Origin of the sequence: Robertmurraya beringensis (assembly GCF_042433785.1) — a bacterium.
GTDB classification, from domain to species: Bacteria; Bacillota; Bacilli; order Bacillales; family Cytobacillaceae; genus Robertmurraya_A; species Robertmurraya_A beringensis.
Window position 1 is genome coordinate 115,344 of the sequence record NZ_JBHLUU010000022.1, and the last position, 90,942, is coordinate 206,285.

Annotated in this window: 97 protein-coding genes (1 of these 97 cut by a window edge); 64 read left to right on the forward strand and 33 right to left on the reverse strand. The window is 37.0% G+C overall.

Annotation, left to right across the window (positions count from 1 at the left end; genetic code table 11):
- Nucleotides 1-724 carry the 3' portion of a LacI family DNA-binding transcriptional regulator gene (locus ACFFHF_RS07600; protein ID WP_377057862.1) on the forward strand. 338 nt of this gene lie to the left of the window's left edge, so only the last 724 of its 1,062 coding nucleotides appear in the window; its start codon lies beyond the left edge, outside the window; the stop codon is at nucleotides 722-724.
- A gap of 19 nt (nucleotides 725-743) precedes the next feature.
- Here the strand turns inward: ACFFHF_RS07600 and ACFFHF_RS07605 are convergent, their stop codons facing one another.
- Entirely contained in the window at nucleotides 744-1,640 is an 897-nt protein-coding gene (locus tag ACFFHF_RS07605) for an SDR family oxidoreductase (protein ID WP_377057841.1), read from the reverse strand.
- A 151-nt stretch (nucleotides 1,641-1,791) separates the two neighbouring features.
- On the opposite strand from ACFFHF_RS07605, the gene ACFFHF_RS07610 reads away from it, so the two are divergent.
- The 5 genes from ACFFHF_RS07610 (at nucleotide 1,792) to fdhD (ending at nucleotide 8,139) form a co-directional block, all read left to right on the forward strand.
- Nucleotides 1,792-2,751, forward strand: coding sequence for an aldolase catalytic domain-containing protein (locus tag ACFFHF_RS07610; RefSeq protein ID WP_119707196.1), 960 nt, complete (start codon nucleotides 1,792-1,794; stop codon nucleotides 2,749-2,751).
- 378 nt (nucleotides 2,752-3,129) lie between these two features.
- Nucleotides 3,130-4,401: an L-lactate MFS transporter gene (locus ACFFHF_RS07615; RefSeq protein WP_377057842.1), complete on the forward strand. Its 1,272-nt coding sequence runs from the start codon at nucleotides 3,130-3,132 to the stop codon at nucleotides 4,399-4,401.
- A gap of 54 nt (nucleotides 4,402-4,455) precedes the next feature.
- The gene (locus ACFFHF_RS07620) at nucleotides 4,456-4,815 is read left to right on the forward strand and encodes a Na-translocating system protein MpsC family protein (RefSeq protein ID WP_340902848.1); all 360 of its coding nucleotides are present in this window, start codon (nucleotides 4,456-4,458) and stop codon (nucleotides 4,813-4,815) included.
- 146 nt (nucleotides 4,816-4,961) lie between these two features.
- A complete protein-coding gene (locus tag ACFFHF_RS07625; protein WP_377057843.1) occupies nucleotides 4,962-7,319 on the forward strand; it encodes an FdhF/YdeP family oxidoreductase in 2,358 nt (785 codons plus the stop codon).
- A 19-nt stretch (nucleotides 7,320-7,338) separates the two neighbouring features.
- On the forward strand, nucleotides 7,339-8,139 hold the full coding sequence (fdhD, locus tag ACFFHF_RS07630) for a formate dehydrogenase accessory sulfurtransferase FdhD (protein ID WP_160546437.1): 801 nt from the start codon (nucleotides 7,339-7,341) through the stop codon (nucleotides 8,137-8,139).
- Nucleotides 8,140-8,179: 40 nt separating this feature from the next.
- Here the strand turns inward: fdhD and ACFFHF_RS07635 are convergent, their stop codons facing one another.
- On the reverse strand, nucleotides 8,180-9,064 hold the full coding sequence (locus ACFFHF_RS07635) for a CopD family protein (RefSeq protein ID WP_160546436.1): 885 nt from the start codon (nucleotides 9,062-9,064) through the stop codon (nucleotides 8,180-8,182).
- A 2-nt stretch (nucleotides 9,065-9,066) separates the two neighbouring features.
- Nucleotides 9,067-9,627, reverse strand: a complete 561-nt coding sequence (locus ACFFHF_RS07640) for a copper resistance CopC family protein (RefSeq protein ID WP_160546435.1) — start codon at nucleotides 9,625-9,627, stop codon at nucleotides 9,067-9,069.
- 227 nt (nucleotides 9,628-9,854) lie between these two features.
- On the opposite strand from ACFFHF_RS07640, the gene ACFFHF_RS07645 reads away from it, so the two are divergent.
- Nucleotides 9,855-10,391, forward strand: a complete 537-nt coding sequence (locus tag ACFFHF_RS07645) for a DUF1541 domain-containing protein (RefSeq protein WP_160546434.1) — start codon at nucleotides 9,855-9,857, stop codon at nucleotides 10,389-10,391.
- A 78-nt stretch (nucleotides 10,392-10,469) separates the two neighbouring features.
- On the opposite strand, the gene ACFFHF_RS07650 is transcribed toward ACFFHF_RS07645, so the two are convergent.
- The 6 genes from ACFFHF_RS07650 to ACFFHF_RS07675 form a co-directional block, all read right to left on the reverse strand.
- A complete protein-coding gene (locus tag ACFFHF_RS07650; RefSeq protein ID WP_377057845.1) occupies nucleotides 10,470-11,366 on the reverse strand; it encodes a LysR family transcriptional regulator in 897 nt (298 codons plus the stop codon).
- 709 nt (nucleotides 11,367-12,075) lie between these two features.
- Nucleotides 12,076-12,798: a LutC/YkgG family protein gene (locus ACFFHF_RS07655; protein WP_377057863.1), complete on the reverse strand. Its 723-nt coding sequence runs from the start codon at nucleotides 12,796-12,798 to the stop codon at nucleotides 12,076-12,078.
- The gene (locus ACFFHF_RS07660; RefSeq protein WP_160546431.1) at nucleotides 12,792-14,222 is read right to left on the reverse strand and encodes a LutB/LldF family L-lactate oxidation iron-sulfur protein; all 1,431 of its coding nucleotides are present in this window, start codon (nucleotides 14,220-14,222) and stop codon (nucleotides 12,792-12,794) included. The genes ACFFHF_RS07655 and ACFFHF_RS07660 overlap by 7 nt, the downstream gene beginning before the upstream one ends.
- A 34-nt stretch (nucleotides 14,223-14,256) precedes the next feature.
- Nucleotides 14,257-14,973, reverse strand: coding sequence for a lactate utilization iron-sulfur protein LutA (gene lutA / locus ACFFHF_RS07665; protein WP_160546430.1), 717 nt, complete (start codon nucleotides 14,971-14,973; stop codon nucleotides 14,257-14,259).
- 164 nt (nucleotides 14,974-15,137) lie between these two features.
- The gene (locus ACFFHF_RS07670; protein WP_160546429.1) at nucleotides 15,138-15,848 is read right to left on the reverse strand and encodes a FadR/GntR family transcriptional regulator; all 711 of its coding nucleotides are present in this window, start codon (nucleotides 15,846-15,848) and stop codon (nucleotides 15,138-15,140) included.
- Nucleotides 15,849-15,970: 122 nt separating this feature from the next.
- The gene (locus ACFFHF_RS07675) at nucleotides 15,971-16,462 is read right to left on the reverse strand and encodes a YajQ family cyclic di-GMP-binding protein (protein ID WP_160546428.1); all 492 of its coding nucleotides are present in this window, start codon (nucleotides 16,460-16,462) and stop codon (nucleotides 15,971-15,973) included.
- A gap of 161 nt (nucleotides 16,463-16,623) precedes the next feature.
- Between ACFFHF_RS07675 and ACFFHF_RS07680 the strand changes: the two genes are divergently transcribed.
- Nucleotides 16,624-17,508: a CvfB family protein gene (locus ACFFHF_RS07680; RefSeq protein ID WP_160546427.1), complete on the forward strand. Its 885-nt coding sequence runs from the start codon at nucleotides 16,624-16,626 to the stop codon at nucleotides 17,506-17,508.
- A 16-nt stretch (nucleotides 17,509-17,524) separates the two neighbouring features.
- Here ACFFHF_RS07680 and ACFFHF_RS07685 read toward each other — a convergent pair whose 3' ends face one another.
- Together ACFFHF_RS07685 and ACFFHF_RS07690 are read right to left on the reverse strand one after the other, a co-directional pair.
- The gene (locus ACFFHF_RS07685; protein WP_160546426.1) at nucleotides 17,525-17,656 is read right to left on the reverse strand and encodes a DUF3941 domain-containing protein; all 132 of its coding nucleotides are present in this window, start codon (nucleotides 17,654-17,656) and stop codon (nucleotides 17,525-17,527) included.
- An 83-nt stretch (nucleotides 17,657-17,739) separates the two neighbouring features.
- Nucleotides 17,740-18,600: a DegV family protein gene (locus ACFFHF_RS07690; protein WP_160546425.1), complete on the reverse strand. Its 861-nt coding sequence runs from the start codon at nucleotides 18,598-18,600 to the stop codon at nucleotides 17,740-17,742.
- A gap of 127 nt (nucleotides 18,601-18,727) precedes the next feature.
- Between ACFFHF_RS07690 and ACFFHF_RS07695 the strand changes: the two genes are divergently transcribed.
- Both ACFFHF_RS07695 and ACFFHF_RS07700 read left to right on the forward strand, forming a co-directional pair.
- Entirely contained in the window at nucleotides 18,728-19,558 is an 831-nt protein-coding gene (locus ACFFHF_RS07695; RefSeq protein ID WP_160546424.1) for a YitT family protein, read from the forward strand.
- Between the two features lie 17 nt (nucleotides 19,559-19,575).
- Nucleotides 19,576-19,947, forward strand: a complete 372-nt coding sequence (locus ACFFHF_RS07700; protein ID WP_160546423.1) for an intracellular proteinase inhibitor — start codon at nucleotides 19,576-19,578, stop codon at nucleotides 19,945-19,947.
- Nucleotides 19,948-19,982: 35 nt separating this feature from the next.
- Here the strand turns inward: ACFFHF_RS07700 and ACFFHF_RS07705 are convergent, their stop codons facing one another.
- From ACFFHF_RS07705 to ACFFHF_RS07715, 3 genes are all read right to left on the reverse strand, one after another.
- A complete protein-coding gene (locus ACFFHF_RS07705) occupies nucleotides 19,983-20,162 on the reverse strand; it encodes a DUF3813 domain-containing protein (RefSeq protein WP_160546422.1) in 180 nt (59 codons plus the stop codon).
- Nucleotides 20,162-20,314 (reverse strand): hypothetical protein, encoded by a 153-nt coding sequence (locus ACFFHF_RS07710; RefSeq protein WP_162927704.1) that lies wholly within the window; start codon nucleotides 20,312-20,314, stop codon nucleotides 20,162-20,164. The genes ACFFHF_RS07705 and ACFFHF_RS07710 overlap by 1 nt, the downstream gene beginning before the upstream one ends.
- Before the next feature lie 118 nt (nucleotides 20,315-20,432).
- Nucleotides 20,433-21,251, reverse strand: coding sequence for a Cof-type HAD-IIB family hydrolase (locus ACFFHF_RS07715; RefSeq protein WP_160546421.1), 819 nt, complete (start codon nucleotides 21,249-21,251; stop codon nucleotides 20,433-20,435).
- A 177-nt stretch (nucleotides 21,252-21,428) separates the two neighbouring features.
- Here ACFFHF_RS07715 and yjfP point away from each other — a divergent pair, with 177 nt between their 5' ends.
- From yjfP to ACFFHF_RS07730, 3 genes are all read left to right on the forward strand, one after another.
- Nucleotides 21,429-22,235, forward strand: a complete 807-nt coding sequence (yjfP, locus tag ACFFHF_RS07720) for an esterase (protein ID WP_340902863.1) — start codon at nucleotides 21,429-21,431, stop codon at nucleotides 22,233-22,235.
- A 72-nt stretch (nucleotides 22,236-22,307) separates the two neighbouring features.
- Nucleotides 22,308-22,616: a metal-sulfur cluster assembly factor gene (locus tag ACFFHF_RS07725; protein ID WP_119707221.1), complete on the forward strand. Its 309-nt coding sequence runs from the start codon at nucleotides 22,308-22,310 to the stop codon at nucleotides 22,614-22,616.
- 153 nt (nucleotides 22,617-22,769) lie between these two features.
- The gene (locus tag ACFFHF_RS07730; RefSeq protein ID WP_377057846.1) at nucleotides 22,770-23,888 is read left to right on the forward strand and encodes a TIGR04053 family radical SAM/SPASM domain-containing protein; all 1,119 of its coding nucleotides are present in this window, start codon (nucleotides 22,770-22,772) and stop codon (nucleotides 23,886-23,888) included.
- A 33-nt stretch (nucleotides 23,889-23,921) separates the two neighbouring features.
- Here the strand turns inward: ACFFHF_RS07730 and ACFFHF_RS07735 are convergent, their stop codons facing one another.
- Nucleotides 23,922-24,620 carry a Crp/Fnr family transcriptional regulator gene (locus tag ACFFHF_RS07735; protein ID WP_160546419.1) on the reverse strand — a complete coding sequence of 233 codons (699 nt, stop codon included), beginning with the start codon at nucleotides 24,618-24,620 and terminating at the stop codon, nucleotides 23,922-23,924.
- A 196-nt stretch (nucleotides 24,621-24,816) separates the two neighbouring features.
- Between ACFFHF_RS07735 and moaA the strand changes: the two genes are divergently transcribed.
- Nucleotides 24,817-25,827, forward strand: coding sequence for a GTP 3',8-cyclase MoaA (moaA, locus tag ACFFHF_RS07740; RefSeq protein WP_160546418.1), 1,011 nt, complete (start codon nucleotides 24,817-24,819; stop codon nucleotides 25,825-25,827).
- A gap of 41 nt (nucleotides 25,828-25,868) precedes the next feature.
- Here the strand turns inward: moaA and ric are convergent, their stop codons facing one another.
- Nucleotides 25,869-26,567 carry an iron-sulfur cluster repair di-iron protein gene (gene ric / locus ACFFHF_RS07745; RefSeq protein ID WP_160546417.1) on the reverse strand — a complete coding sequence of 233 codons (699 nt, stop codon included), beginning with the start codon at nucleotides 26,565-26,567 and terminating at the stop codon, nucleotides 25,869-25,871.
- Between the two features lie 228 nt (nucleotides 26,568-26,795).
- On the opposite strand from ric, the gene ACFFHF_RS07750 reads away from it, so the two are divergent.
- The 3 genes from ACFFHF_RS07750 to ACFFHF_RS07760 all read left to right on the forward strand — a co-directional run bounded on the left by ACFFHF_RS07750 (nucleotide 26,796) and on the right by ACFFHF_RS07760 (nucleotide 29,393).
- Nucleotides 26,796-28,061, forward strand: coding sequence for a molybdopterin-binding protein (locus ACFFHF_RS07750; protein ID WP_160546416.1), 1,266 nt, complete (start codon nucleotides 26,796-26,798; stop codon nucleotides 28,059-28,061).
- On the forward strand, nucleotides 28,049-28,576 hold the full coding sequence (mobB, locus tag ACFFHF_RS07755; protein ID WP_160546415.1) for a molybdopterin-guanine dinucleotide biosynthesis protein B: 528 nt from the start codon (nucleotides 28,049-28,051) through the stop codon (nucleotides 28,574-28,576). The genes ACFFHF_RS07750 and mobB overlap by 13 nt, the downstream gene beginning before the upstream one ends.
- A 97-nt stretch (nucleotides 28,577-28,673) precedes the next feature.
- Nucleotides 28,674-29,393 (forward strand): YwiC-like family protein, encoded by a 720-nt coding sequence (locus tag ACFFHF_RS07760; RefSeq protein ID WP_160546414.1) that lies wholly within the window; start codon nucleotides 28,674-28,676, stop codon nucleotides 29,391-29,393.
- A gap of 39 nt (nucleotides 29,394-29,432) precedes the next feature.
- Here the strand turns inward: ACFFHF_RS07760 and ACFFHF_RS07765 are convergent, their stop codons facing one another.
- On the reverse strand, nucleotides 29,433-30,113 hold the full coding sequence (locus tag ACFFHF_RS07765) for a Crp/Fnr family transcriptional regulator (RefSeq protein WP_160546413.1): 681 nt from the start codon (nucleotides 30,111-30,113) through the stop codon (nucleotides 29,433-29,435).
- Nucleotides 30,114-30,398: 285 nt separating this feature from the next.
- Here ACFFHF_RS07765 and argC point away from each other — a divergent pair, with 285 nt between their 5' ends.
- The 9 genes from argC to clpB all read left to right on the forward strand — a co-directional run bounded on the left by argC (nucleotide 30,399) and on the right by clpB (nucleotide 42,777).
- Nucleotides 30,399-31,433 (forward strand): N-acetyl-gamma-glutamyl-phosphate reductase, encoded by a 1,035-nt coding sequence (gene argC / locus ACFFHF_RS07770; RefSeq protein WP_160546412.1) that lies wholly within the window; start codon nucleotides 30,399-30,401, stop codon nucleotides 31,431-31,433.
- A gap of 14 nt (nucleotides 31,434-31,447) precedes the next feature.
- Nucleotides 31,448-32,680 (forward strand): bifunctional ornithine acetyltransferase/N-acetylglutamate synthase, encoded by a 1,233-nt coding sequence (argJ, locus tag ACFFHF_RS07775; protein ID WP_160546411.1) that lies wholly within the window; start codon nucleotides 31,448-31,450, stop codon nucleotides 32,678-32,680.
- A gap of 13 nt (nucleotides 32,681-32,693) precedes the next feature.
- The gene (gene argB / locus ACFFHF_RS07780; RefSeq protein WP_160546410.1) at nucleotides 32,694-33,467 is read left to right on the forward strand and encodes an acetylglutamate kinase; all 774 of its coding nucleotides are present in this window, start codon (nucleotides 32,694-32,696) and stop codon (nucleotides 33,465-33,467) included.
- On the forward strand, nucleotides 33,464-34,618 hold the full coding sequence (gene argD, locus ACFFHF_RS07785; protein WP_160546409.1) for an acetylornithine transaminase: 1,155 nt from the start codon (nucleotides 33,464-33,466) through the stop codon (nucleotides 34,616-34,618). Before argB ends, argD begins: the two co-directional genes overlap by 4 nt.
- Before the next feature lie 78 nt (nucleotides 34,619-34,696).
- Nucleotides 34,697-35,779, forward strand: coding sequence for a carbamoyl phosphate synthase small subunit (locus ACFFHF_RS07790; protein WP_160546408.1), 1,083 nt, complete (start codon nucleotides 34,697-34,699; stop codon nucleotides 35,777-35,779).
- Entirely contained in the window at nucleotides 35,772-38,882 is a 3,111-nt protein-coding gene (carB, locus tag ACFFHF_RS07795) for a carbamoyl-phosphate synthase (glutamine-hydrolyzing) large subunit (protein WP_160546407.1), read from the forward strand. The genes ACFFHF_RS07790 and carB overlap by 8 nt, the downstream gene beginning before the upstream one ends.
- A complete protein-coding gene (gene argF / locus ACFFHF_RS07800; protein WP_160546406.1) occupies nucleotides 38,879-39,832 on the forward strand; it encodes an ornithine carbamoyltransferase in 954 nt (317 codons plus the stop codon). The genes carB and argF overlap by 4 nt, the downstream gene beginning before the upstream one ends.
- A 77-nt stretch (nucleotides 39,833-39,909) precedes the next feature.
- Complete coding sequence (locus ACFFHF_RS07805; RefSeq protein WP_160546405.1) at nucleotides 39,910-40,098, forward strand: YjzC family protein; 189 nt, start codon at nucleotides 39,910-39,912, stop codon at nucleotides 40,096-40,098.
- A 93-nt stretch (nucleotides 40,099-40,191) separates the two neighbouring features.
- Complete coding sequence (clpB, locus tag ACFFHF_RS07810; protein WP_160546404.1) at nucleotides 40,192-42,777, forward strand: ATP-dependent chaperone ClpB; 2,586 nt, start codon at nucleotides 40,192-40,194, stop codon at nucleotides 42,775-42,777.
- Between the two features lie 58 nt (nucleotides 42,778-42,835).
- Here clpB and ACFFHF_RS07815 read toward each other — a convergent pair whose 3' ends face one another.
- On the reverse strand, nucleotides 42,836-43,024 hold the full coding sequence (locus ACFFHF_RS07815) for a DUF2929 family protein (protein WP_160546403.1): 189 nt from the start codon (nucleotides 43,022-43,024) through the stop codon (nucleotides 42,836-42,838).
- Nucleotides 43,025-43,214: 190 nt separating this feature from the next.
- On the opposite strand from ACFFHF_RS07815, the gene ACFFHF_RS07820 reads away from it, so the two are divergent.
- The 4 genes from ACFFHF_RS07820 (at nucleotide 43,215) to ACFFHF_RS07835 (ending at nucleotide 45,790) form a co-directional block, all read left to right on the forward strand.
- On the forward strand, nucleotides 43,215-43,952 hold the full coding sequence (locus ACFFHF_RS07820) for a hydrolase (RefSeq protein ID WP_160546402.1): 738 nt from the start codon (nucleotides 43,215-43,217) through the stop codon (nucleotides 43,950-43,952).
- 70 nt (nucleotides 43,953-44,022) lie between these two features.
- The gene (locus ACFFHF_RS07825) at nucleotides 44,023-44,511 is read left to right on the forward strand and encodes a hypothetical protein (RefSeq protein ID WP_160546401.1); all 489 of its coding nucleotides are present in this window, start codon (nucleotides 44,023-44,025) and stop codon (nucleotides 44,509-44,511) included.
- Nucleotides 44,512-44,631: 120 nt separating this feature from the next.
- Nucleotides 44,632-45,585: a BMP family ABC transporter substrate-binding protein gene (locus ACFFHF_RS07830; RefSeq protein ID WP_446694997.1), complete on the forward strand. Its 954-nt coding sequence runs from the start codon at nucleotides 44,632-44,634 to the stop codon at nucleotides 45,583-45,585.
- Nucleotides 45,586-45,598: 13 nt separating this feature from the next.
- A complete protein-coding gene (locus ACFFHF_RS07835) occupies nucleotides 45,599-45,790 on the forward strand; it encodes a ComZ family protein (RefSeq protein WP_160546399.1) in 192 nt (63 codons plus the stop codon).
- 46 nt (nucleotides 45,791-45,836) lie between these two features.
- On the opposite strand, the gene ACFFHF_RS07840 is transcribed toward ACFFHF_RS07835, so the two are convergent.
- Complete coding sequence (locus tag ACFFHF_RS07840) at nucleotides 45,837-46,166, reverse strand: hypothetical protein (protein WP_160546398.1); 330 nt, start codon at nucleotides 46,164-46,166, stop codon at nucleotides 45,837-45,839.
- 183 nt (nucleotides 46,167-46,349) lie between these two features.
- On the opposite strand from ACFFHF_RS07840, the gene ACFFHF_RS07845 reads away from it, so the two are divergent.
- The 6 genes from ACFFHF_RS07845 (at nucleotide 46,350) to ACFFHF_RS07870 (ending at nucleotide 51,681) form a co-directional block, all read left to right on the forward strand.
- The gene (locus tag ACFFHF_RS07845; protein WP_160546397.1) at nucleotides 46,350-47,282 is read left to right on the forward strand and encodes a beta-ketoacyl-ACP synthase III; all 933 of its coding nucleotides are present in this window, start codon (nucleotides 46,350-46,352) and stop codon (nucleotides 47,280-47,282) included.
- A 48-nt stretch (nucleotides 47,283-47,330) separates the two neighbouring features.
- Nucleotides 47,331-48,569 (forward strand): beta-ketoacyl-ACP synthase II, encoded by a 1,239-nt coding sequence (gene fabF / locus ACFFHF_RS07850; RefSeq protein ID WP_160546396.1) that lies wholly within the window; start codon nucleotides 47,331-47,333, stop codon nucleotides 48,567-48,569.
- Nucleotides 48,570-48,678: 109 nt separating this feature from the next.
- Entirely contained in the window at nucleotides 48,679-49,467 is a 789-nt protein-coding gene (locus tag ACFFHF_RS07855) for a DUF2268 domain-containing putative Zn-dependent protease (protein WP_340902882.1), read from the forward strand.
- Between the two features lie 83 nt (nucleotides 49,468-49,550).
- Nucleotides 49,551-50,516, forward strand: a complete 966-nt coding sequence (locus ACFFHF_RS07860) for an ABC transporter permease subunit (RefSeq protein ID WP_340902884.1) — start codon at nucleotides 49,551-49,553, stop codon at nucleotides 50,514-50,516.
- A gap of 113 nt (nucleotides 50,517-50,629) precedes the next feature.
- Nucleotides 50,630-50,839, forward strand: a complete 210-nt coding sequence (locus ACFFHF_RS07865; protein WP_160546395.1) for a YuzI family membrane protein — start codon at nucleotides 50,630-50,632, stop codon at nucleotides 50,837-50,839.
- A gap of 95 nt (nucleotides 50,840-50,934) precedes the next feature.
- Nucleotides 50,935-51,681 (forward strand): YjbA family protein, encoded by a 747-nt coding sequence (locus ACFFHF_RS07870; protein WP_160546394.1) that lies wholly within the window; start codon nucleotides 50,935-50,937, stop codon nucleotides 51,679-51,681.
- 280 nt (nucleotides 51,682-51,961) lie between these two features.
- On the opposite strand, the gene ACFFHF_RS07875 is transcribed toward ACFFHF_RS07870, so the two are convergent.
- The 3 genes from ACFFHF_RS07875 to ACFFHF_RS07885 all read right to left on the reverse strand — a co-directional run bounded on the left by ACFFHF_RS07875 (nucleotide 51,962) and on the right by ACFFHF_RS07885 (nucleotide 54,749).
- Nucleotides 51,962-53,127 (reverse strand): IS3 family transposase gene (locus ACFFHF_RS07875; RefSeq protein WP_377057848.1). Its coding sequence is split into 2 segments (ribosomal slippage): nucleotides 51,962-52,812 and nucleotides 52,812-53,127, totalling 1,167 coding nucleotides; the frame shifts between segments, so codons are not numbered across the junction.
- A gap of 110 nt (nucleotides 53,128-53,237) precedes the next feature.
- Nucleotides 53,238-54,227, reverse strand: coding sequence for a tryptophan--tRNA ligase (gene trpS, locus ACFFHF_RS07880; RefSeq protein ID WP_160546393.1), 990 nt, complete (start codon nucleotides 54,225-54,227; stop codon nucleotides 53,238-53,240).
- 162 nt (nucleotides 54,228-54,389) lie between these two features.
- Complete coding sequence (locus ACFFHF_RS07885) at nucleotides 54,390-54,749, reverse strand: DUF3899 domain-containing protein (protein ID WP_160546392.1); 360 nt, start codon at nucleotides 54,747-54,749, stop codon at nucleotides 54,390-54,392.
- Nucleotides 54,750-54,988: 239 nt separating this feature from the next.
- Here ACFFHF_RS07885 and ACFFHF_RS07890 point away from each other — a divergent pair, with 239 nt between their 5' ends.
- The 5 genes from ACFFHF_RS07890 (at nucleotide 54,989) to ACFFHF_RS07910 (ending at nucleotide 60,769) form a co-directional block, all read left to right on the forward strand.
- Nucleotides 54,989-56,674: a peptide ABC transporter substrate-binding protein gene (locus tag ACFFHF_RS07890; RefSeq protein ID WP_340902888.1), complete on the forward strand. Its 1,686-nt coding sequence runs from the start codon at nucleotides 54,989-54,991 to the stop codon at nucleotides 56,672-56,674.
- 139 nt (nucleotides 56,675-56,813) lie between these two features.
- Nucleotides 56,814-57,743 (forward strand): oligopeptide ABC transporter permease, encoded by a 930-nt coding sequence (gene opp3b, locus ACFFHF_RS07895; RefSeq protein WP_160546391.1) that lies wholly within the window; start codon nucleotides 56,814-56,816, stop codon nucleotides 57,741-57,743.
- Entirely contained in the window at nucleotides 57,743-58,771 is a 1,029-nt protein-coding gene (gene opp3C / locus ACFFHF_RS07900; RefSeq protein WP_160546390.1) for an oligopeptide ABC transporter permease, read from the forward strand. Before opp3b ends, opp3C begins: the two co-directional genes overlap by 1 nt.
- Nucleotides 58,772-58,786: 15 nt before the next feature.
- Nucleotides 58,787-59,827, forward strand: coding sequence for an ABC transporter ATP-binding protein (locus ACFFHF_RS07905; protein WP_160546389.1), 1,041 nt, complete (start codon nucleotides 58,787-58,789; stop codon nucleotides 59,825-59,827).
- A 12-nt stretch (nucleotides 59,828-59,839) separates the two neighbouring features.
- Nucleotides 59,840-60,769: an oligopeptide ABC transporter ATP-binding protein OppF gene (locus tag ACFFHF_RS07910; protein ID WP_160546388.1), complete on the forward strand. Its 930-nt coding sequence runs from the start codon at nucleotides 59,840-59,842 to the stop codon at nucleotides 60,767-60,769.
- A 110-nt stretch (nucleotides 60,770-60,879) separates the two neighbouring features.
- On the opposite strand, the gene ACFFHF_RS07915 is transcribed toward ACFFHF_RS07910, so the two are convergent.
- Nucleotides 60,880-61,065 (reverse strand): hypothetical protein, encoded by a 186-nt coding sequence (locus ACFFHF_RS07915; RefSeq protein ID WP_160546387.1) that lies wholly within the window; start codon nucleotides 61,063-61,065, stop codon nucleotides 60,880-60,882.
- A gap of 180 nt (nucleotides 61,066-61,245) precedes the next feature.
- Between ACFFHF_RS07915 and ACFFHF_RS07920 the strand changes: the two genes are divergently transcribed.
- From ACFFHF_RS07920 to pepF, 6 genes are all read left to right on the forward strand, one after another.
- Nucleotides 61,246-61,821 carry a GNAT family N-acetyltransferase gene (locus ACFFHF_RS07920; RefSeq protein WP_160546386.1) on the forward strand — a complete coding sequence of 192 codons (576 nt, stop codon included), beginning with the start codon at nucleotides 61,246-61,248 and terminating at the stop codon, nucleotides 61,819-61,821.
- Nucleotides 61,822-62,200: 379 nt separating this feature from the next.
- Nucleotides 62,201-62,596 carry a transcriptional regulator SpxA gene (spxA, locus tag ACFFHF_RS07925; RefSeq protein ID WP_119707263.1) on the forward strand — a complete coding sequence of 132 codons (396 nt, stop codon included), beginning with the start codon at nucleotides 62,201-62,203 and terminating at the stop codon, nucleotides 62,594-62,596.
- 281 nt (nucleotides 62,597-62,877) lie between these two features.
- Entirely contained in the window at nucleotides 62,878-63,543 is a 666-nt protein-coding gene (mecA, locus tag ACFFHF_RS07930) for an adaptor protein MecA (protein ID WP_160546473.1), read from the forward strand.
- 101 nt (nucleotides 63,544-63,644) lie between these two features.
- On the forward strand, nucleotides 63,645-65,156 hold the full coding sequence (gene cls / locus ACFFHF_RS07935) for a cardiolipin synthase (protein WP_160546385.1): 1,512 nt from the start codon (nucleotides 63,645-63,647) through the stop codon (nucleotides 65,154-65,156).
- A gap of 90 nt (nucleotides 65,157-65,246) precedes the next feature.
- Nucleotides 65,247-66,437 (forward strand): competence protein CoiA family protein, encoded by a 1,191-nt coding sequence (locus tag ACFFHF_RS07940; protein ID WP_160546384.1) that lies wholly within the window; start codon nucleotides 65,247-65,249, stop codon nucleotides 66,435-66,437.
- Between the two features lie 119 nt (nucleotides 66,438-66,556).
- The gene (gene pepF, locus ACFFHF_RS07945) at nucleotides 66,557-68,374 is read left to right on the forward strand and encodes an oligoendopeptidase F (protein WP_160546383.1); all 1,818 of its coding nucleotides are present in this window, start codon (nucleotides 66,557-66,559) and stop codon (nucleotides 68,372-68,374) included.
- Between the two features lie 35 nt (nucleotides 68,375-68,409).
- Here pepF and ACFFHF_RS07950 read toward each other — a convergent pair whose 3' ends face one another.
- The 5 genes from ACFFHF_RS07950 to ACFFHF_RS07970 form a co-directional block, all read right to left on the reverse strand.
- Complete coding sequence (locus tag ACFFHF_RS07950; protein WP_340902894.1) at nucleotides 68,410-68,586, reverse strand: hypothetical protein; 177 nt, start codon at nucleotides 68,584-68,586, stop codon at nucleotides 68,410-68,412.
- A 276-nt stretch (nucleotides 68,587-68,862) separates the two neighbouring features.
- On the reverse strand, nucleotides 68,863-69,735 hold the full coding sequence (locus ACFFHF_RS07955; RefSeq protein ID WP_340902896.1) for a ClpXP adapter SpxH family protein: 873 nt from the start codon (nucleotides 69,733-69,735) through the stop codon (nucleotides 68,863-68,865).
- Entirely contained in the window at nucleotides 69,732-70,139 is a 408-nt protein-coding gene (locus ACFFHF_RS07960) for a globin domain-containing protein (RefSeq protein ID WP_160546382.1), read from the reverse strand. Before ACFFHF_RS07960 ends, ACFFHF_RS07955 begins: the two co-directional genes overlap by 4 nt.
- 151 nt (nucleotides 70,140-70,290) lie before the next feature.
- Nucleotides 70,291-70,908 carry a lytic transglycosylase domain-containing protein gene (locus ACFFHF_RS07965; RefSeq protein ID WP_160546381.1) on the reverse strand — a complete coding sequence of 206 codons (618 nt, stop codon included), beginning with the start codon at nucleotides 70,906-70,908 and terminating at the stop codon, nucleotides 70,291-70,293.
- A gap of 8 nt (nucleotides 70,909-70,916) precedes the next feature.
- A complete protein-coding gene (locus ACFFHF_RS07970) occupies nucleotides 70,917-71,498 on the reverse strand; it encodes a CYTH domain-containing protein (protein ID WP_160546380.1) in 582 nt (193 codons plus the stop codon).
- 135 nt (nucleotides 71,499-71,633) lie between these two features.
- Between ACFFHF_RS07970 and ACFFHF_RS07975 the strand changes: the two genes are divergently transcribed.
- Genes ACFFHF_RS07975 through ACFFHF_RS07990 form a run of 4 tightly spaced genes read left to right on the forward strand, consistent with a single transcriptional unit; the run spans nucleotide 71,634 to nucleotide 74,416 of the window.
- Nucleotides 71,634-72,008 (forward strand): UPF0738 family protein, encoded by a 375-nt coding sequence (locus ACFFHF_RS07975; RefSeq protein ID WP_160546379.1) that lies wholly within the window; start codon nucleotides 71,634-71,636, stop codon nucleotides 72,006-72,008.
- 42 nt (nucleotides 72,009-72,050) lie between these two features.
- Nucleotides 72,051-72,689, forward strand: a complete 639-nt coding sequence (yjbM, locus tag ACFFHF_RS07980) for a GTP diphosphokinase (RefSeq protein ID WP_066054880.1) — start codon at nucleotides 72,051-72,053, stop codon at nucleotides 72,687-72,689.
- 24 nt (nucleotides 72,690-72,713) lie between these two features.
- Complete coding sequence (locus ACFFHF_RS07985) at nucleotides 72,714-73,511, forward strand: NAD kinase (protein ID WP_119710511.1); 798 nt, start codon at nucleotides 72,714-72,716, stop codon at nucleotides 73,509-73,511.
- Nucleotides 73,512-73,528: 17 nt separating this feature from the next.
- Nucleotides 73,529-74,416 carry an RluA family pseudouridine synthase gene (locus ACFFHF_RS07990; RefSeq protein ID WP_160546378.1) on the forward strand — a complete coding sequence of 296 codons (888 nt, stop codon included), beginning with the start codon at nucleotides 73,529-73,531 and terminating at the stop codon, nucleotides 74,414-74,416.
- A gap of 10 nt (nucleotides 74,417-74,426) precedes the next feature.
- Here the strand turns inward: ACFFHF_RS07990 and prpE are convergent, their stop codons facing one another.
- Nucleotides 74,427-75,164, reverse strand: coding sequence for a bis(5'-nucleosyl)-tetraphosphatase PrpE (prpE, locus tag ACFFHF_RS07995; protein ID WP_160546377.1), 738 nt, complete (start codon nucleotides 75,162-75,164; stop codon nucleotides 74,427-74,429).
- Between the two features lie 146 nt (nucleotides 75,165-75,310).
- Between prpE and mgtE the strand changes: the two genes are divergently transcribed.
- The 9 genes from mgtE (at nucleotide 75,311) to spoVIF (ending at nucleotide 82,556) form a co-directional block, all read left to right on the forward strand.
- Nucleotides 75,311-76,687, forward strand: coding sequence for a magnesium transporter (mgtE, locus tag ACFFHF_RS08000; protein ID WP_340902913.1), 1,377 nt, complete (start codon nucleotides 75,311-75,313; stop codon nucleotides 76,685-76,687).
- Between the two features lie 11 nt (nucleotides 76,688-76,698).
- Nucleotides 76,699-78,552, forward strand: a complete 1,854-nt coding sequence (locus ACFFHF_RS08005; protein WP_160546375.1) for a cation:proton antiporter domain-containing protein — start codon at nucleotides 76,699-76,701, stop codon at nucleotides 78,550-78,552.
- A 124-nt stretch (nucleotides 78,553-78,676) separates the two neighbouring features.
- The gene (fabI, locus tag ACFFHF_RS08010; RefSeq protein ID WP_160546374.1) at nucleotides 78,677-79,453 is read left to right on the forward strand and encodes an enoyl-ACP reductase FabI; all 777 of its coding nucleotides are present in this window, start codon (nucleotides 78,677-78,679) and stop codon (nucleotides 79,451-79,453) included.
- 150 nt (nucleotides 79,454-79,603) lie between these two features.
- A complete protein-coding gene (locus tag ACFFHF_RS08015) occupies nucleotides 79,604-80,077 on the forward strand; it encodes a sporulation protein (protein WP_340902918.1) in 474 nt (157 codons plus the stop codon).
- Between the two features lie 16 nt (nucleotides 80,078-80,093).
- Complete coding sequence (spoVAC, locus tag ACFFHF_RS08020; protein WP_340902919.1) at nucleotides 80,094-80,567, forward strand: stage V sporulation protein AC; 474 nt, start codon at nucleotides 80,094-80,096, stop codon at nucleotides 80,565-80,567.
- Nucleotides 80,567-81,586 (forward strand): stage V sporulation protein AD, encoded by a 1,020-nt coding sequence (gene spoVAD / locus ACFFHF_RS08025; RefSeq protein WP_340902921.1) that lies wholly within the window; start codon nucleotides 80,567-80,569, stop codon nucleotides 81,584-81,586. Before spoVAC ends, spoVAD begins: the two co-directional genes overlap by 1 nt.
- A gap of 15 nt (nucleotides 81,587-81,601) precedes the next feature.
- On the forward strand, nucleotides 81,602-81,958 hold the full coding sequence (gene spoVAE, locus ACFFHF_RS08030) for a stage V sporulation protein AE (protein WP_119707280.1): 357 nt from the start codon (nucleotides 81,602-81,604) through the stop codon (nucleotides 81,956-81,958).
- 88 nt (nucleotides 81,959-82,046) lie between these two features.
- A complete protein-coding gene (locus ACFFHF_RS08035; protein WP_340902922.1) occupies nucleotides 82,047-82,169 on the forward strand; it encodes a YjcZ family sporulation protein in 123 nt (40 codons plus the stop codon).
- Nucleotides 82,170-82,301: 132 nt separating this feature from the next.
- The gene (gene spoVIF / locus ACFFHF_RS08040) at nucleotides 82,302-82,556 is read left to right on the forward strand and encodes a sporulation-specific transcription regulator SpoVIF (RefSeq protein ID WP_119707282.1); all 255 of its coding nucleotides are present in this window, start codon (nucleotides 82,302-82,304) and stop codon (nucleotides 82,554-82,556) included.
- 54 nt (nucleotides 82,557-82,610) lie between these two features.
- Here spoVIF and ACFFHF_RS08045 read toward each other — a convergent pair whose 3' ends face one another.
- Nucleotides 82,611-84,899: a UvrD-helicase domain-containing protein gene (locus tag ACFFHF_RS08045; RefSeq protein ID WP_377057850.1), complete on the reverse strand. Its 2,289-nt coding sequence runs from the start codon at nucleotides 84,897-84,899 to the stop codon at nucleotides 82,611-82,613.
- A 129-nt stretch (nucleotides 84,900-85,028) separates the two neighbouring features.
- Here ACFFHF_RS08045 and ACFFHF_RS08050 point away from each other — a divergent pair, with 129 nt between their 5' ends.
- Nucleotides 85,029-85,301: a hypothetical protein gene (locus ACFFHF_RS08050; protein WP_377057851.1), complete on the forward strand. Its 273-nt coding sequence runs from the start codon at nucleotides 85,029-85,031 to the stop codon at nucleotides 85,299-85,301.
- 26 nt (nucleotides 85,302-85,327) lie between these two features.
- Here ACFFHF_RS08050 and ACFFHF_RS08055 read toward each other — a convergent pair whose 3' ends face one another.
- The 3 genes from ACFFHF_RS08055 to ACFFHF_RS08065 form a co-directional block, all read right to left on the reverse strand.
- Nucleotides 85,328-85,750: a GNAT family N-acetyltransferase gene (locus tag ACFFHF_RS08055; protein WP_377057852.1), complete on the reverse strand. Its 423-nt coding sequence runs from the start codon at nucleotides 85,748-85,750 to the stop codon at nucleotides 85,328-85,330.
- A 6-nt stretch (nucleotides 85,751-85,756) separates the two neighbouring features.
- The gene (locus ACFFHF_RS08060) at nucleotides 85,757-86,269 is read right to left on the reverse strand and encodes a 2'-5' RNA ligase family protein (protein ID WP_160546369.1); all 513 of its coding nucleotides are present in this window, start codon (nucleotides 86,267-86,269) and stop codon (nucleotides 85,757-85,759) included.
- A 115-nt stretch (nucleotides 86,270-86,384) separates the two neighbouring features.
- Entirely contained in the window at nucleotides 86,385-87,113 is a 729-nt protein-coding gene (locus tag ACFFHF_RS08065; RefSeq protein ID WP_377057853.1) for an alpha/beta hydrolase, read from the reverse strand.
- A gap of 251 nt (nucleotides 87,114-87,364) precedes the next feature.
- Here ACFFHF_RS08065 and ACFFHF_RS08070 point away from each other — a divergent pair, with 251 nt between their 5' ends.
- The 3 genes from ACFFHF_RS08070 to ACFFHF_RS08080 all read left to right on the forward strand — a co-directional run.
- Nucleotides 87,365-88,366: a TAXI family TRAP transporter solute-binding subunit gene (locus tag ACFFHF_RS08070; protein ID WP_377057854.1), complete on the forward strand. Its 1,002-nt coding sequence runs from the start codon at nucleotides 87,365-87,367 to the stop codon at nucleotides 88,364-88,366.
- 57 nt (nucleotides 88,367-88,423) lie between these two features.
- Nucleotides 88,424-89,011, forward strand: a complete 588-nt coding sequence (locus ACFFHF_RS08075; protein WP_377057855.1) for a DUF1850 domain-containing protein — start codon at nucleotides 88,424-88,426, stop codon at nucleotides 89,009-89,011.
- Nucleotides 89,001-90,942: TRAP transporter permease (locus ACFFHF_RS08080; RefSeq protein WP_377057856.1), on the forward strand; the 1,942-nt coding region annotated here is incomplete at its 3' end. The genes ACFFHF_RS08075 and ACFFHF_RS08080, both read left to right, overlap by 11 nt.

Genomic DNA, 90,942 nt, shown 5'->3' on the forward strand with positions numbered 1-90,942 from the left:
TACACAGATGGTCCAAGGTGGACGCGTTGACGGAGTGGTCCTACTTTATTCGAAAATTGAAGATAAAGTATTAATGTATTTGCAGGAAAGAGGCATTCCATTTGTAGTTATTGGCAAACCTTTTAAGCATGTGGAGGAAATTACTCATGTTGATAATGATAATTTCCGTGCAACGAAGGAAGTAACGGAATACCTCATTCAGCTTGGGCATGATCATATCGCTTTTGTTGGTGGAAACTTAAACCTTGTTGTTACGGTTGAGCGGTTACTTGGATACGAGAAGGCACTTCGAGAAGCTGGAATTTCGTTAAATGACGAGTATATTGTTCATGAGGAGTTTTTAAGAGAAGGTGGACAAGAAGCTGTAAGGGAATTGCTTTCTTTAAAAGTTCCACCAACAGCATTGGTTGTCGCGGACGATTTAATGGCATTAGGGGTTCTTAATACATTAGATGAACTGGGAATTAAAGTGCCTGAAGATATCTCGATCATCAGTTTCAATAATGTCCTAGTCTCAGAGATGTCCAGACCACCTCTCACAAGTGTGGATATTAATATTTTTGATCTCGGGTTTGACGCTGCTCGTAGTTTGATTCAAAAGATTGAAAACCCAAAGGAACCAATCAAAAGAATTATTATTCCACATCAAATTGTCAAACGCTTCTCTTGTTCTTTTCCAAATGAAGAAAGAGTGTTTTTGCCACAAAAAGGGACTTTCAGTTGAAAAGTCCCTTTTTGTATCCTTATCCATTGACGACTGTTCCACCGTTCACATGAATCATTTGACCGCTGACATACGAAGAGTCATTGGATGCAAGAAAAACATAACTTGCGGCAAGTTCATACGGCTGTCCCGCTCTTCCCATTGGTGTCGTAGAGCCGAATTCTGCTACTTGTTCGGCCGGAAAGGTAGAAGGAATGAGAGGGGTCCAAATAGGTCCAGGTGCCACTCCATTGACTCGTATTCCATCCTTAGCAAGTGACTTTGAAAGAGATCTAGTAAAGGTAACTATCGCACCTTTAGTAGCAGAATAGTCAAGTAATTGCTCGTTTCCTTGATAGGCTGTTATGGAAGCTGTGTTAATAATAGAGCTCCCTTTCTTAAGATGGGGAAGAGCAGCCTTGGTTAAATAAAAATAAGAGAAGATATTTGTTCGAAACGTTCGTTCAAGCTGCTCTGATGTGATATCAAGTAAACTTTGTTGTGGATGCTGTTCGGCAGCGTTATTGACGATAATATCAATTTTGCCAAATGCTTTCATCGTATCATCGACCATTTGATTACAAACCTTCTCATCTCCAATATCTCCTGCCGCAAGAATACAACGTCTGCCTTCTGCTTCAACTAGCTTTTTTGTGTCCTCAGCGTCCTTTGCTTCGTTTAAATAGGAAACGACAACGTCAGCTCCTTCTTTAGCAAAATAGATGGCTACTGACTTCCCAATTCCACTATCGCCACCTGTAATAATCGCTACTTTATCCTTTAATTTATTGGAGCCTTTATACTCTTCACTAACATGAATCGGTATGGGATTCATTTCATCCTCAACACCAGGTTGGTGATTTTGATGTTGAGGTGGAAAGGTTTGTTTGTTATTCTGAGACAAGCATATCCATCCTTTCAAATTGTCATTTGTCATTTTTGTAGTATAGGGTAAATGAGGGGGATTATATGCAAATAGAACAATTCAGAATAGGTGTAAAATTTGACGGATTTATATGAATTGTGATATAAGCAATAATATTAAAATATTTTCTAATGAACGTAATCAAATGGAGGAAGTGACATTTATGGAACATCGTAGTAAGATTATAGACTGTACAATTCGAGATGGAGGCTTAGTCAATAATTGGGATTTTAGTGTAGAGTTTGTTCAGGACTTGTATAATGGTTTAAGTGAGGCTGGAGTCGAGTATATGGAAATCGGATACAAAAATTCAGCCAGGCTCCTAAACGTTTCAGAGCCCAATCCATGGAGATTTCTCGACGATCACTTCCTAAAAGAAATTATTCCAGAGAAAAAATTCACCAAGCTTTCTGCTTTAGTGGATATTGGACGAGTAGACCCTAATGACATCCTTCCTCGTGAGCAAAGCATCTTGGATATGATTCGAGTAGCATGCTATGTGCGTGAAGTGGATAAAGGCTTGGAACTTGTACAAATGTTCCATGATTTAGGCTATGAGACGTCTCTCAACATTATGGCGTTATCTAGTGTTCCAGAGCAACAGCTTATAAAAGCGTTTGAGTTGGTAAAAGAAAGCCCTGTAGATGTGGTATATATCGTTGACTCATTCGGAAGCTTAGATCCTGGAGATATTGAGCACCAAGTGAAAAAATTCCAAGCGCTGATTCCTAACAAACAGCTCGGAATTCATACTCATAACAATATGCAACTGGCATTTGCCAATACGTTAACTGCGTTTCAAAATGGGGTTACGTTCCTTGATTCATCTGTTTATGGGATGGGTCGTGCAGCGGGGAACTGCAACACAGAGCTTCTTGTCAGCTATATTCAGAAACCAAGCTATGAGCTGAAGCCTGTTCTAGGCGTTATCGAAAAGCATATGTTAGATATGCGTAAGAAGTGGGAATGGGGCTATATTATCCCATATATGATTTCTGGTGTACTTAATGAGCATCCACGTATCGCTATGGCGTACCGTGATAGTTCAGATAGAGATAAATTTGTAGAATTCTATGACAAAGTAACGACACCTGAAGCAACTATGGTCTTAGAGTCAAAGTAATATATAGATATGGAAATTTTTTAAAAAGGCCGATACTGGCCTTTTTTTATTCTCCTTTATCACTATTATCAAAACAAAAAAGTGAAAAACTATTGTCATGGATACGCTTTCGTGATAAGTTTAAAAGGTCATATGTGACATATTTGTGAACAATAATAATGATGTTTTAATACGAAAACAGCGACCCTGTTGATCGGTTAAAAATATTTAATTATTTCGTTTTATGACTGTTGGTACTTAGCAGCGCTCCTGTATAAGGCAAACCGTTGTAATGATTCAGGTGAGGGTTCCTTATATAGGAGTCTAATTTGGATTAATTACAACGGTTTTTTTGTTTTCTATGGGAGCATCTATGCGATTGATGTAGGGGGAAAACAAATGAAAGCAACAAAAAATCGTTGGCTTATTGCATTATCAGCTGTTGGAATACATATTTCCATTGGTTCGGTATATGCATGGAGTAATTTTACCGCTCCTTTAAAGAACATGTTTGGGTGGTCGGATTCAGAGGTAGCTCTTACTTTTAGTATCGCTATCCTATTTTTAGGTCTCTCAGCAGCATTTTTGGGGCATTTTGTAGAAAAGCATGGTCCAAGAAAAGCAGGATTACTAGCAGCCATTTTCTTTGGAATTGGTATTACTGGTTCTGGTTTAGCAGTGGATTTTGGTTCAAAGTACATGCTTTATGTATGTTACGGAGCACTAGGTGGAATTGGACTTGGAGTGGGTTACATCGCACCTGTTTCTACTCTAGTAAAATGGTTTCCTGATCGAAGAGGTTTAGCCACTGGTCTTGCTATTATGGGATTTGGGTTTGCAGCAGCCATTTCAAGTCCAATTATGAACTCATTGATCGAAACTGTAGGTGTAGCGAATACATTTTATATTTTAGGTGTATCCTACTTTGCTATTATGACTCTTTCTTCATTATATTTAGAGAAGCCTGCTGAAGGTTGGTTACCAGAAGGTTTTCAAGCGAAAATTGAAAGTGGGAAGGCAAAGCCAACCATGGAATTGTCACAGTTAAAGGCTAATGAAGCAGTAAAAACAAAACGCTTCTGGTATTTATGGCTCATGTTATTCATTAATGTCACTTGTGGTATTGCGATTTTAGCGGTAGCGAAACCACTAGCGATGGAAAGCATCGGCATTGACATGACAGCGGCTGCAGCATTGGTTGGGGCAATAGGTATTTTTAATGGCTTAGGTCGAATAGGTTGGGCTTCCTTATCTGATTATATTGGACGTCCGAATACTTATACCGCATTTTTTGTACTACAAATTGTCATGTTTTTCTTTTTACCACAAGTGTCTATTCAGTGGTTATTCATGGCCATGCTCATTGTCGTGTATACATGCTATGGAGGTGGATTTGCTTCTATCCCAGCATATATTGGAGATTTGTTTGGTACAAAGCAACTTGGGGCCATCCATGGTTATATTTTAACGGCATGGGCAGCTGCAGGACTAGTTGGTCCTTTATTCGCGGCATGGATTAAGGATACGACTGGCAGCTACGCAGGAAGTTTGACCTTCTTTTCCGGATTATTTGTAGTTGCATTAGTCATTTCAATTTTAATAAGATTTGATATTAATAGATTAAAAGCAGAGAATGCCGGAAAGTTAGGCCGTTCTAAAGAAGCAGTATAATATCTAACTAAAATAGTGTAAGATAGGGAAAAAACGGTAAGTGAGTTGAAACGAGTGAATAAGTACGAAGCTGAGTTTAGCAATATTGTTCGAGCCTTTCGTAAAAAGCATATGGGAAAAGGGCCAAGCCAAGTTCGAACCACTTTCTCAAAAAACTGGGCCATCTGTGAACTGGAGGGAAATTTATCGCCTATTGAAAAATTCATTGCCACTGCGGAAGATGGGCGCCAAATGCTTCGCGCTGCCCGGACAGAAATGGTGAAGGAGATTTATAAAAAAAATCATCCTACAGAGATGGAAGAATTGCTTGGAACAAAATTCGTCCGTGTGTTTGTCGATATCGATATTGAGTTAGATATTGGTATGTCGATCTTTGTATTTGAAGATAACATTGAAGAGAAATTTAATATGTAATAACTGTTGCAAACAGATTTATATTGTTGGAACTTGGCAGCGCACCTGTTAAAGACTAACCACCTGAAGTTTTTGTCCTAATAAAAAAGGAAGGATTTCTTCTGGTGGTTTTTTACATGAAAAAAGTGTAAATGGAGGAATAAATTATGGGGAAAACAAAACATCCAGGCCCACAAAAGAAAGCCATACTACCCGCACCAAAGTACTGGGTTAGTCCCATCCCATTTGGATTAGGAAAAATTAAACCAAAACATATTCGCGATACGATGAAGATCGCATACGATAATAAAGACAATATAGGTTATGCCACTCGCATCATTACAGAGGGTGTATGTGACGGCTGTGCGCTTGGAGTATCTGGCTTGTACGATCAAACCTTATCCGGTCCACATCTGTGTACGACTCGTTTAAATGTCCTCAGACTAAACACGATGCCAGCAATTAAACCAGAGATTCTTCATGCCGATATTGACGAACTTAAAAAGTATGATAGTACAGAACTTCGTAAACTTGGTCGTATCCCCTATCCAATGATTCGTCGCAAAGGGGAGCGTAAGTTTTCTCGAATTACATGGGATGCTGCGATGGATATGGTTGCCGGAAAGATGAAAAAACTAAATCCTAAGCAATATGCTTTCTACTTAACATCACGTGGAATTACCAACGAAAACTATTATGTAGCGGCTAAGGTTTCACGCTTTTTAGGAGCGAACAATATTGATAATGCTTCACGAATTTGTCACTCTCCAAGTAAAACGGCATTAAAACGATCGATTGGTGTAGGAGCATCCACTTCGAACTATTTAGATTGGATTGGTACAGATGTACTCCTATTCTGGGGAAGCGTGGCATCAAATGCGTCACCAGTATCTTCTAAATACATGTTAGAAGCGAAGAAAAAGGGTACAAAAATCATTGTTATTAATCCATACCGTGAGCCAGCAATGGAAAATTATTGGATTCCTTCCAATCCAGAATCAGCTCTTTTTGGAACCAAGCTAGCAGATGATTTCTATCAAGTTAATATCGGCGGAGATATTGCGTTTATGCATGGAATTATGAAGCACTGGTTTGATATGGAAGCTGAGAAAACTGGTTCGGCCATTAATCATGAGTTTGTACAAGAACATGTGAATGGGTACGAAGAACTAAAAGCTAAGGTACAAGAGCAAACATGGGAACATATAATAGAATCATCAGGTGTTACAAAAGAAAGAATCATCGAGCTTGCAGAAATTTTAGCAAAAGCCAAAAATGCTGTCTTTGCCTGGGCACTTGGTTTAACGATGCATTCATTTGCCACAGACAACATTTCTCAAGTTGCTAATCTAGCTTTATTACGTGGTTTCCTAGGACGCAAGCACTCTGGTTTAATGCCGTTTCGTGGTCACTCCTCTGTACAAGGTTCTGGGGAAATGGGGGCAGATCCTTTTGTCTTACCAGGTGGGGATTTTTACGGTGAAAATATTGAGCGGATTGAAAAGCTGTGGGGCTTTAAACTTCCGCGTTGGCAAGGGGATATTGTTGGTGTCACTCTTGAAAATATTATGCTTCCAGAAGACCATGAGAGAAAGGTGAAGTTATATTATTTAAGTGGTGGAAACTTCTTAGAAACGATGCCTGATCCAATATTTGTAGAGAAAGCATTATCTCAGTTAGATATTCGTGTCCACCAAGATATTATTTTAAACACTTCTACTCTAGTAGATGCACAAGAAGCGGTTATCGTGCTACCGGCGAAAACTAGATATGAGCAGGAAGGTGGCGGAACGTCAACTTCCACTGAAAGAATGGTCTATTTTTCTCCTGAAATCGAAGGAAATAAGAACCGGATTGAAGAAGCTCGTGAAGAATGGAAAATCTATATTGATCTAGCAAAGCGTGTAAATCCTACAATGGCACATTTGGTGGATTTTAAGGATGCACAGGCGATCCGAGACGAAATCGCATTAGCAAATCCAAATTACGACGGGATCCAGCATTTAAAGAAAAAAGGTGATGTGTTCCAATGGGGTGGCGCTTGGCTTTGCGAAGATGGAATCTGTCCGACACCAGACGGTAAAGGGACATTAATTACTGTCGATATCCCAAATATGGGTAAAAAAGAAGGACAGTTTTTACTAACGACTCGCCGAGGAAAGCAATTCAATTCCATGGTGTTTAGCGAAAAGGATCCGTTGAATGGATCTGACCGTTATGATGTATTAATCAATGCTGAAGAAGCTCGTTTGCATCGAATTGCAGATGGCGAAGGGATTGTTGTCTACAATCAGCATGGAGTGTTCCAAGGACGTGCAAGATATGCTGATATCACACCAGGTAACCTGGGCGTTCACTTCCCAGAAGGAAACTTCTTATTACCAAAAGGTAAATACGAGAAATTTGCTGGTATTCCAGATTATAATATTGCGGTAAAAGTGGAAAAAGCAGAGCGTTTTAATGCTCGAAAAGATACACAATACCTGGAGAAGCCAATTCCAGATCTAGAAACAGAAGTAAGCTGAATTTTTAGGAGGTACAGAAATGGGCAAAGAAATAGATGATGTGACCACCACAAGGAGCATTCTGAGATTTAACGGCAAGGACTTCTATGAACAAGAGGATGATATTGCTGTTGAATTTCCACTAACAGTGATGGTGGATGGTCAGGAATTTGCCACCATGGTCTGTACTCCTGCTGAACTAGATGAACTGGTTGTCGGTTTTTTAGCTTCAGAAGGTGTCATTCGAAGGTTTGACGAAATTAAAACGTTAACGATAGACGACTCTAAAGGCTTTGCATATGTGGAGCTAGTGACGAAGAAGGAAATGCAAAACCACCACCACTCTAAACGCTTTATAGGTTCATGCTGTGGGAAAGGGCGTCAGTTTTACTTTTACAATGATATGAAAACGGCAAAAACGGTAATGAGTAAGACAACTATAACTGGCCAAGACTGTCACAGGCTGATGACGCTAATGCAAGAAAGTTCATCACACTTCCAGCAAACCGGCGGCGTTCACAACTCGGCTTTGTGTTCAAAAGAAGGAATCATCGTTTCACGGACGGATATTGGCCGCCACAATGCTTTAGACAAAATATTTGGATATTGCTTAATGAATCGTATTCCGTTGAAGGACAAGATAATTGTATTTAGTGGCCGAATTTCTTCAGAGGTATTGTTGAAGGTAGCAAAAATTGGTGTAGGAATTGTATTATCAAAATCCGCTCCTACAAACCTCGCACTTGATTTGGCTGAAGAACTAGGTATTACAGCTGTTGGTTTTATTCGCGGTCAAGGGTTTAATGTATACACACATCACGAACGTATTTTAGGTGGATAAAATGAGACTTGCACGATAAGCATTAGCTTATCGTGCTTTTTCATTGATTTCTGGTATCAAAACTTGTTGGATTTAATAAGGTAGTTTTATTTGGTGGTGCCTGTTGCCCTAACACTGCTGTTACTGTAAAAATTAGAAGAATAATAATACATTCTATTCTTGTCCAAGTTTTTGGATTGAAATTTGGATCTCTCTTTATTTTTCTTTTAACAAAAATCCCGTTAATGATTGCATATATAAGTAAGGGAATAATTAGAATATGTTTTATTAATAATGCTTGTCCATATGGGAATAGCCAAGAATTAGTATAGTCTGTAATCACAAGATTCATCAAAATCAATCCACTAATGATGGTGCTTACAAAGCAACATAATGCAATGGGTGTAAACCAGTTTAAGAACTTTAACCAATGATCATAATTAGTTGAAAACCAACTAATTACAATCAATATTCCTACCCATACACTGACAGCGGTGAAATGTAAAGTATGACTCAGCCCCCCGAAAAATTGGCTTATAGAACTTGCATGACTAGACCAACTAACTCCCACAATCAGAATGAAAGTTAGAATAGCACCAATATATCCATATAATTTTTTTCTCTGATAATCTATTGATGAAATAAAAATAATTAGAATAAACGATACAGAGAAAATAAATACCCATGATTTTCCCACTTCAAATGTCGTTAGTACGGATTGGAATGATTCTCCAAAACCTATTCTAGGGGTTAGGAACAGAATCGTTTGTAAAATGGGAAAGAATGTGGAAAGGGGAATTCCAATAATAGCAATCATTAATATATGTTTTGAAACATTCACTTTTGGTTTATGTGTATTTGGGATAAGAGTAAGAAGGAAGGTACCAAAAGTTAATGAAAAGCATAAATATAATAGCGTTTTACTAATAATCATTAAAACCAACATAATTATTTCTTTCTATTCATCAAAAATATAAAGCTTCCAATGATGATTACAATTAAAAGACCAATAACAACGGGTGCTACATATGATGATACTTCGTTTTGATTACCGTCCTCTTCTATTGCTTCATTTGCTGTATCTTCTTCTGGTGTATCAACATTTTGGTGATCATGAGATTCCTCTGGGGTTTCTTCAGACTCTTCAGGCACCTCTGTTTCTGGTACCTTTACAGAAAATGAAAGATCGCCTTCGATTGGATGTCCATCAGCTCCGATTATACTCCAATGTACATTGTACTCACCACTCTCTAAAGGATTTGAAAGTGTTCCTGTCAATATATTTTCGGCTAAAGAAATGTCAATAGGTAATGCATCTCCATTACTATTTTGTAGTGTGAATATACTGCCATTCTCTAACTTTCCTTCAAAAGTTAAGGTAATGTCCTGAAGATTTTCTGTAATTACCTCTCCATTTTGAGGTGTAGAACTTTCTAAGCCAGTGTGTGCAAGCGCATTTCCACCAAATGAGAGAAAGCAAATGAATAAAATTAATAAAAGTTTTCTCATAATAAATAACCTCCAATAAGTAGTATAGTGCTTAAAATGTAAACACTTAATTTCAAGCAAAGACCATTCTAATATTAAAGTGTGAAATTTGAATGAAATATGGTTACTTTCTTAATATTATTAGCAAACGATGGAATTAAAATTTGTGCTTTGTAAACATTTCTAAATTAGGTGTATACTAACTCTGGGTCTTTTCATCGACTAATTAACTGAAAAAGAGGAATATCATGAGAAAACATATCCTTTTAATCTTTTTATACTTAATTTTCCTAGTTGTAGGTTGCGCTAATAATGAGGAACATGCACATGAAATGGCACACAAACATAATTTTAATGGCTCCGCTGAAGTTCCTGAAGCACTGGCCATAAAGGCAGTTGAAAACCCGAAATATCCAATTGGAAGCAAAGCGATTAGTAAAGCAAATCACATGGGTGGAATGATGGATGGGGTGGAAGTAACGATTGTTGCAGCTTATAAAACAACTGCATACGAAACTTCATCCGTTATGAGTGATGGGACGGAGATGGAAAAACACCGCTGGATTGTGCATGAAGAATTTGTTAATCCTGGTAATAAACCAATCGCAACAGGTACTGAAATTAAAACCGTTGCCGACCACATGGAAGGAATGAAGGATTCCATTCAAACCATTGATTCGTCCGTTGAAACAACGGTTTATATTGTAGACTTTGTCACATCAGATGGACATGAAGTAAAAAATCATAAATGGGTAGCTGAAGAAGAATTAGAACCTATTACATAATCTCGAAAATAAAAAACATTGGATTGATTCCAATGTTTTTTATTTTATTTTGTCTAAGTTCAAATAAATTACCATTCTTTAAGGATTTGAAAATTTCACCTGAATTTCTTTTAAAAACATTTCAGCAGCAGCGGAAAAAACTTGATGTTTTTTCCAAACGATATTTAACCCAGATTCAAGTCTTGGCTCTAGCGGTCTAAAACAAAGATTACTATCACTAGACGTATTCACAATTTTATCAATGGCTATGGCATAACCAATGCCCTCTTCAACCATAAGGGAAGCATTATATGCTAGATTGTATGTAGTCACAACGTTTAATTTTTCAAAATTTTCACCAAACCAATCAGCAAATTCATTTTTAGAAAATGTCTGTTTCATAGCCTGTCTTGAACAGATTAAAGGAACATTTAATAGATCCGCTGCTTGAATGTTATCATGGAAAGCTAGAAGGCTGTCTTTCCTCATAACAACGCCCCAAACATCTTTGGCTGGGATATTGATATAATTGTATTTAGACAAATCAGCTGGTTGAATTAAAATACCAAAGTCAAGTAATCCCTTGTCAAGTCGTTCAGTTACATCATCTTCGTTTCCGCTGTAGAGGTGATACCGGATATTTGGATAACCTAACTGCAAATCTTTTACTACCCGTGCGATCTGTCTCATGGCATCTGTTTCCCCGCCACCTATATAAACATCTCCACTAATTGTTTCTTCCATGGAACTAAATTCAGCTCCTAATTTATCGACCATTTCTATAATTTCCTCTGCTCTTTTTCGCAAGAGCATTCCTTCATCTGTGAGGTGGATACTGTGGCTGCTGCGAATAAATAGTTTTTTTCCTAACTCTTGTTCAAGATCTTTTAATTGCCTTGACAAAGTTGGCTGTGTAATATGCAGAAAATCAGCAGCAGCTGTCATACTTCCTTCTCTGGCCACCGTAAGGAAATATCGCAAAACTCTTAATTCCATTCTCTCCTCCTCCTTCATTAGGTTTTAGTATATACATTCCAGAAATGCCTATCAAGCATATCATGATATGTGATATAAGTATTAGCTGTGTACGATGCGGTGCGCTAAAAGCTGCCCTTGCAGCAGGATACCGGGTTGTGGGAAAAAATGGGGAACAGGAAGGGGATTCTAGCAAACTTGCAAAGGCTCTAATTAACATCGTAAATCAGGAGGAATCACCATCTCGCTGAATTTCTTGTACTGATGCCCTTGCGGGTGCAGAACAAAAGGTTGTAGAGCTCAACAACAGATTGACGCCTATCGTGATTTATCTACCTCCCTCGCTTACGAGGATGCGTAAACAGTCAGACGAATTAAACTAAATTAAAGAACATAAGCGGAGATTTTTCGGTTAGATGTAGAATGGAGCTCGTTTCGGTGGTAAATAAGGGGAGGTTTTCCGCTTATGCAAAGCAAAATCTCTCATTTTCGAATTTTTCGAGCCAATAGGCGGAAACTCTCCGTCTATTTCGAGCTTTTTTTATAAAAATTACTAATTAAGTGGAAACTCTCCGTCTATTTATCAGCTCGGGTGCTTAACCTTATCCCTAAATCGATAAGTGCGATGTCAATTGCTGTCTCAAAGTTAATGGGATTTCGTAGAAACGTTAATAAATAAAGAAAAGACGTACCCATACATACGTCTTTTCTTGTTTTGCCAAAAAGTTATTTATAAATCATCAATAAGGATATAGCTAGCTTTAACGGGACCATGAACTCCAACTACTAAATTTAATTCAATATCAGCCGAATTACTTGGACCAGTAATGAAATTGACACATGAAGCCACTTGCTTACCTTGTTTATGTATGGAACGTAGTTTTTGTGCAGCTTGCGTCATTCTAGGTACTAAGGTGCTTTTAGGAACTAAAACGATGAGTGTAGCTGGAAGAAAGCTCACGGTCCGTCCCTTATCCTTATCACTTAGTAAAACAACCGTACCTGATTCTGCAAGTGTTATTTCACTAATTGTAATCCCTACGTTTGCTTTTTCAGCAAGTGATATGTTTTCCATTTCCTTGGTGTAATCCCATTCATGAATAGAAACCCCTTCACTAGTCCAAGTTTGATTCATAAGGGGAGAAAGACCCCAATTGGAAAAACGTTCGTCCTTCCAAGTTACAATGGGCCCACCACCATGAACGCTAACCGTTTCTTTAAGTGTCTTTTCTAATTCCTTGAGATTTGTTTCAATGAGAGTCGTATGGATTTTTTCACATTGTAACCTCAAAACTTCTACTAGGTCATCAACCGATGCATCCTTTAACACAAGATGTTGGGGCTGATGCTTCCAGTTTCGAACAGGCGCGTTTTGGATTTGTCTTTCGCGACCAAGTGAGGTAGCTATTTGATTTAAAAAAACTTCTTTATTTTTTATTGTTCCAGTCATGATTGTTCCCCACCTTTTTCTCTATTTTTGAACCAATCTCTAAATCTTTCCTTGTTTGGTGCGGGGAACTCACGAATTTCTGTCCATGCCTTTAAAGGACCAACACCTTTAGAGATTTTGTCACCTGACGTAAAAGGCAGCATGGCCGTAGGTGCGAACTTCGTTCCAAGGTTGTAAAGGGAAGGGGACGCAGCACCTAAACCAAAGGCCTTCATGGCTAATTTCTCAGAAATTGGTGCTTTGCCTTCTTTTTCAACAATCGTTTGTCTGTGCTTATGCAAAAGCTCGTGTAATGGTATTTTTACTGGGCAAACCTCCGTACATGCTCCACAAAGTGTTGATGCATATGGTAGTTCTTTATAATCATCGTACCCGCCTAATAAAGGAGATAATACAGCACCAATCGGTCCCGAATAGATGGATCCGTATGAATGGCCACCCACATGTCGGTATACAGGACAAACATTTATACACGCTGCACAGCGAATGCATTGAAGGATCGATTGAAACTCACCACCGAGTATACTAGAGCGGCCATTATCGACGATAACAAGATGGAAGTCTTCAGGACCATCAACATCATGTTCTTCACGAGGACCAGTTAACACAGTAATGTAGCTAGTCAATTTCTGACCAACCGCACTTCTCGTAAGAAGACTAACCAGAACCTCCATTTCTTCAAACGTTGGAACAAGTCTTTCCATCCCCATAACGGTAATTTGCGTTTTCGGAAGGGAAGTGACAAGATCTGCATTGCCTTCATTCGTGACTAGACTGATGGATCCTGTTTCTGCAACGGCAAAATTACAACCAGTAATTCCTACATCAGCTGTTAAATATTCTTGACGTAGCATTTCTCTAGCATGCCAGGCGAGTTCTTCTGGTTTTTCCGTCTTTTTATAGCCCAGCTTTTCCGAAAACACGTCACGGATTTGCTCTTTGTTTTTATGAAGAGCGGGAACAACGATATGAGAAGGAGGATCATGGTCATCAACCTGCAAAATATACTCACCAAGGTCGGTTTCGATTACCTCACAACCCGCATCTTCAAGACATTGGTTAAGGTGAATCTCCTCCGTAACCATCGATTTTGCTTTCACTACTTTTTTTGCGTTCTTTTCTTTAATAACTCCTTTGATATATTCATTGGCTTGTTCAGCTGTTTGGGCGAAAAATACGTGACCCCCTCGCTTAGCAACATTTTCACTAAGTTGTTCTAAATAATAGTCCAGATGGTCAAGTACATGCTTTCTAATTTCTTCACCGTGCTTACGCCATTCTTCCCAGTTTCCTAGTTCAATTGTTGCGTCTAATCTGCGTGTACCCATTCGTTCCTGCGCTCCAACTACTGCTCCTCGCATGAATGAGTCTTGAATGCCTTTATCCACTCGCTCTTTAAAGTCGGTTGTGCTAATTTTCATTGACATTTCTTTATCCCTCCCCAAGGTTCCTTGTTTCCCATTAGCGACTATTTAATATTTCGGCTATATGTAATACCTTAATTGGCTTTAAATTCCGTTCAATACGCCCGCCAATATTCATTAAACAGCCAGCGTCAGCTCCAATTAAATAATCTGCTCCGGTTTCTTCCACGTGAGCGACTTTTTCATCGACCATTTGTTCAGAGATCTGTGCCATTTTTACAGAAAAAGTTCCGCCAAATCCACAGCATTGCTCTTTTCCTGGTAACTCTGTAAATTCTAAATCTCTTACATTTGATAGAAGGACCATCGGAGCTTTTTTGACCCCTAGTAATCTAGTCATATGGCATGAAGTGTGGTATGTCACTTTACCTTTAAAACGAGCACCAACATCTTCTATTTTCAATACATCAACAATAAATTGAGTTAATTCATAAGATTTTAAAGCGAGTTCCTTTGCTTTCGGTCCCCAAACTGGATCATCTTTAAAAATATGCTCATATTCATGAAACATGGCAACGCAAGAACCTGAAGGTGAAACGATATATTCAGCATGTGAAAACGTGTTAATCATTGTCTTCATTGCTTCCTTTGATTCCTTTACATATCCGCTATTGTAGGAGGGCTGACCACAGCAAACTTGAGCTGTTGGGAAGTCAATTTCACAGCCTAAATGCTCTAGCAATTCAACCGTTGCTTTTCCTACATTGCTTTGAAACATATCAACAAGGCATGTGGCAAAAAGAGTAACTTTCATGATTGTTTGTCTCCTATTCCTTCTAAAATCAGGTCATCTGATGACCTGTTCAAAATAGATTAATTAATAACAATAATACTATATTTATAATATTTCTTGAAAGGGATTACATGAAATTTTCTAAAAAATGCACTTCATCCATTTTTTTTAGAAGTGCATGAGGATTATTTTAGGTATTTATAAAGTACACTTTCTACATTTTCAAGATGATCTAGCATAAGTGCACGTGCCTTTTCTCCGTCTTGTTCTTTTATTGCTAAATAAATAGTGTGATGCTCTTCATACAGACGGTCAACCGTGATTTGTTCAGAAAAGAGCCAAAGGCGACGAGTTTCCTTAATGGTTTCACCAATAAGTCCTGAAACATGATTCATTAAATTAACAAGTAAAGGATTCTGAGTAGCTTCGGCAATGGACATATGAAAGGCTAAGTCTGCTTGTTCATTAAGCTCTTCATTCCCGCTAGCGAGTTGCATTTCTTTCAGAGCGGTTTCGATGGTTTGCAAATGTTCCTCAGTTCTTTTTTGAGCTGCTGTGTAACTTGTTCCAGCTTCTAGAATTTTTCGGACCTCGAGTAAATTTTGTGTATCCTGTAGGTTCATTAAGATTGCAGTAGAGAGGGGAAGGCTTACTTGTCCCGATTCAAACTCTTTTACGTATGTTCCTTCACCTTGCCGAATTTCTATTAATCCCATAGCACGTAAAGCGGTTAATGCTTCTCTAATTGTTGAGCGTCCAACCTGAAAGTTCTCGGCTAGTTGCTGAACGGAATCAAGCTTATCGCCAGGCTTAAATTGTCCTGATTTAATCATATCGTGTATGGCATCAGCAACTTCTTCATAAATTTTTTTCGGTTTTATCTTTTTGTAATTCAATGGATGAACCTCCAAAACATGTTCTTATACGATTTAGTATACAACTTTTAGATGTTAAAAAAGGAGAGATTATGTAAAACCAAATAAAAAAATCTACCGAAGTTCTCGGCAGATTTCTAATACTAGCGATAATTTGTAAATTGTACTTCTACGGTTAAGTCTGCTTCTTTTACAAGAGAAATAATCTTTTGAAGATCATCACGATTCTTACCAGTTACACGAACTTGATCATCTTGAACTTGGCTTTTGACCTTAACACCACTATTTTTAATAATCGTATTAATTTTTTTTGCATTTTCTTTATCAATTCCTTGAACAAGCTTGGCACGTTGTCTGACGGTTCCGCCAGAAGCCCCTTCAAGCTTCCCATAATCGAGATTACCGATTGGAACGCCACGTTTGATTAATTTACTTAGCAGCACATCTTTGAGTTGATCTAGCTTATACTCATCATCCGAAATAAGTACTAATTCTTCCTTATCCAGTGATACTTCACTCTTACTTCCTTTAAAATCATAGCGAGTAGAAATTTCTTTCATTGTCTGTGAAATGGCATTTGTTACCTCTGAAAAATCTACCTTTGATACAATATCGAATGAACTTTCTTTAGACATATGATCCTCCTACAGTCAAAAAAATTTTATGTAACTTTTATTCAGTTTCCCTTTATGGGTTCATTATAGTAAAATATAGCAGTTCAAACAACTTTCTCGCCGTTTTATAAACGATAGATAAGGTTAATGTATAGATATAGATAAATTTTAGGAGGTAGTGTATGTCACTAACTGATTACATTGGACAGGTCACAACCCTGACGGTTGCAAGGCAGGCTGCGTTTGGATATTTTTTAACCAATGGGGAAGAAGACGTTCTGTTACATGAAAATGAAATGGTTGAAAATACGGAATTAACAGAGGACCAAGAAATTGAGGTTTTCCTTTATATCGACTCTCGTGATCGTATTACAGCAACCACTTACATACCAGAAGTTCAAGTCGGCAAGTATGGCTGGGCGAAGGTGGTCGAAGTAAAGCCTGGAATTGGTGTATTTATTGATATTGGAATAAAAAAGGATGTGTTATTAGGAGAAGAGGACCTTCCTGTACATACGTCTGTTTGGCCAACTGTGGATGATCTTTTATATATCTCACTTCGGGTGAATAAAAATAACCGAATTTATGTAAAAGCTGCGACTGATCCTATTATTACAGACATCAGTATTAAAGCTACATCAAAGGATTTTAATAAAAATATTCAAGGCCATGTGTACAGAACTGCTAAGGTAGGCACTTGGGTATATACGGTAGAAGGGTTTAAAGGCTTTGTTCATGAGTCACAGCGGAAAGTCGAGCCTAGGCTGGGTGAAAAAGTAGAAGGCCGAATTATTGACGTGAAAGAAGATGGAACCGTTAATATTTCTTTAATTCCTCGTAAACAGGAAGCTCTCGACGAAGATGCCAATAAGATTTATGAATATCTACTGCTTAGAAACGGGGCAATGCCTTATAGCGATAAAAGTATGCCAGAAGATATTCAAGAGCGTTTTGGTTTAAGTAAAGCTGCTTTTAAGCGTGCATTAGGAAAATTAATGAAGAATGGGCTAGTTTATCAAGAAGATTTTTGGACGTATAAAAAAGAAGAAAAAAATGACGTGGAGTAACCACGTCATTTTTTTCTTACAAGTGATCAGTCTTTTTTGAAAATGATTTTTTTCCGGCTTGTCGATTTTTCATTGATTCCATGGCCTTTTCATGTCTCATAGCATTTTTGTCTTTTGCTTTTTTATCATTATCTGAAGTATGTGGCATAAAGATCCCCTTTCCTAGTAAACAATCTACCTCAAAATTCAAGGCTTCTTTTAGTTTCTGTTGGAAAAGGAGAAGTATGCAAGTCACGAATGAAGCTTATTTAGAAAGAATATGGCAATCGTTCCTGGTCCTGTATGTGACCCAATTGCAGCCCCAATATCTGAGATATAAACATCTTGAGGTGAGAATTCATCGATGATCATGGTTTTCATTTCTTCCGCGGTTGTTTTGTCATCGGCATGACTAATTCCGATAACTTGCTTATCTAGTGACTCTCCTCGTTCTTTCATAACTTCAATGATTCGACGCATTAATTTTTTCTTGCCACGAATTTTCTCAATGGGTACTAGTTTCCCATCTTCCACATTTAAGAGCGGCTTAATATTTAATAGACCGCCAACGAAAGCAGAGGCTTTAGAAACCCTTCCGCCTTTAGCTAAATGGTCAAGGTCATCCACTGAAAAGAGATGCTCCATATGCTTACATAGAAATTCTGAAGAGGCAATAACTTGTTCCTTAGTAGCACCATTTTTTAGAAGTCTGGCTGCCTCCATAACAACTAATCCACATCCAAGTGATGCACATTTTGAATTAATAATCGTCAAGTCCAAATCAGGATATTGTTCTTTTACTTGGTCACGTATCATCACTGCTGTTGAGTACGTTCCAGATAATTCGGAAGAAAAAGCTATGTATAGACCAGATTCTTTGTTGATCGCTAGCTCAGTAAACTGTTTTTCAAATACAGCTGGAGATACTTGTGATGTTTTGGGGAGATCTCCGTTTCGTATGGATTCGTAAACCGTTTCGGGATTAATCGTAAGTAAATCTTCGAACTCTTGCTCATTTACATGTACCTTCAGTGGTAACATGGTTACATTATGTTCAGCAAAAAAGTTAAGCGGCAAATCGCTAGCCGAATCAGCCATTAATTTGATCGACATGCCTATCACACTCCAATAACTATGTAATCTTATCTTTAGTTTAAAGAAATAATAAGAGAAATACAATTAATTGTAGTGGAGTTTGCTCATAATAGGAAAAATAGAGTTTTCGAGGAGGGGAAAGTCATTGATTTATCTGCATACGAAAAAAATAATCATTGTAACGATCGGAGCGATATTAAATGCAGTGGCAATGAATTTTTTCTTAATCCCGGCTAATGTGTACTCCAGTGGTTTTGTGGGCGTAGCACAGCTATTGTCTAGTGTATTTGGAAATTTCATGACAACTGGGGTTTGGTTATTTATTCTTAATCTGCCTGTTACTATTTTAGCCTGGAAGAAGGTAGGTCGATCATTCACCATTTACAGTTTTATTAGTGTGTTTCTAATGTCTTTTTTCTTAGAAATCGTCCCAATCATTAATGTTTCTAAAGATATTTTACTAAATGCGGTTTTTGGAGGAGTAATTGCGGCTGTTGGAACCGGGATTACCTTAAAGTGGGGAGCGTCTACAGGAGGAATGGATATTGTCGCGATGGTTTTATCAAGAATGAAGGATAAACCCGTTGGAACCTATTTCTTTATGTTAAATGGTGCAATCATTGTGACAGCAGGTTTTTTATACGGATGGGAAAAGGCTTTATACACACTAGTCACATTATATGTATCTACAAGGGTAATAGATACCATTCACACGCGTCATGAAAAGCTGACAGCCATGATTATTACAAAGAAATCGGATGAGATGAAACAAGCCATTCATTCAAAGCTTGTTCGAGGGATTACAACTGTTCCTGCAAAGGGTGCATTTACAAATGAAAATAAAGAAATGCTAATAACAGTCATTACTCGTTATGAATTATTTGATCTTGAACACATCATTAAGTCAGTGGATCCTAATGCTTTTACTAATATTGTACAAACAGCAGGAATCTTTGGTTTCTTTCGAAAAGAATAATTACTGGAGGGAAAACAATGAAAAAATGGCTTTTTATGATCACCATAATGTTTATTCTTATTCCATCAATGGGCTATGCAAAAGAGGAAGCTGCTTTTAAAAATATTGTTGTAGATGGAGGGAGTGGGAATTACAAAGTACGAGGAGATGCTCATATTGGTAAAGATTATTTTTATTATTCCGTAGAAGATGGACATACACAGTTTATCGAGGAAACAAAAATACAAACAGGAAAAGCCTTCGGTAATGCCTATCCTTTTGTGATTACTATCTCAATCCCAAAAGAGAAACTTCCGAAAAATGGTTCGTTGATTATGAATTTGTATACGAAATCCGAAAAGGGTGAAATCCAACAATCACACCCAGTGGTTCTAGAGGTATTTGAATAAAAAGGAAGGCTGACGAGCACGTCAGCCTTTCCTTTTTATATTTCTAGCTCGTTTTGCATTTCTCGCAGCTGCGCTTGTTCAGCTACAGTGGAGTTAGCATATGCAGAAGATAAAGCATTTTTGGCTCGTGATATCGCTTCATACTGGCCGCTGCCCGTTGCATTTTTGGCAAGGTCAACTGCTTTTCTGGCTTCGATAAATAGTCTATTTCCCATTATATTCCACCTAGTGATGATTCTTTCACATTTGCCATCTTTTGTGCTTCTGCCTCTGCATACGTTGTGTGATATGGGATACGATCATCATGCTTGGATACTGCATCTACACCTTGTTGTACAAAGCGTTTTGATTTATTGCGTTTACCCATTGCAAATCCCTCCATATCCGAGCTATTTTGAAGTAACACATTTGCTACCTCAAGAGTTAGTATGCTCACTAATTCGCTCGCTTACTAGAAGAAAAAATGGGAGGGTTTGTATATATTGTTACAATGCTTTTAAGTTTAAATAATCATTTAAGTAGATAGCAATGCCATCTTCTTCGTTAGTAAGTGTAACCTCATTTGCAAGGGTCTTTAATTGTTCAATGCCATTACCCATTGCAATTCCTCTACCAGCATATTCAATCATTTCAAAATCATTATCCTCGTCACCAAATGCAATAATTCTTTCCTTTGGAATATGTAGGAACTCTGATACCTTTTTAAGTCCAACCGCTTTATTCAGACCTGATTTGACAATCTCAATTACATGCCAAGGATCAGCCCATCGACGATGATCAATAACCTCTGCATGAACAGCTGATAAATGCTTACGGATTTCCTGTACCTGCTCTTCTTCTGTGTGGATGAGCATACTAGTTGGTGATTCTTTTAAGAACCTTCGTAAATCACCCGTTGTAATATTCGGTTTTCCTAAACCGAATATATCTAAAAGTTTTTCATCATGATAATGAAAATACACATCGTCAATGACTTCAGCAATAATATTGTGAAAGGAAAAAGAGTCGAGTGCCTCAACAATATCTTTTGCCACTTCAATATCTAATGGGGTATGATATGCTCCCCACTGGTTAGAACGTGGATGGTGAATGAATGCACCATTAAAATTAACAATGGGAGTCGTAAGATTTAATTCGTGGTAATACATTTCACTTGAGCGGAATGGTCTCCCCGTAGCAATCATAATCTCATGTCCTTGTTCTCTCGCGCTATTAAGGACTTTTTTGGTTTTTTCAGAAATGGTCTTATCGTCTTTTAATAAAGTACCATCAAGGTCTAAAGCAATTAAATGTTTTTCTCTCATGTCTATCCCTCGATTCATGACGTAGTAGGTTAAGTGTAAACCTTTAGGAAAATACTTGTCCACATGATACACTAAAATATAGAAATTCTTAATAAAAAAATGTTGTACATATTCTTATGTTAACAATATTGCTTCCCTTCTGTAAAAAAATTCAACTTATTAATGGAGGTTTTCTTTGTGATTTCTGTTGAAAATAAACAAATAGGGGAGATTCCGTTATTACATTTGGCTCGTGCGAACCTGTTTGATAAGAAGCTCCCTCTCGTGATTTTTATACATGGGTTTACAAGTGCGAAGGAATATAATTTGCATTATGCCTATTTACTGGCTGATAAAGGGTTTCGTGTGATACTACCAGACTGTCTGTATCATGGGGAGAGACAGACGGAAGAAACTAGTTCCCAGCTGCAGTTTCATTTTTGGGAAATAGTTTTACAAACCATTTCCGAACTAAATGAACTAAAAAAGCACTTTGAAGAAAATCAGTTAATTGATTCAGAAAAAATAGGTGTTGTTGGAACATCAATGGGAGGTATTGTTACTTTAGGAGCATTAACAAAATATCCATGGATTCATACAGCTGTAAGTCTAATGGGTATGCCTTATTATGAAAAGCTTGCAAAAGCGCAAATTGCGGAGCTGAAAAATCAAGGTAAAGAACTGCCAATGGAGCAGTCAGCTATTGAAGAATTATTTAATCGTCTTCGAGAAAAAGATTTAAGTCAACAACCAGAAAAATTAATGGGAAGACCACTATTATTTTGGCATGGGAAAAGGGACAATGTTGTTCCGTATTCATATGCGCATGATTACTATGAGAGCATTAAGAAAGACTATCAACAAACCCCTCAATTACTTCAGTTTATAAGTGATGAAAAGGCGGATCATAAGGTCAGCAGAGAAGGGTTATTAAAAACCGTTGAGTGGTTTGAAAAGCATTTACTTTCATCAAGTATGATGTACGTCACTTCGGCAGAAAAATAATCATTATATTATAACTTATGTAAACCAATTTGTTATCATGTAAATAGAGTTGAACTTTAAGGAGTGATTATAATGGATCAAGATTTAAAAGATAGTATTATGGGGGCTTTGGAATTAGTTGTTGACCCAGAGCTTGGAATAGATATTGTGAACCTTGGCCTTGTTTATGATATTGAGATGGACGAAGAAGGTACAGCGACCATTACAATGACGTTAACTTCAATGGGGTGTCCATTAGCAGGTTCTATTGTAGAAAATGTAAAAGAAGCACTAAGTGATATTCCTGAAGTAAAAAAGACAGAAGTAAATATCGTCTGGAGCCCGCCGTGGTCGAAAGACAGAATGTCAAGATACGCAAAGATTGCGCTTGGTATTCGATAGGAAGGAAGCTAACCGCCCATGCGGTTAGCTTTTTTATGGAAACTAATAAGTTTTATTAAAACTGTGAGCTAGTTCACTTATTTCAAGAGAAGATGGCTTTACAATGGACGTATATGATTCATAAAAGTTGTGCTTTGTCAGGAGGTCCTCATTGTGATTGTCAGTCGAGACTTTAACAAAGATCCGTTTATTGTTATTTGGGAGTTAACGAGAGCTTGTCAGCTAAAATGCCTTCACTGCCGTGCAGAAGCACAGTATAAAACCGATCCAAGGGAATTAACCTTTGAAGAAGGTAAAAAATTAATAGATGAAATATATGAAATGAATAATCCCATGCTCGTATTTACAGGCGGAGATCCGCTTTTGAGAAAAGATGTATTTGCTATTGCCGAGTATGCGGTAAAAAAAGGTGTGCGCGTATCGATGACACCAAGTGCCACGCCAAATGTCACAAAAGAGTCAATCAAAAAAGCCAAGGAGGTAGGTCTTTCACGATGGGCCTTTAGTTTAGACGGCCCGACTGCTGAAATACATGACCATTTTCGTGGAACAGCAGGCTCATTTGACTTAACCATAGAAAGAATTCAGTATCTCCATGAACTTGAAATACCGATTCAAATCAACACGGTGATCTCTCGTTACAATTATGAATACTTAGACGAGATGGCTGAACTAGTCGAGAAGCTGCAATGTGTTTTATGGAGTGTCTTTTTCTTAGTGCCAACTGGTAGAGGACAAGAAAAAGATATGATTTCTCCAGTAGAGCATGAAAAGGTATTTATCTGGCTTCAGGAGCTGAGCAAACGCGTACCATTTGATATAAAAACGACAGCTGCTCAACATTATCGACGTGTGTTTATTCAGCAAAAAATGAAAGAAGAGAAAAATAAGGATAATATATCTTATTTGGATGCTTTAACTAGTCAGGGTTTAACAGGAAGTATTGATGGGTTAGGAAGAGCTCCCAAGGGAGTCAATGACGGAAACGGGTTTGTATTTATTTCTCATATTGGAGATGTGTACCCAAGTGGGCTGTTACCAATAAAAGCAGGGAATGTACGTGAGCAGCCGTTAGCCGAGATTTACCGAGAATCACCAATATTTAAAAACTTAAGGAACCCTGATAAATATAAAGGCAAGTGTGGCGTATGTGAGTTTAGATATGTATGCGGTGGCTCACGATCAAGAGCATATGCCATGACAGGCGATTACCTAGAAAGTGAACCATTTTGTGTTTATGTGCCAAAGGCATTAAGATCAAAGAAAGCATAAAAAATAAGAGTGCAGAAACCTCTGCACTCCGATTTATTCAATGCTGCAATAAACCTTTGGACAATTTTCACAGCCAATTTCGTCTCTTAAATATTGTAAATGATGAACGATGATTTTGCTCTTTTTTATAGATATAATTTGCTCTTTTTTTAGTTCATTTAAGATGCGATTGGTACTTTCACGGGAAGTTCCACAAAAATTGGCAAGTTCTTGGTTCGTTAGTGGAAGATCGATAAGGATTCCGTTTTGTATCTCTACACCATAACTATTTGTCATACGGATCAAAGTCGAGTATAATGCGCCTTTCTTTCCGTTTAATACGAGATCACGGAACTTCGTTTGCGTTTTTCTAAAATGATCGCTCATCCATTTTAAAAACTCTAGGGCAAGAGAACTGTTTTGAAAGATTTCTTTCTCAAGGACATCCTTATTTATTGCAACGATTTCTGCATCTTCAAGTACTCTAGCGCTAAGCAAATATTTAGGGGAATGAGTAAAAAGGGTTAGTTCTCCACAAATATCATTTTTACCGCAAATTCGTAAAGATAGCTCTCTGCCATCGGATGTAATTTTACTAATCTGTACCTTCCCTGACAGAATGACGTACATTTCCTCTGCTTCCATTCCTTCTTGAAAGATAAAAGTATTTTTCTCTCCAATAAAACGGCGGTCAGCCAGATGAAGAAGTTCTTTTATCTCTATTGAATGTGTCTCTTTTACCACTGCTGACATCCTGATTCACCCTTTTTTAGACAGTAATGATTCTATCATCTACAATGAGGGTAATAAGAATTGTTGTCAATAACTTCACCCATGATGTAACAATATGTTCACGTTTAATAAAATAGTTATGTTGTAAAGTGATTTACCGTTATAATAAGATATACTACAATGCATGCAAGATACTCTTGCGATGGAGTTGATTATCATGAATAAAATTACTGATCAATTAAACCGTCCGTTACGAGATTTAAGAATATCGGTTATCGATCGATGCAATTTCCGGTGTCAGTACTGCATGCCAGCAGAGATATTCGGTCCCGATTTTGCTTTTTTACCTAAAAAAGAATTACTTAGCTATGAAGAAATTGAGCGTTTGGCTCATATTTTTGTGGGACTTGGAGTGGAAAAAATACGTCTCACAGGTGGAGAGCCTCTCCTTCGAAAACAGCTTCCTTTGCTAGTTGAGAAGCTCTCTAAAATAAATGGCTTAAAAGATATTGGCTTAACAACGAACGGTGTTCTTTTGCCAAAGTATGCCGAGGAATTAAAGGCTGCTGGTCTAAAGAGGGTAAATGTAAGTCTTGATAGTTTGAATGACGAGCTTTTTGGTGAGATTAATGGTCGTGGAGTGAAAACTGGACCTGTAATAGAAGGAATTCAAGCGGCCCAAAAAGCAGGGCTTGGTGTCAAACTGAATATGGTTGTTAAAAAGGGATTAAATGATCAAGAGATTGTTCCTATGGCACAATTTTGTAAAGATAATGGACTTCAACTCCGTTTTATTGAATACATGGATGTGGGTAGTACAAACGGATGGAAAATGGATGACGTTGTGACCAAAAAGGAAATTTATGAACGATTGAATGAGCATTATTTGTTAGAGCCAGTTGATCCAGATTATTTTGGAGAAGTTGCAAAGCGATATCGCTACAAGGATTCAAACGTAGATGTCGGATTTATTACTTCTGTGTCTGAGTCGTTTTGCTCTAGCTGTACTCGTTCGAGACTTTCTGCTAATGGACAGCTCTTTACCTGTTTGTTTAATGGGAACGGACACGATATTCGTGACTTTATGAGAAATGGTGTGTCTGATTCGGAAATCGAACAAAGAATTACTGACATTTGGAATAGAAGAAATGATCGTTATTCCGATGAAAGAACGGAAGAAACAATAGCTAATAGAAAGAAAATTGAAATGTCCTATATAGGGGGATAAATAAAAACTACTTCATGGCGGTGAAGTAGTTTTTGTTTTTCTTACGCAATGTATCTAGGGAACAAAATATTGTTTTCAAGGTGAACGTGCATAAATGTTTGTTCTTCTAATAATTCAAGTCTTTTGTAAACCAGACGGTACGTACCACATGCATCCATTGGTGGTTGGAAGTCGGATGTAATGTCTCTTAATTCCTTTAGAATAGCTCCAGCATGATCATGTTCTTTTTCTAATTCGGTTATTTCTTTAATCATTTCGCTACGAGTTTCGCCAGTTGTAGTATCAAGCTTTTGTAGCATTGGAAATACGAGTTCTTCTTCTTTTGCTGTGTGTTCAAGCAATTCTTTCTTTAGTTCGTAAAATAGTTCGTATACCTTTAACAATTCTGGACGATGTCCACCATGTACCTTTGCCACCTTTGTTACGTAAGGACTTAAGTTAGCGAGTTCTTCTTCTAACGGACGATGATATTGTTCAATCACATGGTTAATAATTACGTCAGATGCTGAATCTGTCCATACGGCTACATCTTCTTTAGTTCCTTTATACGTATCAAAAAGCTGTTGAAGCTCTTGAATAATTTCATTAGCGTTTACTGATTTTTCAGAAGCAGCTTCTTCTAAAGGAATATTCCCACCACAGCAAAAATCAATTCGGTTTCTCTTAAACACGTCTGCTGCTTTTGGAAATTCATTTACTATATCTTTTACTAATGAGTCAGTTTGAAATGGATATGTCATTTTAATTGCCCTCCAAAAATACGTTTTATTTACAAACTAAGAATAAATGATTTTGTCTTCTTTTAAGGTGATGTGAATCACACTTTCAAATTAAATGTTCTCTATTTTCTTCAAATTGTTAGGGGAAGTGCTAAAATAAGGTTTAAGTGATGTTAGTCCTGTTTTATAGTTATTTAAATGTTTATAATTACACATACATACGACCTTACCATGTAGGAGTTGATTTAATTGGTAGAAAAAAGAACGCCGATACAAGTTGGTGAAGCAGTAAAAAAAGTGATGTCGCATTCAATATGTGGCAAACAAGAATTAGTTTCCATAAACGAGAGTTATGGCCGATTCCTTTCAGAGGATTTAGTCGCCACGTCAGATGTTCCTCACTTCAATCGTTCTCCTTATGATGGTTTTGCTATTCGTTCGGTTGATTCAGCTGAAGCTTCGCTTTCCAATCCAGTTGAATTCGAAGTGGTTGATCATATTGGTGCAGGATACGTTTCAAATAAGGAAATTGGTGAATTTCAGGCAGTTCGTATCATGACAGGAGCACAAATGCCTATGAATTGTGACGCAGTTGTTATGTTAGAACTTGCCAAAACGAGTGAGAAAAACGGACAACCATATATGTCCATTAAGCGATCTTATAAACCAGGAGATAATGTTTCTTTCGCTGGGGAGGATGCAAAAAAGGGAGAAGTCCTTGTAAAAAGAGGAACGAAAATCAATCCTGGGATTCAAGCGATGTTAGCAACATTTGGTTATAAGGAAGTACCTGTTGCTAAAAAACCAATAATTGGCTTATTTGCTACTGGTACAGAACTGCTTGAGGTAGAGGATGAATTACAGCCGGGGAAAATTCGAAACTCTAATACCCATATGATCATTGCTCAAATCGAGCGTTCTGGGGCCGAAGTAAAGTATTTCGGGAAACTTCCTGATGATTTCGAATTATGCTATGAATCGATAGAGAGTGCTATAGAAGAGGTTGATTTATTGATTACTACAGGTGGTGTCTCGGTTGGAGACTTCGATTATTTGCCTCAAATTTATAAAAAATTAGGGGCGGATGTCCTTTTTAATAAAGTAGCTATGAGACCTGGAAGTGTTACCACTGTAGCGCATTTAGATGGGAAAATTTTATTTGGGTTATCTGGAAATCCTTCTGCATGTTATGTAGGATTTGAGTTATTTGCGAGACCAATTATACGTACCATGTTAAACTGTCCGAAGCCACATTTAAGAAGGGAAAAGGCAGTTCTAGAAGTTGATTTTCCAAAAGCAAATCCATTTACTCGATTTGTGAGGAGCAAATTAACAATCACTGATGGGAAGTTAGTGGCTGCACCTAGTGGAGTAGACAAATCAAATATCGTGATGAGTTTGGCTGGGGCCAATTCATTTATTATCCTACCAGGTGGAACAAGAGGGTATGAAGCCCATACGATTGTTGATGTCTTACTGCTAGAAGATCATGAAGGTAGCGAATGGCCGTGGTAGACCCCGTCATTGTCCAAGTAGTCGGTTTTCAAAACAGTGGAAAAACAACATTTGTTAAAAAACTACTACAAGAACTATCCAATCAAAATATATTTGTAGCTACAATTAAGCATCATGGACATGGTGGCAAACCTGACGTAGTTGAAAAAAAGGACTCATCGGAGCATATACAATCTGGTGCCTTTGCCTCGTTAGTTGAGGGAGAAGGAAGACTTCTTATTCAAGTAGAGAAGGATGAATGGAATATACAAGAACAGATTCACATCTTATGTAGCATGAATCCAGAGGTGATCGTAATAGAGGGGCATAAAAATGAAAGATTTCGCAAAATTGTCCTTTTACGAAATAAAGAAGATTTTGATGCTCTTAAAAGTTTAGAGAATGTGATGGCGTTTGTAAGTCAAGAACCATTACATATAAATCCAAACGTTCCTATTTGGAACGAAAACGATATTATGACCTGGCTTGTACAATATATAAATGAACAAAGAAATCAAGGAAACTGCAAAGTGTAAATGTACTTTGCAGTTTTTTGCCCTGTGATTCAATTCACTTACTAATATCCTTCATTCTTTTATAGTATAAGTAGCTACAACACTAGGAGTGAGGACAATGAAATTATTTTTACCTAAACAGCATGGTGCATGGGCAATGCTAATCATCCCTTTTTGGTTAGGAGTGATTGCTTCCAACTTCCTTTGGCAGCATATCCCTTTCTTTGTGGGTTGGTTACTACTATATTTGGCGACATATCCGATGTTGCTATTATTTAAAAGAAAAAAACTCTCTTTGTATAAAAAATGGACAGTGATCTACCTGTTACCGTCTTTCTTTTTTTTGCTAGTCCCTTTATTTACAAGGCCTTCTATTATTCTTTTTGGACTAATCATGATCCCGTTTTTTTGCATAAATGCGTATTTTTCTAGCAAAAACAATGACCGTGCACTAACGAATGATTTAAGTGCCATTATCGTATTTGGAATTGCTGGCTTAGCAAGTAGCTATTTAGGAGAGGGAGGTATTAGTTACAAAGCATGGCTTGCCTTTTTCTCTTCTATTCTCTTTTTTACAGGAAGTACATTCTATGTAAAAACCATGATTCGCGAGAAAAAGAGTGAGGTATTCAAACAGATCTCATGGGGATATCATTTGTTGGTGGTCATACTTTGGATGATTGTTGGTAATTTGATCTTTGCATTAGCAAGCTTGCCAAGCTTACTTAGAGCCATTTTCTTCTACGGCAAGCCTTATTCAGTAAAAACAGTAGGGATTTTAGAGATTGTTAATGCTGTATTATTTTTTGGAAGTATGACAGTTGCGATGCTTGTATGATAAATAAAAGCACTCGGTGTTTTTCACTGCCGAGTGCTTTTAATCAATTTTGCAAATATCAATTGGACAATCTTCACAATCAATCTCATCTTTTAAGAACATCAAATTATGGATCGTAATCATCCCCTTATCAATGGAGATGATGTTATTCTTTCGTAATTCACTTAACAAGCGATTAGCAACTTCCCTGGATGTTCCACAAAAATTAGCTATCTCTTGATTGGTAAAAGGCTGATCTATGACAATGCCATGTTCACGAACAATTCCGTAACTATTGCATAAACGAATGAGTGTGGAGTACAATGCCCCTTTTTTACCATGGAGAATAAGGTCTCTAAATTTTGTTTGGTTTCTCCTATGCTGTCCATTTAACCATTTCATAAATTGTAAAGATAAAGAATGATCTTTGCTAAGCTTTTCCTCTAAATCGCCCTTATGAATGACAGCAACTTCACCATCTTCTACAATCTTTGCGTCCAACATGTACTTTGGGGAAGAACAAAATAAAGGAATCTCTCCAATAAGCTCTCCAGTAGAACACATTCGAATCGTCAGTTCTCTTCCATCTGGGACCATTTTGCTGATTTGGATTTTCCCTTTTAGAACGACATATAACTCCTCAGCCTTTTGCCCTTCATGAAATAAGTAATTTCCTTTTTCAATCTTACGTGTATACCTTGCCACTTGAATAAAATCCTGTAGCTGTATGGAAGTATTCATGGAGATGTCACCCGCCTGACCGGTTTGCTAGTCCCTTTAATTAACTAGTCTAACTGTAAAAAGAAAAATCCATTTCGTCAACCTTAAAACCTTCCAATAGGAGTAATTGTTTATGCAGATTTTTTGTTAGAAGTACTAACATTAAAAATAATCTAAAAAAAATGAAAATAGTTTTAAAAATTGGTTGATTTTATTGTTAGCAGTTTTTATAATAAGGTACATTAAAACTTATAAAAATTAAATCGAATGATTAAATATGCAATAATATTCAGGAAGGGGTAAGGAATGAAAGTATCAATTATCGGAACAACCGGATATGGTGGAGTTGAGTTGCTCCGTATATTGCACTCACACCCTGAATTCGACATACATTCCATTCATTCAACAAAAGAAGAAGTGGCCATTTCAGATGAATATCCACATCTTTATGGAATTATTGATAAAAAAATGAGCAGCATTGATGCTGATAAAATTGCTGATGAAAGTGATTTAGTCTTTTTTGCTACTCCATCAGGTGTCTCTTCAAGCCTCGTTGATCAATTCAAAGGAAAAGATATTAAGGTCATTGACCTATCAGGGGATTTGCGGTTAAAGAATACTTCTGACTATCTAAAATGGTATAAAAAAACTCCTGCTAATGAGGCGATCGTTGATGAAGCGGTATATGGACTAAGCGAATGGAATAAGGAGCAGGTAAAAGCGGCAAATTGGGTTGCCAATCCAGGGTGCTATCCAACTGCAACGTTACTGGGGTTAGCTCCTGTTGTAAAGGAAGGGTTAATTGACCCAAGGAGTATTATCGTTGATGCGAAATCAGGAACCTCTGGGGCAGGGAGAGCAGCAAGTCGAGCAACATTATATGCAGAGGTAAATGAGAATTTTAAAATTTACAAGGTGAATGAACATCAACATATTCCTGAAATCGAGCAACAATTAATGGTATGGAATAGTGAGATTCAGCCAATCACCTTTAGCACTCATCTTCTTCCATTAACAAGAGGCATTATGGCCACGATGTATGTCCAGCTTTTAGCAGATTGGGAGACAGAAAGAGTCATAGATTTATATCAATCGTATTACGAAAATGAGCCGTTTGTCCGAGTAAGACCACAAGGCTATTTTCCATCAATTAAGGATGTATCAAGTTCGAATTATTGTGATATAGGTTTACACGTTGATAAGAGAACAAACCGATTAACAATTGTATCGGTAATCGATAATTTAATGAAGGGTGCTGCAGGGCAGGCCGTACAAAATGCAAACATCATGTTTGGTTTGGAGAGTCATTCAGGTTTGAAGTTTATGCCACTGTATCCGTAATAGGAGGTTAAGGGATGGAAGCTTTATCGGAAGTGTCACAAGTAAAAAAAGTAAATGGTGGTAGCGTAGTTTCACCAAAGGGATTTTATGCAGGTGGAGTACACGCTGGACTTCGTTATTCTAGAAAAGATGTTGGATTAATATATAGTGAAGTTCCTGCCAGTAGCGCAGCTGTTTACACATTAAATCAGTTCCAAGCAGCCCCGCTGAAGGTAACTCAGCATAGTATTCAGGAGAAAGGTAAGCTACAAGCAGTGATTGTAAATAGTGCATGCGCAAATGCTTGTACAGGAGAAAGAGGTTTACAAGATGCTTATTCCATGCGAAAGCTGACAGCCGATAAGCTGAACCTTGAAGAAACTTTCGTAGCGGTTGCTTCAACAGGAGTAATCGGTGAGTACCTCCAAATGGATCGAATTGCAGCAGGAATAACAGATATACAATTTGGTCAAACACAAGAAGATGCTGAAGGATTTCAAACGGCAATTTTAACAACCGATACATGTATGAAAAGCAGTTGTTATACAACGGAGATTGATGGAATGCTAGTGACGATGGGTGGAGCAGCAAAAGGATCTGGAATGATTCATCCTAATATGGCAACCATGCTCGGCTTTATAACTTGTGATGCCGCTATATCTCCTGAGTCTCTTAAGAAAGCACTTAAAAGTGTAACAGATAAGTCCTTCAATCAAATAACAGTTGATGGTGATACATCTACGAATGATATGGTACTTGTAATGGCAAACGGAAAAGCGGGTAATGAGGAGCTTCATGAGGGCCATAAGGATTGGGAAGCTTTCCTTGAGTTACTGAAGAATACGAGCCAAGACTTAGCAAAGCAAATTGCACGAGATGGAGAGGGAGCCACAAAGCTAATTGAAGTGAGTGTAAAAGGTGCAGCTTCCAATGACGATGCACGTAAAATTGCAAAGCAAATTGTAGGTTCCAATCTCGTGAAAACAGCTATTTTCGGAGCTGATGCAAACTGGGGACGTATTATTGGTGCAATTGGTCAAGCGGGTGTCGAAGTGAATGTTGATACGGTAGATATTAAGCTTGGTGAAACAACGATGTTATTAAATAGTGTGCCTCAAGTGTTTTCAGAGGATGACGCTAAGAAATATTTAGAAAATGATACGATTCATATCTTTGTCGACCTACAATTTGGAGATGGGGAAGGAAAGGCATGGGGATGTGACCTTTCTTACGATTACGTAAAAATTAATGCGAGCTATCGAACGTAAGGGGGCACATAAGTTGTCAACGATCGTAATTAAATGTGGTGGAAGTGTATTAAACGAATTGTCTTCTAGTTTTTTTGATAGTATCAAAGAAATGAAGAAGAAAGGTTATTCTGTGGTGCTTGTTCATGGTGGAGGACCAGACATAAATGACATGCTTGAGAAGCTAAACATTATGCCTGAATTTGTAAATGGATTAAGGAAAACAACGAAAGAAACATTACAAATTGCTGAAATGGTGCTCACAGGTAAAACAAATCGTAAGTTGGTTGAACAACTAAATGATGTAGGACTCAAAGCTATTGGTCTAAATGGCAGTGATTCTAATCTAATTCAAGCAGAATACCTAGACAAAGCGAGGCTTGGATATGTTGGTAAGGTCCAATCGATTAATAAAGACCTCATACAACTAATGGTTGAATCGGGACATATACCTGTAATTACACCAATTGCGATAAATAATCAAAACGTAAAACTAAATGTAAATGCAGATTACGCAGCTGCTGCGGTTGCGATCGGTTTAGAAGCTGAACAGTGTTTGTTTGTAACAGATGTGGATGGCATTCTCGTAAATAATCAAGTGAAGAAAGAACTTAATAAGCGTGAAGTTAGTGAATTGATTGAAAACGGTACGATATATGGTGGTATGATTCCTAAAGTAGAGTCAGCGTTGTCAGCGATAGACATGGGGCTTAAGAGCGTAATGATTGTAAATGGTAAAAAAGGATTTTTTGAGAATGACCAATGGCTTGGTACTCAGATTTGTAGAAAGGAAGGAATTCTTCAATGAGTGGTCTTTTTCCAACATATGCAAGATGGGAAGTGGAGCCGGCTAAGGCGATCGGTTCCTATTTATACGATAAAAATGATAAAAAATATTTAGATTTTACTTCTGGCATCGGAGTTTGTAACCTTGGGCATCAGCCGGAAGCCGTGAAAAAGGCTGTGCAAATACAACTTGATCAATTCTGGCATGTATCGAATCTGTTTCCTCAAGAAAAGCAAGTGCTTGCTGCAAAAATGCTGGCTGATGCCGCTGGATTAGAGGCAGTATTTTTTGCAAATAGTGGTGCTGAAGCCAATGAGGGAGCAATTAAACTCGCAAGAAAAGCAACGGGAAGAACAAAAATTATTACTTTTCAACAATCCTTTCATGGAAGAACGTTTGCGACAATGTCAGCAACTGGTCAAGAAAAGATAAAAGAAGGCTACGGCAACATGCTCGAAACATTCGTTTATGTTCCGTATAATGATATCACATCTCTAAAGGCTGAAATGTCTCATGAAGTGGCTGCAATAATGCTTGAAGTCATTCAAGGTGAGGGCGGTATTCATGTTGGTGAAGAGGCATTTCTTAAAGAAGTAGAGAATCTTTGTAAGGAATATGGTGCGTTATTTGTTATTGATGAAATCCAAACAGGAATAGGAAGAACGGGAAAGCCTTTTGCTTTTCAACAGTACGATTTATCTCCTGATATCGTGACTTCAGCAAAGGGATTAGGTAGTGGATTTCCAATCGGCGCAGTAATCGGTACAGAGAAGCTAGTAAAGTTTTTTGGACCGGGAAGTCATGGCTCAACGTTTGGAGGTAATCCAGTTTCCATTAGTGCTGCGATAGCTACGATGGAAGAAATCTTTGCTCCCGAATTTTTAGAGTCAGTTGTTCAAAAGGGTGAATACACGAAATCTTTACTTGAACAGGAATTAAAGGATATTTCTGTTGTGAAGGAGATTCGCGGATCCGGATTAATGATTGGTGTTGAATTACAACATTCGGTAGGTTCACTTCTAAAGGATTTAAGAGAAAGCGGATTGTTAGCATTACTAGCTGGTGAAAATGTTCTCCGTCTTCTGCCACCATTAACTGCCACAGAGGAACAAATAAATGAAGCGGTTCATATAATTAAAGCGGTCTTACACAAATCATATATAACAGCCTAAATGGCTGCTCTTTTTTACAATGTATTGCATAAAAATTAAGTTTTGGATATAAATATTCACAATTTACGAGGTGGAACAATGAAAGCATATGTGCATTTAAAAAGTGGTGACACGTTCGAAGGAAAATGGGTTGTCAAAACAGACAATAAACCAGTGTCCGGGGAGATTGTATTTTATACAGGAATGACTGGGTATCAAGAAGTATTGACTGACCCTTCATATAAGGATCAAATCATCGTATTTACGTATCCTCTAATTGGTAACTACGGGATAAATCTTGAAGATTTTGAAAGTAAACAACCACATGTTGCCGGGGTCATTGTATATGAGGCTTGTATGAATCATTCTCATTACCAAGCTAAATACTCGATAAGTGAATATTTACAAAAATGGGGAATTCCACTAATTGAACACGTGGACACGAGAGAAGTTGTAAAACAAATCCGTAACGAGGGTTCAATGCCTGTCATGATTAATACAGATTCTGATAAACCACAATCCTTCGAGCTCGGAGAAATGGAAAAGGTATCGAAAGTGTCTTCAACACAGATCTCAACGGAAGGGCAAGAAGGAGATTTTCATGTCGTATTAATGGACTTTGGAAATAAAAAGTCGATTCAACAATCGTTGTTAAAAAGGGGTTGCAAGGTAACAACCGTTCCTTACAATTGCTCCTATGAAGAAATAAAAAAGCTTAATCCGGATGGTATTTTATTGTCCAATGGACCTGGAGACCCAAAGCATCTCAAACATTTATTACCTAACATCTCAAAGGTCATTAAAGCATTTCCGACCCTTGGAATTTGTTTGGGTCACCAACTAGCCGGGTTAGCTTTAGGAGCAGATACAAAAAAATTATTGTTCGGACATCGTGGTGCGAATCATCCAGTCATGGATAAGGACACGAAGACTGTATTTATGACCTCTCAAAATCATAGCTATTATGTAGATGAAAAAAGCTTAGCTGGAACGGGTCTTAAAACTCGATTTTATAATTTACATGATTCAACGATTGAGGGATTTTACCACGAAAGCTATCAGCTAATAACGACACAATTTCATCCTGAAGCAAACCCAGGTCCTTCAGAGGGTGAATATATATTTGATGAATTTTTGCAATTAATTAAAGAAAATAACGGGAGTCAAGTTGCATATGCCTAAAGATCAATCTATCACATCCATATTAGTCATCGGTTCGGGACCGATTATCATCGGGCAAGCGGCAGAATTCGATTATGCAGGCACACAAGCCTGCATGGCCTTAAAAGAGGAAGGGTACCGCGTTATATTAGTAAATAATAATCCGGCTACCATTATGACAGATAGTCATTTTGCTGATGCTATATATTTCGAACCGCTTACAGTAGACGTTATCGAGAAAATTATTTTAAAAGAACAGCCAGATGGGTTACTTGCTACGCTAGGTGGTCAAACGGGACTTAACCTTGCGTTTCAATTAGCTGAGCATGGAATTCTTGAGAAATACGGAGTAAAGGTTCTTGGTACCTCCATTGAGTCAATTAAAAAAGGTGAGGATCGTTCCGCCTTTCGTCAGTTAATGCACGAACTTGGAGAGCCTGTTCCAGAAAGTAAGATCGTTCATACGGTTGATGAAGCAGTTAGCTTTTCAAAAGAAATTGGTTTCCCCATTATCATTAGACCTGCATACACTCTTGGTGGAACAGGTGGAGGAATTGCATCAAATGAGGAGGAATTCCTCCAATTGGTCCAAGGCGGACTTAAGGAAAGTCCGATTCATCAATGCTTAATTGAAAAAAGTATTGCTGGTTTTAAGGAAGTTGAATATGAGGTAATGCGTGATGCTTCAAATACGTGCATTATCATTTGTAATATGGAAAATTTAGACCCAGTCGGAATCCACACAGGTGATTCAATCGTTGTTGCTCCTTCTCAAACATTAACAGACGAAGAATATCAAATGCTTAGATCTGCTTCGATAAAAATCATTTCCGCGCTTGGTATCGTAGGTGGTTGTAATATCCAATTCGCCCTTGATCCGGTAAGTAAGAATTATTACTTAATTGAAGTAAATCCTCGGGTAAGTCGTTCTTCTGCACTTGCTTCAAAAGCAACGGGTTATCCAATCGCGAGAATGGCTGCTAAGCTTTCAGTAGGTTATGAGTTGTCCGAATTAATTAATCCTGTAACAGGTGATACGTTTGCAAGCTTTGAGCCTGCATTGGATTATGTTGTTGTTAAGTTCCCTAAGTGGCCATTTGATAAGTTCCCAACCATTGAGAGAAAGTTGGGTACACAAATGAAAGCAACGGGTGAGGTAATGGGTATTGACCGTAACTTTGAAAGAGCACTATTAAAAGCCATTCGCTCACTCGAAATTAAGGTACAGGATTTAGAGATGTCCTCCTTAAAAACATTAAGTAAAGAACAATTATATGTAGAACTTGCGAAACAAAACGATGAGCGCTTTTTCATCTTAATGGAGCTAATGAGACGTGGAGAAGAAGTAAATACGCTGCATGAATTGACGAAGATTGATTTCTTTTTCCTGTACTATATGAAGAAGCTTGCACAGTTCGAAAAGGAAATTTATGAAGCAACACTCCAAACTGTTACTTCAGAGCAGTTACAGCTTTTTAAAGAAAAAGGATTTAGTGATCTTTTCCTAGCTAAAGCTTGGAATGTAACGGAAGCTGAATTAAGAGAAACACGTAAGAAACACAATGTTTTGCCTGCTTATAAAATGGTAGATACCTGTGCTGCTGAGTTTTCTGCCGTTACGAATTACTTTTACTCCACTTATTTTGGGAAAAATGAACAAATTCCCTCAGATAAAAGAAAGGTAGTCATCGTTGGCAGTGGGCCGATTCGAATTGGGCAAGGAATTGAATTTGATTACTGCTCCGTGCATGGAGTGTTTGCTTTAAAAGACGAAGGAATAGAAACGATAATGATCAATAATAACCCTGAAACGGTTAGTACAGATTTTGCCACAGCTGATCGTTTGTATTTTGAACCGTTAACTGTTGAAGATATCTTGAATGTGTTAGAAGCAGAGCAAACAAACGAGGTTATCATTCAACTAGGCGGTCAAACAGCGATAAACCTAGCGGAAGGTCTTGAACAAGCGGGAGTAACTATTTTAGGTACTGGTTCGAAAGTTATAGATATCCTTGAAGAAAGAGATAAATTTTATCAACTTCTTGATGAACTAAAGATCCCAAGACTAGAAGGCCAATTTGTAAACAGTGTTGAGGAGCTAAATCAGGCAGCTAATTCCATTGGTTTTCCAATCCTCATTCGCCCTTCTTATGTAATCGGCGGAAGAGGTATGGTCACTATAAAGGAATCAAGTGAGCTTCAAGCATTTATTGAAGAGACAGATTTACAGTTCCCATACCTTGTTGATCAATTTCTACCAGCAATAGAAGCAGAGCTTGATCTTGTCAGTGATGGAGAAAATGTTCTCGCTCCAGTGGTGATGGAACATATTGAACGAACAGGCGTCCATTCCGGTGATAGTTTGTCTGTATTGCCTCCTCATACTTTATCGAAAAAAGTACAAGAGAAAATGCTTTCTTATGCAACGAAAATTACTACTCATCTTAAATATAAAGGTCTTCTTAATATACAGTTTATTATTGATCAAGAAGATGTATATGTGCTAGAAGTTAATCCACGTGCTAGTCGTACCGTACCAATTATAAGTAAGGTTACAGGTGTACCATTAGTTCAAATTGCGACAAAAATATTGCTTGGGAAATACCAGTTGTCGAAAAATGATGAGTCATTGAATTTAAATGATCTCCCATTTATTTGTGTAAAGTACCCGGTGTTTTCAAATTATGCGTTAAAAGGCCTAGATTCAAAGGTGAGTCCAGAGATGAGATCAACTGGGGAAGGGATAAGTCTTGCAATGACTTATGAGGAAGCCATGAAGAAATCCTTCCACACGTTGCTGAAGTACCGACCAACTGGAAAAATAGCGGTAAAACCAAGTTATATGTCAGACATCAAACAAGCTGGAGTAGATGAAGAAGCAATTATAGAAGCAAATGAATTATCGGCAAACAAAGTAAAAGAAGAGTCAATTATTGCTTATTACAACCCTGATCAAGGACTTGAAGACAAAAATGTAAGGGAAACAGCTACGAAAAATCGTGTTCTTACATTTACAGAAGAAGAAACATTAGTAGCTTTTCTAGCTGGGCAAACAGTAAAGGAATTTACCGTTCATTCGCTTAATGAATGGTTATCAAAGAAAAAAGAGGTGAAGCTTACATGATCTCGGTTAAAACCAATGAGAAAAAAGCTGACTTAAAGGATATGTTAACATTAAAGGATTACTCTTCAGATCAAATTAATGATCTTTTATCAAACGCGATAAAAATTAAAAATGCTTTTAAGCTTGGAGAGTCTTATACGCCACTTAAAGGAAAAATTCTAGGAATGATATTTGATAAGTCTTCCACAAGAACCCGTGTATCATTCGAGGCAGGAATGATTCAGCTTGGTGGGTCGGCAATGTACTTAAACGGAAAAGATTTGCAAATCGGAAGAGGGGAACCGATTTCTGATACGGCGAAGGTGCTTTCAGAGTATATTGATGGAATTATGATTCGTACTCATTATCACCATACGGTTGAAGAACTTGCTAAGCATGCGTCAATTCCAGTCATAAATGGATTAACAGATATGTATCATCCATGCCAAGCACTTGCTGATCTTCAAACGATATTGGAATGTAAAGGCTCATTAACAGGTCTGAAAATTGCCTATATTGGTGATGGCAATAATGTAGCCCACTCCCTCATCATTGGAGCTGTAAAAATGGGGATGCATATCGCTGTCGCAAGTCCAGCTGGATACGAACCAAATCCGGAGATTGTAACGTATTCGAAAGAAATCGCTGAACAAACAGGTGGTTCCGTGACGATTACAAACGATGCTGTTGAAGCAGTAAATCAAGCGGATGTTGTGTATACGGACGTTTGGACGAGTATGGGGCAAGAGGAAGAAAATGAAATTCGTCTAAAAGCATTTACCAATTATCAAGTAAATACAGACCTCGTGAAGCATGCGAAGCCTGACTATTTATTCATGCATTGCTTACCTGCTCATCGTGGGGAAGAAGTTTCCCACGAGGTAATTGATGGCGAGAACTCAGTTGTTTTTCATCAAGCAGGTAATCGACTTCATGCACAAAAAGCGTTATTGGTTGAATTACTTGGATAAAAAAGGATTCCTGCGATTTCGCAGGGATTTTTTTATTTGGGTAATACTATAATCGACCATTAGAAAGGAGTGGGATTATGGGACAAAACCATCGTTTTCGTTCAGGTGATAAGGCACCAAATAATGGTGTCTATATAGAGATTGGTGATACAGGTTCTATGGTTTCGAATCCGAAAAAGATTAAGCTAAAAGCAGGCGAACGCTTCCCAGAATCAACAAATGACGAGCGCCAATGGACATATGCTCCAAAGTACACTCATAACTAAGCAAAGCCATCCTACATGGATGGCTTTACTATGTGAAAAATGGATTATAATAGAAAATGAATAAAGGTCAAAAATGGTCAAAGGAGGAGCCTTATGGATTATCAATCAATGACTGAGCGGGTGCAGGTGGCGTTTTCGGAGGCTCAAGCGCTAGCCAGAAAATCAAACCATCAAGAAATGGACGAAGCTCACCTTTTTATGTCTCTTTTCAAAGAGAAGGATAGTTTAGCAACTATGATAATAGAACGTCTTGAGCTTTCGGTGGATCCGTACTTAGAACAGTTGGAACATATACGAAAGAGAAAGCCGGAGGTAGTAAGCGGAAATACACAATCAAATATATATATAACGTCTCTCCTTCAAAAGCTTCTCCTCGAAGCAGACAAAGAGAAGGATGCATTAGAGGATCAATATATGTCTGTTGAACATTTATTGTTAGCTGCAGCCAGCATACAAGAAACGGCATTTAGTCAGTACTTGAAGAAACATAAAATTACTAAGGAAAGATTATTTGAAGTTATTTATGAGATTAGGGGGAATCAAAAGGTGACTTCACAGAATCCGGAATCAACTTATGATGTTCTAAATAAATATGGACGTGACTTAGTAGAAGAAGTAAAAAAAGGAAAGATTGATCCTGTAATTGGACGGGATGCGGAGATAAGGAATGTGATTCGAATTTTGTCTCGAAAAACGAAAAATAATCCAGTATTAATTGGAGAGCCAGGTGTTGGAAAAACAGCTATTGTCGAGGGGCTTGCTCAACGAATTGTTAGAAAGGATGTACCGGAAGGGTTAAAGGATAAAACTGTTTTTTCGCTTGATATGAGTGCTTTAATCGCAGGTGCAAAATTTCGAGGTGAATTTGAGGAAAGACTGAAAGCAGTTTTAAATGAGGTAAAGAAGAGTGATGGTCGGATTCTTCTATTTATCGACGAGCTTCATACAATTGTAGGAGCTGGAAAAACAGAAGGAGCAATGGATGCTGGGAATATGTTAAAGCCGATGCTTGCTCGAGGAGAACTGCATTGTATAGGTGCAACAACTCTTGATGAACATCGAAAATACATTGAAAAAGACCCTGCACTAGAACGTCGGTTTCAGCAGGTGGTCGTTCAGGAACCGAATGTGGAGGATACCATTTCTATTTTGAGAGGACTAAAGGAACGATTCGAAATTCATCATGGAGTAAATATTCATGATCGAGCAATCGTTACAGCAGCTATTTTGTCTGATCGGTACATCACAGATCGCTTTTTACCGGATAAAGCGATTGATTTAATTGATGAAGCTTGTGCCTTAATTCGAACTGAAATCGACTCGATGCCAACCGAATTAGACGAAGTAGCTCGGAGAGTCATGCAATTAGAGATAGAAGAAGCCGCATTAGTGAAAGAAGAAGATAGTCAGAGTAAAGAACGCCTTCTTATTTTGCAAAAGGAACTGGCAGACGTAAGGGAAAAAGTCGCTACAATGAAGGCGAAGTGGCTTTCGGAAAAAGAAGAAATTCATAAGGTCCAAGAAAAAAGAGAACAAATAGAGAAATTAAGAAGAGAGCTAGAAGATGCGGAGAACAAATATGATTTAAATCGTGCAGCAGAACTTCGACATGGGAAAATCCCGACAGCTGAAAAAGAGCTCGAACTGTTGGAGGAAGAAATGAATTCGAAGCAAGGGGAACGATTGCTTCGTGAAGAGGTTACAGAGGAGGAAATCGCCAATATCGTCTCTCGTTGGACAGGAATCCCTGTTGTAAAGTTAGTTGAGGGAGAAAGAGAGAAGTTGCTTCGGCTAGAAAGTATTTTACAAGAGAGGGTAGTTGGGCAATCCGAAGCAGTCGAGCTTGTTTCTGATGCCGTATTACGAGCTCGGGCTGGAATTAAGGATCCCAATCGACCAATTGGCTCATTTATTTTCCTAGGACCAACTGGTGTTGGTAAAACAGAATTAGCAAAAGCACTTGCGCAAATATTATTCGATAGCGAGGAACAAATCATTCGAATCGATATGTCTGAATACATGGAAAAGCATGCTGTTTCAAGATTAATTGGTGCTCCTCCTGGATATGTTGGTTATGAAGAGGGTGGACAGCTTACAGAATCGGTGAGAAGAAAGCCTTATTCAGTAATTCTACTAGATGAAATAGAGAAGGCTCACCCTGAGGTTTTTAATATTTTATTACAAATGTTAGATGATGGAAGAATTACTGATTCTCAAGGGCGAACGGTAGATTTTAAAAATACCATTATTATTATGACATCCAATATTGGCTCTCATATATTGTTAGAAAACCAATCAAATAAGCATGAAGGAAAGGAAAAAGTACTTGAGTTATTAAGAGCTCATTTCCGACCTGAATTTTTAAATCGAATTGACGAAATTATTACCTTTAACCCTCTAGATTTATCAGCTATTAAGGAAATTGTTAGCAAATTAATAAATGAATTGAGTCTGCGAGTTAAGGAACAAAATATACACGTGGAAATATCGGATGAGGCAAGAGAGTATATAGCTACACATGGATTTGATCCTGTATACGGTGCTAGGCCGTTAAAAAGATATATACAACGAAATATTGAGACCCTGTTAGCTAGGGAAATTATTTCAGGTAAGGTAAAGGAGAAAAATACTGTACAGATCGAATTGGTAGACGGTAAAATAAAATTAAATATCCTTTGATCAATTAAAAAGTCATCCCTTGAATATGGATGACTTTTTTCAAACCGTTTTATTAAGATTAATGTGTTTCATGACCAGCTGGCTCATTCGGTAAAACAGCACCAATTACAATAATTAGTACCGTAACAATCACTCCAACTATGGCACCGGTTTCAAAATGGAATGCAGCTCCAATCATCGACGAAACAACGTATGAAAGCATTTGTACTAATAAGAACGTCCAGAAAAATGTCCAAAAGTAACTCATTTTTTTCACCTCTTACATATTGAAATCTTCATTCATCTTACCATATCACTATAAAATAATAAATGAATAATGACAAAACAAGGTAGAAATTTATCAGTCAATTCACCGAATATAGGCTAATCTCCCTTTCATTTTAAATAATGATTCATACATTATTATGGAGCAAAATGACGTTGAAGGAGTTTTTAGTATGGAGAACCGAAACTTTAAACTGGATACCGAATGGAATATGATTCATTATCCCGAAAAACCACGCGGTTTCGGTATCTTAATTATTGGTGACGAAAGGCATTTTGTTGATGAGAAAAGTAGTTTTTGGACGCAAAATGAAGGGAAATGGACACTCATTCAAAAGCTCAGAGAAACAGGCTATACGGTTTTTTATTCTAACCTCTACGGAAAGCATTGGGGTTGTGAAAAGGCCGTTAAGCTAGCGAAAAGACTCTATGAGTATGTTATCCGCACTGAAATAATTAATGAAAATATTCATATTTTAGCTGAGGGTATGGGAGCGCTAGTTGCTTTAAAGCTGATTGATATGATGGAGGAAAATATTCGTTCAACGGTTCTTATCAACCCTATTCTTTCTTTAAAAGATCACTTAGATCAAGAAAAGGAACATAAATTCTTTTATAAGAAGCTTATGAGAGAACTGTCTCAATCCTACGAACAAGAGCATCATCAGATCGTCGAGTTGCTGATCAGTGATCAGGGTGACCGACATGTGAAACCGAAGACCCCAACGAAGATCATTCATGTCCTGTCCGGAAATCGTGCATATAAACAATCCAATTTACTAAAAGAATTGTCAGTGAAGTGGGAGGATACGAATGCACCAGTTACGGTGTGTTATATGTTGCCAGAGAAAAAGCAACAAATCGCTCAACAAGTTACAAAATTTTTAAAACAGCATGAAAAAGTACTGTAATGAAGAACTAAGAATAGTGGTGACTCCCTGTGCATATACTGGTATATCGAGTAACAGGGAGGCTTTTTTTATGGACAAGGTACTTGTACTTGGAGCTTTGGAGGAGCTCGGATTTGAAATGACTGCTTTACTTTTAGAAGAAGGCTATGAAGTCAGAGGGATACATCTCCAAACAGGACATGAAACAATCTATAATGAGAGAAGAATGGAGATTGGGAGAAATGCGAATTTTGAAGAAATAGGTCTAAATGATTGGCTTCAACAAAGTGATTTTAATACAACATCAACTTGGGTATTTCTGAATAACTATGACGAAAATGTAAGGCATGTTTGGATGAAAAATAGTAATCTAAAAAGGAAGTTACAGACCCTTGCTACAAATTCTAAAAACTTAAAATGTGTAGTTATTCACCCTTTCACAGAGTGGGAAAAACGGAACGACAATGAGTATGATGGAAATGTAATGTGTTTTTTTATATCATTATTCCCTGAAGCATATGAGAGAATTGAGTTTTCTTCCATTTTTAGAGCAATAATGGACATCGTTGAATTACGGTAAAAAAATTACTTTTCATTCGTTATATGTTAAAGGTAGAATGTAATAGATAAATAGTAAGTAATGGACTTTCATATTTTTCGTTGAGTGTCCTTTTGAAAGGCGGAAAAGAAAATGCATAAGATGTTTGTTCGGGTTGGATTGTTACTTCTTTTAAGCCTTCCCTTCCTGACAAGCTGTGGACAACCTATGTCTTCTGGCGAGCTTAAAAAGGTTGGATTATTGGTACCAGATACAATCAACGACCAGGTTTGGGGGACGAAAGGTTATAAAGGAATGTTAAAAATTCAATCCCGATTTAAAGTGGACGTTTATTATAAAGAGGACATGAACTCAGAGGTAATCGTTGAAAGAGCGATAAAAGAGTTTGACCAAAAAGGAGTAAATCTCATTTTTGGACATGGCAATGAGTACGGTCCTTATTTTAACAACTTAGCAGATAAGTACCCTGAGATTCATTTCGTGAGTTTTAATAGTGATGCTCAAATGGAAAATACAACGAGCTTAAACTTTGAAGCATATGCTATGGGTTTTTTTGGTGGAATGGTAGCAGGGAAGATGACAAAAACCAATGAAATTGGGATTATTGCTGCATATGAATGGCAGCCAGAAGTAAAAGGATTCCTTGAGGGAGCTCAATACCAAAATAAGGATGTATCTGTACAAATTGATTATGTTGGCCATTGGGATGATGATGATAAGGCCTTAACCTTTTTAGATCATATGTTAAAAAACAAGGTGGATGTCATCTATCCAGCAGGTGACGGATACAATGTGCCAGTTATTGAGAGAATAAAAGAAAATGGTTTGTATGCAATAGGTTTTATTTCTGACCAGTCAGATTTAGGGGAATCCACGGTTCTTACTAGCACCGTTCAACATGTAGATAGACTTTATGAATTAGTTGCTGAAAAATATAGCAAGAATGAGCTGCAAACAGGAAACCTTTCCTTTGATTTTCAAGATAATGTGATATCCTTGGGTAAGTTCAGTCCTGAAGTGGATAAAGAATTTGAAAAAGAAATAACCGAATTAATAACAAAGTACAAAGAAACGGGTAAATTGCCAAATCAATAGGAGGATTTTCAACATGTCTCAAGACAAAACAATGGAATTTATGGGCATTGCTATGAAATACTTACCGGAGGCCAAGGAGCAATTAGAAAATGCAGGCATTGAATTATCTATGGAACTCATTCAGCCTTTTATGACGTTGTTTACGAAAGTTATGCAGGAAGCATATGAACTTGGTGTTAAAGATGCAATGCAAGAAGAAGAATAAAAACAAGGCTGATTCTCTAACAATAGAGATATCAGCCTTGTTTTGTTTATTTTTTAGAGCTCAAAAATGATGAAATAACTGGCTTGATTTGCTTATATAATGGTTTTAGGTTTTGAGCAGAGGTCATTAATGTGTCAAAATGATTCATAAGCTCGGGTAAATTCACATTGTTTATAGCTTTCTCTATTGCTGTTTGGTTTTTAGGACTATTATTAAGTGATTCCTCTTTTGAGTGTGACCGTCTTTTTCCAAAAAGCCATTCTTGCTCGGACATGCCTTCAACACTTTCCGTTTGCTCCGTCTCTTGATTGGATTCTCTTCTGGATGGAAACATTAGTGCTGAAAAGGGATCTCTATCATCTTTCTTACTCAGCATCATTCTACCTCCTTTCACCCTTATTAATAAGTTATGAAATGGAATAAAGAATGTATGGACGATAGATGGTGAATGTACATAAAATGGATAAAAAGATTGATAAAACGGGGAACTACTGTTAAAATTTTAGTACCAAGTCATAATAATTGATAATAAGTGTAGTTATATAAAGGAGCTGGGAACATGAAGGCGGGAATTATCGGTATTGGTAGATGTCTTCCAGATAAAGTACTGACAAATGCGGACTTAGAAAAGATAGTTGACACCTCTGATGAGTGGATTCGTACTAGAACAGGTATTGAAGAAAGAAGAATCGCTGAAAAAGACGTTAATACATCCGATTTAGGCTTCGAAGCTGCAAAAAAAGCACTTGAAGATGCGCAGATTTCACCTGAGGAAATTGGCTTAATACTAGTAGCAACAGTGACACCAGATCAACCGTTTCCTTCCGTAGCTTGTATGTTACAAGAGAAATTAGGTGCAGTAAACGCTGCGGCTATGGATATTAGTGCAGCGTGTGCAGGGTTTATGTACGGAATGATTACAGCTAAGCAGTTTATTGAGAGTGACAGCTATAAATATGTGTTAGTAGTTGGTGTTGAGAAATTATCAAAAATTACGGATTGGCAAGACCGAAATACAGCTGTATTGTTTGGTGATGGAGCCGGTGCAGTAGTCATGGGTAAAGTAACGGAAGGTAGAGGTATACTTTCTTTTGAGCTGGGAGCGGACGGTACAGGTGGTAAGCATCTTTACCAGGAAGATTATATTGTAATGAATGGTAGAGAGGTATTTAAGTTCGCAGTTAGACAAATGGGAGAAAGTAGCGTAAATGTTCTTGAAAAGGCAGGACTTTCAAAAGAAGACGTTGACTTTTTAATACCGCATCAAGCGAATATTCGAATTATGGAGGCTTCAAGACAAAGACTAGAGCTTCCTGAAGAAAAAATGTCTAAAACCGTTGATAAATATGGAAATACCTCAGCAGCATCTATTCCGATTTCTTTGGTAGAAGAGGTAGAGGCTGGTAAAATAAAAGAGGATGACCTGATTGTTATGGTAGGCTTTGGCGGAGGATTAACTTGGGGTGCCATTGCCATTCGTTGGGGCAAATAATTATTTAAATTATATATTCATTATAGAAAATCAAAGGAGTTGCCAGACATGACGAAGAAAAGAGTAGTTGTAACAGGGGTTGGCGCTGTTACTCCAGTTGGTAATAACGTTGAAACAGCATGGAACAATGTATTAGCAGGTGTATCTGGTGTAGGACCGCTTACTAGATTAAATGCAGATGAATACCCAGCAAAAGTAGCTGCAGAGGTAAAGGATTTCCAAGTTGAAGATTTTATTGATAAAAAAGATGCTCGAAAAATGGATCGTTTCACTCATTATGCTGTAGCAGCAGCTAAGATGGCGGTTGAAGACTCAAGACTTGAGATTAATGACAGCAACTCGCATAATATTGGTGTTTGGATTGGATCAGGTATCGGTGGAATGGAGACCTTTGAAAGTCAGTATGAAACATTCTTAAGCCGTGGCTATCGAAGAGTTAGTCCGTTTTTCGTACCAATGATGATTCCAGATATGGCAACAGGTCAGGTTTCCATTACACTAGGAGCAAGAGGATTTAACTCTTGTACCGTAACTGCTTGTGCCACAGGAACAAATTCAATTGGTGATGCCTTTAAGGTAATTCAACGAGGAGACGCAATTGCAATGGTGACTGGTGGAGCAGAGGCGCCAATTACAAAAATGTCTGTTGCAGGCTTTTGTGCAAACACAGCACTTTCAACGAATCCTGACCCAAGTAAAGCAAGTCGCCCTTTTGATCAAAATCGTGATGGTTTTGTTATTGGAGAAGGAGCAGGAATTGTTGTTTTAGAAGAATTGGAGCATGCTTTAGCTCGTGGGGCAAAAATCTATGCAGAAATCGTTGGCTATGGAGCAACAGGAGATGCCTACCATATTACTGCACCAGCACCAGGTGGAGAAGGTGGTGCCCGTGCAATGAAAATGGCGATCAATGATGCTGGTTTAAACTTCAATGAAGTGGACTACGTGAACGCACATGGTACAAGTACCGATTACAATGATCGCTTTGAAACGTTAGCACTTAAAGAAGTGTTTGGTGAACATGCGTATAAGCTTGCCGTGAGTTCAACAAAGTCCATGACAGGTCACTTGCTTGGAGCAGCAGGGGGAGTTGAAGCGATCTTTAGCGTATTAGCGATTAAAGAAGGCATGATTCCACCAACGATTAACTATGAAACACCAGACCCAGAATGTGATTTAGACTATGTCCCAAATGAAGCTAGAAAACAAGAAGTACAAGTGGCAATGAGCAATTCGCTTGGCTTTGGCGGCCATAACGCAACCATCGTTTTTAAAGCATATAAATAAAAACGAAACAGAGTGGAGTAATATCCGCTCTGTTTTTTTGAGCTTTAATCAAGTTTTGGATGTTTTCTCATAATATGCTATTACAGTGTAAAAGAAATGGGGGAGTTGGGTGGTAGTCGCACGCACGGATAAATGGTTAGAAAAAGAATTCTCGAATCCTGTTGCTATATGTAAAAGATTTCTAAAAGAGTTTAATGAAAGTGAGTCAAAGCCTATATATGAATATCTTACCTCGTTTGGGATGTATCGACCTAATCATGCAAGCTTTCGAACATATGAGACATTAAAAAAGAAAAAAACATGGGAAACGATTAACAAGATTTATGAAAAGTATAGAAAAAAGTGGCTTGGACCCCAAGTAAATATCTATATTTTCCCTATAAATCAATCGAGCGCTTCCTTTTTTAGAGAGCGGAAAACAAGAAAATCTGGTGTTTCTTTTCCTGATAGAATGTTTTTATTTATCGGAGATTATGAGGATGAAAAAGAGTTAGAGGCTTTATTTGTCCATGAATACCATCATGTGTGCCGGATGAAAAAACAAAACAGGAAACCGATAGAGTTTACTTTACTAGACTCCATTATATTAGAAGGCCTTGCAGAATTGGAAGTTGAAAAAAACTGTGGAACAGAATACTTGGCCGACTGGTGTCATTATTATAGTCAGGAAGACATAGAAATGTACATGAAGAAATATATCATGTCCAACTTAAAATTGAAAAAAACAGATAAACAACATGATCAATTATTATTTGGGGTTGGTGCATATCCAAAACTATTAGGTTATGCATGTGGGTATTACCTTGTTAGAAAGTATTACAAGGAAAATTACTTTTCTACAAAAACGTCATTTACAATTCAAGGAAAACATTTTATTACGCTTATCGAAGAAACCTAGTTGTATCAAGGGTTTCAAATACACTTTAAAGCCTTAAAGTAGAGGCTTTTTCTGTTTTTTCAATAACGTGAATGTTTTTAATTATGAAGCTCCTACCAAAAGGTATCGGTAAAATTAATTCAGGTAGCATTCAATTTGAAGGTGTGCATTTAGAACAAATGTCAGATAAAGAGATTAATAGTATCCGTGGAAAAGATATCGCGATGATATTCCAGGAACCTATGACCTCGTTAAACCCTGTGTTTTCAATTGGTTTTCAAATTCAAGAAGTGTTATTTAATCATATGAAAATCTCGAAAAAAGAAGCGAGATTAAAGAGTATTGCTTTGTTAAAAAGTGTAGGTATATCAAGACCAGAGAAAATTATTGATGAGTACCCGCATCAGCTCTCTGGAGGCATGAGGCAGAGAGTAATGATAGCGATTGCAATCGCTTGTCAACCTAAGCTGTTGATTGCCGATGAACCGACGACAGCTCTGGATGTAACGGTTCAGGCACAAATATTAGAACTACTTAAAGATATCCAAAAAGTGAATGATATGTCAGTCATTTTAATTATGATGAACTTTCCATTCCTACTATTTGTCATCGTCTTAAAGTCTATTTTCTTAGAATCAAGCACAGCTACCTTAATTTTTGTCATCTCGGTACTGAGCTGGACAGGAACAGCACGTCTTGTTAGAAGTAAGGTAATGGCTGAAAAGGAAAATGAATATATTTTGAGTGCGATATCAATAGGGTGCTCACCTTTTAAAACGATTACGAAGCACTTACTTCCAAACGTTATGTCTACAATTATCGTACAAGCCACATTAACTTTAGCTGTTATGATTGTTGCAGAAACAGGTCTTAGCTTTTTAGGCTTTGGTGTACCGATGAATATACCAAGCTGGGGGAATATGCTTCAGGAAGCACGCAGTCCTGATGTGTTGACTAGTAAATGGTGGATTTGGATACCACCAGCAGCAGTGTTAACAGGTACGATATTATCCATTAATTTCATAGGTGAAGGGTTTAAGGACGCATTTAACCCTAAATCAAACAGATAAAACTACCAATTCAATTTGGTAGTTTTTTTTGTCTCATAAGTTGTCCACCAATAACATATGTATGTAGAAAAGAAGGCTGGGGGAAAGGCGATGAAGAGAGTGGGGAAATTTCTATGATTATGAGAATTTTCCTTTTACTAACTGGTTTTGGACTAGCTGTACTAGGTGGGATAAGTACGATTGCGTACCTAAATTTATTAACGACAGGATATACGATGATAGACTATCTTGAATTTATAAAGGGACGTGTAGAGTGCTATCTATTTCTAGTTGGTATGTTGATTATATGGTTAAGTATTTATTTTCCAGGTAAAGAGGAATAATACAATAATTGGATTAAGATTTCATAAAAGGAATAAATTAACGTTAACCTGCCCATACTGAATGACAAACAGAGAGTGAAGTGAGGGGTTAATAAATGTTGTATCTTCATGATGTTTGGGTAAATTGGTTTGAAGGAGAAGAGAACGGGTACAATGTCTGTCACTTTCATGAGTGGCGGAAAGATGACGGAGTCGAACTTCTAGATCAGGTTCCCTTGTTAAAGGTTGAGTCAGTGTTGTTTAACTATATTGAAAATGATCTTTCAGAACTCCCACAACAGCTATTGGACGATGTTTATCAAAAGGCATATTTACGTAAAAATCACGAGCGCATTCAGCTAGAGTATTGCTTTGTGGTCACTGATGGCACGGGAATACTAGTAGTGGATACTATCGGCTACAATATACCGATTCGGAAGAGTAGGTTGATTCCAAGGCAAGAACAGCTAGTTTATGAGATGATTGATAAGCATGACACCATGCCCTATGCATTTAATGATCATTCTTCATTAAAAGAATTTCATATTTTATCACCAGCACCAGAGCTAATGAACGGGTTAACTAGAAAAGAGAGACAACTAAAGCAGTTGTTATTTATGGCCCTAGACCAGCTTCACTCATCAAATAACGCCGCAGAAGTAAGATACTGGTATACAGAGTGGAATCCGGAAAAGTATTCAGAAATTCAAGACCTGACATTTGAAAATGTTTGGCAGGAATTATATGAAAATACAAAGTACGGTTGGTCCTTTAAGCATGAGACCTTTTGTGAAAACTTAATAAAAGGCCAGCCCTTCTTTGAGAAGTTGTGGGAAATGGAGCATGGTCCGAAAGTAAATTAAAAAGGCTGGATATTGAACTGACCTAGCCAAATGAGACATATATAAAACACCTATCCATATTAAATTTAACACTTTTTCATTAATTTGATATTGGTTCTTTACTGGAAATAGTTCAGGCACTTTGTCACTTTACTTGGAGCCTCTGCGGGCATAGATTCTTTAGCCAGGAAGCCAGATATCTCAAAGAGAAATCTGGCTTAGCCATAATAGGCTATCATGCCCGCATCTCCAAATAAAGTGCACGTCTTTTCTACATGCAAAGTGGATAACCCCGAATCCTTTAAGCTGCCTTTAATCCAAATTCTATTGGAGTTAAGTAGCCTAATTTTGCTTGAATCCTACCCTCGTTGTAATGATGAATGTACCCATCTATTCTAGAAATAACTTCTAAATTAGATAGGGTATTAAACTTACAATATTGGAATTCCTCTGTCTTTAAATTTGAATGAAATGATTCAATCACCGCATTGTCCCAACAGTTCCCTCGTCTGGACATACTACCTACTAAATGATGTTCCTTCAAATAATTTTGAAAAGTATACGAAGTATACACACTCCCCTGATCGGAGTGTATAATAACTCCTTCTGGCTGATTGCGTTTATCCAAAGCATCCTGCAGTGTATCAATTACTAATGTCGTTTGTTGATGATTATAAATCTTATAAGCTACAATTTCATTATTATACAAATCCATAATCGTAGACAGATATAATGTTTCGCTGCCATACTGGATATACGTAATGTCCGTTACCCACTTCTCATTTGGTTTACTTGCACTAAAATCACGATTAAGAATATTAGGTACAATGACTTCACTTTCTCCCTGCGATTTCCACTTGCGTTTTGGTTTCACCTTACACTGCAAATGATGCTTCTGCATAATGTTTTGAACTGTGTTCCTATTAAGATGAATATGATGTTCTCGCTTTAGAATAGCTCTAATTTTCCTATGACCATTTCTATATTTAGTAGCCTTACAGATTTCAATAATTAAATCTTCATGTTCATTCCGATATTCACCAAACCCTTTAGTCCAACGATAATAGCTAGCACGTGGAATCCCTAAAACTTTTAAAATGGAAGTAACGGTATATTTTTCACGAAATTGTTCAACCAATTGTACTACTAGCCCTTTATCGACTCCTTTCTCATCGCCATATACTTTTTTAGAATTTCATTCTCCATTTTTAGGTGAGTTAGTTGATTACTTATTCGCTCGTCCTTACTTAAAGAATCGGGCCCATGCCCAAATGTATATTGTTTACCAATTGGCTGATCAAACCGATACATTTCTCCATTCTTGTACCATCTCATCCAAGTTTCAATTTGAGTTTTATTTTTGATTTTGTATTTGTTCATAATTTCCCGTGTTGTTAATTTTCCTTCAAGCTTATCTCTTACTACCGCCCATTTAATCTCTTTTGTATATACAGTTTTTTTGCCCACGCAAAAACACCTCCGAATAATGTCACAATACTTATCTCAAGTATTGCCATTTTGGAGGTGTTTTATATTGTCTCACTATTTTAGGTTAGTCCATATCCAGCCTTTTTAATTTACTTTCTTTTTCTTCCTAGCCCCATAGCCGTTTCCATTTTCTTAACCATTTTACTAGCAACTTCATTGGCTCTAGCTGCGCCTCTATCGAGGATTTCATCCAGTTCAGTAGATTGCATTAACTGATGGTATTTTTTCTGAATCGGTTCAAATTCATTAATTAGAACTTGTGCTAGTTCTGATTTAAAGTCTCCGTAACCTTTTCCTTCATACTGATTCTCTAATTCTTCAATCGTTTTTCCAGTTAAGATGGAATAGATCGATAATAAATTCGAAACTCCAGGTTTATTTTCCTTGTCAAACTTTACTATACCTTCAGAGTCAGTAACAGCGCTTTTAATTTTCTTTTCTATTTGCTTTGGTTCATCCAATAATGATATAAATGCTTTTTGATTAGGGTCAGACTTACTCATTTTTTTCGTTGGATCTTGTAAGGACATAATCCGAGCGCCAACTTTTGCAATTCGAACCTCTGGAATAGTGAAAATATCATTGTACTTCTTATTAAAGCGCTCCGCTAAATCACGTGTAAGCTCTAAATGCTGCTTCTGATCTTCTCCCACAGGAACAAGGTCCGTTTTGTAAAGCAAAATATCCGCAACCATTAAAGGTGGATAAGTAAGCAATCCAGCAGAAACAGCATCTTTCCCAGCAGATTTATCCTTAAACTGTGTCATTCTTTCAAGCTCTCCAATATAAGATATACATTGGAACATCCAGCCTGCCTGTGCGTGAGCTGGAACTTCAGATTGAATAAATAACGTAACCTTTTCAGGATCTAATCCAACCGCAATGTACAAGGCAGCGAGACTGCGAATATTTTTTCTAAGTTGCTGAGCATCCTGAGGGACCGTAATAGCGTGTTGGTCAACGATACAGAAATAACAGTTATATTCATTTTGAAGTTCAACGAATTGTTTCAAGGCGCCTATGTAATTTCCTAGTGTTATCATTCCGCTCGGTTGGATACCAGAGAAGATAGTTTTCATGAAAGTTCCTCCTTTTAAGTGGAAAAAACCACCTCTCCAAACTAATACTAGGAAAGAGTGGCAGAATATTAACCACAAACTTTAAAATCACTCATTAATTATGTAATAAGATGCTTATTAAAAATTATAAGTAACTATTCTCTTTTAATCAAGAACTACCGCTTACATATAGTAGAAGAGGAGTGCTATGAGACAAAGTGCTAAATTAATAAAGCCTACGAACAGTAACGGAGAATATTTAACAGTAATTATTTGTGATAAGGGTCTCATTTCATCCACGGTTTCTCTTGTTACATCTTTTCCAGCAAAAATTAATCGAAAGGATTTAGTTACAACGTCAAAAAATCCTGTATTGACAGTAAATATAGCTAAAGATATAAAAAGGAGCAAACTTGAAATATAGAAGCTTTTATTTATGTAATTTAAAACTGAAATGCTATTACTAAAAAACATTAGAATGAAAATTATTATTTGAGAGCATAATAAAAGTGCTAAATTTAGCTTTGTTTTAACCGTTTTCATTAGGTGATCCTCTCTAAAATTATTATATCTAAAAAGTATTAAAGCAAAAAACTATTTGGTCGGGTTAGATATTCATTTACTAATAAATGCTAATTATATCATAGTATATCTAAAGTCGATGTTAACAATTATAACAATAGTATAAAATTTTTTTTGAAAAAACATGTACAAAAAGTCATTTAAATGTATAATAACTAATGTACAACTTTTCAGAAAAAACAATCTAAGGAGGTCTATCAGTGAAAAAGTCAAAATTTTCATTGCTTTTAGTCCTAACACTAGTTCTTAGCATGTTTTTAGCTGCATGTTCTGGTGGAAATAAAGAGGACGAAGCAAAAACTGATAATGATTCAGAAGCAACAGGTTCTGAATTAGCAGAAAACCAAGAAATCACAGTACTAGAATCAGCGGAAATTCCATCTATGGACTCTGTACTTGCTGAAGACACTGTAGGTTTCACAATGATCAATAACGTTAACGAAGGATTATATCGCCTAGATCAGGAACAAAATCCAATTCCTGCTTTATCTGACGGTGAACCAACTGTTAGCGAAGACGGTACTGTTTACACATTCAAACTTAGAGAAGCTAAATGGTCTAATGGTGATGCTGTAACAGCTAACGACTTCGTATATGCATGGCAACGTGCACTATTACCTGATTCTGCTTCATTCTACGGTCCTTACATAATGACTGGAGTAATTAAGAACGCAGATAAAGTAAAAGCTGGAGAAGTTGACCCAAGTGAGCTTGGTATTAAAGCATTAAGCGATACTGAGTTAGAAGTAACACTTGAAAAGCCAGTTCCTTACTTTAAAGCTTTAATGGCATTCCCTACTTTCTATCCACAAAACCAAAAGTTTGTTGAAGAAAAAGGCGCAGACTTTGCAAAGAATGCTGAAAACCTAATCTTTAACGGTCCTTTCAAAATGACTAAGTGGGATGGGGTTGCTGCAACTGAGTGGACTCTTGAAAAGAACGAAGAGTACTGGGATGCAGAAAACGTTACTTTAACAAAAATCAACTATAATACATCTAAAGATCCACAAGCAGCTGCAAATGCTTTTGAAGCAGGACAAGCTGATGTAACACCAAAACTATCAACACCAGCGGTTATCTCGCAATATGAGGGAGATTCTCGTCTTTTAACATGGTTAGAGCCAACTGAATTCTGGTTAAAGTTTAACCAAGAAAACGAAGCTCTAGCTAACAAAAACATTCGTTTTGCTCTTTCTTTAGCGTTTGATAAAGATGCTTTAGTAAACGATATTCTTCAAAACGGTTCTTTAGCTGCTAACTATGCGGTACCTGCCGATTTCGTTAAGCACCCAGAAACTGGTGAAGACTTCCGTGCAGCAAACGGAGATTTAAATGCATTTGATGCAGAAAAAGCAAAAGAATATTGGGAAAAAGGTCTAGCTGAACTAGGCGTAGAAAGTCTTGAATTAAACTTCCTTGGTGGAGACACTGAGACTTCAAAGACAGTTGATGCTTTCCTTAAGGATCAACTACAAAATAACCTTCCAGGTTTAACAATTAACCTTGAAAGTGTTCCATTCTCTGTACGTCTTGACCGTGAAGATACTCAAAATTATGATATCCTTCATGCTGGTTGGGGTCCTGACTATCCAGATGCAATGACATTTTCTGATCTTTGGTTAACTGGTGGAGGACACAACAAAATGTCTTTCTCTAACGCTAAATATGATGAGCTAGTAAAATCTGCTCAAACTGAGTTAGCTGATAAGCCTGCAGAGCGTTTTGAAGCTCTACAAGAAGCTGAAAAGGTATTGTTTGAGGATGCAGCTCTTGCTGGAACATACCAACGTGCTTCAAATTTACTAGTAAACGAAAAGCTTGAAGGCTTTACTTACCATATCTTTGGACCAGAGTACAGCTGGAAGTTTGCGAAACTAAATAAATAATTTACCATATAATTAATATGGTGAAATGATGTACAATGAAATAGGAGAGAGAGTATATTCGCTTAAATATACTCTCTTTTTCCCTGTAATCAAATTGTCGAAACATGGGGAAAATTCAAAATAAGTAGGAGGTGCACAGATGATTAAATATATTAGCCAAAGGGTTATTTATATGATAATTACTCTATTTCTAATTGCCTCAATGACGTTTTTCTTAATGAAGCTTGTTCCAGGAACACCGTTTAAAAACCAAGCAAAAATGTCAGATGAGCAACTTGAGATGATGCTTGAATATTATAAGCTTGATGAACCTGTTCCAGTTCAGTATGTGGCGTATATGACAAACTTAGTTAAGGGTGACTTAGGTACTTCTTATCAATTTGCTAATACACCAGTATCAGAATTATTAGGTGCAAGGATAGGTGCCTCTGCATTACTAGGATTTCAAGCTCTATTAGTAGGTACAATTGTAGGTATCATTCTTGGGGTGTTAGGAGCCCTAAGGCAAAATACGTGGGTAGATTATGGAACGACCTTTATAGCTGTTATTGGTAAATCCATTCCTTCATTTGTTTTTGCTGGATTGCTTCAATATTATATAGGTGTAAAACTAGGTTGGTTCCCTGTTGCATTCTGGAAAGGTCCTGAATACACGGTTATGCCAACGATTGCACTTTCGATGTTCCCGATTGCCATTGCAGCTCGTTTTATGAGAACAGAAATGGTAGAAGTTCTAGGGTCGGATTATATTACATTAGCTAGAGCAAAAGGTGCAAACTACTTTGAAATCGCATTTAAGCATGCGTTAAGAAATGCTTTAATTCCAGTTATCACTGTATTAGGTCCGCTTGCTGTAAGCTTAATGACTGGTTCTCTAGTTATTGAAAAGCTCTTCTCTGTTCCAGGACTAGGAGAGCAGTTTGTAAAATCGGTTCAAGTGAATGACTATTCGGTCATTATGGCAACCACTCTATTATTTGCGTTCCTATTTATTGTTGTTATTTTAGTGGTTGATATTCTTTATGGCTTGATTGATCCAAGAATTCGTTTAGCGGGAGGGAAGAAATAATGGCACAATTTGATGAGAAAATCAGCAAAGACCAATTTGAGCCCGCTATTATTGACGCATCAACAAGTGAGCGCATTTCTAAACCAAGTCTAAACTATTGGCAGGATGCGTGGTTACGTGTTAGAAAAAATAAAGGTGCGATTGTAAGTTTAGTAGTGATCGGAATTTTAATTATTATGGCTTTAATTGGGCCATCATTAAGTAAATTTGAGTTTGATAAGCAAAACACGAAACATGCTAACTTACCACCTCGTATTGCGGCATTAGAAAATGTTTCATGGTTACCATTTGATGGAACTAGAACGTTGAAAAATGGTAATGTGGTAAATCCTTATGAGCAGAAGCAAATTGAAGAGTACTACTGGTTTGGTACAGATGCTCTAGGGAGAGACCAATTTTCTCGTGTATGGAAAGGGATGCAAATCTCTCTATATATCGCATTCTTAGCGGCCTTTATCGATATGGTTATCGGTGTAGCCTTCGGTGCTATTTCTGGTTACTTTGGTGGACGTATTGATAATATTATGCAAAGAATTATTGAAGTACTTTCAGGAATTCCAAATCTCGTTATTGTTATTTTGATGATTATAGTTTTAAAGCCGGGAATTATATCAATTACAGTCGCATTAACCATTACCGGTTGGGTTAGTATGGCTCGTGTCGTTCGGGCCCAAGTTTTAAAATTGAAAAACCAAGAGTTTGTTCTAGCGTCACGTACACTTGGTGCTAGCCATTCGAAAATTATCTTTAAACATTTAATTCCTAATCTCGCAGGTGTTATCATTATTAACACAATGTTTACGATCCCTAACGCAATTTTCTTTGAAGCCTTCTTGAGCTTTATCGGTTTAGGTCTTCAAGAGCCATTAGCATCATTAGGAACGCTTATTGATGAAGGATTTAAATCAATGATTGCCTTCCCATACCAAATGCTAGTTCCAGCGATTATTATTTCTGTCATTATGATTGCATTTAATATGATTGCAGATGGTCTTCGCGACGCGTTAGATCCTAAAATGAGAGACTAAGGCAGGTGAGAAAAGATGTCAAAAATATTAGAAGTAAATAACTTAAATATATCTTTCCATACGTTTGCTGGAGAAGTTAAAGCGATTCGTGGAGCTAACTTTCATCTTAATAAAGGAGAAACTCTTGCCATAGTTGGAGAATCTGGTTCAGGGAAGTCTGTAACAACAAAGGCTATTATGCGTCTTTTACCTGAGACTAATTCTGAGATTAAAGAGGGCGAAATCCTGTTTGATGGAAAAGATTTAACAAAATTATCGGACAAGCAAATGCAATCGATTCGTGGCAAGGAAATCTCTATGATCTTTCAAGATCCAATGACTTCTTTAAATCCAACAATGACGGTTGGTAAGCAAATCATGGAACCAATTATTAAACACCAAAATATGAGTAAATCAGCAGCTAAGCAACGGGCGATTGAGCTTTTAAAGTTGGTTGGCATTCCAATGGCGGAGGAACGCTTTAAACAATATCCTCACCAATTCTCTGGTGGTATGAGACAGAGGGTTGTTATTGCGATTGCTTTAGCATGTAACCCTAAGGTCTTGATTGCTGACGAACCAACCACTGCTTTAGACGTTACGATTCAAGCACAAATTTTGGAGCTAATGAAAGATTTACAGAAAAAAATTGATACATCTATTATCTTTATTACGCATGATTTAGGTGTGGTTGCCAATGTAGCAGACCGAGTAGCGGTTATGTACGGAGGGAAAATTATTGAGATCGGTACAGTAGATGAAATTTTCTACAATCCGCAGCATCCGTATACATGGGGTTTAATTAGCTCGATGCCAGACTTGGATACAGCTGAAGATGAGCTATATGCGATTCCAGGTTCACCACCAGACCTTCTTAACCCTCCAAAGGGAGATGCGTTTGCCCCTCGTAACGAATATGCGATGAAAATTGATTTAGAACAAGAGCCTCCAATGTTTAAAGTATCGGATACACATTACGCAGCAACATGGCTACTTCATCCGGATGCTCCAAAGGTTGAGCCACCAGCAGCTGTCATGAAAAGAAAAGAAATGTATCCAGGCTACAATAATAAATAAGGAGGTAAATCAATGGAAACTAGAAAGAAATTGCTTGAAATTAAAAATTTAAAGCAATACTTCAATGTCGGTAAGCCAAACGAAGTCAGAGCAGTTGATGGAATTAGTTTCGATATATATGAAGGTGAAACATTAGGCCTTGTAGGAGAATCAGGTTGTGGGAAGTCTACAACTGGTCGAACGATTATCCGACTTTATGATGCTACTGACGGAGAAGTTTTATACGATGGGGTTAATGTACATGGAAAAAAATCTAAAGAAGAGTTAAAGGCATTTAATCATAAAATGCAAATGATCTTCCAGGATCCATATGCTTCCTTAAATCCAAGAATGAAAGTTTCTGATGTCATTGCTGAAGGAATCGATATCCATGGTTTAGCAAAAACGAAAGAAGATAGAATGAACAAAGTGTATGAACTATTAGAAACGGTTGGATTAAACAAAGAGCATGCGAACCGTTATCCACATGAATTCTCAGGTGGTCAAAGACAACGTATTGGTATTGCTCGTGCTCTAGCAGTTGATCCAGACTTCATCATTGCTGACGAACCGATCTCAGCTCTTGACGTGTCAATTCAAGCACAAGTAGTTAACTTAATGAAAAAGCTTCAAAAGGAAAAAGGGTTAACTTACTTGTTTATTGCACATGACCTTTCAATGGTGAAGTATATCAGTGACCGAATTGGAGTTATGTACTTCGGAAAGCTTGTAGAACTAGCTCCAGCAGATGAATTATATAATAATCCAAAGCACCCATACACTCAATCTTTGCTTTCTGCAATTCCACTACCAGATCCTATATCAGAGCGTTCAAGAAAACGCAAAACTTATGATCCCAAGATGCATAATTACCAGGCGGATGAAACCGTCCAATTACGTGAAGTATCACCAGGACATTTCGTTCTATGTTCTGAGAAGGAATTTGAACAATATAAGAAATAATAAAAACGATCTCGAGGACGAGATCGTTTTTCATTTGATGAAAGATACGCTTTACGCTATCATTGATAATAGATGAAGCGCTTACGAAATGTGGTAAAGCAATAGATTTATTATTTTCTTTTTCCACCAACTTGTTTCCAGCCAGTTTGAAATTTCGCTGATTGGTCTACAAACTCTGCTTTTTGTTTACCACCAAATAACTTCTGTCCAATTCCATTTGTAACGACTCCTAAAACAGCGGTGATTCCTATGATTAATAATGCAACAATGGTAAGGTCGGTAATGTAACTACCCATAATAAACCTCCTTTACGAATAACTGGCATAAGCGCGGTTATGTAATTCCCACTACTTTCTATTCTAAAGAATTATCCCTAGTATGAAAAGAGTAATATTAACAAAAAATTGTATCGTAAGAAAACTTTCTAAAATGGAATATAGTTCGTAAACAATCAAACCAATAAAAGGAGTATCCTTATGAACTGGTATGAAAAGCTAAATCAATATTTTCCAATTGAAGAAATGAAGTCAAAAGAACATATGGAAACCCTTTTAAAAGAAAAATCGTCCATTTATCACAAAGACGAAGGAAAATATCACGTGTTAATGTATGCAGAATTTGACCAATTTATTTTCATTGATTATTTATATGTTTCTGGTGAAGCGAGAGGGCAGGGGTTAGGACATCAACTTTTAGAAAAGCTGAAACAGAAGGAAAAACCAATCATTTTGGAAGTTGAACCAATAAACTATAAAGATAGTGATACAGAAAAGAGATTGCGCTTTTATAAACGTGAAGGATTTGAGCATGCAAGCAAAATTGGATATGAAAGAAGATCACTAGCAACAAATGAAGTAAATACGATGGAAATTCTTTACTGGTCACCTGGACATGAAAATGAAGAGGCAATATTTGAAGGTATGAAAAAAGCTTACAAATTGATTCACACATATAAGGATATAGATTTCTATGGAGAATCCTATGAACCAGTAGAAGAGGTATTAAGCTTTGATCAAAAACATGAAACAGGAGACCTATTAAAGGATATATAAAAGTGTAAACAGTTGCCACCGTGAGGTAACTGTTTTTCATTTTCATTATCTAAATGAGAATTATATTAAGGTTTACTATAACTGAAATTCGGGTAAATATAGTAGAAACATATAAATCTTTTTTGTTTATTTAAAAAAAGTAAGAAAAAAATGAAACTTTTCTCTCTCCTTTTACGTATATAAGCTATCTAGCCAATTATTTTATTGTATTTATCGGGATTTAAATCTTTCGAAAAAAGGATACCTTTTTACTCAGATTTGATGTATAATAATTAATATAAATTACTAATTTAAAGTAATTTTAAATAATATGTCAAATGACCAAAATATCTTCCAATATAGATTTTATAAGTTAATTTTAAAGGAGTGTGAGTAGTTAATGGTAACATTATACACTTCACCAAGTTGTACATCATGCCGTAAAGCGAAAATTTGGCTAGAAGAACATGATATTCCTTATACAGAGAGAAACATTTTTTCTGAACCATTATCTATTGATGAAATTAAAGAGATTCTTCGTATGACTGAAGATGGAACAGATGAAATTATTTCAACTAGGTCAAAAACGTTCCAAAAGCTAGATGTAAATTTAGAGACTATGCCTCTTCAAGATTTATTTGAGTTGATTAAGGATAATCCAGGTTTACTTCGTAGACCGATCATTATTGATGAGAAGAGACTTCAAGTTGGGTATAATGAGGATGAAATCCGTCGTTTCTTACCAAGAAGAGTTCGTACGTTTCAATTACGTGAAGCTCAACGCTTAGTTAACTAAATGATTGAAACCTTCGAATCAAATCGGAGGTTTTTTATCTATTATTGGTTTAAAAATAGCTGTAATAGAGAAATATGAAGGAAGAAAAGTATCACTTATGGGTGTTAGTTTGTTTTTTGAAATGTGTAACATTTTATTTCCCTTTATTGTATTTTTGTCATAAAATATAAATACGAGGCAACAATACGTTTAACACATGCCTTTGAAAACACTAAAGACTAGATCGTTTTTCTGCATGAGGGTAAGTCCCTTCCAAAAATGCAAGAAGGGAGAGGTTAATGTTGGAAATCGAACGTATTAATGATAATACAGTCAAGTTTTATATTTCATACGGGGATATTGAAGAAAGAGGATTTGACCGTGATGAGATCTGGTATAATCGTGAAAAAAGCGAAGAGCTTTTTTGGGAAATGATGGATGAGGTTCATCAAGAGGAAGAATTTATGATTGAAGGTCCCCTTTGGATCCAGGTCCAGGCTCTTGATAAAGGTCTTGAGGTTCTCGTAACAAAAGCACAAATATCCAAAGATGGGCAGAAATTTGAACTTCCTATCACAGATGAAAAGCTGAAGGATCTTCCTGTAGATGAAAGAATTGAGGAATTGCTTGATCAGCATTTTAATACAAAAACTGATGATGATGATGATTCATACGAAGATACACTAGAGTTCCTTATTGCTTTTAAAGACTTTGAAGACTTAATCTCATTATCAAATCGAAATATTTTAGAAGACTTATCAACAAAACTATACTCCTTCGAAGGAAAATATTATTTATTTGTTGATTTTCTCGAAGAAGAGTATGATGAAGAGGATATCGATAATAGCTTAAGTTTATTATTAGAATATGGACATGAAACAGCGATTACCATTCATCGAGTTGAGGAATATGGAAAATTAATTATGTCTGAGAATGTTTTTTCTGAAATAAGAAGACACTTTAAATAATCATCCGATTTCAATAATGAAATCGGTTTTTTATTTTTTGGACAAAGAGTTTACCCTTTTACTTATTGGGGAATTGTAAGGCATGTTCAGAGGGGGAAGCTATGAAAAATTTCGTTAGAATTCTGTTATTTATTGCTGTTTTAGCCATTTTTTATTATTTTCTCCAAGGAAGAGTGTATGAAGGCTTATTCCGATATATTAGTATTTTAACTACATTATCAGTTGTTTTTATTGGAGCCGTCATTTTTTTAGAAAATAGACATCCTACACAGACAATAACTTGGTTGATCGTACTAGGAAGTTTTCCGTTAGTAGGTTTCTTTTTTTATTTGCTGTTTGGTAGGAACCATAGAAAGGAAAGAATGTTTCGTCGTAAATTTTTCCTTGACCAACAAAATTACTTGAAATTCGAACGGGGAAAAGACCCTATCAGTGAAGAAAAGATAAAAGTACTGGGAGACGATCAGCAAAGGTTGTTCCATTTGGCCCATCGTATAGGACATAGTCCGATATCTTTTGCCACATCTACTAAGGTGTTATCTAATGGAGATTCCACCTTTAATGAGATTTTAGAAGAGCTTAAAAAGGCTATGCATCACATCCATTTGGAATATTATATCGTTCGCCATGATAAGATTGGCCAACAAATTAAGAATGTTTTGATCCAAAAGGTAAAAGAAGGTGTGAAAGTTCGCTTTCTTTACGACGCTGTTGGTTCGTGGAAGTTGCCAAGCGCATACATACAAGAGTTGAAAGAAGCTGGAGTAGAGGTCGTGCCATTTGGTCCGGTCCATATCCCTTTCCTTAATAGCAAATTTAACTTTAGAAATCATCGTAAAATTATTGTTATAGACGGAAATATTGGGTTTGTTGGAGGATTAAATATTGGTGATGAATATTTAGGCAGGAATGATTCCTTTGGATTTTGGAGAGATACACATTTACTTGTAAAAGGAGAAGCAGTAAGAACGCTACAGTTAATTTTCCTTCAAGATTGGTACTATATGACGAACCAAAGTTTTCTTAATTCTGAATACCTTTCACCAGTTCTTGAGGAAAACATTCATGGAGGCGTTCAGTTAATTGCGGGTGGTCCTGATAATGAACATAGTGTAATTAAAACAATTTTCTTTGCAATGATTACATCGGCAAAGGAATCGGTTTGGATTGCTTCTCCCTACTTCATTCCAGATGAAGATATTTTTTCAGCTATAAAAGTAGCTGCATTGAGTGGGATTGATGTACGTATTCTTGTTCCTTATAAACCGGATAAACGGATAGTTTTTCATGCGTCCCGTTCCTATTTTCCAGAGCTTTTAAAGGCTGGAGTCAAAGTGTTCGAATACGAAAAAGGTTTCATGCATAGTAAAATTTTAATTATTGATAAGAAGATTGCTTCTATTGGTACATCTAATATGGATATGAGAAGTTTCCATTTAAACTTTGAAGTAAATGCCTTTTTGTATGGGACAAGAAGTGTTGAAATGTTAGTCAATGAGTATGAACGTGATATTACTTTTTCTAGGCAAATCAATCTTGCTCAATTTACAAAGCGCCATTTTGGATTAAAGCTGTTAGAATCTACATCGAGGCTATTATCTCCACTCTTATAAAAAATCGCCTAGCCGAAAAATGCTAGGTTATTTTTATGGAGGAATTAACTCCTAAGGAATAGAATTAATAAGTAGAAAGGAGATGATAGCTTGTTAACGGCTAAAAATCATTTTGGAGAGACCGTTTATATTGGAGATTTAATAAAGAAGGAGGGTGTACAACAGTTAAAGGGAAATCATTATTTTTGTCCACAATGTGAGGGTAAAGTAATTGTTAAGCTTGGTGTACAGAGAATCAGTCACTTTGCTCATGTTCACCTGTCTCCACAATGTGTGGAATACGATCGAGAATCTGCGTACCATATGCAAGCAAAAATGCAGCTATATGAATGGCTTGAATCAGAATGCTCAAAAGTTGATTTGGAAGTATTTCTTCCTGATATCATACAAAGACCAGATCTTATGTTTACGTACCTTGGAAACACATACTGTGTTGAATATCAATGCTCCCCGATATCAGAGGAGATCTTTCAAAAGCGGACAAATGGTTATTTATCAAAGGGTTTGATCCCTTTATGGATACTAGGTGCAAATAAACTTCATAGGAAACAAACCAACGTAATTACTCTACCTAAATTTCAATCCTTGTTTATTAAGAGAAATCATACAGGAGCTTGGTATTTATCATCGTATTGTCCTAGTATAAAGAGCTTTATTACCATTACGAATTTGCACCCTCTTTCTCCACATACGATGCAATGTGACTACGAAATCATTCCTCAATCCCAACTTCATTTACCTCAATGGTTAAACCCAATCTTTCAAAATACCTTTTATGTTGCCAACTGGTGTAAAGGAATTCAGCACGTAAAAGACACTATGATTCGTTATCATACAGACAAGCTCTTCCTGCAGGAACTGTATAGGAATCAACTTCACCTCTATCTTCTCCCGCCATATGTAGGCGTACCTCTCAGAGATAATCTACTGCTTGAAACCTCCCCAATCATTTGGCAAATGTATGTTTTATTAGATAATATATTTTCAAAAAAGGTAGGGATCATCCTTACAAAAGAGGATGTGTATAAACGTTTAGAAAAGCGTATAAATAGGAACCATATTAAAATTAGAAACCATATAAAGCCAAGTGTGAATCAACTTTTGGCTTTAATTAGAGAGTACCTTTATCTACTAACGAAGTGCCAAGTCCTTAAAGAAATTAAACCTAATGTATATAGATATGAGAATCAAATGTCTTTTCCTTTTACTATTAGTGAAGCTAGTAATTTTGAAAAGAAATTTTATAACAATCTTACGAGTGAAAAGATTGTTTGGTATTAATGAACTCACCGCTATTAACATACACTAGGATGTAGTGGAATTTTCCTAGGTAGAAGCAGGAATTTATTAATTGGTGGCGAATACCAAAAATAGAAGTGAGTAGATTGGAGGAATATACAATGGCAAATGAGACAGCAGTAAAGAAACTTCCCACTAGAAGTGAAATTCCATTGGAAGACACATGGAAACTTGAGGATATTTTCCAAACCGATCAACAATGGGAAAGCGAGTTTCAAGAGGTTAAACAGTTAATTCCTTCTATGTCGAGCTATCAAGGAAAGCTTGGGGAAAGTGCGGATTCTCTATTTAAAGCTTTACAAGCGCAAGATCAGTTGCTAGAAAGGATCGGTAAACTGTATACATATGCTCATATGCGATATGATCAGGATACCACCAATTCCTTTTATCAAGGCTTAGATGACCGTATTAAAAATCTCTACACTCAGGCAGCAAGTACACTTGCCTATATTGTTCCAGAAATATTGTCTATCGACGAAGAAAAAGTAAAAAAATTTCTAAATGAAAAAGAAGAATTAAAGCTTTATGAGCATTCTCTAGATGAGTTAAATTTGCAAAGGCCACATGTATTGTCTGCTGAACAGGAGGCCCTTCTTGCAGAAGCATCAGAAGTGATGAGTGCTTCAAGTAATACATTTGGAATGCTAAATAATGCAGATATTCAATTTCCAAGTATTAAAGATGAAAATGGAAATGAAGTAGACGTAACTCATGGTCGCTATATTCGTTTCCTCGAAAGTGCAGACCAAAGGGTAAGAAAGGATGCCTTCCAAGCGGTTTATGATACGTATGGAAAATTTAAAAATACTTTTGCGAGTACTTTAAGTGGTCAAGTGAAGAAAGATAACTTTAATGCAAGAGTACGCAAATATAGTTCAGCAAGGCATGCAGCTTTAGCGGCTGATAATATTCCAGAATCCGTGTATGAAAACTTAGTTAATACGGTTAATAAAAACTTACATTTGCTTCACCGCTATGTGAAACTTCGGAAAAAGGTATTGAAACTTGATAAAATTCATATTTATGATCTATATACGCCTCTTGTAAAGGATGTAAAGATGGAAATCCCTTATGAAGAAGCGAAAGATCTGATTCTTAAAGGTTTGGCACCGCTTGGTGAGGATTATCTAAATGTGTTAAAAGAAGGGTTTTCAAACCGTTGGGTAGACATTCACGAAAATAAAGGGAAAAGAAGTGGAGCCTATTCTTCAGGGGCATATGGAACGAATCCTTATATCCTTATGAATTGGCAGGATAATGTAAATAACTTGTTTACTCTTGCTCATGAGTTTGGACATTCAGTACACAGCTATTACACTAGAAAAGAACAGCCATATGCATACGGCAGTTACTCCATTTTCGTAGCAGAAGTTGCGTCTACATGTAACGAAGCGCTACTGAATGATTATTTATTAAAGACGATTGATGATGAACAGAAACGTCTGTACTTACTTAACCACTTTTTAGAAGGATTTAGAGGGACCGTGTTCCGCCAAACGATGTTCGCTGAATATGAGCATTTAATTCACAAAAAGGCACAAGAAAATGAAGCATTAACAGCAGATCTACTAACAAAAGAGTACTATGAACTGAATAAAAAGTATTTTGGTGAAGAAGATATCGAAATTGATGAAGAGATTGGCTTAGAATGGTCTCGAATTCCACATTTTTATTACAATTACTACGTATATCAATATGCAACTGGGTACAGTGCTGCAACAGCATTGTCCAATCAGATTTTAACAGAAGGTCAACCTGCCGTTGATCGTTATCTTGACTTCTTAAAGTCAGGTAGTTCGGATTATCCGATTGAAGTTCTGAAAAAGGCTGGAGTTGACATGACGAGTTCGAAGCCAATTGAGGAAGCATGCAAGGTATTTGAAGAAAAGTTAAATGAAATGGAAGCATTATTATCATAAAGACGAAGTCCCTTCCGACCAATCGGGAGGGACCTTTATAAACCCTTAAATCGTTTTCGCTCATTTAAGAAGAGAACAAGGGACAATAGAGAAAGGAATAATAGGGGAGCAGTAATGATCAGAGGGAAAATTTTTAATAAACCAAAAAGATTTAGTATAAAAGAAATAATAATAAATAAAACAATCAGCCATAAGCCGATGGTTCGTGCCACAATAATCCCTCCCTTTCTTTCTTTATAGATATATTCGTTTGTCCCAGTAATCATTCGTAGATTATGACAATATTGTGAAATAGCGAGCAAAATTATTGTCGAATAATCATATTCGTGATATATTATTGATGTGAAGTTGATCACAAGCAAACTTATACCCCTTTGTTTGACCGTGAAAAATTTCTCCCATCCCCTTTGTTCGTATTTAAATAGAGAAAAGGCCATTTACAAACAGACAGGTTTGTATGGCCTTTTCTTTTTTACATAGTTTTAGCGCTATTCAATATAGCGCCAAAACATACCATATTTAGCTGGAACTTGTTCAACCATTTGTTTTAATTGAAGCTTTTTCATTTCTCTTTCTGCTTCATTAATTGACATATTATAAACAACTGAGATTTCTTTTGTTGCTACGAGTCTAAAGCATTTGAGAAAGCTCTCTAACGTAGGAGGGGTGCTTTTCTCAGGTTTCACCGGTAACATTTCTTCAAGTATTTGCTCATAAACCTCATATGGATAATATCCGGTAATTTTAATTCCTTCTTCTTCAATATTCTCATTAAAGAAAACCAAGGTTGGAATTTCGTCCACTTCCATTTCAGAGGTGATTTTTAAGTCACATTGAAATGCTTTGCCAGCTGAATCTGAATGAATATCAAGAACAAATTCATCCACATCTAACCCGGTGCAACTAGCCATTTCCTTTAACACCTCAAAGCTAGAGATGTTTTGTTTTTCTAGAAAAATACCCTCCTGTAGTTTTCTTAGAAAGCGAATTCCGGCTTTTCTTCCTTGCAATTCAGCCGCTTTAATAGCGATAGAGGCTAAATGAGGAGATGATATAGGATTGTCAAACCAAAGACTTCCATCACATGACATGCCTGTTCGACTTGCAGTTTTTTCCCATAAGTCTGCTATATTTTCGTATTTTTGCTTTTTGCTCATATTTAATGATGCAAGGCGACCGCTTAATATATATTTAATTGAAAAGAAACGACCGTATTCAATTTGTAGCTTCTTTATGATTGGCTCAAGTGCCCAGCACTCTGGACATAGAGGATCAATAAACATATAAATTTCAAGCGGCTTCTTCTCATTTCCATGGCAATTGTAGGAGGGAGTCGCCCGCGATGTTTCTCGATTCCTCACGTTCTCTCACCTTTCATTTTTGCATTTTCATCTGTATTTATCATATGCTGAGCGGTCAGTACGAGTCTCGCATAAAATTCATCTCGGATAGGACCGGATAGACCAACCTCATCCATAGCTTCCCTCATACATCCGAGCCATGCTTTAGCTCTAGTTTCCGTTATTTCAAACGGTAAATGTCGAGCTCGCATCATCGGGTGCCCATGCTCATTTGTGTATAGAGTAGGTCCACCTAGATACTGTGTCAAAAACTGCTTTTGTTTTCTCGCTGTTTCCGTTAAATCATTCGGAAATATGGGAGTAAGATCTGGATGTTGCCCAACTCGATGATAAAAGGCATCAACTAGTCGATGCAATGTTTCTTCACCGATCATATCAAAAGGTGTAAGCATGTTTTCGACCATATAAAAAACTCCTTTAAATAAATCTTTTTTCTTGCCGATTGATAGTACTATTTTATCAGTGCGGAGAATATATCACAAACAATGTGCATTAGGAGGTTATTTCCTGTTGGCTTTTACGCAAAAAAAAACGTCTGTTTCGTAACAGACGTTTTTATGCTAGCAGGTGACTCGTAACCTTTCTAACATAATTTTGAGTTTCTTTAAATGGAGGAATACCTCCATACTTGTCCACATTTCCAGGACCTGCATTGTATGCTGCTAAAGCTAATGTTGTATTGCCATTATATTTATCTAACATTTGTCTCAGGTATTTGCTGCCACCGAATATATTGTCCCTTGGATCGAATACATTAGTCATTCCAAGTCCTTTTGCGGTAGCCGGCATAAGTTGCATTAAACCTGAAGCTCCTGCACCACTAACCGCATTGGGGTTGAAGTTTGATTCTTGTTTTATTACTGATTTAATTAAATTTACTGGTAAGTTGTATTTGGCTGCCGCCTCTTGAATGATTGAATCAAATTCAGTTGCACTGCTGGTATTAGCAATTTTCGTCATATGAATAGGTGGTAAAGCAGGTGTTTGATTTAAAAAAGTGACAGGAGTAGAAACACTCGTTTGTCCACTTAACTGGGACATGGCATGGTCTTCCTCTAACAGCATCTCATTCATCAGGTCTTGAAATATATTTCCTGGTGAAGAATTAGATGTAGAATTGAAATTTTGTAATGCCTGTAGTTGAAGCATAATTTTAAGTTTATCTATATTCATGTGACACCTCAATGAAGTGAATATTTTTGATTGTAAAAACGTTTAATTTTATTTTCAGTAGCACGAATGGGAATATGAAAGGTTTGGAGGAGTTGTCTAAAAGCTATTTCACCCTTTAGCGGATCCTCGACCTCGTATTCTAGCTCATAATCTTCTTTTAATAAATATAAACTATGATCTAGAACTAATAAACCACCTTTATATTGTAACTCACACCGTTTCGTCGTTAAAGAACCAAAATATTGAAGCTTATTGATAGGAAAACCGATCTTTTCTAATTGTTCCCTTACGATTCCGTTGGGGAGATCTACACCTTGTAACATAGCGAAGGCTATTTCCTTTGATAACTCTTGATTTGTTTCAAGAAGTCCCACCTTTGCTGGCTGCTTTAATGTAAGCTCAAATTTTCCTTCCTTTTCACGGATTCGTAAGGCGCTAGCCAATTCTTTTAATTGAAACTTCTCTGTGTCAAAATAATGATTAATTTGCGTATCAATCATAGTTTCATTTATGGAAAATTCGGTTATCAAATGAAGGTATTCTTTTTTCGTAAGCATGTTTTTAAACTCAATTTCAATATGTTGGCTCAAGATTGTTCTTCCTTTCTCCACGCATGCTATGTTTTATTATCGTTTTTTACTTGTTCAATTTCAATATGTGATTACCTGAGAAGTGGATAATTCAGCCACTTATGATAAAATAGGGGGAGTGTGGAGGTATGGAAAATGAGAGAAAAAATTTATGTGGAAAAAGCAATCAAAACTGAAAAAAATGAAGTGATATTAATAGTAAACGATGATTTTTCGATAAAAGAGCTAACGGCAACTGGTCAAGTACTTGTTGATTCAAATGAATTAGCTTTTGTATACATTGTTGAAAAAGATGACAGCTTTATGTATCTTGAGCTAACTCTCAAAACATGGCCAATCTTAAAAGACGGATTGGTGAATAATTGCGAATATAAACTTTCTAATGGCGAAGAAACCATGGTGTTACCAAACCTGAAGGAAGAATTATTGTACTTAATTGACAATATAAAGGGAAATAGCAACTATGGAGAGGAAATGGTTACAAAAGTAGAAGAGTGTTTTTGTAACTAATATCACCCACCAATATAAAAAATGTTCCGGATGAGGTGACTTATGAAGCATTGGGAAAAATTCTTGGCCCCCTACAATCAAGCAGTGGAAGAACTAAAGGTAAAACTCAAAGGAATGAGACGGCAATTCGAAATGAAGTCCTCTCATTCACCTATTGAATTTGTTACTGGAAGAGTAAAGCCAATCGCAAGTATTTTAGATAAAGCCAATCAAAAATCAATTCCCTTGGATAAGTTAGAGACAGAAATGCAGGATATTGCAGGCCTTCGTATGATGTGTCAATTTGTCGATGACATAAAAAGGGTTGTGGAACTTCTTCGTCTTCGAAATGACTTTGAGATTGTTGAGGAAAGAGATTATATTTCTCATAAGAAAGCAAGTGGGTATCGTTCTTACCATGTGGTTGTACGATATCCTGTCCAAACGATTCAAGGGGAGAAAAAGATACTTGTAGAGATCCAAATACGGACACTCGCAATGAATTTTTGGGCAACGATTGAGCATTCCTTAAATTATAAATATCGTGGGCAGTTTCCTGAGGATATTAGAGTAAGACTACAAAGGGCAGCAGAAGCTGCTTTTCGACTTGATGAAGAAATGTCCCTTATACGTGGAGAAATCCAAGATGCACAAGCATTCTTTTCAAGGAAAAAAGAGCTGCATCAAGAGGGAAATAATTAATTATAGAAGAGAGCGAACATGGTCATGAAATTTGCGATTACGTCAAAAGGAGACTCAAAATCTAACACTCTCATGCATAAAATGAGAACGTATTTGCAGGATTTTGAACTTATATACGATGAGGATCAACCAGATATTGTGATTTCAGTTGGAGGAGATGGAACGCTACTATATGCGTTCCATCGTTATAGTAGCCGCTTAGATCGAACAGCCTTTGTTGGAGTTCACACGGGACATCTAGGATTTTATGCCGATTGGATCCCAGAGGAAATAGAGAAACTGGTCATTGCGATTGCTAAAACACCCTATCAAGTCATTGAGTATCCATTATTAGAGGTAATTGTTCGTTACCAACATGGTGGAAGGGAAACAAGATATCTGGCGTTAAATGAATCCACAGTCAAGAGTGTGGAAGGTACATTAGTGATGGATGTAGAAATACGTGGTCAGCAGTTTGAACGTTTTCGTGGTGATGGACTTTGTTTGTCCACACCTTCTGGAAGCACCGCTTATAATAAGGCGTTAGGTGGAGCGATTCTTCATCCATCATTACCTGCGATACAATTAGCAGAGATGGCATCAATTAATAACCGTGTGTTCCGAACCATCGGGTCCCCACTTGTTTTACCGGCACACCATACATGTATGCTAAAACCGGTAAATGGACCGGATTTTCAATTAACCATTGACCATTTAACTCTTCTTCATAAAGATGTAAAATCTATTCAGTTTCGTGTTGCAGATGAAAAAATACGATTTGCTCGTTTCCGACCTTTCCCATTCTGGAAGAGAGTAAGAGATTCCTTCGTAGCGGATAACTAACAAGAAGGAGATCGTTCATGTCACAATTTAAACTTCAATGGGTTATTGATGTAATTGATGAAGGAATGTTAATACGGGATTATTTAAAAGAAAATAACGTATCAAAAACAGCACTAACCGATATCAAATTCAATGGTGGTCGTATTTTGGTAAATGGAGAGGAAATGACGGTTAGATATGGGTTAAAGCATGGAGATCTTCTTGAAGTATATTATCCACCTGAAAAACATAGTGAGGGGATTGTAGAAGAGAAGATCCCGTTATCGATTCTATATGAAGATCCATATGTATTAGTAATTGATAAGCCCGCCGCGATGAATACCATCCCTTCAAGGGAACATCCTAGAGGCAGTGTTGCTAATGCGTTGGTTGGCTACTATGATTCGATTAATCTTCAGTCAACAGCTCATATTGTTACACGACTTGATCGTGATACTTCTGGAATTGTATTGATTGCAAAACACAGGCATATTCACCACCTGTTAAGCAAACAGCAAAAGAGTGGGGCAGTGCACCGGACTTATGAGGCCTTCGTTCACGGAACTTTTCCAACAAAAAAAGGAACGATTAGTGAACCGATTGGAAGAAAAAAGGATAGCATTATTGAAAGAGAAGTTACGGATGATGGCCAATATGCTTGTACCCACTATAATGTTAAACATACCTATCCGTTATTTACTCATATAGAGCTACGACTTGAAACAGGTAGAACTCATCAAATAAGAGTACATATGAAACATATCGGACATCCTCTTTTGGGTGATGATTTATATGGCGGATTACGAGAACTTATCCAGCGGCAAGCATTACACTGCAGAGAGATTACCTTTTTTCATCCTTTTTATAAAAAAGAAATGATGTTTTCCTCTCCGTTACCAGAAGATATGACAAGGCTTTTTGAATAACGTTTTTGGGTTATTCAAAAAGCCTGAATTTTTCCTGAACAAAAGGCATAGAAGAAGGGACAGAAATAAGTTCCATCTCTGGATACCGAAGGGCAGTTAGGTTCCCTCCGAACACAGCTCCTGTATCAATATTATACGTATTATTTACGATTCTTGGATCCTTAACGGGGGTGTGACCGTAGACGATCGTTGCTGGCCCATGATATGTTTTTGCCCAATCTCGTCTAACTGGTGTGCCATCAGGGTTTGTTTTTCCAGTAATATCACCGTATAAAACGAAAGTTTTTACTTTTTCACCTTGCTTCCCAATCAAATCCTCTTTTATTCCAGCGTGGGCAATGACTAGCTTTTTATCATCTAACACGTGATAAAGAGGAGAGGTCTCATAAAGACGAATGAATTTCTCACGAATGTTGGTTTTTTCTTTTTTTGCTAAATCCTCGTATTCTGCAACAGTTGTCTCAAGCCCATGAGTCACTTGAACGTTCCTACCGAGAAAAAATCGATAAAGTTTGTTACAATGGTTACCCGGAACGTAATATCCATTTTTTTGTTCCATAACGATGGAATAAACAAGTTCAACCATCTTTAGGGATTGTGGGCCGCGATCTGTTATATCTCCAACAAATGCCAGCTTACGTTCTGAATGTAAGGGACAATCGTCAATCCACTCATATCCTAATTTGTTTGTTAATTGCTTGAATTCCTCATAGCATCCATGAATGTCACCAATGATATCTAATTTCATTATTCACCTATACTCTCCTTTCCCATCACAAATTATTTTCTCATAAGTTTGATCAGATTATGATTAAACACCGAGTGTTTTTTCATGTTTGATTTAGGGAAAGGTAAATGACAAAGATGAGTGTATAGCGGGAAGGAGGAGAACAAATGGCTGAAAAAAATATAGAGAGAAAACAGCATATTGATTTTAATTTATTATTCGAATCTTTACAAAATGAAGATATAGGGAAATTTCGTGAAGAATTTTTAGAATTACATCCATATGATCAAGCTTCATTTTTTAAGGATTTGGATAAGGAAATCCAAACAAAGGTCTATCATTATTTGTCACCAGAAGAGATGGCTGGGATTTTCGAAAATATAGAAATCGAAGATGAAGATTACAAAGAAGTTCTCTCGCAAATGACACCGACTTATGCAGCCGAAATGCTTGCTAATATGCATGCTGATGATGCTGTAGATGTTCTTAATGAACTGAGCAAAGATCAAGTTGCAAGTTATCTTGCCATTATGGATAATGAAGCAGCCCAAGAGATTAAAGAGTTATTGCACTATGAAGAGTATACAGCAGGTAGTATTATGACTACAGAGTTTATCTCGATTGCTGCAAATCAAACTATACGTTCAGCGATGTATATTTTAAAAAGGGAGGCACCCACCGCTGAGACCATCTACTATCTATTTGTAGTAGACGATGAAAAGCGGTTAGTTGGTGTTATCTCACTAAGGGATTTAATTGTCAGTGATGATGATCAGATGGTAGAAGAGATTATGAATGAACGTGTCTACTCTGTTGGGGTTGGAGAGGATCAAGAGGAAGTTGCAAGAAAAATGAAAGATTATAATTTCTTAGCATTACCGGTTGTTGACTTTCAAAATCATCTTCTCGGAATTATCACTGTAGATGATGTGATGGATGTTATGGAAGAGGAAGCATCTGATGATTATTCAAAGTTAGCGGCTGTCTCGGGAATCGATAGTTTTGACAGAGGTCCACTCTCCGCTGCGAGAAAAAGACTGCCGTGGTTAATAATTCTTTTGTTTTTAGGAATGATTACTGCAAACTTAATGGGGAGATTCGAACAAACGTTAGACCAAGTAGCTATTTTGGCAGTGTTTATTCCTTTGATTGCAGGGATGGCGGGAAATACTGGGACTCAGGCCTTGGCTGTCGCTGTTAGAGGACTTGCTACTGGTGATTTAGAAAAAGAGGAGAAATCAAAGCTAGTTGTAAGGGAAGCAGGAACAGGTCTGATAACAGGAACTACTTGCGGAATGTTAGTAATGATTATTGTATACCTATGGAAAGGAGATATCTTCTTGGGAATGCTCGTAGGGATTTCCATCCTACTAACATTAATCGTTGCCACACTAGCAGGGGCATTAGTTCCGCTAATTATGCATAGGCTCAAGGTAGACCCTGCTGTTGCTTCAGGCCCATTTATTACAACAGTTAATGATATTATTAGTCTTCTCATTTATTTAGGTATGGCTACTATATTTATGGGATATTTGATAGGTTAGGGGGAAAATAAATGGAACATGGTGCTTCTGTTACATCACTATTAATAGTAGTTGTTGTTGCATTCTTAACACCCATTCTTTTGCATCGATTTAAATTAAATTTTATTCCAGTGGTAGTTGCTGAAATCATCGTCGGTCTTATCATTGGGAAAAGCGGTTTTGACATTGTACATGAAGACATGTGGCTAGAAACATTGTCGACTCTTGGATTTATATTTTTAATGTTCCTAAGTGGTCTAGAAATTGATTTTACTGCTTTTAAGAAAAATGGGAATAAAGGACAGAAAGCAATTGGTAACAAGGAACCGAATACTTTTGTTGCTGCATCCATTGTTTTCATAGGTATCTTTATTGTGTCATTGGTTTTATCTTATCTATTTGTACTAGCAGGATTTATTGAGAATGCGTTTTTAATGACGTTAATTATTTCAACGATTTCTTTAGGGGTTGTGGTTCCAACATTAAAGGAAGGAAATTTAATGAAGACCAATATTGGTCAAATTATCCTCCTTGTGGCCGTAATTGCTGATTTAGTTACAATGATTTTGCTTGCAGTTTTCGTTTCCTTATATGGAGGTGGAGATAGCAATACATGGTTATTACTCGTTCTTTTTGCTGTAGGAGTTGGTTTATTCTTTGTTGCAAAAAGATTTAAAAACAATAAAATTCTAGAAGCACTATCCACAGGAACTATTCAAATTGGTACAAGAGGGGTATTTACTCTCATAATTGTACTTGTTGGACTTTCTGAAACGGTTGGAGCAGAGAATATTCTTGGAGCGTTTTTAGCAGGTGTACTCGTGTCATTATTATCTCCGAACCAAGAATTAGTTCATAAGCTTGATTCCTTTGGCTACGGGTTTTTAATTCCGATATTCTTTGTAATGGTAGGTGTTGGTCTAAATATTTGGGAGTTATTTAGTGATCCGAAGCTTATCATACTTGTCCCTCTTTTGTTAATTGCTTTATTATTATCAAAAATTATTCCTGCTCTGGTCTTAAAGAAATGGTATGATTTCAAAACCGTTATGGCATCAGGGTTTATTTTAACGTCAACCCTTTCTCTAGTGATAGCAGCTGCCACCATTGGGGAGAGAATGGGCGTTATTACGAATGAAATGAGTGGAATGCTTATTTTAGTAGCAGTTTTAACATGTATATTTACACCGATTGTGTTTAAAAAGCTGTTACCAAAGGAATCGGTTCAAGTGAAAAAATTAAAAATTGCCTTCATTGGAGCCAATCAATTAACCATGCCAGTCTCTAGACAGCTAGAATCTAGTCTTTATGAACCAACTATTTATCATACAAAGCAAGAAAAAGCGACATATAAAATTGCGGACTCACTGTTTAACATTGTGGAAATACCAGATTTTGAGCTTGAAACACTCGAAAAGGAAAATGTGCTTCATGCTGATATTATCGTTGTTTCAACGGGTAGTGATGAGATCAATGCTCATTTAGCATTAGCATGCAAAGAAAAAGGAGTAGAAAGGGTAATTGCTAGAATTGAAACACAAGATTTAGAGGAGGAATTAAAAGCACAAGACGTTGAGGTATTCTCTATCTTCCTTTCCACAAAGGCATTGTTACGCGCATTAATTGAAACTCCGAGTGTATTGAATATCCTTACAAATCAGGAAACTGCCTTATATGAAATCCAGTTAATGAACGTACAATATGAAGGAATGACACTAAGAAAGTTCCCGTTTACGGGAGACGTCATTTTTGTACGGATTTTCCGTGGAAAAGAAAACATCGTTCCTCACGGAGATACGGAGCTTCATTTACATGACCGTTTAATTGTAACTGGTTCTAAAGAGTATGTGGAAGAGTTGAGGAGAGAGTTAGAATTCCTTATGTAAAATTAGGTCTGCTGGAAGCTCCCAGCAGGCTGCCTTTATCATTAAGACTTTTCTTTTTGAAAAAAATCATGTAATATTAGTACTAGGTACTAATAACAGATTCTTATTTAGGAGGATATACATAATGAACCTTTCTTTAAAAGGAAAAAATATAGTGGTTATGGGCGTTGCTAATAAGCGTAGTATCGCATGGGGGATTGCCCGCTCTTTACATGATGCGGGAGCGAACTTAATCTTCACCTATGCTGGGGAAAGGTTTGAAAACGAAGTTCGTAAATTGGTTGAAACTCTAGAAGGACAACAATCTCTTCTTATTCCGTGTGATGTTACTTCTGATGAGGATATTGCAAAATGCTTCTCTTCAATAAAAGAACAAGTCGGAACCGTTCATGGTATTGCTCACTGTATCGCGTTTGCGAATAAGGAAGAACTGCAAGGGGAGTACATGAATACAACTAGAGATGGATTCCTACTTGCTCATAACATTAGTTCTTATTCCTTAACGGCTGTTGCGAAAGAAGCTAGGGAGTTAATGACAGAAGGCGGAAGCATTGTCACGCTAACTTATCTAGGTGGAGAACGTGTAATTAAAAATTATAATGTAATGGGTGTGGCTAAAGCGTCTCTAGAAGCAAGTGTAAGATACCTAGCCAATGATTTAGGACCAAACAATATCCGAGTAAACTCTATCTCAGCTGGTCCGATTAGAACGTTATCAGCTAAGGGAATCAGTGATTTTAATTTGATTCTTAAGGAAATTGAAGAGAACTCTCCTCTAAGACATGCAACAACACAGGAAGAGGTAGGGGATACTGCATTATTCTTATTTAGTGACCTGTCACGAGGAATGACAGGTGAGAATCTACATGTAGATTCTGGCTACCACTTACTATCTAGATAATAAAAAGATCCTGCTTCTTTTAGAAGCAGGATCTTTTGTTGATCATTAACGCAGTCTTATATGGAATAAATATACAAATAGATACCAACATAAAATCTTCATTTTTTTGAAAACATAAATACAAGAATAAGAATAAAAGGATGGAAATATATGAAAAAATCACTCACTCTCACCTTAATAACTGCATTAACCGCCTTGCTTACTTCTTGTAATACTGACGCTACACAGCACAGTGGGATGTCCTTAATTCAAAAAAGTGATCCTGACCCCATCATTCTTGATGAGAAAACAGAGAAAGATCATAAACTAGTGGCCTCCATAAAAAAGGATGTCGCTAAATTTGATGAACTTTATGATGTTGCTGTTATTAAAGGTGAGGAGGAAATATTAGTTGCTTATAAAGTGAAGCATATGCAACGTTTTCATATGGTCAAAATTGAAGGGGAAATTAATAAAATGCTTGAAGAAAAGTACCCGAAGGAAAATTTCATTGTCTCTAGTGATTATAAAATATTTTTAGAAGCCGTTGAGTTAAACGATAAAATGAAAGATCCTGATTTTTCCGAAAAGGATGCAAAGAAAAAGCTAGAAGAAATTATCAAGTTGAAAAAAGAACTAACATAGAAGGGAGCATGCAAAGGTGGGGAATAAAAAGCCAGAATCAAAAGAGGTAGAACAATATAAGCAATTTGAGAAAAATTTTGAAACAAAAAGACCGCTCTTTAAGAATTGTTTAAAGGCTTTTTTAGTTGGAGGATTCATCTGTATGATTGGTCAAGCTATCACCTATTTTTATATTTATTTTTTCAGCTTTACAGAGCAAACAGCAGGTAATCCAACTGTAGCAACGATGGTGTTTATTTCCATGCTTTTAACAGGCTTCGGGGTTTACGATCGGTTAGGCCAATTTGCAGGGGCAGGTAGTGCAGTACCTGTAACGGGTTTTGGGAATGCCGTCATTTCTGCTGCAATTGAACATAGAACAGAGGGGTTTGTTCTCGGTGTTGGTGGGAATTTATTTAAACTAGCTGGTTCAGTTGTTTTATTTGGGGTTTTTTCAGCGTTTGTGGTTGCGTTAATTAAAACGATATTAATCAAACTGGGGGCAATATAATGCTGAAAGGAAAACAATCATGGGTATTTAATAATCGCCCCGTTATTACTGCTACAGGTGTGACTGGTGGTCCATTCGAAGCCAATAGCAGATTATCAGGTGATTTTGATGTTCTGTTTGATGATTTATGGATGGGAGAAGATTCCTATGAGAAAGCCCACCGTCACTTACTCGAAGTTGCAACGAATACAGCGTTTGAAAAAGAGGGTGTGACGGTAGAGGATGTACAGTTCATGATTGCTGGAGACCTTATTAATCAGATTACTCCAACTAGCATTGCTGCCAGACAGTTAAAACTACCGTATCTTGGTATATTTGGTGCTTGTTCAACATCGATGGAGGGACTAGCACTTGCCTCTTTTTTTGTAAATTATGGGGGAGGAAATTATATTCTGACAGGTGCAACGAGCCATAATGCGGCTGTGGAGAAGCAATTTCGTTACCCAACTGAGTACGGCGGACAAAAGCCGCCTACTGCTCAATGGACCGTAACAGGTTCGGGTGTGGCACTGGTCAAAGCAAATCAGGGGAATGAAAGTGGGAAGCCGGTTACAACATCAGCTACCATTGGAAAAGTCATTGATCTTGGTTTAACAGATCCTTTTAATATGGGAGGAGCCATGTCTCCTGCTGCAGCTGATACGATCTTAGCTCATTTTAAGGATTTGGAAATTGATCCTTCATATTACGACTTAATCGTAACAGGTGATCTTGGAAAAATTGGACATGAAACCACATTTGGATTATTGCAAAAGGAAGGCTTGCCAATAAAAAAAGAGCAATTTAAGGATTGTGGCATGTTAATTTACCATGAAGATCAACCTGTTCAATCCGGAGGAAGCGGGGCAGGCTGTTCAGCAACGGTATTATATGGACATCTGTTAAATGAAATGAAAAAGGGGACATACAAGCGAATTTTAGTTGTTGCAACAGGAGCACTTCTATCGCCGCTTACTGTTCAGCAAAATGAAACCATTCCGTGTATTGCCCATGCTGTTTCTATTGAAATGAACGAATAAGGGAGGGAAGAAAAAATGCTGGCTATGTTTTTTTGGGCATTTGTTGTTGGAGGTGCCATTTGTGTAATTGGACAGCTTATGTTTGATGTAGCACGGCTTACCCCTGCACATACATTAAGTACACTTGTTGTTATTGGAGCGGTATTAGATGGGTTTGGATTATACGAACCATTAGCCGATTTTGCAGGTGCTGGAGTAACTGTACCTATTACAAATTTTGGTAATACACTTGTTCATGGTGCCCTTCAAGAGGCTGAACAGCATGGAATTATCGGGGTATTAACTGGCATGTTTGAAATTACAAGCTCGGGTATTTCAGCAGCAATCGTTTTTGCATTTATCGGTGCTCTAATATTTAAGCCAAAAGGCTAAAACTTTTTTTGATATAGGACAAAGCCTACACGTTTTCAGGTCACTTACATACGTTATAGTAAGTCAAGGAAAAGTGAGGTGACTTGATATGGGTTACGGCTATTGCGGTTACGGCTATGGTGGCAACGTTGGTGGATACGGATCAACTTTCGTATTAATCGTTGTATTATTCATCTTGTTAATTATTGTTGGAGCTAGCTTTTACAACTAATCTCCAAAAAGAAGTGTAGGAAGAAAGATCGTTTCTGTACAAAGAAACGGTCTTTTTCCTGTCTTAAAATCACCCTTTTTATGTTTTCTTCATAAGATGAGAGTAGCTTAAAAAGGAGGCGTGGTTTTAAGAATGGATAATCAATTTTTCAAAAATGTTGAAAAGAAAACTGGCGTTAATATGAAAGACATTCTTGAACTGGCTGGTTCATTACAAAATGCAAACTTTAAAGATGAAAAAACAGTTCGCAATGTAATCAAACGTGTATCTCAAATTGCAAACAAACCAGTCACAAAGGAAATGGAAGATAAAATTGTTTCTTCTATTGTTGCTGATGGAAAACAACTTGATTTTAATACGTTATCTAAAATGATTAATAAGAAATAAAAAAAAAAAGAGAAGCCTCCAAAAATTGGGAAGCTTCTCTCTTCTTTTTCTCTGTTATTTTGGAAGGATGGGAGCCAAAAATCTAGAGGTCTTAGCATTTTTGCCTCTTCTTTTATGAGGTATCGCTATATAGCATTCTTCTTTAGCGCGAGTGATAGCTACATATAGTAGACGACGTTCTTCTTCAATTGGTGCCGACTCACCATTCCTCAAGGAGTCTAGTGCGTAATCGTGAGGAATTCCTCCGTCAACAACATCAAGAATATACACGACTCGGTATTCTAACCCCTTTGCTCGATGAATAGTGCTAAGCGTAATTGCCTGTTCAAGTTGTTTACTAAGTTGTTTTATTTCTTTATTCATAGCACTCATATGCTTCGTATGGTCTAGGAAGTCGATAATTGTTTGAAAATTTTTTGCTGCAACCTTCAAATCGCGAATATCGTCAGAACCTTTTTCAAGACTATTTCCTTCACTCCCACGCTTTTTTAAATAATCACCAAAGCCTACTTCCTTTTCAATGAATTCAATGCAGTCTAGTGGCTTGCTTCCTTTCAAGCTTCTAATAGAAGGTAATAGCTTCTTTAGCTTTCTTTCCTGAAAGGCATGACCGGTTGTAATATTGGATAAGCATTCAAGCATGGAGCAATCATTCAAAATACTGTTCGCTTTTAAATCACTCATAACAGCTTGTCTAATAAAGAGAACCGGGAGAATCTGACTGATTGCCTGCTGGTCATCTTCATTAATAATGAGACGTAGAAAGGACAACATGGATTTTACTAAATAACGTTCATAAAAGTTTTCGGAATCCAGATCGATCCTAAAAGGAAAGCTAGTTGTCGCTAGTCTTTCAAAAACTGCTCGGCTCCCGGTATTCGTACGGTATAAAATAGCGATATCATTTGGAGCATACCCGTTTTGTAGTTTTTCGTTTATATCCTGAACAATCATGGTTGCTTCCTCTTCTTCATCAAAAGGATAAAACAACAAGGGTGAAACAGAATGTTGATATTGAGCTTGCATGGTTTTTTTTCTACGAGTTGTATTTTTTTCAATGATCCGGTTGGCAGTTGAAATAATCTCATGTGAGGAACGGTAATTTTCATTTAGGATAATCATTTTACTATTTGGAAAATCTTTTTCGAAAGATAGAAGGTAATTAGGGTCACTACCTCGAAATGCATAAATAGACTGATCATCATCTCCAACGGCAAATAAGTTTGCTGTTTTACGGGATAGCAATTTAATCAGCTCATATTGAACTTTGTTAATATCTTGAAACTCATCAATTAAAAAATATTGAAAGCGATTTTGGTACATCTCTAAAACATCTTGATGATCGGTAAGATATTTATAACATCCGATAAGCATATCATCAAAATCGAATAGATTCTTCTTTTCCTTTTCTTGTTCATAATGTTTGTATAAATGTAATACTTGCTCCTCCCAACGACTAGCTGTTTGTATATCCTGTGGAAGTAGAAACGTATTTTTCCAATATCCAATTTGTTGAAGAGCTAAATCGTATGCAAACTCCTTCTCATCAAGAGAAATTGTTTTTCCACCTTCTTTAAGGATTTGATCCTTTTGCCAATCCTTTTTTATTAATTTAGATGGATGCCATCTTTCTGGCTCATGGTAAGCTAGTATTCTATAAAAAATACTATGAAATGTACCAGTTAAAAGCCTATTAATGTCTGTAGGTGAAAGGAGAGGATATTGGTTAAGCCTTTCTTTCATTTCTGTGGCTGCTTTCGCTGTGAACGTCACAAGCATAATTGATTTTGGATCTATTTTTAACTCATGAAGCATATATGCCGCTCTTGTAGTTAACACTCTTGTCTTACCACTACCAGCACCAGCAACAACTAGGACAGAGCCGTTTACCGTTGTGACTGCCTTTATTTGTTGATCATCAAGTTGGAAACCGCTGTTAAATAATCGTTTTATATAGTGTGAGGTTATGTTTGATTCTTGCCGAACGGTTGGTTGAAAGGAGGGAGAAGCTTTTACATGTATTGATGGCTGAAACGTATATTGTTTGGATGGAGAAACAATCATACGAGTAACTGGTATTCTGAAGCCATTTCGTTCAACATATTCGATAGGTTCAATACTCATTTCAGCGGATTCGATATCTAAACCTTTGCATTCAGATTGCTTCTGGAGCATATGATAAAAATAGGGCTCCTCTTGTATTCCTAAATAAAGACGGACCTGTTCTTTACAAGTGGGACAATGAAGTTTTCCTTTTTTAGCTTCATCATATACAAATTGATAATTCTCTCTATCCATAATGTTTAAATTAACTGTTTCATTATTTTTCATAGCAATTTTCATAATTAACCCCTTAAAATCAAAAACTCAATCGAACTCTATCATAACAAAACAATTACTCCTACATAAAGAAGAAAAAATAAAAGATTTATTTTCCAAAAGTTTGAGGAGTTTATGAAAGAGGTGAAGAAGATGGGCTATATTATTCCAGTAGTTAATTTTCAATCGAACCAGTATTTAGAGAGAAACTTAATAGCATCCAGAGATCCATATAAATATGAATCGGTAAATAGAGTTACTCCGATAAAAAGTGGAACTTCAGAGGGTAATCAGCACCAGCAATCTTCTTTTTCTAAGAAATTGCTTCAAAGAGAAGAAAGAAAAGTACTAAGACCTACTAATGAGGCGTTAGCTCATATATATGAAATTACAGGAAAAGGAAAGTACCTTGATATAAGCGTATAAAAAAATGCCTCTAATGAGGCATTTTTTTATATATATTTTTTCATTGTTCGATGTGGAATGCCAGCATCCATAAACTCTTCAGATATGATTTCATATCCTAATTTGCTGTAAAATGGAATGGCTTGTGTTTGAGCATTTAATTTTAATGCAGCATAATCATTTTGTTTGGCATATTGTTCAATTTTATCCATTATTAGTTTCCCAGCACCGGTGCCTCTAGCACTAGATAATACACAAATTCTTTCCACTTTTCCAATGCCATCTAAATCTCGAAAGCGACCAGCACCAATAGGTGTTTCCTGATCATAAAGTACGAAGTGAGTGCATTTATCGTCGTACTGATCAATCTCTTCTTCCTCCGGTACTTGTTGTTCTTCCACAAATACGAGTCTTCGAACTTTAAAGGCATCCTGTTGCTGTTCTTTTGTTGTAACGATGTCTACATTCACTAATATCTATTCCTTTCCAAGCCTAAACGTTTCAAAAACAGTCCATGAGCCATTTTCTAATTGATATAAAAGATGGAAACGATCTACGTATTCATCGTGATTCATCTTCTGCATTTTTAATGATCCGAAAACATCCGAATGCTCATCATCAGATAATCTTTGTCCTAACGTTATATGAGGAACAAAGGAATATTCTGTAGCCTCTCCATACCCAAGGGCATCAATCGCCTCATGAAGATCTGTCATCTCAGTTGAAGGTTCTACTTTAAAATAAATAACATTGTTTACAGGATGAAAAGAACTAAATTTCGGTATGTGAATATGTAAAGGAGAAAATCTTTTTGAGATATCTTCAAGCTTATTAGCTAATGTTTTTGCCTCATCCTCGTTAGCTTCAAACGGCGCTTTTAACGTGATATGCGGTGGAATGAGTGAGTAATGAGGATCATAGCGCTTTCTGTAAGAGTTAGCTAAATCTTGAAGTGTTTTTCCAGGGAAAATAACAATTCCAAATTTCATTATATGACCTCCGATAAGCTATGTAATATAGAAGCGTTGAATATTAAATATTATAACAAATTTTCAAAATCATTTATATAATTATACCCATACAAGGTCCGCAATACCCTTTGAATTATGAGCCAAACATCGCTTTTAAGGACGACTTCAAGTCTCCTTGCCAATATGTCCATGTATGATCTCCATCAAATTCATGATAAGCATAGGAAAGAGAATGATTTTTTAAGTATTTGTTCAGTTCTCGGTTAGGTGTTAGAAAATCATACACTTTATCGTTTGTCATTTTTACGGCTGTCTCATTTTGTCCAATGCTATGGTAAATAGAGAGAAGACTAGTTGTGTTTTTATTGACCACTTTTTCCAAAACGTTGCTGTTTATGTATGGAGATTGAAGTATGACCTTTCCAAATGTGTTTGGATATTTTATAGCAGCGAGTAGGGAAATAGTAGCTCCTAGGGAATCACCCATTAATGCCCGTCCCATCCCCATTTGAAAGGTTGGAAACTCTTGATCCAAAAATGGGATAAGCTCATGAGCCAAAAAGCGGATGTATGCTTCATGTTTTTTACCTTTTGGATGATATTTTTCCCAGCGGTCTTCAATTGTGAGATATGGAACTCCAACTACAATAATATTTTCTATTTCTTTTTCGGAAAGAAGTTCATCACAAAGCCTGGCTAGTCTACCTAATTGGAAATAATCCTTCCCATCAGCTGTAACAAGGAGATGGTACTTATATAAAGGTGAATAATTGGCTGGCTTATATACCAAAAGGTTTATTTCTTCTTTAAGTTCGTAACTATAAACCAACAAGTCTTGAATTGTTCCTTTTAGGGTATTCACTGAGCATTTCCCCTTTACTGGAATATAAAGGTACTACTAAAAATTCTATCATAAATATTGTATGGAAATAAATTTATTTTACTTAGTGTATAAATCCTGTATAGAAATACATAAATAAATATGTATATAAAAGTGAAAGATAGAAAAATTGTAGGTGATATGCTAGTTGTACCAAATTGTTTGACAAACTGATGAAGAGTTATGATAAAATTATTACGAAAAACTGGAAAAATATAAAAGGGGGAATTCCAATGAAAAAGAAACGTTTTCTGCTCTCAACCGTTCTGATGTTGGTACTGTCACTTGTGCTTGCTGCTTGTGGAGCAAACAATGACGAGGGAAATGGTGCTGAGGATAGCGGTGATTCAGGTGCTGAAAAACCAAAGTTCATTAGTATCGTAACAGGTGGAACTGGTGGTACATACTACCCGCTAGGTGGATCATTTGCTTCGATCATCTCGGATGCAACTGGTATTGAAACAAACGCTGAAACATCAGGTGCTTCTGCTGAAAACATGACCACACTTAAAGCTGGTGATGCAGAAATTGCCTTTTCACAAACTGATATCGCTTCATACGCAAAAGACGGAAAATTAATGTTTGAAGGAAATGCAGTTGATAATGTTCAAGCAATTGGAACATTATACCCTGAAACCATTCAAATTGTTACTACTGCTAAATCAGGAATTACTTCTGTAGAAGATTTAAAGGGTAAAAAGGTTTCTGTAGGTGCACCTGGTTCAGGTACAGCAGCTAACGCGGAACAAATTTTAGAGGTTCACGGTTTATCATTTGACGATATTGAAAAACAAGACTTGTCATTTGACGAATCAACAGCAGGTATTCAAGACGGAACGATTGATGCGGCATTCGTAACTGCAGGCACACCGACAGGAGCGGTAGAAGCTTTATCTGCTACTGAAGAGATTGTCATTGTACCTATCGCTGCTGAAAAAATCGCAGAGTTATTAGAAGCATATCCATACTATGTTGAAGATGAGGTTCCAGCTGGGACGTACGGACTTACTGATAAAGTAGCAACTGTTGCTGTTCAAGCAATGTTAGTCGTAAAATCAGACCTTTCTGAAGAAGTTGTATATGATGTTACAAAGGCTATCTTTGAAAACCTTGATAAAGTGACACATGCTAAAGGAAAATTGATCTCAGCTGAAAATGCTGTAAATGGTGTAGGAATTGACATCCATCCAGGTGCACAGAAGTATTACGATGAAAAAGGTATTAAAGCTGAATAATAAAGTAGTTTGGTGAAAATGAGACCGGCCGGCTTTTATAACCAATTAAGGGTTATTATGGTCGGTCAATTTTTCGCTTTTAGAGATAAAAATGTACTAGAAAATGGACGTGTTACCATGGGGAAAGTGATTAAAAGCAAATCCTTTCTAAGTTTATTCCTCAGTATGTTACTCATCATTTGTCTATCAATCATTCCATATAAAAAAGCATTAACTTTTCAGTTAGAAAACTCTGGTGAGGTTCTTGTGTATATTCCACTTGGAGACCATCCAGAATTTAAAATAAAATATACACATTCGATTCATCTATCAGACGTTATTGAGAGTTACCAAGTTAATAGCAATGGAGAAATTAAGCAGTTTGAACTCGAATATTCTGACTTTTCCATAGGGATGCCGGAAAATGCCTCGAATGGTGAGGTTTTCGAGCAGAAGAATGGGAAATATTATATAAAAAATATGAATCGAATTTTTCCATACTTTGATTTAAGAACAGGAAAGGTTCGTGCCAATCATACAATAATATATAGAAACAAAGAGTACCCTTTAAATAAATACGTAGAACCAGGTACTTTGGTAAGAATAAAGGTAATTAAGATGAACCTTTATCAACAATGGAAAGGAGTGAATCTTATTGGCGGATAAATTCGAAACTCTGTCACAAGAACAGCAAGAAGAACTTTTAGAAAAATACGATCCGGAAGCTGGTTCGAGAAAGCTAACAGGAATTTTTGGGTGGATTGTATTTCTCGGATTATTATCATTTTCATTATTTCAACTTTATACAGGTATATTTGGTATTCTAACAGCCCAATTACAGCGTTCTATTCATTTGGGATTTGCGCTAGCTCTTATATTTATACTTTTTCCTGCTAGAAAAACAAAAGGGAAAAAACATAAAGTTGCTTGGTATGATGTAATACTTGCGATAGCTTCAGTTGCGGTGGGTGCCTATTGGCCTCTCATGATCGATGAGTTAGTATTACGAGTTGGTATGTTGACTGATATGGACTTTTATATTGGTCTTCTTGCCATTATTCTTGTGCTTGAAGCAACAAGAAGGGCAGTAGGGCTACCGATTACAATTATTGCAGGTCTTTTTCTTGCATATGCTGTATACGGGCCATATATGCCTAGCTTCTTAGCGCATAGAGGGTTATCACTTGAGCGCCTTGTACAAACGATGTTTTATACAACAGAAGGAATCCTTGGTACACCATTAGGCGTTTCTTCAACGTATATCTTCTTATTTTTACTCTTTGGTGCCTTCCTTGTAAAAACAGGTGTTGGCCAGTATTTCAATGACTTAGCAGTATCCATTGCTGGTAAAAGAGTTGGTGGGCCTGCGAAAGTGGCTATTTTTTCAAGTGCTTTACAGGGGACCATTAGTGGTAGCTCCGTTGCTAACGTTGTTACGTCTGGTTCATTTACAATTCCTATGATGAAAAAACTTGGTTATAAAAAGGATTTTGCTGGTGCAGTAGAGGCAGCTGCGTCAACAGGTGGACAATTAATGCCACCAATTATGGGAGCGGCTGCATTCTTAATGGTTGAATTCATAGGTGGAATTACGTACTGGGAGATCGCAAAAGCTGCAGCCATTCCAGCTTTGCTATATTTTGCTGGAATATGGATTATGACTCACTTTGAAGCCAAGAGACTTGGATTAAGAGGCTTAAAAGATGAGGAAATGCCTAACCGTAAAGAGGTGCTTAAAAAGTTCTATTTATTAACGCCGATTATTGCTGTTATCGTGTTAATGACATCTGGTATGACAGTAACAAGAGCTGCACTATTTTCCATTCTTGTAGCAATTATTGTAGGAGCAATTAATAAAGAGACACGTATAGGTATTAGAGGGATTATTGAAGCGCTTGTTGATGGTGCGAGAACGGCGCTAGGAGTAGCAGCGGCTACGGCGGCTGCTGGTATCATTGTGGGGGTTGTTACAAAGACAGGACTTGGTTTAAAGCTTGCTAATGGATTATTAGATCTTGCAGGTGGAGCGTTAATTCCAACATTAATGTTAACCATGCTCGCAGCGATTGTGTTAGGGATGGGGTCACCGACAACTGCTAACTATGTTATTACCTCTACGATTGCAGCACCAGCAATCATATTGCTTGGCGTACCTGATTTGTCGGCACATTTATTTGTATTTTATTTCGGAATCATTGCTGACATTACACCTCCAGTTGCTTTAGCTGCATTTGCGGCAGCGGGTGTTTCTGGTGGTGAGCCAATTCGTACTGGTGTCCAATCTGCGAAGTTGGCCATTGCAGCATTTATCATTCCATATATGTTTGTTTTATCTCCAGAGTTGTTAATGATTGATACAACATGGACGTACCTTATTTGGGTCATCTTCTCGGCACTTGCAGGGATGATGGCGATAGGTGCAGGTGTCATCGGGTATTGGATGAGAAAACTATTCTGGTGGGAACGAATTCTTGGTATTGTAGGTGGAATTCTTCTTATCTATCCAGAAGGAATTACTGATATCATTGGCTTGGTAACATTTGCCGTATTAGTTGCACTTCAAGTATTCTTAAAACGACCTGAGCCATCAACTGTTA

Coding starts and splice junctions, on each gene's coding strand:
- ACFFHF_RS07605 (WP_377057841.1), bottom strand. CDS start 1,640: ATGACAAATGACAATTTGAAAGGATGGATATGCTTGTCTCAGAATAAC.
- ACFFHF_RS07610 (WP_119707196.1), top strand. CDS start 1,792: ATGGAACATCGTAGTAAGATTATAGACTGTACAATTCGAGATGGAGGC.
- ACFFHF_RS07615 (WP_377057842.1), top strand. CDS start 3,130: ATGAAAGCAACAAAAAATCGTTGGCTTATTGCATTATCAGCTGTTGGA.
- ACFFHF_RS07625 (WP_377057843.1), top strand. CDS start 4,962: ATGGGGAAAACAAAACATCCAGGCCCACAAAAGAAAGCCATACTACCC.
- fdhD (WP_160546437.1), top strand. CDS start 7,339: ATGGGCAAAGAAATAGATGATGTGACCACCACAAGGAGCATTCTGAGA.
- ACFFHF_RS07635 (WP_160546436.1), bottom strand. CDS start 9,064: ATGTTGGTTTTAATGATTATTAGTAAAACGCTATTATATTTATGCTTT.
- ACFFHF_RS07640 (WP_160546435.1), bottom strand. CDS start 9,627: ATGAGAAAACTTTTATTAATTTTATTCATTTGCTTTCTCTCATTTGGT.
- ACFFHF_RS07645 (WP_160546434.1), top strand. CDS start 9,855: ATGAGAAAACATATCCTTTTAATCTTTTTATACTTAATTTTCCTAGTT.
- ACFFHF_RS07650 (WP_377057845.1), bottom strand. CDS start 11,366: ATGGAATTAAGAGTTTTGCGATATTTCCTTACGGTGGCCAGAGAAGGA.
- ACFFHF_RS07660 (WP_160546431.1), bottom strand. CDS start 14,222: ATGTCAATGAAAATTAGCACAACCGACTTTAAAGAGCGAGTGGATAAA.
- lutA (WP_160546430.1), bottom strand. CDS start 14,973: ATGAAAGTTACTCTTTTTGCCACATGCCTTGTTGATATGTTTCAAAGC.
- ACFFHF_RS07675 (WP_160546428.1), bottom strand. CDS start 16,462: ATGTCTAAAGAAAGTTCATTCGATATTGTATCAAAGGTAGATTTTTCA.
- ACFFHF_RS07680 (WP_160546427.1), top strand. CDS start 16,624: ATGTCACTAACTGATTACATTGGACAGGTCACAACCCTGACGGTTGCA.
- ACFFHF_RS07685 (WP_160546426.1), bottom strand. CDS start 17,656: ATGCCACATACTTCAGATAATGATAAAAAAGCAAAAGACAAAAATGCT.
- ACFFHF_RS07690 (WP_160546425.1), bottom strand. CDS start 18,600: ATGTCGATCAAATTAATGGCTGATTCGGCTAGCGATTTGCCGCTTAAC.
- ACFFHF_RS07700 (WP_160546423.1), top strand. CDS start 19,576: ATGAAAAAATGGCTTTTTATGATCACCATAATGTTTATTCTTATTCCA.
- ACFFHF_RS07705 (WP_160546422.1), bottom strand. CDS start 20,162: ATGGGAAATAGACTATTTATCGAAGCCAGAAAAGCAGTTGACCTTGCC.
- ACFFHF_RS07710 (WP_162927704.1), bottom strand. CDS start 20,314: ATGGGTAAACGCAATAAATCAAAACGCTTTGTACAACAAGGTGTAGAT.
- ACFFHF_RS07715 (WP_160546421.1), bottom strand. CDS start 21,251: ATGAGAGAAAAACATTTAATTGCTTTAGACCTTGATGGTACTTTATTA.
- ACFFHF_RS07725 (WP_119707221.1), top strand. CDS start 22,308: ATGGATCAAGATTTAAAAGATAGTATTATGGGGGCTTTGGAATTAGTT.
- ACFFHF_RS07735 (WP_160546419.1), bottom strand. CDS start 24,620: ATGTCAGCAGTGGTAAAAGAGACACATTCAATAGAGATAAAAGAACTT.
- moaA (WP_160546418.1), top strand. CDS start 24,817: ATGAATAAAATTACTGATCAATTAAACCGTCCGTTACGAGATTTAAGA.
- ric (WP_160546417.1), bottom strand. CDS start 26,567: ATGACATATCCATTTCAAACTGACTCATTAGTAAAAGATATAGTAAAT.
- mobB (WP_160546415.1), top strand. CDS start 28,049: ATGGCCGTGGTAGACCCCGTCATTGTCCAAGTAGTCGGTTTTCAAAAC.
- ACFFHF_RS07760 (WP_160546414.1), top strand. CDS start 28,674: ATGAAATTATTTTTACCTAAACAGCATGGTGCATGGGCAATGCTAATC.
- ACFFHF_RS07765 (WP_160546413.1), bottom strand. CDS start 30,113: ATGAATACTTCCATACAGCTACAGGATTTTATTCAAGTGGCAAGGTAT.
- argC (WP_160546412.1), top strand. CDS start 30,399: ATGAAAGTATCAATTATCGGAACAACCGGATATGGTGGAGTTGAGTTG.
- argJ (WP_160546411.1), top strand. CDS start 31,448: ATGGAAGCTTTATCGGAAGTGTCACAAGTAAAAAAAGTAAATGGTGGT.
- argD (WP_160546409.1), top strand. CDS start 33,464: ATGAGTGGTCTTTTTCCAACATATGCAAGATGGGAAGTGGAGCCGGCT.
- ACFFHF_RS07790 (WP_160546408.1), top strand. CDS start 34,697: ATGAAAGCATATGTGCATTTAAAAAGTGGTGACACGTTCGAAGGAAAA.
- carB (WP_160546407.1), top strand. CDS start 35,772: ATGCCTAAAGATCAATCTATCACATCCATATTAGTCATCGGTTCGGGA.
- argF (WP_160546406.1), top strand. CDS start 38,879: ATGATCTCGGTTAAAACCAATGAGAAAAAAGCTGACTTAAAGGATATG.
- ACFFHF_RS07805 (WP_160546405.1), top strand. CDS start 39,910: ATGGGACAAAACCATCGTTTTCGTTCAGGTGATAAGGCACCAAATAAT.
- clpB (WP_160546404.1), top strand. CDS start 40,192: ATGGATTATCAATCAATGACTGAGCGGGTGCAGGTGGCGTTTTCGGAG.
- ACFFHF_RS07815 (WP_160546403.1), bottom strand. CDS start 43,024: ATGAGTTACTTTTGGACATTTTTCTGGACGTTCTTATTAGTACAAATG.
- ACFFHF_RS07820 (WP_160546402.1), top strand. CDS start 43,215: ATGGAGAACCGAAACTTTAAACTGGATACCGAATGGAATATGATTCAT.
- ACFFHF_RS07825 (WP_160546401.1), top strand. CDS start 44,023: ATGGACAAGGTACTTGTACTTGGAGCTTTGGAGGAGCTCGGATTTGAA.
- ACFFHF_RS07830 (WP_446694997.1), top strand. CDS start 44,632: ATGTTTGTTCGGGTTGGATTGTTACTTCTTTTAAGCCTTCCCTTCCTG.
- ACFFHF_RS07835 (WP_160546399.1), top strand. CDS start 45,599: ATGTCTCAAGACAAAACAATGGAATTTATGGGCATTGCTATGAAATAC.
- ACFFHF_RS07840 (WP_160546398.1), bottom strand. CDS start 46,166: ATGCTGAGTAAGAAAGATGATAGAGATCCCTTTTCAGCACTAATGTTT.
- ACFFHF_RS07845 (WP_160546397.1), top strand. CDS start 46,350: ATGAAGGCGGGAATTATCGGTATTGGTAGATGTCTTCCAGATAAAGTA.
- fabF (WP_160546396.1), top strand. CDS start 47,331: ATGACGAAGAAAAGAGTAGTTGTAACAGGGGTTGGCGCTGTTACTCCA.
- ACFFHF_RS07860 (WP_340902884.1), top strand. CDS start 49,551: ATGAAGCTCCTACCAAAAGGTATCGGTAAAATTAATTCAGGTAGCATT.
- ACFFHF_RS07865 (WP_160546395.1), top strand. CDS start 50,630: ATGATTATGAGAATTTTCCTTTTACTAACTGGTTTTGGACTAGCTGTA.
- ACFFHF_RS07870 (WP_160546394.1), top strand. CDS start 50,935: ATGTTGTATCTTCATGATGTTTGGGTAAATTGGTTTGAAGGAGAAGAG.
- trpS (WP_160546393.1), bottom strand. CDS start 54,227: ATGAAAACTATCTTCTCTGGTATCCAACCGAGCGGAATGATAACACTA.
- ACFFHF_RS07885 (WP_160546392.1), bottom strand. CDS start 54,749: ATGAAAACGGTTAAAACAAAGCTAAATTTAGCACTTTTATTATGCTCT.
- opp3b (WP_160546391.1), top strand. CDS start 56,814: ATGATTAAATATATTAGCCAAAGGGTTATTTATATGATAATTACTCTA.
- opp3C (WP_160546390.1), top strand. CDS start 57,743: ATGGCACAATTTGATGAGAAAATCAGCAAAGACCAATTTGAGCCCGCT.
- ACFFHF_RS07905 (WP_160546389.1), top strand. CDS start 58,787: ATGTCAAAAATATTAGAAGTAAATAACTTAAATATATCTTTCCATACG.
- ACFFHF_RS07910 (WP_160546388.1), top strand. CDS start 59,840: ATGGAAACTAGAAAGAAATTGCTTGAAATTAAAAATTTAAAGCAATAC.
- ACFFHF_RS07915 (WP_160546387.1), bottom strand. CDS start 61,065: ATGGGTAGTTACATTACCGACCTTACCATTGTTGCATTATTAATCATA.
- ACFFHF_RS07920 (WP_160546386.1), top strand. CDS start 61,246: ATGAACTGGTATGAAAAGCTAAATCAATATTTTCCAATTGAAGAAATG.
- spxA (WP_119707263.1), top strand. CDS start 62,201: ATGGTAACATTATACACTTCACCAAGTTGTACATCATGCCGTAAAGCG.
- cls (WP_160546385.1), top strand. CDS start 63,645: ATGAAAAATTTCGTTAGAATTCTGTTATTTATTGCTGTTTTAGCCATT.
- pepF (WP_160546383.1), top strand. CDS start 66,557: ATGGCAAATGAGACAGCAGTAAAGAAACTTCCCACTAGAAGTGAAATT.
- ACFFHF_RS07960 (WP_160546382.1), bottom strand. CDS start 70,139: ATGGTCGAAAACATGCTTACACCTTTTGATATGATCGGTGAAGAAACA.
- ACFFHF_RS07965 (WP_160546381.1), bottom strand. CDS start 70,908: ATGAATATAGATAAACTTAAAATTATGCTTCAACTACAGGCATTACAA.
- ACFFHF_RS07975 (WP_160546379.1), top strand. CDS start 71,634: ATGAGAGAAAAAATTTATGTGGAAAAAGCAATCAAAACTGAAAAAAAT.
- yjbM (WP_066054880.1), top strand. CDS start 72,051: ATGAAGCATTGGGAAAAATTCTTGGCCCCCTACAATCAAGCAGTGGAA.
- ACFFHF_RS07985 (WP_119710511.1), top strand. CDS start 72,714: ATGAAATTTGCGATTACGTCAAAAGGAGACTCAAAATCTAACACTCTC.
- ACFFHF_RS07990 (WP_160546378.1), top strand. CDS start 73,529: ATGTCACAATTTAAACTTCAATGGGTTATTGATGTAATTGATGAAGGA.
- prpE (WP_160546377.1), bottom strand. CDS start 75,164: ATGAAATTAGATATCATTGGTGACATTCATGGATGCTATGAGGAATTC.
- mgtE (WP_340902913.1), top strand. CDS start 75,311: ATGGCTGAAAAAAATATAGAGAGAAAACAGCATATTGATTTTAATTTA.
- ACFFHF_RS08005 (WP_160546375.1), top strand. CDS start 76,699: ATGGAACATGGTGCTTCTGTTACATCACTATTAATAGTAGTTGTTGTT.
- fabI (WP_160546374.1), top strand. CDS start 78,677: ATGAACCTTTCTTTAAAAGGAAAAAATATAGTGGTTATGGGCGTTGCT.
- ACFFHF_RS08015 (WP_340902918.1), top strand. CDS start 79,604: ATGAAAAAATCACTCACTCTCACCTTAATAACTGCATTAACCGCCTTG.
- spoVAD (WP_340902921.1), top strand. CDS start 80,567: ATGCTGAAAGGAAAACAATCATGGGTATTTAATAATCGCCCCGTTATT.
- spoVAE (WP_119707280.1), top strand. CDS start 81,602: ATGCTGGCTATGTTTTTTTGGGCATTTGTTGTTGGAGGTGCCATTTGT.
- ACFFHF_RS08035 (WP_340902922.1), top strand. CDS start 82,047: ATGGGTTACGGCTATTGCGGTTACGGCTATGGTGGCAACGTTGGTGGA.
- spoVIF (WP_119707282.1), top strand. CDS start 82,302: ATGGATAATCAATTTTTCAAAAATGTTGAAAAGAAAACTGGCGTTAAT.
- ACFFHF_RS08045 (WP_377057850.1), bottom strand. CDS start 84,899: ATGAAAATTGCTATGAAAAATAATGAAACAGTTAATTTAAACATTATG.
- ACFFHF_RS08050 (WP_377057851.1), top strand. CDS start 85,029: ATGGGCTATATTATTCCAGTAGTTAATTTTCAATCGAACCAGTATTTA.
- ACFFHF_RS08060 (WP_160546369.1), bottom strand. CDS start 86,269: ATGAAATTTGGAATTGTTATTTTCCCTGGAAAAACACTTCAAGATTTA.
- ACFFHF_RS08070 (WP_377057854.1), top strand. CDS start 87,365: ATGAAAAAGAAACGTTTTCTGCTCTCAACCGTTCTGATGTTGGTACTG.
- ACFFHF_RS08075 (WP_377057855.1), top strand. CDS start 88,424: ATGGTCGGTCAATTTTTCGCTTTTAGAGATAAAAATGTACTAGAAAAT.